We start from the raw sequence: 114,035 nt of genomic DNA, 5'->3' as shown, positions 1-114,035 counted from the left end.
ATAAAAACTGGGCTCTAAAACAACTGCACCTGTATAAAAACCTAAAGCATGTTTATTATCCAAACATAAAGCTGCAATTTTCGTAAACATTTTAGCTTGTTCTAATTTGCTTTGATCTTGACTTAGCACCGCTATAAGAAGATGAGCTTTATGTTTTTTAGTTTGCTCTAAGGCATCTTTCCACATAAAATTAAAATTTGCATAGTATTCTGCTTCGTGATTAGGTATAGGATTTTTAATCAAATTTAGAGTAATCAACATATTTTCATATGAAAAAATCACTCCCTCTTTGGTAAAATTTTCATCAGCTATTTTTATATTAAATTTATCTTCTAAAATGCTTTTTAACTCCGAAAAATTAAAATCAACTTCATCAAGAAGAACAAAAGAGGTAAAATTGTGATTTAAATCTATAGTCATGTTAAACCCTATTAAATTTTTATAAATTATAACCTAATAAAAATAAAAACTATAAACAAAAATTTCTTAAAAATTATGATAATTGATATTAATTATAAATTTATTTTTTATATAGTATAATCTTTTAAAATTTATAAGTATATTTTTGGAGAAAAATGTGGAATTTCTAAAAGATTACATCGATTTAATTATCTTTTTAATTCTAGGAATTATGGCATTTATAGCTTTTTGGTGTGTTGTAGAAAGAATGCTATTTTTTAGAAAAATTAACTTTAAAAATTATGAGAATCAAGAGCAATTTGATGATGCGATTAGTGAAAATTTAACCACCATATATATCATCTATTCCAATGCCCCTTATATAGGACTTTTAGGCACTGTAATAGGCATCATGGTTACATTTTACGAAATGGGCTTGGCGGGTAATATAGATGTCAAATCTATAGTCGTGGGACTTTCTTTAGCTCTTAAAGCTACAGCCTTAGGACTTTTGGTTGCTATTCCTGCTTTAATGGCTTATAATGCCTTACTTAGAAAAGTTTCCCTCTTAAGCAATGCTTATAAGGCAAATAAAAATGCTTAAACTACCAAAAAATGAAGGTTTAAATATAGTTCCATTTATAGACATTATGCTTGTTTTGCTTGCTATAGTGCTTAGTATTTCAACCTTTATTGCGCATGGAAAAATTCAAATCTCACTTCCTTCAAGTGAAAATGCTACCAATATAAACAATAATGAAAAAAAACTTCTTATAACCATAGACAAAAAAAATACTTTTTATTTAAATGATAAATTAGCTGATTTAAATGAAGTTCAAAATGCTATTTTTTCACTTGATAAAAAAACCATAGTAGAACTAAAAAGCGATAAAAATGCTAAATTTGAAAGCTTTGTAAAAATTATAGATTTTTTAAAAGCCAAAGAACATGAAAATTTTCAGATTCTTACTGAGAAAAACAAATGAAAACTTTATTTTTAAATCATAAATACCAAGCTTCTTATATAACTTTTATAGTCTTTATACCTTTACTTTTTGTCATTTTTCACTCGAATGACTTTTTTAAAATGGAAATTAAAAATGAAGATTCTTTTTCTTTAGCAATAAAACAATTTACCCAAACCAATCCAACAAATGAGACTAAACCAACAGAATCCATTATAGAACCTATCAAACCAAAACCTCAGCCAAAAGTTATTAAAAAAACTCCTGAAAAAATTCAAAAAAAGATAAAAAAAACACCTCCACACCCAATACCAAATAAAACCCCTATAGAACCAACTCAAGAAGTTAAAACTTTTGCAAAAACAACTGATACAAATGTCAAACCTAAGATCACTCAATTAACACAAGGAAAAGATAATCACCCTGTATTAAAAGAAATCCAAAAAGCTATACAACAAGCACAATTTTATCCAAGGCAAGCAAAAAAAATGCGTATGCAAGGAACTGTAAAAGTAGAATTTTTATGGAAAGAAAACAAAACTTTAGCAGATTTAAAAATCATAGAAAGCTCAGGATATGATTTGTTAGATAAAAGTGCTTTAGAAAGCATAAGAAAAGCTTCTTTAAATTTTCCACACTATAACGGAGATTTAAGAATTACACTACCTATTATATATGATTTTAAAATCTTAAGAGGATGAAATTATAATTTTATAAAAACTACACTCTCTTATCTACAATTTGCGCTTCTTGATTTTCAATTTTATCTTTAAAATCTTTACTTAAATTCTGACTTAATTCTTGCAAAGATTTTTGCTTCAGTTTTTCAAATTCTTCAGGATTACTAGCCTCAAGCTTTGCCTGTTCATCAGCACTTAAAGCACTTAAACCTTTTTCTTGAGCTTTTTGAAGCAAATCTTCGTCTTCTTTTTCTTTGATATTATTTTCCTTATCATCTTTTTTATTGATTTTTTGCGGATCTATGGTTTTCATAGCATTAGCTCCACCACCTGATGCTTCTTTAATGTCGCTTAAAATTTCTCTCATGGTAGGTTCTTTAACATCGCTATCATCAACTTTACCATCTTTATTTACATCTTTATCAATAAAAAAATTTAATTTTTCTTCTATATTTGCATCATCAGATATTTTTTCATCGCTTGTTTTAAAGCCTAAATTTTGCATACTTTGTTGAAGGGTACTTGTATTAAAATTTAATTTTACACTTTGTTGTTTATTATTTAAATTTGAATTTAAAGAACCAAAATTATCTTTTACACCTTCAAACCAATTTGAAACAAATTGATTTGCTTCGCCATTAAGCCTTATACTACCATCATTTCTAGCAACATAATTCGTATAAGAACCGAAATTTTTTTGTAAACTACTATAATTTTCATCGCTTAAATTTAAAGCTATAAGTTCACCTTGCTTATTTTCAAAAACAACCTTAACACCATCGCTATTTAAACTCGAAAGATCTTGCACGGGAATTTTATCTTGATCTTCTTTTTTTAATACGCTAAGCTCTTTTTTATCAACATTATTAGTTAAAGAATGAGTTAAACTAGTAGAAGTATCGATTTTCATTATTTATCCTTTTTTACATTTTGCAAATAAACCTAAACGACACATTTTTCTCTCATGTGAATTTTTTAAAGAATTACACTTTTTAAGTTCTTGCTCGTAGTTAGCACAAGAATTTGCAAAAGCAAAAGAACTCAAAATGCTTAAAACCAAAATTATTTTTAACACTTTCCAATCCTTATTTTAAAGATTTTTTAGTTAAAATTATACCTTTTATAATCGACAAAATCTTAAAAAATTTTATAATCTCAGAAAGGAAAAAATGAAAGCATTAGCTCTTTTTAGCGGTGGGCTTGATAGTATGCTTGCAATGAAACTCATCACTACACAAGGCATAGAAGTTAAAGCTCTAAATATCAACATAGGTTTTGGAAGCACAAGCGATAAAAGCGAAATCATGAAAAAGCGTGCGGCAATGGTAGGTGCAGATTTTGAAATGATAGATGTAAGAAATTCCTATCTTCAAGAAGTGCTTTTTAATCCACAATATGGCTATGGCAAACATTTTAATCCTTGTATAGATTGTCATGCTTTTATGTTTAAAACTGCTCTTGCTATGTTAAAAGAAGAAAATGCAAGTTTTATCATCACAGGAGAAGTTTTAGGACAACGCCCTATGAGTCAAAGAAGTGATGCGATGGCAAAGGTTAAAAAACTTGCTCTTGATGAAGAAGATTTAATCTTGCGTCCTATGTGCGCAAAAAACCTACCTCTAACCAAACCTGAAAGAGAAGGTTGGGTAGATAGAGAAAAACTCGAAGGCATTAGCGGAAGAAGTCGCAAAAGACAACTTGAACTTGCAGCTAAATTTGACTTAGAAGACTTTGAAAGTCCAGGTGGAGGTTGTTTGCTAACTCTTGATAGTTTTGCTAAAAAAATTCGAGATTTTATAGAATTTGACAAAGATATGCAGGTTAATGACGCACAACTTTTAAAATATGGTCGTCATTTAAGATTACCCAATGGAGCTAAAATGATCATAGGTAGAAATGAACTTGAAAATACTCTTTTAAAAGGTTTAAAAACTCCTAAATATGAAGTCATAGAACTTGGGGATTTAATCGGAGCTTACTCTTTGGTAGATGAAAAAATTTCAGAAAAAGACTTAGAACTTGCCTTAAAAATAGCCCTTACCTATACCAAACACGAAGTAGGAAAAAGCTATGAACTTAAATTTAAAAATCAAGCTTATACAAGTATAGCTTTTGAAAATAAGGCTGATATTAATCAATTTTTTATTAGTTAAAGTATAAAGTATTTAGCAAAACAAGCGATATAGTATTTGAATCTTTTCAAAATATTGCAATCAAGCCCACGAAAATGGGCTTTTTTTTATTTTAATCCATAAGCATTTTTTAAATTGTTTAAATTCGCACTCGCATTCAAAAGCAAACAATCAGCCAAAACTAAACGCACCATAGCACTAGCTACAACACTTCCTCTAACACCTACACAAGGATCATGCCTACCTTTGAGTTCAAATTCCAAATTATTGCCAAATTTATCTATACTTTCTTGCTTGGCAAAAATAGAAGGAGTAGGTTTAAAATAAGTTTTTAAAATAAGATTTTCTCCATTTGAAATTCCTCCTAAAATTCCTCCACTATGATTGCTTAAAAACTTGCCATCTTTTAAAGCATCATTATTACACGATCCGCGCATTTTGCTTGCATTAATACCTTCGCCTATTTCAACTGCTTTAACGGCATTAACTCCCATTAAAGCATGAGCTAATTTAGAGTCTAACTTATCATAAAGAACTTCTCCAAGTCCCACAAGCATACCACTAACTTTTGTAAAAACAGCAGCACCTACACTATCTTTTGAATTTCTAGCATTTAAAATTTCATTCTTAAAGTCACTTTCTAGTTTTGGATCAAGGCAAAAAATTTCACTTTTCTTAGCAAATTCAAAATCAAATTCTTCTTCTTTCAAATTTGATACAAAAGTTCCTATTCCAAAAACACCACTTTGAACACAAATGCCAAATTCACACAAAAGCATCGCTGCAACTGCACCACCAGCCACTCTAGCAACACTTTCCCTAGCACTTGATCTACCCCCACCCCTATGATCTCTTATGCCATATTTATAAAAATAAGTAAAATCCGCATGAGCAGGACGAAATAGATCTTTTAAATTATCATAATCTTTAGAATGAGCATTTTCATTAAAAACTACTATAGCTATGGGATGACCCGTTGTATATCCTTCAAAAACCCCACTTAAAACCTGAGCTTTATCGCTTTCTTTTCTTGGTGTTGCAAATTTACTCCCGCCTTTGCGTTTATCAAGCTCATTTTGTAAAAATTCTTCATCAAATTTAACCCCAGCAGGCATTCCATCAATAATACATCCAACAGCCACACCATGAGACTCACCAAAACTTGTAAATTTCAATCTTGTACCAAAGGTATTCACTATAAAGCTCCTAATTTCTCAAGTGCAATTTTTGCTGCCATTTGCTGTGCTTCTTTTTTGCTTCCCGCAATAGCTCTTGCAAGTTCTTTACCATCAAGCATTAAAGCGATTTCAAATTGCTTTAAATGATCAGGACCAAAAGCACGCACTGTTTCATACTGCGGAGTTTGTCCGATTTTTCCCTGTGTAATCTCTTGTAATTTTGTTTTATAATCTTTTATAAGAATTTTTGCATCAATTTGAGGGAAATTTTTTTCTATAAGCCTTAAAGCAATAGTTTTTGCAAACTCAAACCCAGCTTCTAAATGTATAGCACCTATAATGGCTTCTAACGCATCTGAAAGTATAGAAGGCTTTTCTTTTCCTCCATTGTTTTCCTCAGCAACACTCATAAAAATAAAATCGCCCAAATTTAAACTATTTGCAATTTTTGCAAAAGACTTTTCATTCACTAAAGCCGCTCTAAGCTTAGATAAATCTCCTTCGGCATCTTTAGCGAATTTATGAAAAAGGTATTCACCCACAACTAAATCAAGCACAGCATCACCTAAAAATTCCAAGCGTTCGTTGTTGTAAGATTTTTTAAAACTTTTATGGGTTAAAGCATGTATAAGAAGATTTTTATCTTTAAATTCATAAGTTAAACTCTGCTCTAGTTTTTCAATGTTTTTCATCATTTTCCCTTGCAATTTTCAAAGCAGCTTCACGCGCCAATGTATCACACCTTTCATTTTCCAAATGTCCATTATGTGCTTTTACCCAAAAAGCCTTAATCTTATGAGATTTTGCCACTTTAATATATTCCTTCCATAAATCTATATTTTTTTTACCTTTAAAATCCTTTTTTATCCATCCTTCTAGCCATTCATTAATACTTTGAACCATTAGGTTAGAATCTGTAAAAAGCGAAATTTCACAAGGCTCTTTTAAAGCCTTCAAAGATTCAATAATTGCCATTAGCTCCATTCTATTGTTAGTGGTATTAGCCTCAGCTCCAAAACCTTCCTTTTGATACTCCTTGTAACGCAAAATATAAGCCCATCCGCCAAAACCTGGATTATTAAGACATGAACCATCTGTATAAATTTCAATGTGTTTCATTGTTTTTCACTTCATAAATAATTTTACAAGTATTAAACTCATAACAAACAGGACAGTGATAAAAAAACAAAGGCATAACATTTTTACACTCAGAACAACGATATGAAAATTCTAACCCCGCATTAAAAGAATTATCTTTTAAAATTTTTAACATTTTAAAATTAGAATTTTTAAAAACAAACTGATGCGTATCATCATGCTTTGAAATTTTACCCAAAGCATAAAAGAATTCTAAAAAATCTTGATTTTCTAAATTAAACGCTTCATTTTCCCTATAAAGCAAATCACAAATATCAAAAAAATTTTGCCCTAAAAACATATGATATTTTTCAAAAACTAAACGCCCCAACATAGGATTATCTTCTATTTTAAATTCTAAAAGTTTTTTCTTTTTTTCTTCATCAGTGATATTAAAAGTACAAAGTTCTAAAGCTTTGATAAAATCATGCTCTTTTTGCACATCTTCATTAAGCTCAAAAAGACATTCTAAAAGTTCTAAATTTTCTTTATAAGAACGAAGTTTTAAATAAACAATTTTTAAAAGTTTTAAGGCTTGTATATTTCTTGGACGCAGTTTTAAAGCTTGTAATAAAACTTCTTTTGCACGCTCTAAAAATCCTGCTTTAAAATAAACTTTTGCCAAAGAAAGGAAAATAAATTCTCTTTCTTGTTTATCTTTACATTTTTCAAGAGCAATCAAATAAATTTGAGTTGCTTTTTCAAATTCCCCGCTTTTAGTAAAAATTTCGGCCAAAAAACTTAAATTTCCAAAACTCAAGCTACTATTTCTTAACAACTCTTTATGAGCGTTATCCATTTCAAATTTTTTTATAAATTTTTCAAGCTTTTGTTCTTCATCTTTGCTAGCAAATATTTTCCAAATATAATTTGCAACAGCTACAACAAATACTAAAATGGTTAAAATTATAAGCCCTACTAAAGGGTCTCTGTATTCTACAAAGAAAAAATCCATAGTCTCGCTCTAAAAATTTTATGCCAAATTATAGCCAAATCTTTGTATAATTTTAACAAGGTTTGTAAAATGATAACTAAAGAAAGTATAGAAAATTTATCCCAAAGACTTAATATTATTGATATTATAGAAAATTATATCGAAGTAAAAAAACAAGGCTCTAGTTTTGTGTGTATCTGTCCTTTCCATGCAGATAAAAACCCGTCTATGCATATCAATCCTACCAAAGGTTTTTATCATTGTTTTGCCTGCAAGGCTGGTGGAGATGCTTTTAAATTTGTAATGGATTATGAAAAATTAAGTTTTACCGATGCAGTTGAAAAAGTTGCAAGCCTTAGTAATTTTACTTTAAGTTATACAAAAGAAAAACAAGAAAATAAAAAAGAGCTAAAGTCTATACTGCCAAGCTTAAATGCGTATTTTAAAGATAATCTCAAACACCACAAAGAAGTCTTAACCTATCTTTACCAAAGAGCTTTAAATGACAAAGATATAGCCAAATTCGAATTAGGTTTTGCAGGAGCAAGTGAAGATAGTATAAGATTATTGCAAAATCAAAAAATTCCTTTAGAAGATGCTATGAGTGTTGGAGCTTTAAAAAAAGATGAAAATAATGAATTTTACGCAAGTTTTATATGGCGTATCACCTTTCCAATCTACGATCATAAAGACTTATTGGTAGGGTTTGGAGGGCGTACTTTAAATCCTAATGTACCGGCAAAGTATGTAAATTCACCCCAAAATATACTTTTTGATAAAAGTAGAATTTTTTATGCTTTTAACATCGCTAAAGAAAATATAGCCAAAAAAAAAGAAATAATAGTATGTGAAGGCTACATGGATGCAATAGCTTTTCACAAAGCAGGATTTAACAATGCTGTAGCAGTTCTTGGAACAGCATTAACCGAACATCATCTACCCTTAATCCGCCGTTATGATGCAAAAGTGATTTTATGTTTTGACAATGATGAAGCAGGATTAAAAGCTGCGACACGATCTGCATTTTTATTAAGCACAAACAAAATAGACGGTAAAGTGGCAATTTTGCAAGGCGGAAAAGATCCTGCTGAGCTCGTAGCAAAAAATGAAAGCACAAAACTCCATAATATACTCGATGAAGGAATAGAGCTTGGTGAATTTTATATCAGACGCTTAATATCCACTCATTCCATAATTTCTGCTCTTGATAAACAAAAAGCTTTAGAAACTATACAAAAATTCACCTTTAATCTTGAACCTTTAGTGGCAAATTCTTACACTAGTCTAGTTTCAAATTTATTAAAAGTGGATGAAAAATTTATTGTCTTATCGCAAAATTCAAAAAAAACCATACAAACCCCTTTAATTTCTCAAAATAAATACAATTTTCCTAAAGAAAAAATTCACATTGCAGAATTAGAACTTATAGCTTTTTTAAAACAGCATCCAGATATATGTAACGATTTTAAGCAAATTAGTGATAGTGTTTGTTTTAAACATAAAATTTTATTGGATAAAATTTTAGAAAAAAAAGGTTATGAAGATAGTGATATTAGAGAATTTGAAAGTAAAAATATTCGAAAAAATTTAAACTATAGCGAATTCTTGTTAGGTATTTGCAAGGTTAATTTAGCTTTTTTAAACAATGTAAAAATTAAAAATTCTACACTCGCATTAAAAAAACAACTTTTTACGCTTATTGATAAAAATTTAAATCTTTTAATTAAAAATTTAAATACCGAAGAATTAAATAATTTTTTAAAAGAATATTTAAGCTTCTTAAAATATGAAAAAAACGAAGAAATTCTGCAACAATCATTTAGAAACTTAAATGGAATTTTTAGTAACAAAAACTTTACAGCTTATGATTTAGGATTTAGCACACAAGATAATGATGAACCTTTTTAATTTATTTAAATTTCAAGCCTTAATTTACCTTTTTTTAAACACAATCACGCTAAAGTATATAAAAATTTTTAAGGATAAATTATGATGCCTTTTAGTGATGAAGAGCTTATAAATCCTGTTAAAGCAAGTTTAGAAAAGAGCTTGCCTATGCTTGAACGTGATGGCGGAGGGCTTGAATTTTTAGGAATTAAAAATGGGATTGTTTATGTCCATTTAATAGGAGCTTGTAAAGGCTGTGCATCGAGTGGAACAACGCTAAAATATGGCCTTGAAAGGCAACTTAAGATTGATATTCATCCAGAAATCACTATAATCAATTTAAACGGCGGAGCAGACGAATTTGCAAAATTATAAAAAACTTGGAATTGAACATTTTTACAAGAAAGATTTTAAAACTGCAAAAATGTATTTTTCTATGGCTTATGAAAAACGCAAAAATAAACGCTTGCTAAATTTTATCTGCCTTTGTGAACTTGCTTTAAAATCTCCTAAAGAAGCTTCTTTACTTTTTGATTTTTATATAGAACATTACAAAATCTCTAGCATTGATAAAGACTTAGAAGAAATTTTAAGTACAATTGAATTTAAAAAACAAGAAAACAAACAGGAAAACGAATTTGAAGATGGGCATGCACTAAATTATCAAGATTTTTTAAAAAGCGAAGAAGAACTTGGCTTTCAAAAAAGTTTTGAAAATATCATTAATAGCACTAAATTAGTTATTGATAATCGTGATGATTTTTTAGATTTTTTGGAAAAATTACTTGATAATGGCTATAAAGATATGACTTTAAATTATATAGAAAATGTTATGCCTCATTTTTGGGCAAATGATAGATTTATCAAACTCCAAGAAAAACTCATAGGATTTAAAAGTGAAATTAAAACTTGAAAATTCATTCATTACAGATAATACCTTAGAGTGTGAAAAAGAATGCTTTTTTTTACAAACCACACAAAATGCTAAATTTCACGCTCAAGCCTTAGAAAAAGGTGCAAAAATCATTGATGTAAATGAGTGTAAAAAACTTTTAAAAATCGATGAAAAGATTCAAATCATAGGAATCACAGGAACCAATGGTAAAACCACAACCGCAGCAGCGATTTATTCTATCTTATTGGATTTAGGTTATAAATGCGGGCTTTGCGGGACAAGAGGAGCTTTTATCAACGATGAACAAATTGATGAAAAATCCTTAACCACCTCCCCTATTCTTAAAACCTTAGAGTACCTACAAATAGCTACTCAAAAAAAATGTGATTTTTTCATCATGGAAGTAAGCTCACACGCACTCGTTCAAAACCGTATCGAAGGCTTAAAATTTGTTGCTAAAATTTTTACCAATATCACTCAAGATCATTTAGATTTTCACGGTACTTTTGAAAATTACAAAGAAGCAAAAGAGCTTTTTTTTACAGATGAGAGTTTAAAATTTATCAACAAAGATGCTTTGGCTATTAAATTTAATGTGCGTAACGCTTTTACTTACGGCATAGAAAATCCTGCTTTATATCAAATCAAAGCTTATTCTTTAGAAGAAGGCATTAGCGCTATTGTAACAAATAAAAATCAAACTTTTCACATAGACTCGCCCTTACTAGGACTTTTTAATCTTTACAATCTTCTAGTTGCTAGTGCTTGTGTGAATGAACTCGTAAAGCCTGATTTAAAAGATTTAGAAAAAGCTATCAGTGGATTTGGCGGGGTTTGTGGTAGAGTAGAACAAGTAGCAAAAGGTGTGATCGTAGATTTTGCTCATACGCCTGATGGCATTGAAAAAGTACTTGACACTCTTAAAAATAAAAAACTCATCGTTGTTTTTGGAGCAGGTGGAGATAGAGATAAAACCAAACGCCCTTTAATGGGAAAAATCGTCGAACATTTTGCAAAAATTGCTATCATTACAAGTGATAATCCACGTAGCGAAGAACCAAAAACCATCATGGAAGAAATTTTATCAGGCTTTACTAAAAAAGAAAAAGTTTTAATGATAGAAGATAGAAAAGAAGCCATAAAAAAAGCTTTAGAACTAAAAGAAAATGACGATTTAGTCGTTATTTTAGGCAAAGGTGATGAAACTACTCAAGAAATTAAAGGGATAAAATATCCTTTTAGTGATAAAGTAGTTGTTAATGAAATTTTAAAAAATCAAGGATAATCAATGTTTGAAAATATGGATTTTTCTAAAATGGGTGAACTTTTAAATCAAGTTCAAGAAAAAGCAAAAAATATAGAACTAGAACTTGCAAATCGTGAATTTAGTGCCAAAAGTGGAGCAGGACTTGTTAAAGTAAGCGCTAATGGAAAAGGCGAGATTATCGATGTTAACATTGATGATTCTTTACTTGAAGATAAAGAGTCCTTGCAAATTTTACTTATTTCTGCAATTAATGATGTTTTGGCTATGGTTGCGCAAAATCGCTCAAGTATGGCAAATGATGTTTTAGGTGGTTTTGGAGGTATGAAATTATGAAAAAAATTTTAATTATTTGCATGCTTTTTACTTTGTCTTTTGGTATAGAAAGACCTAAATTTGAAGATTTTTTAGCAGGTTATGAAAGAAATAAGGCAAGCATGCTCAACTATGAAGGAATGCCAGCTTTTGCACTCAGTGAAAATTTACTTGCTGTGTTAAAACAGCCTAATACTAAGCTTAACAAATATGTAAAATATGATCCATTTTTAAATTTATATCTTGTAAGAACTGACTTTAGCCTAATCCCTACTCCTATGGGTGATGAAGAAAAACTTACTCGTAATGATTGGGTTGGAATTTGGGATCCTAATAAACCTTATATAGGGCATATTAAGTATTTAGCTCAAAATATTGATGAAAAAGATCAACTTGATTTTAATTCTAAAATAGGACTTTTAGGGACTCCATGCTGTGAAATGATGGGGATTGCTTTAAATAATAGCTCTTTTATAGGTAATCGCTATTTAAAACATTTTATGAAATATAACGATGTTTATTGGGGGGATATTGGCGTTGATTTTGTTGTTCGAGAAAATAAAATTTATGTTAACAATGTAAGAAAAAATCCACAATTTTTAATCAACGATCAAGTTATAAGTGTTGATGGCTTGCCCGCCAATGATTTAAGAAAACTCAATGAAAAAATTCTTTTTGCAGATCGCGGAAGCACTCTTTATTTTCAAGTGTTGCGTGATAATATGGATTTAAATATTTCTACTGAAGTTTTTGCAAAAGATTTGAGTAAATTTAATCTTCCTGATTCTAAACCAAAACCAAAAATTACAAATTTCACAAGCAATCTTGGTTTAACGGTTAATACTAGTCTTGTTGTAACTAAAATAGATCCAAAATCAAAAGCATCAAATGCAGGATTTATGGTAGGAGATAAAATTTTACGCGTTAATAATATTATTTTAAATAATTTTAAAGAATTACAAAATATTTTAAGCGCTGGTAATGACTTTAGCATCTTAATTGAACGCAAAAGTACCAAATTACCTTTATCAAATTTCAACAATGAACTAGGCGGAAATGCCAACTCAGGTGGCGATGGTAAATTTCAATTTTTCATAAGGCTTACTAAGTGAATTTAAAAGAACTTTTCATCCATCACTTAGAAAAAAATCTACCTAAAGTTGAAAGCTTTCATCCTTTTTTTAATGAAGCTTTAGCTCTTATGTTAAAAGCGGGAGGAAAGCATTTTCGGGCACAATTGCTTTTAAGTGTAGTACAAAGCAATAAGCCTGAACTTTTAAATCAAGCTTTAGATGTAGCTTTAGCTTTGGAATTTATCCATACTTATTCACTCATACACGATGATTTACCTGCTATGGATAATGCGGACTTTAGACGAGGAATTCCAACCTTACACAAAAGCTACGATGAAACTACAGCCATCTTAGTGGGTGATGCTTTAAATACTGAAGCTTTTTTAGTTCTAAGTCATGCTCATTTAAAAGATGAAATCAAAATCAAACTCATCAAAACCCTTGCCTTTAATGCAGGACTTAATGGAATGGTCATAGGACAAGCTATTGATTGTTTTTTTGAAGACAAAAGACTGAGTTTAAATGAACTTGAGTTTTTACATACACACAAAACCGCAAGATTAATCGCTGCAGCTTTAAAAATGGGTTGTGAAATTTGCGAACTTAACAACGAAGAAAGCAATCAAATTTACAAACTTGGTTTAAAACTAGGACTGATTTTTCAAATCAATGATGATATTATCGATGTAACTACAAGTCAAGAACAAAGCGGAAAGCCTACTAACAACGATATTCATAAAAATTCTTTTGTCAATTTGCTTGGACTTGAACAAGCCATAAAAACAAAAGAAAATCTTCTTAGTGAATGCGAACAAGATTTAGAAAAACTTAATGAAAAACTCGCACAAATGATACAAAATTTAATAATTCAATACTTATAAAGGCAAAAAATGGACATTCAAATTTTACAAGAACAGGCAAATACTCTAAGATTTTTAAGTGCCGATATGGTGCAAAAAGCAAACTCAGGACACCCAGGTGCACCTTTGGGTTTAGCAGATATTTTAAGTGTTTTAAGTTATCATTTAAAACACAATCCTAAAAATCCAACTTGGCTAAACCGTGATAGACTTATATTTTCAGGTGGACATGCAAGTGCTTTGCTTTATAGTTTTTTACATTTAAGTGGCTATGATTTAAGCCTAGAAGATCTTAAAAATTTCCGCCAACTTCATGCTAAAACCCCTGGACACCCTGAAATTTCAACTCTTGGAGTAGAAATCGCTACAGGCCCTTTAGGACAAGGCGTTGCCAATGCCGTAGGCTTTGCTATGGCAGCAAAAAAAGCACAAAATTTGCTAGGTAGTGATTTAATCGATCATAAAATTTATTGTCTTTGCGGAGATGGGGATTTACAAGAAGGCATTTCTTATGAAGCTTGTTCTTTAGCAGGACTTCACAAACTTGATAATTTCATACTTATTTACGATAGCAACAATATCTCCATAGAAGGCGATGTAGGTTTAGCCTTTAATGAAAATGTAAAAATGCGTTTTGAAGCACAAGGATTTGAAGTTTTAAGCATAAATGGACACGATTATGAAGAAATCAATAAAGCCTTAGAACAAGCTAAAAAATTCACAAAACCTTGTCTTATCATCGCAAAAACAACTATAGCAAAGGGTGCAGGAGAGCTTGAAGGCAGTCATAAAAGCCATGGCGCACCTTTGGGCGAAGAAGTGATTAAAAAAGCCAAAGAACAAGCAGGTTTTGATCCAAATATCAGTTTTCATATCCCACAAGCAAGCAAAATCCGCTTTGAAAGCGCTGTAGAACTTGGGGATTTAGAAGAAGCAAAATGGAAAGATAAACTTGAAAAAAGTGGTAAAAAAGAACTTTTAGAAAGGCTATTAAACCCTGATTTTAGCAAGATAGCCTATCCCGATTTTAAAGGAAAAGATCTTGCTACAAGAGATAGCAATGGTGAAATTTTAAATGTTTTAGCTAAAAATTTAGAAGGATTTTTAGGTGGAAGTGCGGATTTAGGCCCTTCAAACAAAACAGAACTTCACGGCATGGGAGACTTTATAGAAGGTAAAAATATCCATTTTGGTATCAGAGAACACGCTATGGCAGCGATTAACAATGCTTTTGCAAGATATGGAATTTTCTTACCATTTTCGGCAACTTTTTTCATCTTTAGCGAGTACTTAAAACCTGCCGCAAGAATAGCAGCCTTAATGAAAATCAAACATTTTTTCATTTTCACGCACGATAGCATAGGCGTGGGCGAAGATGGCCCAACACACCAGCCTATAGAACAACTTAGCACTTTTAGAGCTATGCCAAATTTTTTAACCTTTAGGCCTGCTGATGGGGTAGAAAATGTCAAAGCTTGGCAAATAGCCCTAAATGCTGATATTCCGAGTGCTTTTGTGCTTTCACGCCAAAAACTCAAAGCTCTAAATGAACCTGTTTTTGGAGATGTAAAAAACGGAGCGTATTTACTCAAAGAAAGCAAAGATGCTAAATTTACACTTTTAGCAAGTGGAAGTGAAGTTTGGCTTTGTTTAGAAAGTGCAAACGAACTTGAAAAACAAGGTTTTGCTTGTAATGTTGTTTCTATGCCTTGTTTTGAACTTTTTGAAAAACAAGATAAAGCTTATCAAGAAAGATTGTTAAAAGGTGAAGTTATAGGTGTTGAAGCAGCGCATTCTAATGAACTTTATAAATTTTGCCATAAAGTGTATGGCATAGAAAGTTTTGGAGAAAGTGGCAAAGACAAAGATGTGTTTGAACACTTTGGATTTAGCGTTTCAAAGCTTGTAAATTTTATCCTTAGCAAATAAAATGAATACAAATTTCAAATTTCAAAATAACACTCTTTTTATCTTTGGAATTTGGGATAAAACAAGCATTTATAAGTTAAAAATAAAAGATTTTTTAGCTTTGATTCAAAGCAAGGAAGTGATTTTTGATTTTAAAGATCTAAAAGCAATCGATACCGCTGGAGTGAGATTTTTCCTTGCTTTGGAAAATGATCTTAAAGATAAAAATATTAAAATCACCAAAGAAGGCTTAAATTCAAGCTTTCAAACCCTTTTTGAACTTTGTGAAAAAAACTACCAAAGACTAAGCAAAACAAAAAAATCACATAAAAATTTCAGTGAATACTTTATCGATCTTGGAAAATTAAGTTTAGAACTTTTAAAAATTTTAAGAAAATTCATCAATTTCACAGGAGCTTTTTTCACAAGTCTTTTTTTATGCCTTAAAAATCCTAAAAATTTTCGCTTTATTGCTTTTTTATATCATATAGAAAATTCTGCTTTTAAAGCCTTACCTATAGTTATTTTAACCGCTCTTTTAGTAGGAGTGGTTTTAGCCTATCAGGCTGCTTATCAACTCGCACAATTTGGAGCCAATATTTTCATAGTGGATTTGATGGGAATTTCAGCCACTAGAGAACTTGCACCTTTAATCGCTGCCATAGTGATCGCAGGAAGAAGTGCAAGCTCTTATACCGCACAAATTGGAGTGATGAAAATTACTGATGAAATTGCAGCTATGAATACTATGGGTTTTCGTTCTTTTGAATTTATTATTATTCCACGTGTCATGGCTTTGGTAGTGGCTATGCCTTTAATCGTTGCCATTAGCGATGCGATCAGTGTTATAGGTGGAATGATGGTTGCAAAATTAAATCTTGATATTTCTTTTGCCGAATTTTTAAGACGCTTTAGAGAAGCTGTAGATATAAAACATATCTTTATAGGACTTGCAAAGGCACCTATTTTTGGATTTTTAATAGGACTTATTGCTTGTTTTCGTGGTTTTGAGGTAAAAAACACTACACAAAGCATAGGAATTTATACAACAAAAAGTGTTGTAAATGCTATTTTTTGGGTGATAGCTTTTGATGCTTTATTCTCTGTTATTCTAACTTCTGCAGGAATTTAAGTGGTTATTAAAGCACAAAATATCATTACAAAATTTGGAGAAAAAATCGTCCATGATGGCGTAAGTTTTGAAATCAAAAAAAACGAAATTTTTGGTATTTTAGGAGGTAGTGGAAGTGGAAAATCCGTCCTTTTAAAACAAATGCTTATGCTTGAACATTTTGATGGTGGAGAATATGAAATTTTAGGCTATAAACTTAAAAATATCAACGAAGAAGATGCACTTACTTTGCGTAAAAAATGGGGTGTGGTTTTTCAGTTTGCTGCACTTTTTAGCTTTTTTAATGTTTATGAAAATATCGCTATTCCTTTAAAAGAATACACTCATTTAGATGAAAATAGCATACAAGAACTGGTTTTAATGAAGCTAAAAATGGCAGGCTTAAACGAAAGTGTTTTAAAACAATTTCCAAGCGAACTTAGTGGCGGTATGCAAAAAAGAGTGGCAATTGCTAGAGCTTTAGCACTTGATAGTAAATTGCTTTTTTTAGATGAACCTACTTCAGGACTTGACCCTCATAGTAGTCGTGAATTTGACGATTTGGTTTTAGAGTTAAAAAAAAGTTTTGATCTAAATATCATTTTGGTTACACATGATAAAGAAAGTATGAAAAATTTACTCGATCGTTTTATCATTTTAGAAAATAAAAAAGTTGGATTTTGCGGCACTTATGAAGAATTACGCCTGCAAAATGAACGACTTTTTAAAAGATTTATGGAGTAAAAGTGGAAAATAGAGCAAATTATTTTTTTGTAGGACTTTTTGTTTTTGGAGTATTTTTTGCAAGCCTTGGTTTCATACTTTGGCTTGGTGGATACTCTAAAGAAGAAAGTTTTAAGTATTATGAAATTCACACACAAGAATCCGTTGCAGGACTTGGCATAAAAGCACCCGTAAGGCTTTTGGGCGTGGAAGTAGGTAGCGTAGAAGAAATCAGCATTTACAATCAAGATGAACTCGGCGTTAACATACGCATCAAGGTCAAAAACAATACCCCTATAAAAGAAGATACTTTTGCTACTTTGCAACTTCAAGGTATCACAGGACTTAAATTTGTCCAACTTCAAGGCGGAAGTAAAAATAGTAAAGATTTGGTATCTATACAGGGAAAACTTCCAGTCATTCCTTTTAAAGAAAGTTTTTTAGCAACCATAGACAGACAAAGTGAACATATTTTTTCTTTGGTTAAAACGGCCGATGATAAATCAAAAGAACTTTTAAGCGAAAAAAATCTTAAAAATCTAGAAATCCTTTTGCAAAATCTAGCAGAATTAAGTGCAAATTTAAACGCTAATTCTAAAAATTTAAGCCTTAATCTTTCAAACGCAAGTTTAAAAATAGGAAAAATGGCTGATAATATAAGCCTTAGTGCGCAAAATTTCAACTCCAGTCTTAAAGACATAAAAGAAAGTACGATGATTTTAAAAAAATTCATAAAAAAAGCTGATGAAAAATTAAACACTTATGATGATATTAAAGCATCTTTGATGCAAAATTTAGAGCTTTTTAAACGAGTTTTAATTGAAAGCAATATTCTAATAGAAAATTTACAAAACAGCCCTGCTGATTTGATTTTTAAAGAAACCAAACCTAAACTAGGACCAGGAGAAAAATAATGCTAAAGCAATTATTCTATATTTTGACTTTTATTTTTATGTTATGCGGATGCTCTTTAAGACACGAAACCATCAATAAAAATGAAAATATCATATTAAAAGACGAAGGAATAGACTCAAATATTTTTTTTAAAAAAACCGGTAAAATTCTTAAAATTCGCAATGCAAATACACCTTTGTATTTAAACTCGCGAACTATTGTTTATATAGATAATGGTTTTAGCAACAAATACGCACATTATTTCTGGGGAGATTTACCAAGCAATCTTTATTCTTTTTTAATTTTGTCAAAATTTGAACAAAGCAATATTTTTACAACCTTACTTTCTTCAACAAGCTCTTTAAGTGCGGATTATGCTCTTGAAAGCAGGATTAACTCTTTTGAGCAAATTCTTAACAACAATGAAAACTACGCTCAAATTTCTATAAGCGTAAATTTCATAAATCTTGAAAACAATCAAATAATAGCTCATAAAATTTTCAATACCAAAGAAAAAATAGAAAAAAAAGATATCCGCTCTACTTATAATGCTTTTCAAAAAGCCTTAAATAAAATTGGCAATGAGATTGTTTTTTGGGTAAATTCTAACTTATCCTAATTTAGGAACACTTTTTGCTTTTTAAATATTTAGCAATATTTTTGAAAGGTAAACAATGAAAAGTGATTTAGATATATTTAAAAAACACTTAGGTGAAATTCAGGGCGTGAATGAATTTAAAGCAAATCAAATTTGCTCTCAAATCAATGATGCAAATGATTTTATAGGAGCGCTTCAAGTGCTTGATATGTCTTTAAAAAAAATAGAAAAAAGCATTCTAGAAAGAATAGATGAAAATTCAGATGATATGCAAAAAAGAACTCTTGATGCTACAGCATCACAACTTATACAAAACTGCTCTTTCATGGGAACAGTTCTTTTTGGAAATATTTTCAATGTTTATGTTGGTAAAAAACTCTTTGAATTTGAAATTGCCAATCCACTTTTAATTCTTCAAACAAGTGATTACGAAGGTGTATTGGCCTATATACAAGATAAAAGAGATGAAATAAAAATCATTCTATCAGAATTAGCAACCGCAATTACCATGGGCGAAACTATGGATAATGCTGGAATTTATAACTCTACAATGGATTTTAAAAATTTATTTAAATAAGAATAGTAATCGTTTGTTCTCTTTAAGCAAATATAATATATTTTAGCTTAAAGAGATTTTCCAAACTCTTAAAAGAGAGTTAGGCTACGAATAAAAAGGGGGAGGGAAATAGCCTAACCCAAACGAGATCTTAAAAGATCTCTTTAAACTAAAATAAATATTTAGATAATTTAACAATTTTTATTAAATTATCTAAACCATATTTATGTTTTAGTTTAATACGATGTGACATTTTATTCTAAAAACACTTAATCTGCTATAAAAATATCATTTAGTAACTTAAATTATTAAAGAATATTACTACAATATTATTTAAAAAATTTTAAATTTTTAGGATTTTAAGAAAAAAATATTATTTTTATAATTTAATATCATATCATAGAAAGAATTTCAGCACGCCCATTAATCACGGCAACACAATGTTCATAATGAGCCGCATTCAGCCCATCAATACTTCCAGCATCCCATTTTCCATTATAATGCTTTGGTGTTCCATCTTTTTGGCATATCATAGGCTCTATGCAAAACACCATTCCATTTTTAATTTTAGGGCCACTTTTTGCACTCGCACCTTTTTCTAAATAGTTTAAAATTTCAGGCTCTCCATGGGGCTTTCGTCCTATACCATGCCCGCAATATCCACGAAGCGGGACAAAACCTCTTGCATGGATAAATTCGCCTAAAGCAGCTGAAAGTTCCTTAAAACGCATTCCATCACGAATAATATCTATAGCATGATATAACGCGTCTTTAGCACAAGAGATTAAAGCTTTATCAGTGGGTGAAACTTCTCCTATAGCAATAGTTCTTGCTGCATCCCCATAATACCCATCAATCAAACTTCCCACATCAAGACCTAAAATATCACCCTCTTTGATAATTTTATCATCTGGAATTCCATGGATACAAACTTGATTTAAAGATGTGCAAATGGCACCTGGAAAACCATAAAGTCCCTTAAATGATGGCTTGGCGCCAAGGCTTAAAATATAATCTTCTGCCATTTTATCGATTTGTTTTAAGCTCATTCCTATTTTAATTTCATTCTCTAAAAAATTTAAAGTTTTTGCTACAATTTGATTTGCTATTCTTAATTTTTCTATTTCATCTGGTTTTTTCAATTCTATCATTTTATTTCCTTATAAATTTAGCCAAATTTTAGCAGTATTTTTTAAAGATTCAACATCGCTTGAAGCATAAAAATGTAATTTTGCTTTATGATTTTTCAAATCTATATTTTCTCTTTCTTTAAGAAATTCAACTATAGCATCTCCTGAATGAATTAATTTTGTTTTATCACCAAAATACTTACTTAAAGAACGACCTAGTAAAGGGAAATGAGTGCAAGCGAGTATCAAAGCGTCTGGAGTTGTGATATTTTTAAAATAATACTCCATAGCACTTTGCAAAAAATCTCCTTCAAAAATACCTTCTTCAACCATAGGTACAAAAAGCCCTGTAGCTAAAGCATTTATATTTGTATATCCTTGGGATAATAAACGCTTTTGGTATTCTTCTGATTTAATGGTTGCTTTTGTTGCAATGACTAAAATTTCTTTATTTTTATCATACAAAGCTTTTATCGTTGCTTCAACCCCTGCATCAATTACACCATATACTGGAAAATGTGCTTTTGTCCTTAAAGCATCTAAAGCATAAGCACTAGCAGTATTGCATGCAATGATAAGCATATCAATTTGAAATTGTTCAAAAAATTCCAATGCTTCAAGACAGAACTTTATAATAGTATCTTTATCTTTTACTCCATAAGGAACTCTTGCGGTATCTCCATAATAGATAATTTCATCAAAAAGTCTAGCTTCATAAAGAGATTTTAAAACGCTAAGCCCCCCTACCCCGCTATCAAATACACCTATTTTCACTTTAATACCTTCTTGCTCCTATATAACGAGCCTTCCAATAAGAACTATTTAGCTCGACTTCTTTTACTCCACCTTTAGTAGATAAATGTATAAATTTTCCCTTGCTCATATAAATACCAACATGCATACCATTTGGCCCTCTACCTGTCTTAAAAAATACCAAATCTCCTGTTTGCAATTTTGATTTAGAAACTTTTCTCCCAGAACCTAATTGAGTTTTTGTGGTGCGAGGTATGCGTATATTAAGCTGAGCTAATGCACTCTGTGTAAATCCTGAACAATCAGCACCTTTTTTAGTAGTTCCACCTAAAACATAAGGAGTTTTTTTCCATTCATTTGCAATAGTCTTAAGTTTTGTTTCTTTATTTGTATTATAAATCGGACGAGTATAGTTTAAATTCTGATAAAAACTACATCCGCTTATAAAGAATATAATCGCGATGATGAAAAAAATATGCCTCATCAATCCCCTTAAGATCGAGTAGCAAAGAATTTAAGATAAATAAAACCCCAAATCCCAGAACAAAATGAAGCTATGAGAATAGCTAAATTATCTGCATAATTAAAAATATCACTGACTTCATACGCCAAGCCATCGATAAACAAACTCATTGTAAAACCAATTCCTGTAAGTATACAAACCCCATAAAGTTGTTTCAAATTTGAACCTTGGGGCAAGGCTGCAAATTTAAAGCGGATTGCCAAATAAGAAAACAAAAATACACCCGCTTGTTTACCCACAAAAAGCCCCAAGAAAATACCTACACTTACACCTGAAAAAATTGCTCCTATATCGATATTGGATAAATTTACCCCAGCGTTAGCAAAAGCAAATAAAGGCAATATAACGAAAGCGAGCCAAAATTTTAGACTTTCATAGATTTCTTCTAAAAATGCTTCTCCATTTTTAGTTTGCATCGGTATAAAAAATGCTGTTATGATTCCAGCTAAAGTTGCATGCACACCACTTTTTAAAACACTAATCCAAAGAATAACTGAGCAAATAAAATAAAAAGACTTTCTTGTTATTCCTAAAATATTTAAAACAAGCATTGCCAAAATAGCAATTCCTGCAACGACAAAAGCAACTATTGATAATTTTGTCGTATAAAAAATAGCTATAATTAAAATAGCACCCACATCATCAAAAATAGCCAAAGAAAGTAAGAAAATTTTTAAACTTGATGGAATATGTTTGCCACACATCATTAAAATCGCTAAGGCAAACGCTGTATCTGTGGCTGTAGGTATAGCCCAACCTTTTAAAGTATAAGCATCTCCTATATTTACCAAAGCAAACAACATCGCAGGTATAAGTATACCCCCTAAAGCAGCCATAAAAGGTAAAACAATATTTTTAGGATTTTTAAAATCCCCGTGCAAAAATTCCTTTTTAAGCTCAAGCCCTATAGCAAAGAAAAATATAGATATAAGCCCATCATTTATCCAAAGTAAAAAAGGCTTGTTAAGCTCAAATTCACCTACACTAAATCCGACTTTTAAATTTAGAAATTCTCGATAATGTTCGCTAAAAGATCCATTTTGCACAAGCAAAGCAAGCAAAGTACAAACTATAAGTAAAACACCACCAAAAGCCTCGTTTAAAACTAAAGTTTTTAATTTATGTACTATATTATTCATTTAACAATCTTAAGATAAATAAAACCAACAATGGCACTTAAAAAACTAGCTATTAAAATAGCAAGTTTATCCGCATGTTCAAAAATATCACTATTTTTATAAGCCAAACCATCAATAAACAAACTCATCGTAAAACCAATGCCTGTTAAAATACATATACCATAAAATTTTCCATATTTAATATTTTCAGGTAGTTTTGCAAGCTTAAGTTTGATAGCAATAAAACAAAAAGTAAAAACACCTAGTTGCTTTCCTAAAAATAATCCTAGAATAATTCCAAGGCTTACAGGCGAAAATACCGAACCAAGATGCATATCTCTGATATCAATCCCAGCATTAGCAAAAGCAAATAAAGGCAAGATAAAATAAACCACCCAAGGATTTAAATCCTTAAGAACTTCATGCAAATAAGGTTTTTTATTTTTTGTATCAAGTGGTATAAATAAAGAAATGATCACACCAGCCAAAGTCGCATGTACTCCACTTTTAAGCATAGCTATCCACAATACAACACCTACTAATACATACAAAGAAAGATGGGTGATGTGATAATAATTTAACAAAAGCAGAGCAAATATACAAAACAAACAAATAATAATCGCCAAAGCTGAAAGCTGATCTGTATAAAATAAAGCAATAATAACAATAGCGCCCAAATCATCAAAAATAGCTAAAGAAAGTAAAAAAAGCTTTAAACTTGTAGGAATTTTATTTCCTAAAAGCATCAAAATACCCACTGCAAAAGCTATATCGGTTGCCGTAGGTATTGCCCAACCTTTCATAGCAAAATCATGAGAATAATTAATAGCAGCAAAAATTAAAGCAGGAGTAATCATACCCCCCAAAGCTCCAAATATAGGTAAAGATACAGCTCTTATATTTTTAAGCTGTCCGCGTAAAATTTCATATTTTAACTCAAGCCCTATACATAGAAAAAATATAGCTATCAAACCATCATTTATCCATAAATCCAACGATTTTGAAATTTGAAAATGATCAAATCCTACTGTAAAATTAGCATGAAAAAAATCTGTATAAATAACACTTAAAGAAGAATTTTTACATAATAAGGCTAAAAATGTAAAAAATATAAGCAAAATACCAGGGAAAGTTTCACTTAAAACCATCTTCTTTATCATTTGCATCCTTGCTCCTAAATAAATATTATAAAATTTAATACGATAAATAAAATGGCAAAATTATAACGAAAAAATACTAAAGAAATAATTATTTAAAAAAACAAGCCCAAGATACCAACAAGTTCTTAAGCTTGTTCTTAAGATATTTAAGCGTAAATATCCAAACCACTAGAGCTAGAAACTTGTGGAGCGGAGGCTTGAGAGACACCTTCCATACCTTCGATGAGTTCATTCATCAATGCCTCGTTTGTGTCCATAGATTTTTTCAAAACTGAAGTATTAACAGCAGTCATTAAATTAGCATTACCCATAGAAACATCTGAAACCATATCATCCTCCTTTTAGATTGAGTCTTAAGACTTTATTTAAATCGGATGATATTTTTAAAACTTAATATTTTTTACTAAAACTTTTTAAAATTTTTCAAGGGAACCAATATCTAAAATTAAATATCATAAATTTTTTAAGATAAAATCCTATTTTAAAAATTTTTACACTATGAAACAATAAGCAAAATATAAATGGTTGATACTTTTAGAAGCAAATTAAATATATAAAATTTTACTTCAATAAATTTAAGTTTTATCTTATTTATACGATTTATAATATAATCAAAAATTACAACTTAAAAAGCTATTGCAATTATATAGGAGTTTGCTAATGTTACTTAATACACCTTGTAGGGGAATAGTAGATACAAATTTTGAAAGTAAAAGAATTAATATAACTTCAACTTTAAAATTTCAAGAAAAAAAAGAAAAAGTAGAAGCTAAAGCTGAGAAAGAAGAAGCAAATAAAGACAATAGCGATTCTACAAACACAGATACCAACAAAAAAGATAAACTTTTGGATATATCTGCTTAATCTAAAATATGCTATAACCATCTCCTTGAAGAATACACAATAAATGATTTTTTGATTTTTATTAAGCTTTTAAAACACTAAAAAAGGAAAAATTAAAAATACAAAACAATATCCCAAAGTGCATAGCTTAAAAGAAAACCTTACGATACTTAAAAACAACCCATATTAAATCACAAAAATAAGATATATTTAAAAATTTATTAAAATATATCTTAAATATAATTAATAAAAAATATTATCGATACAAAAGCTTATTTTTTAGTTCTATTTAAGATTTTTAATATTATACTAGCCATTATTTATTTTGATAATAAATATTATTTTTATCAAAAACCAAGGATAATGATAATGAAAATTTTTAAAATTATATTTTTAATTATAAGTATTTTTTTATCAAGCTCAGCTTTTGCTAGAGTAGATGATTATATTAATGAAGCAAATCTTATCAAAGACATGCTAAAACAAAGCATAGAAACTTACAAAAAGGGCGATAATCTAGGTGCTAAAAAGCTTAGCGAAGATGCGTATTTTCAACATTTTGAAAATATGGAAGGCCCTATAGGAAGAAACATAGGAAGAAAAGCCATCACCATGGAGCGTAAATTTGTAAATTTGCGTCGTATGTATAAAGATGAAGCTCCTTTGACACAAATTAATGCTTTAATTGATAGTATTTATTATGATCTTGATGAAGTAGCCCCTATTTTACAAAATGGATATCGTTTAAAAGCAGAAGCAAGCGATACAAACTATGATAAGGCTAAAGCTGAAAAATCAAGCCTAGAAGCCAATGCCAAACGCGAAGCTGATGCAGAAGCTTTAATCGCACAAATGATGGGCGTGGATAAAAAAGATTTAGCACAAAGTTCTTTAACCACCCAAGCTCCTATACCTGCAAACAACGACACAAGCAAACTTACAGATGATAATGCAAGCGCTGATTTACAAGCTGCCGCTGCAATGGACGCAAGATTGCAATTTATACTAGATAATATCTCTACCAAATTTTCACAGGCAGCTAATGCTTTTAAAGAAAAAAACTACCAAGCTAGTAAAGATTTTTTAAATGATGCCTTATTTAGTGATTATCGCAATACCAAAGTAGAAATTTTAGTAAATAAATTTACCAAAGCAGGAAACGATCAAAAAATTCAACAAGCCATACGCACCCTTATACGCCAAATCAACGATGAAACAATAGATGAAAAAGGCTTAAGAGATGGCTTAGATAACATAGAAGAACAAATTTTTGATGTTTTCTTACAAATTCCAAATTCAGAACTTTCAAGTTTGCAAATTTCAGGCTTTAATGATGAAACAAAAGGCAAAGATTATGCCAAAGTTTCTAATGATATCAAATTTGCTTTAGATGAAATTTTAAAAAATTATGATGGCTTTAGTGCTTCTATAGTAGATGATTTACAAGGAATTTATCTAGATATTTTTGAAGCAAGCGGTATGGAAAATAAAATCGGTGCTGTAGATAGTGGCTTAAAACTTAAAATAGAAAGTTTATTTTCCAAAGGCGTGGCACTGATTAAAGCAAGTGCAGATAAAAAAGAGCTTGAAGCCACTTTTAATGACTTAGAGCAACTCATAGCAAGCAGCGTGGATAAAATTCAAGATTCTACTCCTTATTCGCTGTTTATATGGGCTTTAGGTATTATTTTGCGTGAAGGCTTGGAAGCTTTGATTATCGTTGTAGCCATTGTTTCTTATCTTGTGCAAAGTGGCAACAAAAATCGTTTAAATATCGCCTATAGTGCTCTTTTTACAGGGGTGATTTTAAGTTTTGTTACCGCTTTTGGAGTTTCTTGGCTATTTAAAGAAAATGCAGGACAAAGTAGAGAGCTTATAGAGGGTATTACCATGCTTATAGCCGTATTACTACTCTTTTATGTGGGCTTTTGGCTACTTTCAAACGCACAAAATAAAAAATGGACAAGCTTTATCAAACAAGGTGCTATAGATGCTATATCAAACAATAGTGCAAAAACCCTTTGGATTACCGTATTTTTAGCTGTTTATAGAGAAGGTGCAGAAACTGTGCTTTTTTATCAAGCCTTGCTTTTTGATGCTAAAACAAGCACTGATTTTAGTGCTGTTTTTGGTGGGCTTGGACTTGGAATTTTAATACTTATTGTTTTATATTTTCTTTTAAAAGCAGGAGCCATTCGCATACCTGTAAAACAATTTTTCTATATCACTTCTTACATTATTTTTTACATGGTTTTTGTTTTTACAGGCAAAGGTATAGCCGAACTCATAGAAGGAAAAGTCATTATTCCTAGTCTTATACCTATGAATTTTGAACCGATTTTATGGCTTGGAATTTATCCTTACTATGAAACCTTAATCCCTCAATTTATAGTTTTGATCATGCTAATTATTGGCATTTTAATAACAAAACAAATTTCAAAAAAAGGAGTAAAATCATGATAAAAAAAGTTTTATCAGTAGTTGCTGCAGCTGCGGTTATTAGTACAAATTTATTTGCAGGCGAAGTGCCAATCGGTGATCCAAAAGAACTTAATGGTATAGAAATAGCCGCTGTTTATTTACAACCTATTGAAATGGAGCCAAGAGGTATTGATTTAGCTGCATCTTTAGCAGATATTCACCTAGAAGCTGACATTCACGCACTTAAAAACAATCCAAATGGTTTTCCAGAAGGTTTTTGGATGCCTTATTTAACCATAGCCTATGAACTTAAAAATACCGACACAGGTGCGATTAAACGCGGAACTTTGATGCCTATGGTGGCTGATGATGGTCCTCACTATGGTGCAAATATCGCTATGGAAAAAGATAAAAAAGGTGGCTTTGGCGTAGGAAATTATGAACTTACTTTTTATATCTCAAATCCAGAAAAACAAGGTTTTGGACGCCATGTTGATGAAGAAACAGGCGTGGGTAAGTGGTTTGAACCTTTTAAAGTAGATTATAAATTCAAATACACAGGCACGCCAAAATGATTTTACACTCGGATTTTCCGAGTGTTTAAATATTTTTATTTTTATTGAAAAATTAAAATAACAATGTTTAAAGAGTAAATTATGAGTATATATTTTGTGCATTTTCTTATCAGTGTTTTACCGCTAAGTATTTTAATGGCCTTTATCACTCCTGATAAAAAATATATTTTTAAAAGTTTTTTAGTAGTTTTTTTGGGCTTTTTATTTGGATATTTTGCTTTTTTTATCGCAGCACAATTTTTAAAAACCGAAAATTTAATCTTTAATTTTGATTTTGTTTTTATAGGTTTATTACTAGTAAGCTTTATATTTTATTTTTGGAAAAAAATTGAAATTTTAAATTTTATTTTATTGGGAATTTTAAGTTTTTGCACCGCTTTGCATTATTATTTTTTAAGTCAAGATTTCCCTATTTTTACTAGCTCTTTAATCGATAGCGAAGGTATAAGTTCTTTAGGTTTTATTGCTTTAGCCTTGCTTGTTTGTATTTTGATTTTCTTCTTTTTAAAATGGCAAAAAAATTTTAATCAAAAAACAAGCTTTATGCTGTTTTTACTGCTTATCCTTATAGAAAGCGATAAAGCTCTAGCTAATATCTTGCTTACTTTAATGCGAAATTCCATCATAGAAACTCATACTTTTTTGGTGAGTTTTGTAGGAAAAAGTAATTATTTTGGTGTTTTTGGAATTTATGTTTATTTAATTTTCATCGCTTTTTTAGCATTCTTAAGCTTAAAAATTCGCAAAAAAAATATAAGCAAAAAACAAATTTTAGATATAAATTATCGCAAAAACGAAGCTAAAACAAGTCTTATTAATCGCTATTTTTCCAGTGTTTTTATCTCCTGTGTTATAAGCTTTTGCATTATTTTATACTTTTTTATGGTAAGTTCTAAGCCTTTAACCATAGATGAGCCTAAAGAAATTTTACCCGATAAGAATGGCAAATTTATCTTTGATATAGCTCTTTTAAGGGACAACAAACTCCACCGCTTTGCTTATATCAGCGCTGAAGGTAAAGTGATAAGGTTTTTTCTTATCAACAAAAGAGAAGATAGGGATTCTCCTGTAGCTGTTTTTGATGCTTGTATGATTTGTGGAGATATGGGCTATATCAAAAAAGATGGACAACTCATTTGCATTTCTTGCAATGTGCGTATTTTCTTGCCAAGTGTAGGTAAAAGCGGGGGTTGCAATCCTATCCCACTCAAATACGAATACGATGGTAAAAAAATCACCATAGATGTTAAAGATGTAATAGCAGGATCTAATTATTTTAGTCAAATCAAAGAAATTGAAGTGCAAGATCCTGTATCAAAAACAAAGGTTATAAACACCCAAGCTCCTTTTTCTTATAGCTATAAAGGGATTACTTATTATTTTTCAAATCAAAACAACTATGAAGAATTTAAAAAAGATCCTACAAAATATGTAGAAGAAAACGAAGCCCAATTTTTAATCCAAAGGAGAAACGATGTTGGCTAAAATGATTTTTAACTCTATATTTAAAAACAAAATTCAAAAATTTTTAGCCTTTCTTACTTGTTTTTTAGCCACGCTTTTGCTCTCTACTATGCTAAATATTACCCTAAGTATAGGCGATGAAGTAACTAAACAACTCAAAAGCTATGGCTCTAATATCCTTGTTTTACCCAAAGGCTCAAGTCTTAGTATAGAAATAGGTAATGAACTTTATGAACCCTTAAAAAACAAAAACTACCTAGAAGAAAAAAATTTATATATGATTAAAGACATTTATTGGCGTAACAACATCACCGCACTTGCTCCTTTTTTAGAAGGTAAAATCACAATTGAAAACTCCCAGCAAAAAGCACTTATTTATGGCACTTATTTTCAAAAAGCCATAAAAATTAAAGATGATGATGATTTTATCACAGGTATAAAAAGTCTTTATCCTTATTTAGCAGTGCAAGGAGAATGGGCAAAAGATGATAGCAATGAAATCATGCTAGGCGAAGACTTTGCTAAAAACAATAAACTAAAATTAGGAGATACCATCAAACTCATAGGAGAAAACAATCAAAGCAAAGAAGCAAAAATCGTAGGCATTTTACTTCATGCCAATCCTAAAATGTCAAATAAAATCATCGCTCCTTTAAATTTAGCTCAAGATTTACTCAACAAACAAGGGCTTTACTCAAGTGCAGAAGTAAGAGCTTTTACCATACCTGAATCAGCCCTTTCTGAAAAAGTGCGTCGCATGGGCGAAGAAAAATTAGATCAGTTAGAATATGACAAATGGTATTGCTCAGCTTATGTAGGCTCAATCGCTAGTCAAATTAGCGATGGCTTACCAGGTGCTGATGCAAAAGCTCTAAATGCTATAAGCGATGCTCAAAGCTTGGTGGTTAAAAAGATCCAATCCTTAATGGGCATTACTTGTATTATTTGTCTTATTGTTGCAAGTATTGCGATTTCAAGCCTGATGAGTTCTGAAATTCATCGTAGAAAAAAAGAAATAGGACTTTTAAAAGTACTTGGTGCTAATACTTTTCAAATTTATCTCATCTTTGCTAGTGAAAATTTAATCGTAGCTTTATTTGCCGCTTTCTTTGGCTTTATTTTTGGCACAGCACTTTCTCAAATCATCAGCCTTAGCATTTTTGGATATTTTATTAATATAGCCTTTGTAGCTTTACCTTTAAGCTTTATTTTTGCAGGACTTATTGCCTTACTAGGTTGCTTGCTTCCTATCAAAAATATCACACAACTTTCAGCTGCAGGAGTGCTTTATGGTAGATAAGTTTTTCCTTAATGAGCTTTTTAAAAGCATTAGCTTTTCTTATCAAAGACTTTTTATAATAGTTTTAAGTGTTTTTATAGGAGCACTTACTTGCTCAGCTTTTTTAAATATTTATTTTGATATTGACACCAAACTTTCTAAAGAATTAAAAGCTTATGGAGCAAATGTAATGATAAGTCCTAAGCAGGATGAAAATTTTATCTCCAATGCTGAGTATGAAAAAGTAAAAGAAAATTTAAAGGCTAGAGCTTTAACTCCTTTTTTGTATGATTTTTTAAATTTAGGCAGTACAAGCGGAGTGGTTTTAGGCACTGATTTTAGGGCTTTAAAAATCACTAAACCTTTTTTAGAAGTTAAAGAAGGAAGCTTTTCCCTAAATGATTTTGATGAAAATTCAGCCTTTTTAGGGGTTAATTTAGCCAAGCAACTAGGCCTAAAAACAGGCAATGAACTTCAAATTTACAATCCAAACAATGGAAAAAGCATAAAACTTACCATAAAAGGCATACTTTCAAGCAATGATGAATTTGATAGCATTGTTTTAGCTCCTTTAAGCGTGGTGCAAAATTTAAGCGATAGAGCCGGTATTAACTATGCTAATGCTGTAGTTTATGGAAATTTTGATGAAGTTAAAGCCAAAACACAAGCAATCAGCAATGAATTCATCGATGCAAAACCTATATCTTCAGTATCCTTAAGTGAAGGCTTGGTGCTTGGAAAAATCAAAGCTTTAATGTTTTTAATCATACTTGTAGTATTGATCATAGTCACTACTAGCGTTAATACAACTTTAAGCTCTATTATATTTTCTCGCAAAAAAGAAATCGCACTGCGTTTAGCCTTGGGTGCGAAAAAAAGTGAAATTTTTAAACTTTTTGCTAGTGAATGCTTTATAGTAAGTTTTTTTGCTAGTTTAATCGGAGCTTTTTGTGGGATATTTTTAGCCAATGTCTTTGGTTATTTGATTTTTAATTCTAGTATTGATTTTAGATTTATAGCTGTTTTTATAGCCTTAATCATTTCTTTGATTTTTGCCTTTTTGGCTGCATTTTTTCCTATAAAAAGAGCATTAAAAATCAATGTGTGTGAAAATTTGAAAGGTGAATGATGAAAAAAGAACTTATTAAAATAAACAACTTAAATAAAGAATTTGGCAAAGTTAAAGCCTTAAACAATATCAACTTAAGCGTCTATGAAGGAGAATGGCTTGCCATCATGGGTCCATCAGGAAGTGGAAAATCAACGCTTTTAAACATACTATCACTCATGGATACTCCAAGCTCTGGAGAGTATATCTTAGACAATGAAAACCTAGAGCAAATGGATGAGGAGCAAAAAATCACCTTGCGTCGTGAAAAAATAGGACTTGTCTTTCAACAATTTCATCTTATCCCCTATCTTAACGCCTTAGAAAATGTTATGCTCTCTCAGTATTATCACTCAAGCGTAGATGAAGAAGATGCCAAAATGGTTCTTGAAAAAGTAGGACTTTCGCATAGACTCACTCATTTACCTAGCCAATTAAGTGGTGGAGAACAACAAAGAGTTTGCATAGCAAGAGCTTTGATCAACAACCCAGAGCTTTTACTCGCAGATGAACCCACAGGAAATTTAGATGAAGCCAATGAACAAATCGTTCTTCAAACCTTGCAAAAATTAAAAAATGAAGGCAAAACCATAGTTTTAATCACACACAATCCTGATTTAGCCAAATTCGCAGATCGAACCCTTATCTTACAACATGGGGTGTTAAAATGAAAAAAAGCCTTTTAATCTTAAGCATTTTGTTCTTGCTCAATGCTTGTTCTTTTGAAAATTCAAAAGATACTGGAAAAGTTGGAGAAAAAAGCGCTGAAATTTCAGCTAAAGATACCTTAGGAAAAGCTGTAAAACTTGCTGATGATAATACAAGTTTAAAAGTTTTGGTCTTTTTTCAAAATGGCTGCCCTTCTTGCTTAAAAGAACTCCCTTCTTTAGATGAATTCATACAAAATCATCCCAATAAAATCAGTGTTTATGCTATAAATTCCATCGATAATGCCAATGTGGTTAAGGTTTTAGCCGAACAATTTGACTTTAAAAATGTAAAAGTTTTAAAAGACGATCTTAAAATCACCAATGATCGTTATGCTGTGTTTGCAACCCCTACTACCATCATCATTAAAGATGGGATGATAAAAGATAGAATTTTAGGAGAAAAACCATGGGAATTTTTCGAATCCAAGCTTATTTCTTTGCTTTAATCATAGCTTTATTTTTTGTAGCTTGTGATAGTGGAGAAAATTTTAAAGCTTTAAATAGTGATAAAACCTATAATTTTGCCTACAATGGTTTTGAAAAAAGCCTAAAACTAAATGATAAAGCACAAAATTTTGCCTTAGTATTTTTCACAAAAGATTGCGGAGTTTGTAAAGAACAAATTCCTATTTTGCAGAATTTGGCTAAAAATTATGATTTTAATATCTTTGTGGTTTTAGGCGATGCAAATGATGCAAATGATGCAAAAGCTTGGGCTGATGAAAAAGGTTTATCTAATTTAGCAATGTTTTATGAAAAAAGAGCAGCTAAATACCTTTCAAGTGCCATTGGGGAAATATATGGAGTACCTGTGCTTAGTTTTTTCAAAGAAGGAAAAATGGATGAAAAATTCATAGGCTTAACTCCTTATAGCATACTTGAAAAAGAAATCAAAAAAGTAAAAAGCTAAAAATTTACTTTAAAGCTTTTTATCTCCTATAAAATATCCATAAAGCTCATAGCTTCCATCTTTTTTCATCAAAATTACAGGATATTTTTCACTATAACCTTGTTCCATTCCTGGGCTTCCTTGCGGCATGCCAGGAGCTGAAATTCCTATAACATCTTTAGGCTTGTTTTCAAGCAACCATGCTATAGCACTTTCAGGAACATGCCCTTCAATAGCATAGCCTTCGATCACACCCGTATGGCAACTTTGATACTCATCTTTTATACCCATTTTTTCTTTGATTTTAAGAAAATCATTGGTTTTATGAACACTAACCTCATAACCCTTAGCTTTCATATAATCAGCCCAAAGATCACAACAGCCACAAGTAGGGCTTTCATAAACTTGTATTTCCTTAGCTTGCGTAAGAGTGAGTAAAAAAAGAATGGTTAAAATTGTTTTTTTCATAATTGCTATCCTAAGTAAAAAATATATAATAATACTTTTATAAAGTTAATATCATCACATTTTTAACACTAAAAATGAAATTACAAAAATTTAATCAAGAAAAGATTTTTAATGAGTGCTGATTTTGTCTTTACAGCAAAGATATAAAAGATAAAACGATTTAAAAAACTAGAAATTTTTAACTTAAAAAGCTTAAAATTTAGATATATTTTATACTTACTATGTTTTTTTATAGTTAAACCTTTATGGTGTGAAAGCTCTATTATTTTAGAGCTTTCAAGTATTATTTGAAATTATAGCGCTTTGAAGAGATACCAGAACGACAATTAACATTATTGCTTAATTTTATAGGTCTATCAAGATGATCACATTCAATATCCCATTCAGAAGCCCAATTTGTTTTTCTATCTACAACTAAGAATCTATTATAATAAACAGTCTTTCCTTTTGCTATTTCTTGTTTCATTACTTTAAAACTTCCCCTTTGAATAACATCATATTCATGCGGATCATCTTTTTTGATACTTTCTATAGCATAAATTTCTAAGTTATCAGTATTGAATTCATCTTTCATTTCTTCTTTAGCGTTATCTAAAGCTATTTTTGCATAGGCATCATCTCCTCCTGATACTTTAACTAAATTAGAATCATGTATAGTGATAACCCCTGCAAATGCTGACACATTTAAAGCAACTAAAGCTGCTAACGCTAAACCTAATTTTTTCATTTTATCTCCTTGAATTGAATTTTGTATATTTTAATTATTTTTCAAATCTTTTGCAAGATAATTTTTAAATTTATCTAAATTAAATTTGCATTTTATCTAACAATCATAAGAAATTTTAAAATGAAATAAAAATTTATGAGAAATCAACTCTTGTTTGAAAATGATAAAAGTAAGTGGTGCGGATGAAAGGACTTGAACCTTCACGCATTGCTGCACCAGATCCTAAGTCTGGCGTGTCTGCCAATTTCACCACATCCGCTAAAGTGGTACGCCCAAGAGGATTCGAACCTCTGACCTACGGCTTAGAAGGCCGTTGCTCTATCCAGCTGAGCTATGAACGCATATAAAATCTTGGTGGTGCGCCCGATAGGAATCGAACCCATAACCTACAGATCCGAAGTCTGTCGCTCTATCCAGTTGAGCTACGAGCGCTTAGTGGGGTGAGTGATGGGAATTGAACCCACGACCCTCAGGACCACAATCTGATGCTCTAACCGACTGAGCTACACTCACCATTTTGTATAAATTTATAAAAAATGGTCGGGGTGAAAGGATTCGAACCTTCGGCCCCTTGGTCCCAAACCAAGTGCGCTAACCAGACTGCGCTACACCCCGAATAAATAAAAGGAAATATTTTATCACAAAATAATTTTAAAGTCAAGGATTTTCATCTCTTATTCTTAAAAAAACCGGAAAGCGAGGTAAGGAATTTTTGGTCAATCCATTAAATTTATAAGTCACAATACTACCAATTTTTGGAGGATTTTTTCTATCTTCATCTTTTAAACCACTGCCTATTTTAATGATTTGTCCATTAGGCATTTTACAAAGTAAGGCACCTACTTGATTTTCAAATTTGCCCTTACCCTTGCGAAATCCTACTAACTCACACTCTGCATCATCATAGGGTTTTAATTTCATAGCATTTTTACTTCTGCCTTTTTCATAAGGACTTAAATTTTTGCGTATAACAATACCTTCACCTTGATTTTTTATAATGCTTTCGTAAAATTGATTTAAATTATTTTGATTTTCAACTGGAATTTGAGGAATAATTTTTATATAGGCACTAGGATATTTTTGTAAATACTCTTCTAAAATAGCCAAACGATTTTTAAGGGTGCAAGTAGAAATTTGAAATTCTTCGCAAGCATTTGGCACATCAAAAATATTATAAGTTACTTCCTTCCATAAGGTCAAATTGCTATCGCCGCTACGAATTAAAGCTGAAATTTCATCAAATTTATTTCTTGCTATCCAAAGCTCACCATCAATAGCAAAAGGAGGGAAATTTTTTGTAAAAAAGTCAGGAGTTTTTATTTTGTAATTTTGGCGAGTTTTTAGATATTTCCCATCCCAAATTCCACGCACCCCATCAAGTTTTTCACTCATCAAATAAGCATTAAAATCTTTAGAGTTAAAATCTTGCTTATCGAATTTGCTAAGAAGTAAAATTTCATTAGCAAAAACTAAACAAGCACAACATATTAAAAAAATAAATCTCATCAAAGCAGATTAATCATATATCCAGTTGCATCTTTTTGAATATTATAATTATAAGTTCCATCAAGATATATTACAAGTCGATAATATCCTTTATGAGATCCAAAGTCTATGCGTTTAAAAATAGAATTACTAAGGCGTATGTTTTTTGTAGGGCTAATCAAATTAGATCTAAAATCTATAACGATTTTGCTTGGATTTCCTACTGAAAAATCTGTGATCATTTCATCACTAGTGTTAAGTTTTATTTTGTTTTTATAAACCGCGTAAGAAATAAAATCATAAATCTTTGCAACCTGTAAAGGTATTTCAACATTGGCTGTTGAGTTTGATTCTTGTTTAGAGCTATTTTTTTCAGGTATAGTAACTGAAACATCAAGTACTTTTGAAGGATCAGGGCTTTTAAATCTTGATATAGTATAAGTATCGTGCCAATCAATACTTTTATTGACATCTAAATCGATCTTATCTTCACTTCCGTCTAAATTGATATAATTAAAAGTAATGCTTTTTAAAATTCTTGCACTAGAATTAAATTTAACTTCCTCTTTTTGAAATTCAGGTGGAGCAACCAAGGTTATATTTTGATCTGTCTTGAAAGGATTTTCATCAGCATATAAAAGAGAGGTAAAAATAAAAAATATTGCCAAAATTCTAGTTTTCATTTGGGTATAATCCTTTTAATTCAAAATAATCTTTTTGTGCTTTAGCATTTTGTTCTTTGAGCAAAATAATCTTTTTATTAAGCTCTTCTTTGGTATTTTCTAAGCTTAATAAAGTATCTAAAGAATACTGCCCAAAAAACATATTGCCAAAATAAATCGCTCCAATTACAACAAGAAAAGCCCAAAAAATCATTTTTATAACATGGGTATAAAAACTTTTTTTTCTTGTGCTTTCGTCGTATTCTTTAAGTAAATCGCTCAGAGCTTTTCTCCTAAGTATTCATCGCTTTCAAGTTCAATTTCAAGTAAGCGATTGTATTTTGCGGTTCTTTCACCTCTTGCTAAGGCTCCTGTTTTGATTTGTCCTGTATTTAAAGCTACAGCAAAATCCGCTATAAAAGCATCTTCACTTTCGCCACTTCTATGACTCATCACACATTTATAGTTATTTCTTTGCGCTAAACGCACAGTTCTCATAGTTTGGGTAATAGTTCCGATTTGATTTGGTTTAATAAGTACAGCATTTGCCATTTTTTTGATGATACCTTCTCTTAAAATATCTTCATTAGTTACAAATAAATCATCGCCTACAAGCTGAATTTTATTGCCCAATTTTTCAGTAAGCTTTATCCAACCTTCAAAGTCATTTTCAGCTAAGCCATCTTCGATACTGCAAATTGGATATTTTGCACAAAGTTCTACATAGCGTTCGATCAAATCCTCGCTTGAAAAAGCCTTGCCTTCCATGTGGTATTTACCATCTTTGAAAAATTCTGTACTTGCTACATCAAGAGCAATTTTTACACGATTTTCATAACCTGCTTTTTTGATACAAGTCATTAAAAGATCGATAGGTTCTGTGTTGTTAGCTAAATTTGGAGCAAAACCGCCTTCATCACCTAAAGCTGTAGAATGTCCAGAATTTGCGAGTTCTTTTTTTAATATCGCATAAATTTCACAAACTGAACGCAAAGCTTCTTTAAAGCTAGTAAAACCAAAAGGCATGATCATAAATTCTTGAAAATCTACATTATTGTTTGCATGAGCACCGCCATTTATGATATTACACATTGGCACGGGTAAAATGCTCGCATTTGCACCACCTAAGTAACGATACAAAGGCATTCCCAAAGCAGCTGCAGCTGCACGAGCTGTTGCCATAGATACGCCTAAAGTCGCATTTGCACCTAAATTTGAGTAATTATTTGTTCCATCAAGCTCACGCAAAGTATCATCAAGTTGAGTTTGATTAAAAGCATCTAGTCCTAAAATTTCATCTGCAATGGTCTCATTGACATTTGCAACAGCTTTTAAAACGCCTTTTCCGCCAAATCTTTCATCATTATCACGCAATTCTAAGGCTTCTTTTGAACCTGTACTTGCACCACTTGGAACTATGGCCGCACCTACACTTCCATCGCTTAGCGTAACTTCGGCTTTTACGGTTGGATTTCCTCTACTATCAAGAACTTCATAGGCTCTAACATCTTCAATTACTAACATTATTCTTCTCCTTCGTCATCTTCGCTACCGCTGATCATACCTTCTATTCCCATAGAATTTTGAATTGCTTTTGTGATTTCATCTGCAATTTCAGGGTTTTCTTTTAAGAAAGCTTTTGAATTTTCTCTACCTTGTCCAAGTTTTTTATCTTTATAAGAAAACCACGCACCGCTTTTATCTACGATATCAAGTTTTACACCATAATCGATCAATTCACCTTCGCGACTTAAACCCTCTCCAAACATCACATCAAATTCAGCTTGTCTGAATGGAGGAGCAACTTTATTTTTAACTACTTTTACTTTAACGCGGTTTCCTATAGGTTCTTCGTTTTGTTTTAAGGTTGCTACTTTTCTAACATCTAAACGCACAGAAGCATAAAATTTTAATGCATTTCCACCTGTTGTGGTTTCAGGAGTACCATAACCCATAGCACCGATTTTCATACGAATTTGGTTGATGAAAATTACTGTGGTATTCATTTTATGAACTATACCTGTAAGTTTTCTTAGAGCTTGAGACATAAGTCTTGCTTGAAGTCCTACATGTTGATCACCCATATCGCCTTCAATTTCTGCTTTTGGGGTAAGTGCTGCAACGCTATCTACTACGATAAGATCTACTGCACCACTTCTTGCTATAGTTTCTACAATTTCTAAGGCTTGTTCTCCAAAATCAGGTTGAGAAACATACAAATCATCTGTATTTACACCCAAATTTTTAGCATATTTTACATCAAGAGCATGCTCTGCATCGATAAAAGCACAAACTCCACCTGCTTTTTGGCATTCTGCGATAATGTGTAGAGTTAGAGTGGTTTTACCTGAACTTTCAGGCCCATAAATTTCTATAATTCTTCCTTTTGGAACACCGCCTATACCTAAAGCAAGATCAAGTCCAACTGAACCTGTGCCTATGCTATCGATTTGCTCGACTTCTTTATCCCCTAGTCTTAAGATAGTGCCTTTTCCAAAGGTTTTATCTAAACTTTTTAGGGCAGCGTCTAGAGATTTTCTTTTATTATCATCCATAACTTTCCTTAAAAATTCTAAATTTTTAGTTAGAATTCTAACAAAATAAAATTAAATAATGATTTATTTTGCTAGAATTAAAGCAAAGATTTAAAGGAAGCATAGATGAAAAAAATTACTATTGCACATTCTCCTGATGCTGATGATATTTTTATGTATATGGCTATTAAATTTGGGTGGATAGGGAATGATTTTGCTTATGAAAATACAGCTTTAGATATACAAACTTTAAATGAATTTGCCTTGAAAAATGAATTTGATGCTACGGCTATTTCTTTTGGGCTTTATCCTTTAATCGCTTCTGAGTATGCGCTTTTACGCACAGCAGTGAGTTTTGGTGAAGGTTATGGGCCAAAACTCATCAAGAAAAAAGACACGCATTTAAAAAGAAATTTTAAAGTCGCTTTGAGTGGAGCAAATACCACCAATGCTTTGATTTTTCGTATGAAATACCCTGAAGCAAGAATCATTTATAAGAATTTTTTAGACATTGAAAATGCAGTTTTAAGTGGTGAAGTAGATGCAGGAGTTTTGATCCATGAAAGCATTTTAGAATTTGATCAAAGTCTTTGCGTGGAAGCAGAACTTTGGGATATATGGCTTGAATTTGCTAAAGAAAATTTACCTTTGCCTTTAGGTGGAATGGCTTTGCGTCGCTCTTTGCCTTTAAGCGATGCGATTAAGATCGAAAGAGATTTAACCAATGCTGTAAAAATTGCCGATGCAAATCGTAAAATTTTAGCCCCTATGCTTATGGAAAGAAAACTTATCCGTGTTAATGAAGAAAAACTTGATACTTATCTTAATTTATATGCCAATAAAAACTCTATTAGCATGAATCAAACTCAACTTTTAGCTGTAGATACGCTTTTTAAACTAGGATATGATTATAAATTTTATGATAAAATCATACATGTAAATGATTATCTTATCCCTAGCGAATACGAAGAAGCTAGAAATTCTTAAAAAGGATAAAAATGGACGAAAGTACCTTAGTTGCTCTTGGAGTGCAAACCTTTAAAATCACACTTTTACTTTCCTTGCCTATGCTTTTAGCAGGACTTATTGCAGGGCTTGTAATCAGTATTTTTCAAGCAACTACACAGATTAATGAAATGACACTTTCTTTTGTTCCTAAAATCATCTTGGTTGTGGTTATTTTAATCTTTTTAATGCCTTGGATGACTACAACTATGATTGATTTTACTGAGAATATACTAAATCAAATTCCAACTTTTATCAAATGATCATTGATTTTAAAAAATACTCTTCTGTGCGTATAGGAAATGAATTTGAAGTTTTAGTTTTGGATCAAATTTGTGATTTTGATGGTTTTTTAATAGGTGGTGCAAATAACCTTTTAGTTAGCCCAAAACCTAAAAATATAGGAATTTTAGGAGATGGTTTTGATTTTATACAAATTTTAGATCAAAATAAAGATTTTATACATCTTCGCATAGGCTGCAAAACAAAATCAAGTAAAATATATCGCTTTGCTAAAGAAAATAATCTTAAGGGTTTTGAGTATTTAAGCAAAATTCCTGGCACACTTGGTGGGCTTTTGAAAATGAATGCAGGGCTTAAAGGAGAGTGTATCAGTCAAAATTTAATCAAAATTGCTACTTCTCAAGGCGAAATTCTAAGAGAAAATATAAATTTTGATTATCGTTTTTGTCCTTTAAATATGCCTTTTTTTTGGGCTGAATTTAAATTAAATTTCGGTTTTGATACCCTTAAAGATGAAGCTTTAAAAAATGCAAGAAGCAATCAACCTAGTGGAGCAAGCTTTGGCTCTATCTTTAAAAATCCAAAAAACGACTTTGCAGGACGTTTAATCGAAGCTGTAGGGCTTAAAGGATTTAGCAAGGGAGATGCTATGTTAAGCGATAAACACGCAAATTTTTTAATCAATAAAAAAAATGCAAGTTTTGAAGATGCGTTTTTTCTTATCGAATTGGCTAGAAAAAAAGTCTTTGAAGAATTTGGCATAAACTTAGAAAATGAAGTGATTATTATCTAAAAATTTTTCAATATATCTTTAAATTAATTGATAGTTAATTTTAATTTTTTTATTTCATTATCTATAACACTAGCTAACATTTTTGGCATTTGATTTACAATATCTTGATAATTTTGTTTTGCATCTTGATCTTTTAATGTCAAATTTAATTCTGCATTTTTTGCTGCAAGAATTTTTCCATTGCTTGTAGAAATAATTTTAAAATTAACATTAGCCACACCCTCTTTACTAGTTGTGATAAAATAATTTGTAATATTTACATAAAAATCTTGCAAATTTACCACCACAACATAATCTGTAAATTTGGCATACATTTTAGCCTTATCTTTTTCTTGTGTTAAAAAAGGACTTACATTTATAAGTTTTGCATCCTTAGGGCTAAAATATGATAAAGTTTTAGGACTTTGATAAATACCATTTGCAGCAGAATTAACCCAATTAAGCTTTAAGCTTTGAATCAAATTTTTAGCAAATAATGTAGAAAATTCCTTATCACTCACCCTAAAACCATCTAAAAAATAACCAAAATTTTTCCTAGAAGTTAATACAATAGCAAAATCAATATCCTTATCTTTGGTGATTTGCGATTTTTTTTCAATTAAGGTAGAACTATCAAACAATGCTTTTTGTTGATTTAAATTTGGATTTGCAACATTTTGGTTTAGATCTATTACTTCAAAACTATCCGCGCTTTTTTCAATTTTAATAACCTTTTTCTGAGAAAAATTATTCGCTAAAAGATTAGAACTTAAAACTAAACTTAAAAACAAAATGAAACAATACCTCATCTTCATCCTTATAAACTATTTAAATATAAAATTATACTCTTTATTTTATAAAAAATCTTGTAAAAAATTCCTAGATGAAACACAAATAAAAGGACTGGATTTATAATTTAAAGGGTTATATAAAATGTATTTTTTAGAAAAATCCCCCATAAATCCTCCATTTTGATTAATCAAAAAATCTCCTGCTACAATATCCCAAATATTAAGCTTTTCAAATCTTTTATAAACTCCTGCCCTAGCCTCTAAAATAGCACAAAATTTCAATCCAGAGCCTATATTAATAGCTTCTAGTTGATACTCTTTTGCAAAGTCTTCATCTTCTTTGCTAAGATGATTAACACTCAATAAGGCTTTATATTTGTTTTTCTCGTATTCTTGCTGGTCAATTTGCAAAGGTTTATCGTTTTTATAAACCTTGGTTTTTGCATGAGCATAGAATATATCACCTTTTGATGGATTTTGTATAAGCGATAAAACAGGGCGATTGTCATGAACCAAACTTACCATAACGCAAAATTCATCACTGCCTTTTAAAAAACCACTTGTTCCATCAAGAGGATCGATAAGCCAAAAAGTTTTTAATTCTTCACACTCTTCTTTGCTGAGTAATTTTTCTTCTGATAAAATTTTAATATCCGTAGAACCTAAAATATCATTTAGAATTTTATTAGAAGCAAGATCTGCTGATGTAAGTGGGCTTTTATCTTCTTTTTCCCAAGTTTTGAAATTTTTTCTCTCTTCTAAAATAGCTTTAGAAGCTTGATTGCTAGCATTTATAGCAATTTCTAAAAATTTATCAAGATTAAGCATGATTATAAGACTTTCTATAAGATTTTTTAAAATTATACAAGAAGATTTTGTGGAATTTTTAATTTCCACAAAAATTTTAATTAAATTTTACTAGTTTCACCCAAATAAAGTTGTCTTGGACGGACTATTTTAAGACTTTCTTGCTCTTTTTGTTCTATCCACTGAGCTATCCATCCTGGGGTGCGTCCTATAACAAATAAAGTAGCAAACATTTCATTTGGAATACCTAAGGCTTTTAAAATAAGTCCACTATGAAAATCAACATTCGGATATAGCCCTCTTTGAACAAAATAATCATCGCTTAAAGCAATCTCTTCTATACGCGTTGCTACTTTAATAAGATTGGTATCAATACCCAACTCATCAATAAGTTGATCACGAAGTTTTTTAAGTACTTTTGCTCTAGGATCAAAATTTTTATAAACCCTATGCCCAAAGCCCATCAAGCGGAAAGGATCGTTTTTATCTTTAGCTCTTTTGATGAATTCATCTACCCTATCAACACTACCTATTTGCTCAAGCATTCTAATAACACCTTCATTAGCTCCACCATGTGCATGACCCCAAAGCGCACCAATACCTGCTGCTATACAGGCATAAGGATGAGCATGAGTTGAACCCACAGCACGAACCGTTGAAGTTGAAGCATTTTGCTCATGATCTGCATGAAGCATAAAAACTGTATCAAGTGCTTTTACTTCTATAGGTTTAAGCTCTACATGATCGTAAGGATAGGTTCTTAACATATATAAGAAATTTTCTGTAAAACCACGATCTAAATTTGGATAAGCCATAGGAAAGCCGTGTTTATATCTATAAGCGGTGGCCACTATAGTAGGGATTTTAGCTACTATTCTAGCTGCCATTTCCATATATTCTTCTTTTACATTCATGTTTAAATGATCAGGATAAAAAGCACTAAGCGATGAAACAGCACCTTGTAAAACTGCCATAGGATGAGCATTATCAGGGAAAGAATCAAAAAGACGATGCATACCTTCATGGATAAAAGAACGTTTTTTCATTTCATAACGAAACGCTTCAAGACGCGTAGCATCAGGTAGTTCTTTATAAAGTAAAAGATGAACCACATCTAAATAAAGTTTGTTTTCAGCAAGCCACTCTATAGGATAGCCACGGTGCATTAAAATTCCGTTTTCTCCATCAATATAAGTGATTTTTGATTTACAAGTAGCTGTAGAAGTTAAGCCCTCATCATAAGAAAACATTCCTGTTTGTTTATAAAAACTTGACATATCTACAACGCTTGGCCCAGTTGTACTATCATATATAGGAAATTCATAGCTTTTTCCATTTCTATTATCGGTTATAGTAACGGAATTTGACATTTTCGCTCCTTTTATTGTTACTTTTATTAATTCTAACAAAAAAGGGCGATTATGAGTTTTTTTATTATTAAATTTTTAAGATTTTGTTTGCTTTTTTGAGTAAAAAAGTAACTTTCATTTTTTAGAATTAGAAAGAAATTTAATCATACTCATAACAATAATAGCCTCAAATAACGCTGTTAAAATAAGTGCTGAATAAAGCTTCTCATCAATAACCTTGCCCGAATAACCCAAAGTAGCTGTTGCTATAAGCAAGGTTAAAGGCATAGAATGACTAAGACCAAATAAAATCATATTTTTAAAACCAATTCTTTTTAAAAAAACACTTGCACATAAAATTCTTAAACCCACCATAACAAACATAAGTAAAAATGCTTGTAAAACGATTTTATAATCTAAAATCATTTTAAGATCAAAGGTTGAACCTATATGGATAAAAAAAATAGGGATCAAAAACCCGTGTCCAAAAGTAGAAAGCTTGTGCTCAAGATCTTTTTTATGATCAAAAAAAGTAGCTATAAATGAACCTGCTATAAAAGAACCAAGAACGATTTCAAGTTTTGTAATAACCATAGCAACAATGATCAGTATAAAAATCGCCATACAAAATCTTATATCTTTTTCATTTTTATCTTCCCATGGCATAAGCACAACTTTAAGCTGAGGATACCACCAAAAAAGCACACCAAGCATTTTAAATCCGAGCAAACAAAGTCCCAAAAAGATATTAAGATATAAAATACTTTGCGCTACATCAATAATACCTGTTCCTTCGCGCAAAAAAGCTCCCGCTATAGTCAAAAGCACAATAGAAATCACCTCAGCTAAAGTAGCCACTATCATAGCAATATTTAGCCAATAACACTCTTTTCCAAAATCCTTAAAAAGCAAAGATAAAAGCCCTACACTCATCACAGGTATAATGATAACAAATACTAAAGAAAGTCCAAAAATCCATACTATAAGAGAAGATAAAGCGTAAAGTAAAAAAATATAAAAAAAACTTTTTTTGGCGACTTCTTTATCCATATTAAAAAAGGCTCTTAAATTTACTTCCATACCCGCTATAAACATTAGATAATAAAAACCTACATTGGCTAAAAGTGCAAAATTTTCACTTTTTCCTATGAAACCAAAATATGCAATTACCGCACCTAAAATAATTTCAGTGGCCGAAATAGGTAAGCGAAAAATTCTCGCAATATGCGGAGAAAAAAGTAAGCATAAAGCTATAACAATAAGAATTTTTAGATCAATTAAACCTTGCGGATCAATGACACTCTGATGCAAAAGTAAATCCCATTTTTTTTAATTTTACTATATCTTGACTTGGTTCTTCACCTTTAGTGGTTAAATAATCCCCTATAACAATAGCTCCAGCACCTGCTTGAAAAATTTCATACTGCCTTTCTTGCAATACCACTTCACGCCCACCTGCTACCATTACCACGCTTTGCGGTAAAGCCTCTTTGGTATCACGCACGATTTTTAAAGCTTCATCAGCACTAAGTCTTGGAACTTGTAGTTTTAAATTTTCATTGGCTATAAAAAAATTAATAGGCGTTGAAAAAGGCTGTAATTCTTGCAAAGATTTTCTAAAACTTAGTCTATCTTCTTCACTCTCACCCATACCATAAATTCCACCACAACAAAGCATAAGTCCTGCTTCTTTAGCGTTTAAATTGGTTTGAAATCTACTTTCCCAAGTATGAGTGGTGCAAATTTGTGGAAAAAATTCCTTAGAAGTTTCAAGATTGTGATTATAAGAAAAAATTCCTGCTTTTTTAAGTTCTTTGAGTTGTTCCACGCTTGCCATACCATTACAGGCAATTAAAAGCAAATTAGGCACTTCTTTTTGCACAGCCTTAGCAGCCTCACAAACATACTCAAGCTTTTCATCATCAAGCCCAAGTCCTGCTGTAACCAAACAAAAACCCAAGGCTTCATTTTTCTTTGCCATTTTCGCTTCTAAAACGATTTGTGAAAGTTCTTTGCGACGATATTTTTGAATATCTGTTTTTACATGGGCACTTTGGGTACAGTATTTACAGTCTTCTGAACAATTTCCACTCGCTATATTTGAAATAGCACAAAGCATGATTTGCATTCTAATCCTTCATTTCTTTTTTGATTTTGCACTTTAAGCATTCTAAGAATGTACCTTTTTTAAGCTCTTTTATCACTAAAGTTTCGCCACACTCTTCGCATTTTTCTTCACTTGGTTTGTATTTGCTTATAAAATTGCATTTTGGATAAGCACTACAGCCATAAAATTTACCGCGTTTTGAAAAGCGTTCTACGATTTCACCTTTTTGACAACTTGGACAAGTAATACCTGTACCATTAGCTTTAGCTTTTGCGGCAGTATTTTCGCTTTCATTTTTACTTTCACTTTTTAAATTTCTTGAATACTTACATTTTGGGAAATTTAAACACGCTACAAATTCTCCAAAACGCCCTTTTCTAATAGCAAGCTCCCCGCCACAATCAGGACAACTTTCACCTAGTTTTGTGACAGTTTTTTGACTAGCAATTTTTGTTTTTCCTTCTTCGATTTTTCTCATAAAAGGATAGTAAAATTCTTTTAAAGTTTCTTGCCAATCTGCCTTATCTTCAGCGATTTCATCTAAAGTATTTTCAAGGTTTGAAGTAAATTTACTATCTACTATATCGCTAAAATTTTTCTCAAGCACTTCGGTTACATTAAAAGCAACATCACTAGGAATGAGTTGTTTTTTGTCTATTTTTACATAATCACGGCTTGTAAGTATAGAAATTGTTGGTGCATAAGTAGAAGGGCGACCTATGCCTAAACTTTCAAGTTTTTTTACAAGTCCTGCTTCTGAATACCTTGAAGGTGGTTCGGTAAAATGTGAGTTCATTTCTAAATTTTGTATTTTTAAATTTTCACCTATTTTAAAATTTGGTAAAATTTTATCCTTATCCATATCACCATAAACTTTATAATATCCATCAAAAAGGATTTTTCTACCGCTTATTTTAAAAACTGCTCTATCATTTTTTACAAATACATTTTGAGTTTGAGAGATAGCAGGATTCATCTGACAGGCTAAAAAGCGATTGTAAATAAGTGTGTAAAGTTTTAACTCATCTTTGTCTAAAAATTTGGCCGCAATTTCTGGAGTAAAACTTAAATTTGTAGGGCGTATAGCTTCATGGGCTTCTTGAGCGCCTTTGGCTTTTGTAGTGTATACATTTGCTTTGCTTGGAAGATAGTCTTTGCCAAAATTTGTTTGTATGAATTTTCTTGCATTTTCTATAGCTTCTTTGGCTAAATTTAAACTATCGGTTCTCATGTAGGTAATAACCCCCATCACGCCCTCGTGAGTATTTACTCCTTCGTAGAGTTTTTGAGCTATCATCATGGTTTTTTTAGGGTTAAAACCAAGGCGATTGCTAGCACTTTGTTGCAAGGTTGAAGTCATAAAAGGAGGCGGTGGAGCGATTTTTCTTTCTTTGCTTTCAATGTCGCTTATAGCATAAGCTTCATTTTTACAAGCCTCTAGTATAAGCTTAGCACGATCTTTGTTGGTAATGGTAAGTTTTTCTATCTTAGCTTTGTCAAACTCAACCAGTTCTGCATCTAAATCTTTTTGAAAAATCATATCTATACTAAAGTATTCTAGGGGTACAAAGGCACGAATTTCTTTTTCACGATCGACTATGATCTTTAAAGCCGCACTTTGAACACGCCCTGCACTAAGCCCTCTTTGAATTTTTTGTCCCAATAAGGGGCTGAGTTTATATCCTACAATGCGATCTAAAAGGCGTCTAGTTTGCTGAGCATTTACAGAGTGCATGTTTAATTTTCTTGGATTTTTTAAAGCATTTTCTATAGCACTTTTAGTGATTTCGTGAAAAACAATGCGTGGCAAGGTATTTTCATCTTTTCCTATAGCTTTTGCGATATGATAAGCAATGGCTTCTCCTTCTCTATCCTCATCCGTTGCAAGATAGACTTCTTTGGCATCTTTGGCTTTGCTTTTAAGTTCTTTAACTAAGGCGCTATGATCACTTGTGATTCTATACTCAGGGATAAATTCATCATCTTCTATTTTAATCCCAAAGCTTGATTTAGGCAAATCTCTAATATGTCCTTTAGAAGCGATAACTTCATAATCTTTTCCCAAAAAATTTCCTATGGTTTTAGCTTTTGCAGGAGATTCTACTATGATTAAATTTTTCTTCATTTTGCACCCTTGTTAAATAAAAAGCTGAATTTAGCTAAAAATATTTAAAATTCTACTTATAAAATATATTTTAATCAAGCTAAAATATTTTAAAAACAAAACTATCATAACAAAATAAATAAAATATAATTTTAAGTAATTTTAAATACAAACCATAATTTTTAGAGTATAATAAAGCAAAAAAGGCAAAAATTATGAATGGCAAAACTTATAAATTTCATCCAAATGACACGAAAATGGATAAAAAAATAATTCAAATTACTGAAAAGTCCGGATTTAAAGCGGCTGTGTTTTCTATGGCCGCTATGACTATGCTAGGAAGCGTGGTCATTTCATCTGCTCTGCCTGCTATCAACAGACATTTTGAAGAACTTTTAACCCAAAGTGGCGCTACTCTTGCTTCAAGTTTCACATTAGCTCATCTTGATATACTTGTTCGCTTAGTTTTAACCATCCCTGCTATTTTTGTTGTCATTTTATCTCCATTTGCTGGTATTTTAATGGATAAATTTGGCAAATTAAAATTCATTCTTCCAGCTATGGTAGTTTGGACTATTTCTGGGGTAAGTGGCTTTTTCTTAAATGATATTTATGCTATACTGACTTCAAGAGCTATTTTTGGTATGGCAACTGCTTTTATAATGACAGGCGCTTCGGCTTTACTTGGAGATTATTATAGTCGTGGTGGCTTTAATCGCAGAGAAAATGCTTTAAGTCTTCAAGGATTTTTTTGTGCGGTAGGGGGTGCTGTTTTTATTTCTATTGCAGGATTTGTTTCGAGTTATTCTTGGCGTTATCCTTTTTTAGTATATGGACTTGGAATTTTAATTACCTTAATGGCTATCATTTATCTTTTTGAACCTAGAAAATTTAAATTCTATAATCATACAAAAATAGAAGCAAAAACAAATTATTGGCAATTTTTCCCTATTTATTTTATAGGTTTTTTTATCATGGTAGTTTATTATATTTCGCCAACTCAACTTCCTTACTATATAGAAGAACATTTAGGATTGGATCCTAAATATATAGGTATTTCGATGTCTGTATCTGCACTATGTTATGGTTTTTTCTCTCTAAGCTATAGATATATTATAAAATTCTTAAGTATTAAAACTATCTATGTTTTAACTCTTTTTATCGTATCTTGTTCTTTTTTGCTGCTTTTTTTAGTAGATAGCTTTTTCACAGTTTTAATCGCCTTAGCTTTGCTTGGAATGGGTGGAGGTATTATGCTTGTAAATAACACAGCTTATCTTTTTTCAATCTGTCCTGAAAATGCTCGCGCTAGGGCTTATGGAATTTTAGCAAGTTGTATATTTTTAGGACAATTTTTAAGTCCTATTATCTCCCAACCTATTGTTAGACAAATGGGTCTTGTAGATGCTTTTTTAATATGGTCAATAGTAATTTTTATAGTATGCATTGTGTTTTTATTTTTAAAGCAAAAACCTAGGATAAATTAGCAAGAAAAATCTTGCTAATTTTATTACAAACCTACCGCACTTAAAGTTTGGTATTTACTCATATAAATTTGAGCTTCAATTTTTCTCATCGTATCAAGTGCTACTTGAACTACAATAAGTACGGAAGTACCGCCAAAATGAAAAGGCACACCCATAAATTTCACCAAAACCCAAGGCAAGGTTGCAACAAGCCCTAAATAAATAGAACCTGATAAAGTTAAACGAGAAGCTACTTCGTTAAGATAATTTGAAGTTCCTTCACCTGGACGAATTCCAGGGATAAAACCGCCTTGTTTTTTCAAATTTTCTGCTATATCTTTAGCATTAAATACGATAGAAGCATAAAAATAAGCAAAGAAAATTACAAACAAGAAAGTTAAAACATGAAACAAATAACCATTTGGATTTAAAAAGTCATTAATAGCTTGTAGATAAGGATTTGTACTAGTTTGTAAAATCGTTGTTGGAAACATCAAAATCGCACTAGCAAAAATCGGTGGAATAACCCCACTAAGATTGAGTTTAATAGGAATATAATTCATAATGCGTTTGTTTTGATTTTGCATTACAACTTTACGAGAATAAGAAATAGGAATTCTTCTTTCTCCAAGTTCTACATAAATAATCACGCCTATAGTGATTAAAATCAAAGCAAAAATTGCAAAAGCGGTTAAGAAATTCATCTCGCCTGAATTGATTTGCCCTACAGTTCCTGAAATCGCTCTTGGAATACCTGAAACAATACCTGCAAAAATGATTAAAGAAATACCATTTCCTATACCTCTTTGTGTGATTTGTTCACCAAGCCACATTAAAAGCATAGTTCCTGCAAGCATAGAAATAGCACAAAGTGCGATAAACATATTTAAATCTTCCACCATTATAGCCCCTGCACCACCACGACCATGTAAGCTTTGCAAACCTATAGCAACGCCTATACTTTGAACCAAAGTAATCACAATAGTCGCATAACGGATAATTTGCATATATTTTTGCATACTATCACGCTCTTTTTTCATTTTACCGATATTTGGAAAAGTTGCTGCGAGAAGCTCCATAATAATAGAAGCAGTAATATAAGGCATAATACCTAAAGAAATGATAGAAAAGCGTTCAGCCGCTCCACCACTAAAAACATTAAATAAACCCAAAGCATTGTTTTGATTGTTATTAAAAAATTCCGCAATCACATCAGCATTGACGCCAGGAACTGGCACATAAGCCAGAACCCTATAAGCAAACAAAAATGCTAAGGTGATTAAAATCTTATTCGTCAATGCTCTATTCATTATTTTGATCCGGTGACGCTAATATTCTCGTCTTTGATTTTTGATACTAAGTCTTTTGCACTTGCACCAATTAATTTGATTTTATTCACAGATTTTGAAATTTTGTGAACACTTTTAACGCTCTCAAATGTAATTTCACTAAGCTCTTTTACAGCTGTGATTTTTTCAACATTGATCACATAAGGTTTTTGAATTTTAGAAGTAAAACCTACTTTTGGTAGTCTTCTTTGAAGTGGTTGTTGACCCCCTTCAAAACCTCTTTTTTCATTATAACCTTTTCTAGCAGTTTGACCTTTACCCCCTTTAGTAGCAGTCTTACCCATGCCAGAACCTTGACCACGGCCAATTCTTTTAGTTTTATGCGTTGAACCCGCTGCTTTTGTTAAATTCATCTTCTTATCCTTTTAACATTGTTAAAGCTTTGATTGTAGCACGAACCACATTAGCTGAATTATTTGAACCCAAAGACTTGGTTAAGATGTCTTTAATACCTGCAAGTTCCACGATAGGGCGTGTAGAACCACCTGCGATAACTCCTGTACCTTCACTAGCTGGTTTAAGTAAAATTCTACTTGCATTGTATTTTACCTCTACATCGTGAGCGATAGTCGAGCCTTTAGTTTTAACTTCAACGATATTTTTAAACGCATCATCAACAGCTTTACGGATAGCATCTGGAACTTCCTTAGCCTTACCATAACCAACACCTACTAAACCTTTGCGGTTTCCAACGATAACTAAAGCAGTAAATCTAAATCTTCTACCACCTTTAACAACCTTAGTAACTCTGCCGATATCGACGATTACTTCTTCAAATTCTTCTCTATTATATTTTTCCATCGATTTACCCCTTATAGCCTAATGCCATTTTCTCTTAAAGATTCAGCCAATGCTGCGATAACACCATGATATACATAACCATTTCTATCAAAAACAGCTTGTTCTATTTTTTTAGCTTTTAAAGTTTTAGCAAATTCAGCAGCGATTTTTTTAGCACCTTCTTTATTTGCTTTAACGCCAAGTTTGCGTCCATCAACTGCTGCTAAAGTTACAGCTTTTACATCATCAATCGCTTGGATATATAGAGTTCTGTTCGATTTAAATACAGAAATTCTTGGAAAATTTTCACAACCTGAAATTTTCGCTCTAATTCTTTTTTTTCTTTTGATTCTTAAAGTTAGTTTTCTTTTTAATACATTTGCTCTCATATTCTACCCTTACTTCTTAGATGTCTTACCAGCTTTGCGGATAATGCGTTCATCAGAATACTTAACGCCTTTTCCTTTATATGGCTCTGGTGGTCTAAATTCACGAATTTGAGCAGCAACTTGACCTACAACTTGTTTATCACTTCCTTTAACTGCAATAGTATTTTTATCCACTACAATTTCAATTCCTTCTGGAATATCATAATTAATAGGATGAGAAAAACCAAGGCTTAGTTCTAAAACTTTACCTTTTAAAGCTGCTTTATAACCAACTCCATTGATTTCAAGAGTTTTTGAAAAACCTTGAGTTAAACCTACAACGATATTGTAAGCTAAAGCTCTGTAAGTTCCCCAATAAGCTCTACTTTGTCTGTCTTCACCTTTTGGAGAAAAAAGAATATTATTATCTTTAATCTCAACATTTACATTTGCTTTAGTATCAAGTTCTTTTGCTAAATTTCCTTTTTTAAATTTAAGCAAATTTCCTTCTAATTTTACTTCTACTCCTGCTGGAATAGCAATCGGTTGTTTACCTATACGAGACATATTTTTCCTTTTTATTTGTCTAGGATATTTCTACTTTTTTAAAAGAATGGATACCCAATGCCATAAAAAGCAGATTTTTTACCAAATGGTACATAAAATTTCGCCGCCAACACCTGCTTTATAAGCTTCGTCATTAGCTAAAACGCCATGACTTGTGCTAACTACGATAGTACCATAACCATTTTTAAAACGCTTGATTTCATCTTTACCTTTATAAACACGACGACCAGGCTTAGAAATTCTTTTAAGCTCATTGATAACACTCTTACCTTTTTCATCGTATTTTAAAACTACATTGATAAATTTCTTTTTATCTTCTTCAATAACATTAAAACTCTCAATATAGCCCTTAGCTTGAAAAATTCCAACTAAAGCTTCTACAACTTTAGAATGTAAAAGCTTGGTTGTTTCAAGCTTTCTCATTCCTGCATTTCTGATACGAGTGAGTGAATCTGAAATAATATCATTTATCATATTTTATCCTTACCAACTTGCTTTCTTAAGACCTGGAATCAAACCTTCGTTACCCATTTTTCTTAAGCAAACTCTGCAAATTCCAAAATCTCTATAAACCGAATGCGGACGCCCACAAATTTGGCATCTTGTATAAGCTCTAACTTTAAATTTAGGCTTGCGTGCCGCTTTTGCAATCATTGATTTTTTAGCCATCTTACTTTCCTTTTGTAAATGGCACACCGATAAGTTCTAATAACTTTTGTGCCTGTTTGTCATTTTGTGCTGTTGTAACTATAGAAATGTTCATACCATGAGTTCTTAAAATTTTATCATACTCCACTTCTGGGAACATCAACTGCTCATCAAGACCGAAATTATAGTTTCCGCGTCCATCAAAACCATCTCTACTTAAACCTCTAAAGTCTTTCACCCTTGGTAAAGCGATAGAAATCAATTTATCAAGAAAAGCATACATATTTTCTTTTCTTAAAGTTACCATTACACCCACAGGAAAACCTTCGCGAACTTTAAATCCTGCAACTGATTTTTTAGCTTTAGTAATCACAGCCTTTTGTCCTGCAATTAAAGAAATAGTATCTGCAACATTTTGCAATACTTTTTGATCTTTAGCCAACTCACCAGCACCTACGCTGATAACTACTTTTTCGATCACAGGGATAAGCATAGGATTTTTAATATCAAATTCTTTAACCAATGCAGGTTTAATGCTTTGATTGTATTTTTCTTTTAATCTCATCATCGCTTACTCCTGAACTTTTGCCACATTGGAAATATCCATTGGCATTTCTTTATTGATAAAACCACCATTTGGGTTTTTCTCACTCGGCTTAATAGCTTTTTTAGCGATTTTACATCCTTCAACTACCACTTTAAGTGTTTTTGGATATACCGCTAAAACTTTACCTGTTTTACCTTTATCATCGCCTGTGATAACCTTAACGCTATCACCTTTTTTGATTTTTAATTTAACCGCCATTATAATACCTCCGGTGCTAGTGAAACGATTTTCATAAAGCCACCATATCTAACTTCTCTGCCCACTGGCCCAAAGATACGAGTTCCGATAGGCTCTCTTTTGTTGTCAAGAATAACTGCAGCATTTTCATCAAAACGAATCAAAGAACCATTATCTCTATGAATTTCTTTTTTAGTTCTAACGATAACCGCTTTTACCACTTGACCTTTTTTAACTTTTCCATTTGGTAAAGCTTTTTTAACAGATGCAACGATTACATCACCTACGGTAGCGTATCTTCTTTTGCTACCCCCTAAAACCTTGATACACATTAATTCTTTTGCACCGCTATTATCAGCAACTGCAAGTCTTGTAAAACTTTGAATCATTACTCAACTCCTGTAGCTAATACAGATTTTAAGCGAAATGATTTTCTTTTTGAAAGTGGTCTGCATTCTACTGCAACAACAGTATCACCAACTTTAACTTCATTTCTCTCATCATGAATTAGATATTTTTTAAAGCGTTTAACAATTTTTCTATATCTTGGATGAACCACTTTTCTTTCAACCAAAACACTTGCGGTTTTTTCACCAGCGATTTTAACAACAACGCCTTGAATTTCTCTTTTAAATGCCATTTTCTATCCTTATCTTAAAGCGTTAATTGCTGTATTTATTCTAGCAATGTCTTTTTTTACTTGGCTAATCTCTTTTGGATTAGTAAGTTGCATTGTTTTTAGCTTTTGTTTTAAAGTGAATAAAAGCACCTTTTTTTCTTTTAGCATTGTTGCAAGCTCAGCTGCTGTTTTATCTTTAATCTCAGTATATTTCATTTTGGCTCTCTCTTGTAACAAACTTAGTTTTAAATGGAAGTTTATGCATAGCTAAAGTCAATGCTTCTCTTGCCATTTCTTCGCTTACTCCTGCCATTTCATAAATGATACGGCCTGGCTTGATATTCATTACCCATTCTTCAACAGCACCTTTACCTTTACCCATACGAGTTTCTAAAGGTTTTTTTGTCAAAGGCTTATCTGGGAAAACTCTAATCCAAGTTTTTCCTTGTCTTTTAACAAAACGAGTTAAAGCGATACGCGCTGCTTCGATTTGGCGTGAGTTAATGCGTCCTGCTTCAGTTGCTTTTAATGCAAATTCACCAAAAGTAAATTCTGTTCCACGATTAGCATAACCTCTGTTACGCCCTTTCATCATTTTGCGATATTTAGTTCTTTTTGGCATTAACATGATTATTTACCCCTTCTTGTGCGTCTTGGCTTTTTAGCTGGAGCACTTTCTTCAGTTTTTTCAGGTTGCATACCTTTGTGTAATACCTCACCTTTAAAGATCCATACTTTAACCCCTATGTTTCCATAAGTAGTTCTAGCTTCTGCAAAACCATAATCAATTTTTGCTCTTAAAGTATGAAGTGGAACGCGTCCTTCAAGATACCATTCTGTTCTTGCCATTTCAGCACCACCTAAACGACCAGAAACTGAAACTTTAATCCCTTTAGCACCTGCTTTTTGCGCACCTTGAATTACTTTTTTCATTGCTCTTCTAAAAGCAATTCTTTTTTCAAGTTGAGTTGCAACACTTTCAGCAGCAAGTTGAGCTGAAGCTCCTGCTTTTCTTTCTTCTTTGATATTGATATTTACATCTTTACCGATTAAATCTTGCAATTCTTTTCTTAAATTATCAACATCACTACCTTTTTTACCGATGATGATACCTGGTCTTGCAGCAACTACAGTAACGCGAAGTTTTTTAGCAGTTCTTTCTACTAAAATTTGACTGATTCCTGCGTAATAAAGTTTTCTTTTTAAGAAAGCTCTGATTTTGTAATCTTCACCGATATTTTCTACTAAATTTGCTTTAGTCGGAAACCATCTTGATTCCCAGTTTCTATTGATTCCTAGTCTTAGACCAATTGGATTAACTTTTTGTCCCATTAGCTTTCCTTTTTCGCTGTTGCTTTTTTAGTGCTTGTTGTTTTTTTAGCTGGAGCTTTTGTTGTAGTAGTTTTTTTAGCTGCTGGAGCTTTTTTAGCTACTGTTTTTTTCTCTTCAGCTTTCACTTCTGCTTTTGCCACTTCTACTAAAATATGTGAAGTTGGTTTTCTAATACGACTTGCACTTCCTCTAGCTCTTGGTCTAAATCTTTTTAATACCGCAGCTGCATCCACACGACAACTTTTTACAATCACTTCGTTTGCTTCAAAGCCACCATTTGCTACTGCACTTGAAATTGCATTTGCGATGTATTTTGCACCTTTATTTGGCATAAATTTTAAACTAGCCATAGCTAATTCTGCATTCATCCCCTGAACTTCTCTAGCAATCAATCTTGCTTTAGTTGGAGATAATCTTATGAATTTAATTAATGCTTTACTCATATCTTATCCCTTACTTACCAATTTTCTTTTGCACAGAGCCTTTATGCCCTTTGAATGTGCGTGTTGGAGCAAATTCACCAAGTTTATAACCGATGTGATTTTCAGTAATATAAACCGGAATGAAGCTTTTACCATTATGAACATTAAATGTAAGTCCTATCATATCAGGAGTAATTGTGCTTCTTCTTGACCAAGTTTTAATTGGTTTATTATCATTAGCCTTTTTAGCAGCGATGACTTTTTTCATTACATGATCATCAACAAAAGGACCTTTTTTTAGTGATCTAGCCATCTTACTTTCCTTTTCTTCTTGAAATTATTAGCTTATCGCTAGCTTTTTTACGACGAGTTTTCGCACCTTTAGTTGGTTTACCCCATGGAGTTACTGGATGACGGCCTGAATTTTTCTTACCTTCACCCCCACCGTGCGGGTGATCTACTGGGTTCATAGCAGAACCACGAGTTTGTGGACGGATACCTCTATGGCGATTTCTACCTGCTTTACCGATAGTTACGTTAGCCCATTCTTCATTTCCAACTTCGCCGATACTTGCCATACATTCAGCTAAAACTTGTCTCATTTCGCCACTTGCAAGTCTTAAAATAACATATTTTTCTTCTTTACCCATAAGTTGTGCATAAGCACCCGCAGAACGAATCATTTGACCGCCTTTACCTGGTTTTAACTCAACATTATGAACAATAGTACCCACAGGAATGTTTTTAAGTTTCATTGCATTACCTGGTTTAATATCAAGTCCGCTTTCAGCAGCTGCAACGATATCTCCAACGCTTAATCCACGAGGTTGAAGAATATATCTTTTTTCCCCATCTTTATAAGCAATCAAAGCAATTCTACAATTTCTATATGGATCATACTCGATTGCTTCTACTTTACCTTCTATACCGAATTTACGACGCTTAAAATCAATAATTCTGTAAAGTTTTTTAGCACCCGCTTCTTTATGACGACTTGTAATTCTTCCATAGCTGTTACGACCCGCGTGTGCTGGAAGTTTAACAAGTAGTGAGCGTACACTTGGTTTAGCTGTAATATCTTCAGAACTTAAACCTGTGATATATCTTCTACTTGGAGTATATGGTTTATAAGTTTTAATTGCCATCTTAAGCCTCCGTATTTTCTAAGCTAACACCTTCAGGTAGCTTAACATAGAATTTTTTGTAATCGTTTCTTTGACCTAAACGACCTCTAAAACGCTTAACTTTTCCATCCATTCTTAATGAATTGATGCTTTTTGGAGTTACACCAAAATACTCTTTTAAAACCGCTTTTAAGCCTGTTTTAGTCATCTTTGGTGAAGTTTGAATAACTACGACACCTTGCTCTTGCAAATTCAAACTTTTTTCTGTGTAAAGTATAGTCTTTATATCAGTAATATCTGCCATAATTATCCCTCTTTTGTAATAGATTCTAACGCTGATTTTTCTATGATAACAGCATTAAATACAGATACTAAATAAGCATTTACTTCAGTTACATCAACTACATAGCAATTTGCTAAATTTCTGTAAGCTAAAAGTGTTTTTTCATCTAGTAAATCTTTAACGATTAAAGCATCTTTGACGCCAAGTTTTTTAATCACAGCGTTTGCATCTTTTGTTTTACCACTTTCAATAGCCAAAGAATCAGCAGTAAATAACGCACCTTTAGCTGCTTTATCTGCTAAAGCTCTTTCAAGCGCCAATCTCTTTTGTTTTTTATTTACTTTTTGGAAGTAGTTTCTTTCATTTGTTGGACCAAAAGCAACCGCACCGCCTACCCAAACGTTAGTTCTTGTTGAACCCGCTCTAGCACCGCCACGACCTTTTTGTCTCCAAGGTTTTTTACCACCACCACTTACATCACTTCTACCTTTAGTATGAGCTGTATTTGCTCTTAAACTTGCAAGGTAAGATTTTACATATAAGTAAAGATTGTGTGGATTTACTTCCGCATATTTTGAAGGTAAATCAAGTTCACCTGCTTTTTCTAATTTATCATTTAAAACAACTACTTTACTCATTTTGCAATCCTTATTTTACCCATAGCACCATTATAACCTGGTACTGCACCCTTAACTACTAAAATTTTGTTTTCAGCATCATAAGATACAACTTCGTTTTTAACGGTTACTTTAGTATTTCCATAATGTCCTGCCATTTTCATACCTGGTTGAACACGACCTGGCCATTCTCTATTACCAATAGATCCGTGGCGTCTATGAAATCTCGAACCATGACTTGCTGGACCCCCTGCGAAGTTATGTCTTTTCATAACACCGCTATAACCTCTACCTTTAGTGTTAAAGCTTACTTTTAAAATTTTTGCTTCATTTAATGGAGTTTCATCTAAATCTCCTGCTTCAGTATTTGCTACTTCTAAAGTCGCAAATCTATTGTATTCTGCAGAAAGATTATACTTTTTTTGTTGTCCTGCGACACATTTATTACTTGCTTTACCTTTTGGATATGCTACTAAAGCCTTTCCGCCTTCAACTTCACATACTTTTGCATTTACAACTCTTAGTAAAGTTACAGCGATACTTGGATTAGTAATTGTTCTGCTCATTCCGATTTTTTCTACAATATATTCCATATCTTATCCTTACTTACCCATAGCTCTTACTTCAACGCTTACTTCTGGCGCTAAATCAAGCTTAGTTAAAGAATCAACTGTATCTGGAGTCGCTGCTACTATATCTAGCATACGCGCGTGAATTCTTATTTCAAACTGCTCACGAGAATCTTTGTTAATGTGTGGAGATTTTAAAACTGTATAGCGTTTGATTTTAGTAGGCATTGGTATCGGACCTCTGATATCCGCACCTGTTCTTTTAACAGCTTCTACGATTGCTGCAACTGTTCTGTCTAGTACTCGATGGTCATAAGCTTTTAGCTTAAGCCTAATTCTTTCCATAATATTTCCTTTAAAAAGAACTCGTTAGTTAAAAACTAACCAATTTATAAAAATTGAAATGAGAGTATATAAAATCTTGTTTTCAAAGTCAAGGAATTTGATGAAATTTTTCTATTATTTTCCTTTTAAAAAGGATAAAAATAGAATTTTTAGAATTTAAAAATTATCATTATTTTTTAAATTTTTGTATATAATGGTCAATATCTTATTTCATTAAATTTTAAAAAATCTCTTAATTTTTCATATTCGCCATTTTCTAAATAACGATGTTTTCCTGCCTTTAACATACCAAGATCTAAAGCCCCAAAAGCAACACGCTTAAGATCCATGACTTCAAGATCAAAATGTCCAAAAAAGCGTCTAAGCTCTCTATTTTTACCTTCATTTATAACCACTCTAAGCTTAGTATAGCCTCCACTTGATCCAAAAATTTCAAAGTCTATAAAAGGAGCAAAACTCATAGAGGTAATTTTAGTTTTTGCATGTGCGCCTTTTTTTTCATTTTTAATCTCAAGTCCATTTTGCATGGCTTCGATGACTTGTTTGCTCACCATGCCTTTAACTTTAAGGTAGTATTCTCTTTCTAAATCGCTATGCATTAAAGCATCGGCAATCACAGGAGAATCTGTAAGCAAAAGTAAGCCTTCACTTGCATAATCCAGCCTACCTACGCTAAGCCAAGTGCTAAATTGTCTTGGCAAGGTATCGTATATAGTTTTTCTTCCACGATCGTCTTTTTTACTGACAATTTCACCTTTTTGTTTATGGTAGATTATCACGCTAAATTGTGTTCTTTTTTGTACTCTTTTACCTTTAACAAAGACTTTATCATCAAATTTAACCTCATCACTTAAAAGGGCAATTTTGTTGTTTATTTTTACTAAGCCTTGTTTGATAAGTTCATCAGCTTCACGGCGTGAATAGCGGGTGTTATGGGATATAAATTTATTAATTCTCATTTGATCTTCCTTAAAAAGGGCGTTTTTGCCCTTTTTTTACATTACAAAAATAGTTGGAACTATGGTTGGGTATTTTTTAATCTTTCTAAAGATATGCTTTCTTAAGACTTGGCGGATTTGATTTTCTAAAAATCTTGGATCATTGAGTACTTCATCTTTAACATTGATGAAAAATTGTCCTAAAACTTCAGCCATATCTTTGCTAAAAGCATGATCGTGTTTGTCGGCTACTAGACCATAGCTAAATACTCTTGGTTTGTTGATCAGTGTTTTTGTAGCTTTGTCAATTTGTGCGATAATAACTACTATACCACTATCTGCAAGTTTTTGACGATCTATAACTACATCATCGGCGATTTGTTTGTTGATTTGATTATCTACAAAAACTTTACCTGTTTTTACGGTTTTTATGCGTTTGACATATTTTTGGCAAAGTTCTACTTGATCGCCATCACTCATAAGATAGATATTTCTTTCAGGAATACCACATTTCATCGCTGTTTCTTTATGTTTGGTGATGTGATTGTATTCTCCATGAACCGGTAAGAAAAATTTAGGTTTAGTAAGAGTTAGCATAAGCTTTTGTTCTTCTATGCTAGCGTGTCCGCTTACATGAATTTCGCTAAATTCTTGATACGCTACTTTAGCTCCTGCTTTTAAAAGATAATCAAGCACCGCAGAAACACTTGCTTCATTTCCTGGTATAGCTTTAGCTGAAATGATCACTTGATCTGTAGGTTTGATTTTTATAAATTTATGCTCATCTGTTGCCATTCTATAAAGCGCACTCATAGTTTCGCCTTGACTTCCTGTAGTTACGATAAGCACTTCATTGTCTTTATATTTGCTTACTTCATCAGCATCGATGAAAATTTTTCTATCAAGTTTGATGTAGCCTAATTCCATAGTAGTATAAAGATTTCTTTCCATAGAACGGCCGATAACACAAACTTTTCTGCCGTATTTTAAACCATAAGTGATAGCTTGATAAACACGGTGGATATTAGAGCTAAAAGTACTCATGATCACCCTACCCTTAGTACGCGCAAAAATTTGATCAAAAGTTGGTCCTACAGAGCTTTCACTTTTTGTATAACCTTCTTTATAAGAATTTGTACTATCACTTAAAAGACATAAAACTCCTTCTTCTCCATAATACGCTAAACGTCCTAAGTCTGTTGGATAGCCATCAATTGGAGTTTGATCGATTTTAAAATCACCTGTGTGGATAATCGTTCCTGCTTTTGTTTTGATCGCAAGTGCTGAAGCATCAATGATAGAATGCGTGATGTGGATCCACTCTATATCAAATTCGCCTATTTCATAAACTTTGCGTTTTTCTACAGGACGAAACCATTTGCGTTCTGCTTTTAAGCCATGTTCTTCAAATTTGTTTGAAATCATTCCTAAAGCTAAAGGTGTAGCGTAGATAGGAAATTGGAATTCTTTAAAGAAATAAGGCACCGCACCGATATGATCTTCGTGTGCATGAGTGATCACTATACCACGAATTTTATCTTTAATTTTTCTTACATAGTCAAAATCAGGGATGATAATATCTACCCCATGCATAGTTCCATCAGGAAAACTCATACCTATATCTACTATAATTGCGTCTTTATTGGTTTCAAAAACACTGATATTTCCACCAATTTCTCCTAAGCCCCCTAAAGGAGTGATGCGGATTTTATGTTCGCTAGAATTATTATATTTTAAAGGGTGCAAGCGGTTTTCATGTGAAACACGGTTGGCTTCTATACATTCTGCAAGAGCGATTTGCCAATCTTCATTGCCTGTGAGTTTTGAAGGAAGATTGCGATTTTTTTTCTTTTTTTTCTCAGTTTTATTTTCTGAGTTTTCAGAATTTTCCTTGTTAGAATTTTGATCGATTTTTGGAGTATCATTTTCATTTTGCAAAGAATCGGCTAATTTTTTTCTACGATTTTTATATTTATAGCGTTTATTGTTTTTTGAATTTGAGTTCGGATTTTGTTCGTTTTTATTTATCTCTTTGTTTTCGTCCATATTCATCCTTTAATTTGTCATAAATTTTAAGGTATGAATCAACGCAAATTTCATGTGGTCTGATGTTTTCTTTTAAGCCAAGAGTGCTTAAAACTTCTAAAACTTTTGCTTTATATGTTTTTAAATTTCCTAAGAGTTGTTTTCTAGGAGCTTTAAAACAGTCTTTTAGAAAATTTTTGAAATTTTCTATTTCGCAAAGTTCATCAAAATCCTTAGTTTTAATCAAACTCATCACCGCTGACATAACTTTTGGCGGCGGATTAAAACATTGTGGATCAACATCAAAAAGTATTTTTCTTTCGCAAATCATTGCACTTAAAACACCTAAGGAAGAAAATTCACTATTTCCTTCTTTAGCACAGAATTTTTCAGCCATTTCTCTTTGCACCATTACAATAAGCCCTAGACAATTTTTATCTTCTAAAGCTTTTAATATAATGTGACTTGCAACATAATAAGGCAAATTTGCAACCAAAAAATATGGTTTTTCATCAAGGCTAGGATTAAAAGCTTCGCTTGCGTCTTGATGGATCAAGTTAAATTTTCCACATTCAAGTTCTTTTTGAAATTTCTTTTTTAAAATAGGTATGAGATCATTATCGATTTCATAAGCTTTTACTTGAGAAATTTTTAAAAGTTCTTGCGTTAAATCACCTAAGCCAGGCCCAATCTCAATGATATTGTTTATCTCTTTGGGTATGGCTTGGATGATTTTTGCTAATACGCTTTTATCGATTAAAAAATTTTGTCCGTATTGTTTTTTTGCTTTAACCATAAGAAATAATTTTATCTAAAAATTCTTAATTAAGTCTTTTTAGGTAGAATTATTTTTTGTAAAATTTCATAAGGAACAAAATGATTGTTTGTGCGGGTGGAAATGAAAATTTTTCTTTTGCAAAAGCTATAGGTATAGGTTTGGTTGAATCAGCTTTTCATTTGAGTCAACTTTGCTTCAAAGAAAAACCATCAAAACTTATATTTATAGGAACTTGCGGGCTTTACGATAAGGGTAAAATTTTAGAAATTTACAAAAGTTCACACGCTTTTAATGTAGAATTTTCTAAAATTTCACATGCTTTTTATACTCCTGCAAAATATGAAATTTGCTTAGAAAAAGAAAATGTTTCTCGTGAAACAATCAAAATCAATTCTTCAAATTATATTTGTCAAAATTCAAAAGCAGCAAAAGAATTTTCAAAATTAGGTTTTTTTGCAGAAAATATGGAAGCCTTTTCTGTTTTGAGCGTAGCTAAAAATTTAAATATTGATGCAGAGTGTATTTTGTGTGCAACAAATTTTTGCAATGAAAACGCTCACGAAGATTTTATAAAAAATCATCAAAAGGCAAAAGAAAAATTAGAAGAATACTTAAAAAAATATCATTATATTTAAAAATTCAAAAAGGAAAATAATTTTGAAAGAGCTTGTTAATATTTTAGATTTTTTACCTGAAGAATTAGGAGAAAAAATCAAACCGATGTTTCGCGTGAAACAAATTTATCAATGGATTTATCAAAAATACGCCAATAATTTTTCCGATATGTCAAGTTTACCAAAAGATCTACGTTTAGAACTTGCGCAAAATTTCCATTTTTCTCCTGTAAAATGTGTTAAAAATGAGCAAAGTAAAGATGGAAGTATAAAATATCTTTTTGAACTTATCGATGGTTTAAGGGTAGAAAGCGTACTTTTGCCTATGAAAGAAGAAAAAATAGATGCAGAAGGCAAAAGAATTTCTCATGCAAGATACACTATCTGTGTTTCTTCTCAAGTGGGTTGTAAAAGTGGATGTAGTTTTTGTCTTACTGCCAAGGGTGGTTTGAAAAGAAATTTAAGTGCAGGGGAGATAGTCGGACAAATTTTATGGATCAAAAAACAAAACAATATCCCTTATGAACGCCGTGTGAATATAGTATATATGGGTATGGGCGAGCCTTTGGATAATCTTAAAAATGTTTCTAAAGCGGTAAAAATTTTAGCGCAAAATGATGGACTTGCCATAAGTCCTCGCCGTCAAACCATCAGCACTAGCGGTTTAGCAAAACAAATCAAAGAATTAGGTCAAATGAATTTAGGTGTTTTACTTGCTATATCATTGCATGCGGTTAATGATGAGCTTCGAACTGAGCTTATGCCTATCAATAAGGCTTATAATATCGCTGCGATTATGGATGCGGTGCGTGAATTTCCTATAGATCAAAGAAAAAGAGTGATGTTTGAATATCTTTTAATTGATGGTATCAATGATAAGCTTGAACACGCTAAAGAATTAGTCAAGCTTTTAAATGGTATTAAAGCTAAAGTGAATTTAATACTCTTTAATCCACATGAAGGAAGTTTATATAAACGCCCTAGTTTAGAAAATGCGATTAAATTCCAAGATTTACTCAGTAATAAAGGTGTAACTTGCACTATAAGAGAAAGTAAAGGGCTTGATATCTCAGCTGCTTGTGGACAGCTTAAAGAAAGGGCAAAAGAACAATGACAATGCTAGATATTTTTGAAATCATTTTTATAACAGCTGTTGTAATTATAGGTTTTGGTGGAATTGTTTTTGTAGTAACAAAAGAAAAAAAATAATTATTACATTTAATGGTGTCAAGGGGGAGACTTGAACTCCCGACCTCCGGCTTATGAGACCAGCGCTCTAACCAGCTGAGCTACCCTGACTAAAAATAAAAATATAATTATACTACTTTTTACTAAAAATTTTCTGATTTTTTTAAAAAATAATTTTATTTTCAATATTTAAAAAATTTCTTTATTTTTAAAGCTTTTATAGATATAATGAACGCTTTATTTCATAGACAGGTGTCCGAGCGGTTGAAGGAGCACGCCTGGAACGCGTGTAAAGTGCAAGCTTTCGAGGGTTCGAATCCCTTCCTGTCTGCCATCAAATAAACTTTAAGGCAAACTAAGTTATAATACAAACTTCATTTGGGGCATTAGCTCAGCTGGGAGAGCACAACGCTGGCAGCGTTGGGGTCAGCGGTTCGAACCCGCTATGCTCCACCATATGGTTCCGTAGCTCAGCTGGTAGAGCACTACCTTGACATGGTAGTGGCCGTTGGTTCAAGTCCAATCGGAGCCACCATCACCCTTCCTTATACAAAGGATTATCATGCAAAACACTATCATACAAAAAGCCGTCCATAAAGATTTAAATTCTATACTTGAAATCACAAAAGATGCTTTAAGTGCTATGAAAGCTATGAATTTTCACCAATGGGATGAGAATTATCCCAATGAAATAGTTTTTCAAGAAGATATACAAGCACAAGAACTTTATGTGTTTAAAGAAAATGATGAAATTTTAGGCTTTATCTGTATCAATGAAAAATTTGAACCTGAATTTTACAAACAAGTTATTTTTAACAAAAATTATGATGATAAAGCCTTTTATCTACACCGTTTAGCCGTCAAACAAAATGCAAAAGGCAAAGGCGTAGCACAAAAACTTTTAAATTTTTGCGAAAATTTTGCCTTGGAAAATCACAAGGCAAGTTTAAGAGCAGATACTCATAGTAAAAATTTTCCTATGAATTCGCTTTTTAAAAAGCTTGATTTTAATTTTTGTGGAAACTTTGACATACCTAATTACCAAGATCCTTTTTTAGCTTATGAAAAAATTCTAAACCAAAAAGCTTTTTGAGTTTTTTTCATAGGCTTTGATTTGTGCTTCATGTTTTAAAGTCAAAGCTATATTATCAAGTCCTTCCAAAAGACAAATTCTGTGAAAATCATCTAAATCAAAAGAAAAAATCCTATCTTTAAAAAATACTCTTTTTTCCAACAAAGAAATTTCTATATTTTTATCTTGGGATTTTTTTAACTCATCAACTATTCCCACAACCTCATCTTTAGCAAGTTCTATGGTAAGCAAACCATTTCCTAAGGCATTGTTTTTAAAAATATCCGCAAAAGAAGGTGCGATAATAGCTCTAATACCATAATCAACCAAAGCCCAAGGCGCATGCTCTCTTGAAGAGCCACTACCAAAATTTTCAAAACTTACCAAAATAGAGCTATTTTGATATTCTTCTTTGTTAAGATTAAAATCCATATTTAAAACACTTTCTTTATCATCTAAATAACGCAAATCATGAAACAAATGCTTGCCAAAACCTTGCTTAGACACTGCAAGTAAAAATTGCTTAGGTATAATTTGATCTGTGTCTATATTGGCATATTCTAAAGGACAAGCTATACCTTTATGTATAATAAATTTTTGCATATTAAACTCCTAAATACTTTCTATTATCACAAATAACACCTTCTATGGCACAAGCTGCCGCACTTGCAGGACTCATCAAATGAGTGATAGAACCTTTACCTTGTCTGCCTACAAAGTTACGATTTGAAGTTGAAGCAACTCTTTGACCTGAATTTGCTTTGTCATCATTCATACCAAGACACATAGAACACCCTGCATATCTCCACTCACACCCTGCCTCAATAAAAATCTTATCAAGTCCTAAATTTTCAGCTTCTTTTCTTACTTGCATTGAACCAGGCACAATTAAAGCTTTAACATTTTTATGAATTTTGCGCCCTTTTAAGATATCAGCGGCTATTTTAAGATCTTCTAAACGCCCATTTGTGCAAGATCCTATAAATACAATGTCGATTTTTACCCCTTCTATAACTTGATCTTGCTCTAAATTTACATAAGATAAAGCATCAAGCAAAGATTTTTGCTCACTTTGATTTTTAAAATCACTTATTTTTGGAATTTTTTCATCTATACCAATCACTTGCGAAGGATTTGTTCCATAGCTAATTTGTGGTTTTATCTTGCTTGCATCCAAAGTAATACTCTCATCATATTTTGCTCCTTCATCACTTCTTAAACTCTTCCAATACTCACAATACTTTTGAAATTCTTCTCCTTTAGGTGCAAATTCCTTTCCCTTAATATACTCAAAAGTGATCTCATCAGGAGCTATCATACCTACTTTCGCTCCAAATTCTATAGCCATATTACAAAGAGTCATTCTAGCTTCCATACTTAAATTTCTTATAAGTTCTCCGCAAAATTCTATAGCATAGCCTGTGCCTTTTGCCGTGCCGTATTGTGCGATCAAATACAAAATCAAATCCTTAGCATAAACGCCTTTTTGAAACTGCCCTTTACATTCGATTTTCATAGTTTTAAGTTTGGCTTGTTTTAAAGTTTGCGTTGCCATGACATGCTCTACTTCACTCGTGCCTATACCAAAGGCTAAAGCTCCAAAAGCCCCATGTGTTGCCGTATGAGAATCCCCACAAACTAAAGTAACCCCAGGTAAAGTAAAGCCAAGCTCAGGACCTACTATATGAACTATGCCTTGATTTTTATCTCCAAGTCCTAAAAGCCTTACTCCAAATTCCTTAGTATTTTGCATCAAAGTTGTAATTTGCTCTTTTGCCATATCAGAACAAGCATTTAAATCCATACTTTTAGTTGAAACATCATGATCTATAGTAGCCAAAGTTAAATCCGCTCTTGCCATTCTACGCTTAGCCATTTTAAGCCCTGAAAATGCTTGAGGGCTTGTTACTTCATGGATTAAATGTCTATCGATATAAAGTATAGGAAGTTCGTTTTTGCCTTCATAAACCACATGAGCATCAAAGACTTTCTCATATAAAGTTTTAGCCATTGTTATTCTCCTTTAAAATTTCTAAAATACAATCCCCCATTTCATCGGTATTTAAATACGACTTAGCATTTAAATCCTTAGTCATTTTTCCTTGTGCCAATGCCAAAGATATAGCATTTTCTATATCCTGTGCGGCTTGTTCTTCTTTGAAACTATACTTTAACATCAAAGCCGCACTTAAAATTTGAGCTATGGGATTGGCTATATTTAAATGAGCTATATCAGGCGCACTTCCACCTGCTGGCTCATAAAGTCCAAAACCTTTATCATTCAAACTTGCTGAACTTAACAAACCCAAAGATCCATTAATGGCAGCTAACTCATCACTCAAAATATCACCAAAAAGATTTGAACAAAGCATAACATCAAAAATGCTAGGATTTTTTACAATCTGCATCGCAGCATTATCCACATACATGTACTCTAAGTTTATATCTTGATAATCTTTTGCAACATTTGCAACCACTTCTCGCCACAAAATAGAACTTGCTAAAACATTCGCCTTGTCGATTAAATGCACTTTTTTCTTTCTTATTCTTGCACTTTCAAAAGCGATATGAGCTATCCTTTCTATCTCTTTTTTAGTGTAAATTTCAGTATCATACGCACTTTCTTTGCCTAAATCTTGCTTACCAAAATAAATCCCACCTGTAAGCTCTCTAACACATAAAATATCCACTCCTTTTTGGATAATCTCATTTTTTAAAGGTGAAGCATGAGTTAAACTTTCATAAATTTTACAAGGACGCAAATTTGCAAACAAATTAAAATGCTTTCTTAAAGGCAAAAGCGAGGCTCTTTCAGGTCTTTGATCTATGGGTAAATTATCCCACTTAGGCCCACCCACAGAACCAAATAAAATCGCATCACTTTGCTCACAAAGCTTTAAAGTTTCATCACTTAAAGCCACTCCATAAGCATCTATACTTGCACCGCCTATTTTAGCTTCATTAAATTCAAAACTAAAATTGTATTTTTGTGCGATAAAAGTTAAAATTTTTAAAGCCTCTTTCATCACCAAAGGCCCTATGCCATCTCCTGCTAAAATAGCTACTTTATAAGTTTTCATGCCATTTTCCTTTCTTCTACTTTTAAAGAGCGATAAATCGCATTGTAAGCACTCACAAAAGCTTGTGCTGAAGCTTCTATAACATCTGTTGAAAGTCCTTTTCCATGGAATTTTCTCCCTTTAAATTCCAAATCCACATCCACTTGTCCTTGAGCATCTACCCCTGAACTTTTTGCATTGATACTATAAGCTTTTAACACAGGCTTTAAATTCGTTATCCTAGCAATGCAGTTAAAAACTGCTTCAACAGGACCATTTCCTGTGCAAGCTTCAGTTTTTAACTCTTCTTTGATACGCATACAAACACAAGCGGTTGGGATATTGCCACTAATCACGCTTAATTTTTCAAGTATAAATTCATTTTCTTCTTCATTCTCATAGCTTAAAAACATCAACGCTTCCAAATCATAATCATACACTTGACCCTTTTTATCCGCAAGGCGTAAAAAACGCTCATAAACATCATCTAAATTATAAGTATTTTCATCATAGCCTAAATTTTCAAGGCAAGTTTTTATCATAGCTCTTCCGCTTCTTGCTGTCATTAGCATACGATTTTCATGAATTCCTATGGCACTAGGGCTTATGATCTCGTAAGTTTGCCTATTTTTAAGCACTCCATCTTGATGAATGCCTGAACTATGAGAAAACGCATTGCTACCCACTATAGCTTTATGCGAAGGTATGCTTTCATTAGTGATAGCTGAAACTAATTTTGAAGTTTTAGAGATATTTTCACATTTAATATCAGTATAAAAACCTTTTAAATAATCTTTTCTAGTTTTTATCGCCATAACCACTTCTTCTAAAGCACAATTGCCCGCCCTTTCGCCAAGTCCATTTATAGTGCACTCTATCTGTCTTGCACCTTGTAAAATAGCACTTAAGCTATTGCCCGTTGCCATACCTAAGTCATTGTGACAATGCACAGAAATGATAGCCTTGTCTATATTTGGCACTTTGTTAAATAAAATTTTGATGATATTAGCAAATTCACTTGGTAAGGTATAGCCCACAGTATCTGGGATATTTATAGTTTTAGCGCCTGCTTTTATCGCATTTTCTACCATAAAACAAAGATTATCTATAGGAGTTCTTCCTGCATCTTCGCATGAAAATTCTACATCATCAGTATAAGATCTTGCTCTTATAATCGCTCTTTTTGCCATAGACAAAATTTCATCAAAATCTTTTTTTAATTTATCTTGTATATGCAAAGTTGAAGTGGCTATAAAAGTATGAATTCTAAAATGCTTTGCCACTTTTAAAGCTTCATAAGCCATATCTATATCTTTATCCAATGCCCTAGAAAGTGCACAAATGGTTGAGTTTTTAACCTTAGAAGCGATCTTTTGCACCGCTTTAAAATCCCCTTGTGAAGATACCGGAAAACCTGCTTCTATAACATCTACGCCTAAATTTTCAAGCGCTAAAGCGATTTGTAATTTTTGATTGATACCTAAAGAACTGCCTAAAGCTTGTTCTCCATCACGCAAAGTGGTATCAAAGATTATGATTTTATTATCTTTCATGATTTAATCCTTTAAAACCAAACAGACTAAATGAATTAAAAAATTCAAAAACTTAACAACAATGATAAAAAATTAAAAATGTAAAAAATGATTAAAAATAAAATTGAGTTTTAGAGTGAGAGTTGCAGTAGCAGATTAAAAGTATTGTCTTTACTTTTTTGTTGGACTGAATTTGAAATTTCAAAAATTTGTTTCATCTTTTCCTCCTTTGTTTCAAATCAATCCTTAATGTATCATATTTTTAGTAAATGTGTTTGTAAAATTCTTAAATTAAGAAAATTATTGATATAATTGTAATTTTAAGTAACAAAAAGGAAGTTGATGTTAAAAGAACTCTTAGAGATTAAAAAAGAAATGGAACCTGTTATCCACGAAGCCAATGTGAAATTAAATGTCCTAGCTCGTGAAGTCATAGTCCGAAAAAAAGAATACGAAATTTATGGGCCTATGGTAGATCGTGTTTATCTTGATAATGCCATTTATGTTAAAGTTATGTCAAGCGGACGCGATGTAAAAACAGACAATGTAGCTATAAAAAATGGTTTTTACATGGTTTTTGTCGCCCCTGAAAAAGAAAGTACAAAAGATATCAAAAACAAACTCAAAGTAGCTTATGAAGGACTTGATAACAAATTCATCGCTACACTTATACGCTCTTGCCAACGCTTTAAAGAGATCATAAACAAAACCCAAGCCACACTCGCTAAAGCTTCTAAAATGAATGTAGTAGTAAAAACAAATTTAGGCGAAGCAAGTGCTGCACTTAAATTTAACATCAATATAGAATACACCAAAGAAAACCAAAAACTCACTCGTGAAAATTCAAAATCTGCAGGAAGTTTCAGAGATACTAAAACTTATATCAATCTTGTAGTAGAAAAAAACACAGATTCTCAAATTTGTGAAAAACTACTTGATGATGTTGAAAAATACTTTATCGGTGGAGGTTGATCACTCACCGATAAATTTTATCCCCATAATCTTACGCAACTCATCCATCAAAGACATCACTTTTAAAATCTCATCATGTTTCATTGCATCGCATTCTATCTTGCCTTGTTCTAAGGCCTCAAAACAAGCTTTAAATTCATACTCAAAACCATTGATTTGATTTGGCACAGCTAAGCTTTTGATACATTTTCTATCTTGATTATAAAGCTCTATAAGAGTAGGATTGTTAATATTATCCACGCTTATATAACCTTTTGTCCCATTGATAGTTCCTTTGCGATCATTTATCATAGCCACACTCGAATTTAAAAAAGCAAAAGTTCCTTTACTAAACTCTAAAATCACCCCATTACTCTCATCTACACCGCTAGACATTTTTTTACAAGTTGCCATTATATTTTTAATCTCATCTTGTATAAAACTAAGGGCAAAATTTAAAGTATAAACTCCCACATCAAGCAAAGCCCCACCCCCAAGCTCTAAACTTTGTATGCGGTATATATCCTTAACATTATAAGCTAGATTTGCTTCTATACTTACTAACTCGCCTATAAAACCTTGCTCTATAAGTTCTTTAACCATGCTTATATAAGGCATATAACGCGTCCAAATGCCTTCAGCCAAAAGCAAATTTTTAGCCCTTGCTAATTCTATAAGCTCTTTAGCCTCTTTGTAATTTAATGTAAAAGACTTTTCACAAAGCACATTTTTAGCATTTTGAAGGCAAAGTTTTATGTGAGAGTAATGCAAAGAATGCGGGGTATTGATATAAACAAGATCGATATTTTCATCTTTTACAAGCTCTTCATAATTTGTATAAAATTTAGAAAAACCATAAGCACTAGCAAATTCCTTAGCATTACTCAAAGACCCCACCGCATAAGGAGTAAAACCGGCTTGTTTTAGCATGGGTGCGACTTTAGAAGCTATGGCTCCTGCACCTAAAAAAGCGACATTTCTCATTTTGCTACTTTTTACTTTGGCACTACCATATCGCTACGACATTCTATCACCGTATGCACATTTCCACGTGGGTTAAAATCCCCTACAACTTTAATCCATTTTGGTTTTAATTTATCTTTTAAAGTATTGTAAATTTCATTGATACTTGCTTCATGTGAAACATTTCTATACATAAAAGTATTGATATAAAGTTTTATCGCCTTAAGCTCAACCACAAATTTATCAGGCATATACTCAAGATAAATCGTTGCAAAGTCAGGATAACCCGAACGCGGACAACAACACATAAATTCAGGCAAAGTGATTTTAATGATATAGTCATTTTTCGCATCATTTGGCCAAATTTCCATATTTTCTACATCAAATTCTTTGATTTCTTTTTCACCATAACGCATAGATTTTCCTTAAATTTAAATTCAAGCAAAAATTATAACAAAATAAGTTTTTAAAACGATTATGATATAGATAAGAAAATGCAATTTTATTGCAACTCACCCCCTAGCAAGAGTGAGTTAGCAATAAATTGAAGGCAGTTCAAGCCTAAGCCTAGTATTACAAGACTACCAAGATAGGCTTGTAAAGCAAGGCTTGCTCCCTTTAAGGGAGCAAAAAACAATATTTTATAGAATGCTAAGCTTAAATTATTGTTTAAGCTGAATCAAGGTTTGAAGCATTTGATCACTAGTTGAAATGGTTTTAGAGTTTGCTTGATAACCCCTTTGGATAATGATAAGCTCTGTTAAAGAACGGCTTAAATCCACATTTGACATTTCAAGAGCTGAGGTTTTCATCTCACCACGACCACCTGTTCCAGCTTCTCCTACTACGATATCTCCACTATTTGCAGTAACTTTATAAAGGTTAGAACCTATTTCTTCAAGGCCTGAGTTGTTTGCTACTGAAGCCATTGCGATTTTTGCCACTGCAAAGGTTTTACCATTGGTAAATTCACCTAAGATATTTCCTTTTTCATCCACACGGATAGCATCAGGTTTTAAGTTACCCGAAGTGTAACCATCGGTTGCTTGCCCTGTTAGAGTTGAAGCAGAGTTTGAGCTTACAAGGCCGTCATTGCTTCCACTTGTTCCAAAGGAAAGTTTGATTTGTTGATTTGGCGCGGCACCATTGTTTGGTGAAAAGCTTATAGTTTTTGGTGTATAGCTAGCCAAAGATCCATCGTTGTTAAATCTTGCGCTACCCACGATGATGTTCGTAGGACCTTCGCCTGTAGTGTTGATCTCTGCAGGTTCTGGCACACGAATGATCATTTGCCATTCATTACCCCCATCTTGAGTGGTGCTTTGCTTAACAAACTGTACTTCTAAAGTATGTTTTGAACCTAAAGAATCATAAATTTCAAGTCCAGCTGAGAAAGAACTCATCTTAAGTTGTTCACTTTCTTTAATCGATCCACCTGTTACTAAAGGACCATCCCAAGCTTTAAAGATAGCTGTAAAAGCATCGTTTGTGCTTACTGTGCCTTCTTTGTTAGAATAAGCAGTGATATTAAAACTCATATTTTTTGGTGTTGTGTTTGCTGCTCCTGCATTATTACCCGTTGCTCCTGCCGGTATGCTTGAATCTTCTTTAGCATTTGAGATAGCAAAATGTCCTGTATCATTTACTACAACTTTTACAGCTTGGTTTACATCTCCAGTTGTGCTAAATTTACCATCTCCATCATAGTCTACCCCATATCTAGCATCTCTTTGTAAAAGCTCTCTTAAATCTTCTGTGGTTCTAAACTGTCTTGCAGTGGTCGTTAAAAGACTGCCATTAAGAGCATCTCTATAGTTTTTAGAAGCAGGATCAGTCAAAGTATCTCCTCCTGCGGCATCAAAACCAGGACCTCCATCAGGATTATACATAGGAGCTAAATCCACAGGATTTGAACTATAAATATATTTATGCGCAGTAATAACTTGAGCTCTTTCAGTTGTACCATTAACAGTATCACCATCTATCCAATTGGAATTCCCGTTTTTCTTTAAATTCTCTGCTGTAAATTTATCTGTACCATTATCGTAAGTCAATTTATGTAATTCGCCTGCTGTATTGGCTTGATTTACGGTTAAATCAATATTTTTCATATTGTCTGTAGTGCCATCAGCATTATCATTAACCAGTTCAAATCCTGTTCCATCAGACTTTTTAACCGCTTTTACTCCTGTTCCATCTCTAGTATCAGTTGGTGCAGTGAAAGTGTTGATATAAGCTATAGCATCATCAAGACTTTGTATGTCTTTGTTTTGAATATTAACTCCGTTTATAGTGATATCAAGAGTTACTTTATTATCTTTGTTACCCCAGAAAATCACACCATTTGGATCACCTTGATTGGCTTTATTATTTTCGTCAAAAGCAGTTCCTGTGGTATTGATAGTGTATTTCGCATCAGCGTATGAAACCCAAATTCCTTGACCATCTCTTAGATTTAGCCCTGTTCCACTAGCGTTAAAAAGTGATCCTGCATCCACACCTTTTTCAGTTACTTCTACTGAGTTTTTAGAAGTAGTATAAAACTGAGTGGTTCCTGTGTCGTTTTCATCTTCAGCTTTGTTGGTTTTAGTATTATAACCATGAACTGAGTCAAGTCCATATAAATTTGTGCTTGAAGTTCCTATATTTAAACCACTATTTAAGTTTGCTTTTATAGCTACTTCGGTTGATTTTGCTGCAGGGATATGCATACCTGGATCGATAAAAATGTTTTGTGGAGTTCTTGAACTATCTATAGTTTGATCATCCCAGTTGATATTCCATCCTTGAACTACAAAGCCTGAGTTATTTACAAAGTTACCATAAGCATCAAGTTTAAAGTCCCCACTTCTTGTAAGATAGTTTGTAAGACCGCCATCATCACTCACCATGAAAAAACCATCACCATTGATAGCCACATCCGTATTTTTATCTGTAGTTTGAACTGAACCTTGAGAGTGAATTCTTGTCGTAGAACTTACTGAAACGCCAAGACCGATTTGAAGTGGGTTTTGTCCGCCTCTTCCATCAGTTGGAGTTGTAGCGATTTTCACAGTTTGGCTAAACATAGTCCCAAAATCTGCACGAGAGTATTTAAAACCAGTGGTATTAACATTTGAAATGTTATTACCTTCAACATCCATCGCAACTTGATGTGCTTGTAGTCCGCTTACGCCAGACCAAAGTGATCTCATCATCTTAAATCCTTTATAAAATATTGCTTTAAAAATTTAACGCTTTGGCTTTAAAAAACTTTTGCGTTTATGTGAAGTTTATAAGCAAGTTCTGTTCCAACTTTTGAAATTTTTTATGAAATTTTGAAAAAATATAGAAAAAATTTAAAGGTATTTTGGGAGTTTATGGAGCTTTAGGCTTTTGTGTAATAAAAATTACCAAAATCACACCCTAACTCTTAAATTTGCTGCATGGGTTAAAGCCACTGCGATAGCATCTGTGATATCTAAAGGCTTGATATCTTTACTAAGTCCTAAAAGTCTTTTTACCATAAAAGCAACTTGTTCTTTGGTTGCTTTGGCTTTTCCTGTAACGGCTTTTTTCACTTGTAAGGGAGTGTATTCTGCAAAGTCTCCATGAATTTGAAGAATTTTTAAAGATAGGGCTCCACGAAATTGTGCGAGTTTTAAAACGGTTTTTGGATTGTAAGCAAAAAAGATATCTTCTATAGCCACCTCATCAAAAGAATGGTTTTTAAAAATCAAGTCCAAACCCTCACAAAGCTCTGTGATTTGATACTGCAAGGTGCTTGGCTTTATCTTTATAAGTCCTGCTTCTATGAGAATGTTTTTTCCTTTGTTGGCTTCTATGATAGCATAACCGCAATTTCTTGAACCTGGATCTATACCTAAAATTTTCAAATTCATACCTTTTGAAAAATAAAATACGAAAGCGGATTTTAACCTTTTTTTATGAAATTTAAGATAAAATTTATACATTATGCAAAATTTAAAGAGAGATTATGAATCCAAGCCAAATACTTGAAAATTTAAAAAAAGAATTAAGCGAAAACGAATACGAAAACTATCTATCAAATTTAAAATTCAACGAAAAACAAAGCAAAGCAGATCTTTTGGTTTTTAACGCTCCAAATGAACTCATGGCTAAATTCATACAAACAAAATACGGCAAAAAAATCGCGCATTTTTATGAAGTGCAAAGCGGAAATAAAGCCATCATAAACATACAAGCACAAAGTACTAAACAAAGCAACAAAAGCACAAAAATCGACATAGCTCATATAAAGGCACAAAGCACGATTTTAAATCCTTCTTTTACTTTTGAAAGTTTTGTTGTGGGGGATTCTAACAAATACGCTTATGGAGCATGTAAAGCTATAATACATAAAGACAAGCTTGGAAAACTTTATAATCCAATCTTTGTTTATGGGCCTACAGGACTTGGAAAAACACATTTACTTCAAGCGGTTGGAAATGCAAGTTTAGAAATGGGAAAAAAAGTCATTTATGCTACAAGTGAAAATTTTATAAATGATTTTACTTCAAATTTAAAAAATGGCTCTTTAGATAAATTTCATGAAAAGTATAGAAACTGCGATGTTTTGCTTATAGATGATGTGCAGTTTTTAGGAAAAACCGATAAAATTCAAGAAGAATTTTTCTTTATATTTAATGAAATCAAAAACAACGATGGACAAATCATCATGACTTCAGACAATCCACCCAACATGCTAAAAGGTATAACCGAACGCTTAAAAAGTCGTTTTGCACATGGGATCATAGCTGATATAACTCCACCTCAACTAGATACAAAAATAGCCATCATAAGAAAAAAATGCGAATTTAACGATATCAATCTTTCTAATGATATCATAAACTATATCGCCACTTCTTTAGGGGATAATATAAGAGAAATCGAAGGTATCATCATAAGTTTAAATGCTTATGCAACCATACTAGGACAAGAAATCACACTCGAACTTGCAAAAAGTGTGATGAAAGATCATATCAAAGAAAAGAAAGAAAATATCACTATAGATGATATTTTATCTTTAGTGTGTAAAGAATTTAACATCAAACCAAGCGATGTGAAATCCAATAAAAAAACTCAAAATATAGTCACAGCAAGACGCATTGTGATTTACCTAGCTAGGACACTCACGGCTTTGACTATGCCACAACTTGCGAATTATTTTGAAATGAAAGATCATACAGCTATTTCACATAATGTTAAAAAAATCACAGAAATGATAGAAAATGATGCTTCTTTAAAAGCAAAAATCGAAGAACTTAAAAACAAAATTCTTGTTAAAAGTCAAAGTTAAGTGAAAGGATGTGAAAAATAAATTCTAGAGTGTGAAAAAAAGAAATTAAGCAAAGTATGATAAAATACAAATTTGATTATTTTGCTTTGAAGAATTTCACAATTTCAACAAGCTTATTATTACAACGAATTTAAAATTAAAATAAACCAAGGAGAAAAAATGAAGTTAAGTATCAATAAAAATACTTTAGAATCTGCAGTGATTTTATGTAATGCTTATGTAGAAAAAAAAGACTCAAGCACTATTACTTCTCATCTTTTTTTTCATGCTGATGAAGATAAACTTCTTATTAGAGCTAGTGATTATGAAATAGGTATCAACTATAAGATAAAAAAAATCCGCGTAGAATCAAGTGGTTTTGCTACTGCAAACGCAAAAAGTATTGCAGATGTTATTAAAAGCTTAAATAATGAAGAAGTTGTTTTAGAAACCATTGATAATTTCTTATTTATAAGACAAAAAAGCACAAAATACAAACTTCCTATGTTTAATCATGAAGATTTTCCAAATTTTCCAAATACAGAAGGAAAAAACCAATTTGACATTGATTCAAGTGATTTAAGCCGTTCTCTTAAAAAGATATTACCAAGTATTGATACAAACAACCCAAAATACTCCTTAAATGGTGCATTTTTAGATATAAAAACAGATAAAATTAACTTCGTAGGAACTGATACAAAACGCCTTGCAATCTATACTTTAGAAAAAGCAAATAATCAAGAATTTAGTTTTAGTATCCCTAAAAAAGCTATTATGGAAATGCAAAAACTTTTCTATGAAAAAATAGAAATTTTTTATGATCAAAATATGCTTATTGCTAAAAATGAAAATTTTGAATTCTTTACAAAACTTATCAATGATAAATTTCCAGATTATGAAAAAGTTATACCAAAAACTTTCAAACAAGAACTCAGCTTTTCAACTGAAGATTTTATAGATAGTCTTAAAAAAATCAGCGTTGTAACTGAAAAAATGAAACTTCATTTTAACAAAGATAAAATCATCTTTGAAGGTATAAGTTTAGACAATATGGAAGCAAAAACAGAGCTTGAAATTCAAACAGGAGTAAGTGAAGAATTTAATCTTACTATAAAAATCAAATATTTACTTGATTTCTTAACTTCTATAGAAGAAGAAAAATTCATTTTAAGTGTAAATGAACCTAATTCAGCATTTATAGTCAAATCCCAAGGACTATCAATGATTATTATGCCTATGATTTTGTAATAAAACAAGTAAAAGATAAAGGAAAAATATGCAAGAAAATTACGGTGCGAGTAATATTAAAGTCCTAAAAGGCCTAGAAGCTGTTAGAAAACGCCCAGGTATGTATATAGGAGATACAAACATAGGCGGACTTCATCATATGATTTATGAAGTTGTGGATAATTCTATCGATGAAGCTATGGCAGGACATTGTGATACTATAGATGTAGAAATCACTACTGAAGGAAGCTGTATAGTTAGTGATAATGGTCGTGGTATTCCTGTTGATATGCACCCAACTGAAAATATGCCAACTTTAACTGTTGTTTTAACTGTCCTTCATGCAGGGGGAAAATTCGATAAAGATACTTACAAAGTTTCAGGCGGTTTGCACGGTGTTGGGGTTTCGGTTGTAAATGCACTCTCTAAAAAACTTGTAGCTACAGTTGAAAGAAATGGAGAAATTTATCGTCAAGAATTTTCAGAAGGTAAAGTTATCAGTGAATTTGGTGTGATAGGAAAAAGTAAAAAAACAGGAACAACTATAGAATTTTGGCCTGATGATCAAATTTTTGAAGTGACTGAATTTGATTATGAAATTTTGGCCAAAAGATTTCGTGAACTTGCATACTTAAATCCAAAAATCACTATAAATTTTAAAGATAACCGCGTAGGCAAACATGAAAGTTTTCACTTTGAAGGTGGAATTTCTCAGTTTGTTACAGACTTAAATAAAAAAGAAGCTTTAACTAAAGCAATTTTTTTTAGCGTAGATGAAGAAGATGTGAATGTTGAAGTAGCTTTGCTTTACAATGATACTTATAGTGAAAATTTACTCTCTTTTGTAAATAATATCAAAACCCCAGATGGTGGAACACACGAAGCTGGTTTTAGAATGGGCTTAACTCGTGTGATAAGTAACTATATAGAAGCAAATGCAAGTGCTAGAGAAAAGGATAATAAAATCACAGGCGAAGATGTGCGTGAAGGTTTAATCGCTGTTGTAAGTGTAAAGGTGCCTGAACCACAATTTGAAGGACAAACCAAAGGAAAACTTGGTTCAACTTATGTGCGTCCTATAGTTTCAAAAGCAAGTTTTGAGTATTTGACTAAATACTTTGAAGAAAATCCTATCGAAGCTAAAGCTATAATGAACAAAGCCTTAATGGCAGCTAGAGGAAGAGAAGCAGCGAAAAAAGCTAGAGAATTAACGCGTAAAAAAGAAAGTTTAAGCGTAGGAACTTTACCAGGGAAATTAGCTGACTGTCAAAGTAAAGATCCAAGTGAAAGTGAAATTTATCTTGTGGAAGGGGATTCTGCAGGAGGTTCTGCAAAACAAGGTAGAGAAAGATCTTTCCAAGCTATACTGCCTTTGCGTGGTAAAATTTTAAATGTTGAAAAAGCAAGACTAGATAAAATTTTAAAATCTGAGCAAATTCAAAATATGATTACTGCTTTTGGCTGTGGTATAGGTGAAGATTTTGATCTTTCAAAACTTAGATATCATAAAATCATCATCATGACAGATGCGGATGTTGATGGATCTCATATACAAACCTTGCTTTTAACTTTCTTCTTCCGTTTTATGAATGAACTTGTAGCAAATGGACATATTTATTTAGCACAGCCGCCTTTATATCTTTATAAAAAAGCTAAAAAGCAAATTTATTTAAAAGATGAAAAAGCTTTGAGCGAATACCTGATAGAAACAGGAATAGAAGGTTTAAACTATGAAGGTATAGGAATGAATGATTTAAAAGATTATTTAAAAATCGTCGCAGCTTATCGTGCGATTTTAAAAGATCTTGAAAAGCGTTTTAATGTGATTTCTGTGATACGCTATATGATAGAAAATTCAAATTTAGTTAAAGGAAATAATGAAGAATTATTTAGTGTAATCAAACAATTTTTAGAAACACAAGGACACAATATCTTAAATCATTATATCAATGAAAATGAAATTCGAGCTTTCGTTCAAACTCAAAATGGCTTAGAAGAACTTGTGATCAATGAAGAACTTTTCACTCATCCACTATATGAAGAAGCAAGTTATATTTTTGATAAGATTAAAGATAGAGGCTTGGAATTTGATAAAGATATTTTAGAAGTTCTTGAAGATGTTGAAACCAATGCTAAAAAAGGTGCTACTATACAACGCTATAAAGGTTTAGGGGAAATGAATCCTGAACAACTTTGGGAAACCACAATGGATCCAAGCGTAAGAAGACTTTTAAAAATCACTATTGAAGATGCACAAAGTGCAAATGATACCTTTAATCTCTTTATGGGTGATGAGGTTGAACCAAGACGCGATTATATCCAAGCACACGCTAAAGATGTAAAGCATTTGGATGTGTAAATTTATCATTGAAGAAATGATTTCTTCAATGAGTTTTGTTTTGTAAGAGTATAGCTAGAGGAATTCTTCTTCTTGTATCGTATTTTTCTCCATAATATTTTTCAAGATAATTTAAAATTTTTTCTTCATCTTCAGGTTCTATTTCCCAAAGTCCTTCACTATCTTGCATCCATCTTATAGCTGCTAACCAAGCTTTTCTACTTGCATGCATATTGGTAATGAGATTAGATCCATGACAAGCTAAACAATTTGCTTCCACTAAAGGTGAATCAGGATCGATAATCAATCCTGTATCAGGGTTAATTTCAAGATTTTGAGTCCAACTTGCACTCAAAAACAATGCTAAGATCAATATAATTTTTTTCATACTTAAACTCCATAAACATTAACTCTATGGCATGCATTATTGATATATCCTCCTGGATTCCACTGTGCTAAAACCATAGGTTGACTGTTACCTTGACTATCGATAGCTCTTGCCCAAATTTCATAATATCCTTTTGTTGGTATTGATATTTGAGCACTCCATTTTTGCCATGCTAATCTATTTAATGGTTTTTCTACCTTTGCTTTAGTCCATGTTACGCCATAATCATTGCTTACATAAACTTCACTAACTTCAAGTTCTCCAGCCCAAGCTTTACCTCTAACTTCAAATTTTTTATTTGCTTTTATTTCAGAACCATTTTTGATATTAGTAATTACAGATCTTATAGGCATTGATTCTATGATTTTCATCTCGCCTTTATAGTTAAAATCTCCTGGTTTTACCGGATTTACAGGAACTTTATAAGAACCTTCCATTTTTTCACCATCGTGAATTTTATTTCTTACTGAAATTTTATAAAGCCATTTACCGCTTGTACTTGCAGGGTAACCACCACAAACAAGTCTAAGTGGATAGCCATTGACTAAAGGAATATCTTTGCCTTCATAAGCCCAAGCTATTAGAGTTTCATCTTGTAAAGCTTTAGAAATAGGAACTCCTCTACTAATAGGTGAAGTTTCTTCACCATTTAATTTTGTATCTATGCCATAATATCCGATATAAACCGCATCATTTTTGATACCACAATCTTTTAAAATATCTTTTAAACGTACTCCTGTCCATCTACCGCAAGCTACTGCACCATAACCCCATTGAGTTCCTTTTGTGCTAGGTATAACTTCGGATCTACCATTTCCACCGCATTCAACTGTTAAGGCATAAGTATAGGTTTTAAATTTCTTTTTTAAATCTTCTATGGTGTAAGATTTTTTATTGATAATGCTTTCTCCATCGATTTCTAAAGTCCAACCTTTATGAAGTCTTTCTTTTATCGTTTCTAGGCTTGGTGGTAAGCCATTATTTCTAACAAAGAAATTTTCAGGTTTAGTAAAATCAGAATCAAGAGCATAAATTTCAGTTTCTGCTGTTAATGGTTTTTCGCCATGATAGATAAGATCTTTTTTACCTTCTATTTTAAAATCAGGCAATTCTTTTGCCAAAGCCTTACTTCCTAAAAAATTCTCAAAAGAAAAATTTGACAATACGCTGATACCAAGCAAACCAAATCCTATATTTTTTAAGAAATCTCTGCGATCTTCTTTTTGATTGTTTTGTTTCATTGAAATATCCTTATATTTTTATGATTTTTTTTATTTTATTATAAATTTTAGGAATTTAAATAATTGATTATATTAATCTTTTTGATTAAAAAAATTAATTATTTTTATAATTTTGCATATTAAAATAAAATCATTATATGTTCGAGTTTTATTACATTTTAACTAAGTTTTTTCTACAATTAAATTTTTAAAATTATTTAAGGAATGATTTTGACTTTACTTACTAATCCTATTATTATCAGTGTTGTTTTGATGACTTTACTTTGTTTGTTTCGTTTTAATGTGCTTTTGAGTCTTTTGATCTCAGCTCTTGTTGCAGGTGTATTTTCTCATCTTGAACTCGTAGATACTATGAATATACTTATAAGCGGAATGAAAGAAAATTTAAAAACAGCTCTTAGCTATATACTCTTAGGAGCCATTGCTGCAGCGATTTCAAAGACAAATTTAACTGCATATTTGATCAAGATAGTAAGTCATTTTATATCTCATAAAAAATATTTATTGCTTTTGTCTATAGCTTTGATTTCTTGTTTTTCTCAAAATTTAATTCCTATTCATGTAGCTTTTATACCTTTGTTGATTCCACCTCTTTTAAGTCTTTTTAATAAACTTAAAATTGATCGTAGAGCGGTTGCTTGTGCTTTAACTTTTGGCCTTACTACGCCTTATATGGTTTTGCCAGTAGGTTTTGGGCTTACTTTTCAAGATCTTTTAAAAGATAATTTAAATGCAAATAATGTAAGTGTATCTTTAAATGATGTTACAAATACTATGTATTTTGCTGCTATTTGTATGATAGCAGGACTTTTTCTAGCGCTTTTTGTGTTTTATCGTAAGCCAAGAGAGTATCAAGAAGTAGAAATTGCTAAAGTGGATTTAGAAAATCTTGAAATGACGCGTAAGGAATGGGGCGTTTTAGCTGGGCTTGTTTTAACTTTAATTTTGCAAATTTTGACTATGAATTTGCCTTTATCAGGGCTTTTGGGTTTTGTTTTAATGGTTATTTTGGGTGGAGTTGAATTTTCAAAAGTCAATGAAGTTTTTGATGATGGGCTTAAAATGATGGGTTTTATAGCTTTTGTTATCCTTGTTGCTGCAGGATATGGAGAAGTTTTAAAAGAAAGTGGATCAGTAGTAGATCTTGTAAATTCAGTCGTTCCTTGGATGGAGCAAAGTAAATTTTTAGCAGTATTTTTCATGCTTTTAATAGGACTTATCATCACTATGGGTATAGGTACTTCTTTTGGAACTATACCTATCATAGCTACGCTTTTTTGTCCTATTTGTTTAGAACTTGGTTTTAGTACAGCACTTATTATATTTATCTTAGGAGTAGCAGGAGCTTTAGGAGATGCAGGAAGTCCAGCCAGTGAAACAACCATGGGAACTACTGTAGGATTAAATGCTGATAAACAACACGATCACATTAAAGATACTTGCATACCAACTTTTATTTTCTATAATGGCCCATTATTGATTTTAGGTAGTATTATCGCCATGTTTTTATAATTTTTACAAATCTATCAAAATATTTTTTAATTTATTTATTTTTAAGATAAAAATTATATCGATTTTAAAAAAATGTATGCTATAATCCTTATAAAGCTAACAAAATTTAAATCAGTCTTATAAGGAGAGCAAAATGGATTTAGAAAATATCCTAGAAAATAATCAAAGCATAGGTTTATATCACCCAAAGAACGAACACGATGCCTGTGGTATCGCTGCAGTTGCTAATATACGCGGTATTGCCTCTTATAAGGTTATTTGTGATGCTTTAGAAATTTTGATGAATCTTGAGCACCGAGGTGGTGCAGGAGCTGAAGAAAATTCAGGTGATGGGGCGGGGATTTTGATCCAAATTCCACATGATTTTTTTAAAACTCAAGAATTGGGTTTTGAACTTCCTAAAAAGGGTGATTATGCTGTAGCACAGATGTTTTTATCACCCAATACTGATGCAAAAGAAGAAGCAAAAGAGATATTTTTACAAGGTTTAAAGGATAAAAAACTTGAATTTTTAGGTTTTAGAGAAGTGCCTTTTAATCCTAGCGATATAGGTGCAAGTGCTTTAAAAGCTATGCCTTATTTTTTACAAGCCTTTGTGAAAAAACCAAGTAAAATAAGTGCAGGACTTGAGTTTGAAAGAGTGCTTTATAGTACGCGTCGACTTATAGAAAAAAGAGCTATTAATGTGCCAAAATTTTATTTTTCAAGTTTTTCTTCACGCACCATAGTTTATAAAGGAATGCTTCTTTCAACTCAATTGAGCGATTTTTATCTTGATTTTAAAGATGTCAATATGAAATCAGCCATCGCTTTGGTGCATTCTCGCTTTTCGACTAACACCTTCCCAAGTTGGGAAAGAGCTCATCCAAATCGCTATATGGTGCATAATGGAGAGATTAATACTATACGCGGAAATGTTGATAGCATAAGAGCTAGAGAAGGCTTGATGCAAAGTGAGTATTTTGAAAATTTAGATGAAATTTTTCCTATCATAGCTAAGCCTAGCAGTGATTCTGCAATGTTTGATAATACTTTAGAATTTTTAGCTCTAAATGGTCGCACTTTAGAAGAAGCTTTTATGATGATGGTGCCAGAACCTTGGCATAAAAATGAAAATATGGAAAGCAAAAAGCGTGCTTTTTATGAATATCATTCTTTATTGATGGAGCCTTGGGATGGGCCTGCTGCTATAGTTTTTACTGATGGAGTGATTATGGGGGCGAGTTTGGATAGAAATGGTTTTCGTCCTTCAAGGTATTATCTTACAAAAGATGATATGCTCATACTTTCAAGTGAAACAGGGGCTTTAAAACTTGATGAAAAAAATATCAAAGCCAAAAAACGCTTAGAACCTGGAAAACTTTTACTCGTTGATACAGCAAGAGGTAGGGTTATAGCTGATAATGAAATCAAAGAGCATTATGCTAATGCTAAGCCTTATAAAAAATGGCTTAAAAATTTAGTTGAACTTGAAAAACAAAAAAGTGGAGTTTATAAACATCAGTTTTTAAAAGAAGATGAGGTTTTAAAACTTCAAAAAGCTTTTGGTTGGAGTTATGATGAGCTTAAAATGAGTGTGGCTGCTATGGCTCAAAATGGTAAAGAAGCTATAGCAGCTATGGGCGTAGATACTCCTTTAGCTATACTTTCTAAAACTTATCAACCTTTGTATAATTATTTTAAACAACTTTTTGCACAAGTAACTAACCCTCCTCTTGATGCTATAAGAGAAGAGATCGTTACTTCTACTAGGATTTATCTAGGAAGCGAAGGCAATTTATTAAAACCCGATGAAAACAATGCAAAACGCGTAAAAATAGCCTTGCCTGTGATAAGCAATGAAGAACTTTTTGAAGTTAAAGCTTTAAATAAATTTCAAGTTAAAGAATTTTCTATACTTTATGATTATTCTCAAAAAACTTTAGAAAAGGCTTTAGATGAGCTTTGCGTTAAGATAGAAGATGAGGTTAAAAAAGGTGCTTCTATTATCATTTTAAGCGATAAAGGAGTGGATGAAAAAAACGCTTATATCCCTGCTTTACTTGCTGTTTCTGGAGTGCATAATCATCTAGTAAGAAAAAATTTAAGAACACATACAAGTCTTATTATCGAAAGTGGCGAACCTAGAGAAATTCATCATTTTGCATGTCTTTTAGGTTATGGCGCGACTGTTATTAATCCTTATTTGGTTTATGAGAGCATACAAAAACTCATTGCCAATAAAGATTTAAATTTAAGTTATGAAAAGGCGGTAGAAAATTTCATCAAGGCAAGTTCAAGTGGTATAGTCAAAATTGCTTCTAAAATGGGAGTTTCTACCTTGCAAAGTTATAATGGCTCTGCACTTTTTGAATGTCTGGGCTTAAGCTCTAAGGTGATTGATAAATACTTCACTTCTACAACTTCACGCATTGAAGGTATGGATTTAGAAGATTTTGAAAAAGAACTCATTGCTTTGCACAAATATGCTTTTAACGATACACATAAGGCTTTAGATTCTAAAGGAATTCATGGTTTTAGAAGTGCTAAAGAAGAACATTTAATCGATCCACTTGTGATTTTTAATCTTCAGCAAGCCTGTCGCAACAAAGACTATAAAAGCTTTAAAAAATACTCAGCTTTAGTAGATGAAAAACAAGTTAATTTGCGTTCTTTGATGGAATTTGATTTTAGTGAAGCTATCAGTATAGATAAGGTTGAAAGTGTAGAAAGTATAGTTAAACGCTTTAGAACAGGGGCGATGAGTTATGGTTCTATTTCTAAAGAAGCACACGAGTGTTTAGCACAGGCTATGAATAAAATAGGTGCTAAATCAAATTCAGGTGAAGGTGGCGAGGATGAAGAACGCTATAAAATCAAAGAGGGTGTGGATAAAAACTCAGCCATTAAGCAAGTAGCAAGTGGGCGTTTTGGCGTGGATTTAAACTATTTAAGTCATGCAAAAGAAATTCAAATCAAAGTCGCTCAAGGCGCAAAACCAGGTGAAGGCGGACAGTTAATGGGCTTTAAAGTCTATCCTTGGATAGCTAAGGCTAGACATTCTACTGCAGGTGTGACGCTTATTTCCCCGCCTCCTCATCATGATATTTATTCTATAGAAGATTTAGCTCAACTCATTTATGATTTAAAAAATGCCAATAAAGATGCTAAAATTTCAGTAAAACTTGTAAGCGAAAATGGCATAGGAACGGTTGCTGCAGGTGTGGCTAAGGCAGGAGCGAATTTAATCCTTGTTTCAGGTTATGATGGAGGTACAGGTGCAAGTCCTAGAACTTCTATACCGCATGCAGGAATTCCTTGGGAGTTAGGTTTGGCTGAAACGCATCAAACTTTGATTTTAAACAAGCTTAGAGATAGGGTAAGATTAGAAACTGATGGAAAGCTTATGAATGGGCGTGATTTAGCCATAGCAGCACTTTTAGGAGCTGAAGAATTTGGCTTTGCAACTGCACCTTTGATTGTTTTAGGTTGTACGATGATGAGAGTTTGTCATCTAAATACCTGTCCTTTTGGTATAGCTACTCAAGATATAGAACTTAGGGATCGTTTTAAAGGTAAAGTAGATGATGTGATTAATTTTATGTATTTTATAGCCGAGGAGCTTAGAGAATACATGGCAAGACTTGGTTTTGAACGCCTAGATGATATGATAGGTCGTGTGGATAAACTCCGCCAAAAAAGTGTGCAAGGTAAAGCAGGAAAGCTAAATTTGGATAAAATTTTAAAATCCTTACCTACTTATAATAGAACCGCTGTGCATTTTAAAGACTATAAAGATAACAAGCTTGAAAAAACGATTGATTATAGAATTTTACTTCCGCTTTGTAAAAATGCTGTGGAGAAAAAAGAACCTATCAAACTTTCTTTAGAAGTAGGAAATCAAAGCCGTACTTTTGCGACTATGCTTTCAAGTGAAATTTTAAAAACTTATGGAAAAGATGCTTTAGATGAAGATAGTATCCATATCAAAGCTATAGGCAATGCTGGCAATAGCTTTGGAGCGTTTTTATTAAAGGGCATTAAACTTGAAATTATAGGCGATAGCAATGATTATTTAGGCAAGGGTTTAAGTGGTGGCAAAATCATAGCAAAAATTTCAAATGAAGCCACTTTTTCGCCTGAAGAAAATATCATCGCAGGAAATGCTTGTTTATACGGAGCTACAAAAGGTGAAGTGTATTTAGATGGTATAGCAGGGGAAAGATTTTGTGTAAGAAATTCAGGAGCTTTGGCTGTGGTTTTAGGAACAGGTGTGCATGGCTGTGAATATATGACAGGTGGGCAAGTTGTAGTTCTTGGAGATGTGGGTGCGAATTTCGCTGCTGGTATGAGTGGTGGCGTTGTTTATATCTTTGGAAGACACAATGAAGCTCATGTAAATACCGAGCTTGTGGATATTAAAGATCTTAATGCTAAGGATGAAAAAGAATTAAAAGCTGCGATAGAAAAACATATCGCTTATACAGATTCTAAAAAGGCTAAAGATATCTTAGAAAAATTCGATAAAAAAGACTTTTTTAAAGTCATGCCAAGAGATTATGAAAAGATGTTAAAAATGCTTGATCTTTGTAAAAATGAAAAAGATCCAAATTTAGCAGCATTTTTGAAAATCACACAAAAATAAGGAGTAAAAAATGGGAAATGCAAGAGGTTTTTTAGACTTTAAAAGAATGGATTTTAAAAAAATTGCTCCTAAGGAAAGGGTTTTAAATTTCAAAGAATTTACTATACCTTTGGATAAAAAAGAACAAGAAATTCAAGGTGGACGATGTATGGATTGTGGGGTAGCCTTTTGTCATACGGGTGTGATGAGCGAAGGAAAAGATGTAGGCTGTCCTTTAAACAATCTCATTCCTGAATGGAACGATCTTATTTATCGTTCTTTATGGGAAGAAGCTTATGAAAGACTTGATCTTACCAATCCTTTTCCTGAATTTACCGGTCGTGTTTGCCCTGCTCCTTGTGAGGATTCTTGTGTGTGTGCGATAAATGGTGTTAGTGTGAGCATAAAAAATAATGAATTATCCATCATAGAAAATGCTTTTAAGGAAAATTTAGTAAGAGTAAATAAACCTAAGCAATACAATGGCAAAAAAATCGCTATCATAGGAAGTGGGCCTGCTGGGCTTGCTTGTGCTAATACTTTAAATTCACTAGGTTATAAAGTAAGTGTTTTTGAAAGAAGCGATAAAATAGGCGGACTTTTGATGTATGGCATCCCTGATATGAAGCTTGATAAAAGTATAGTTCAAAGACGGGTGGATTTGCTTAAAAAAAGCGGGATTGAATTTAAAGTGAATGAAAATATAGACAGCAAAGATAAGGTTTCAAAACTTCTAAAAGAATTTGATGCTTTGGTGCTTTGTACAGGAGCAAGTAAGCCTATAGATCTTGATATAGAAGGTAGAAAGCTAAAAGGGGTTGAATTTGCCCTTGATTTTTTAACACAAAATACTAAAACTTTGTTAAAAACAGGCAAGGGTGCAGATACGGCCAAAGGTAAAAATGTCTTAGTTATAGGAAGTGGGGATACAAGTGTGGATTGTATTGCTGTGGCGACAAGACAAGGGGCTAAATCTATAGTGCGTTTTGAAAGAAGTCCAAAAAGACCTTTGCAAAGAAGCCAAAACAATCCTTGGCCTTTAAAAGCTGACATTTTTACTACTGATTATGGTTTAGAAGAAGCCATTGCTGTATATGGCAAAGATCCTAGGGAATATCAAAAAATGACAAAGAAATTTTTAGGAAAAACTCATGTAGAAGGTGTTGAAGCAAATGATTTAAAACGCGAGTTTAAAGAAGGCAAAGCTATAAATGTTGAAATTCCAAATTCTAAAAAAACTTATAAAGCGGATTTAGTGCTTTTAGCTATGGGTTTTAGCGGGTGCGAAGAAGCTATAGCTAAAAATTTTGGAGTGAAATTAGATGAGAAAAACAACATAAGCACAGAAAATTTCCAAACCACTCATAAAAAAATCTTTGCTTGTGGAGATGCTAGAAAAGGACAATCTTTAGTTGTTTGGGCTATAAAAGATGGTATAGAATGTGCTTTGAGTTTGCATCAAAATTTAGCAAAATAATCATAAAAGTTTAAAACTTTTTCGGTGGAGTTTGCAAATTCCAAATTTAGCTATAAATTCTTTATGAGCTTTTGTGCCATAGGCTTTGTTTTTTTCAAATTCATAACAAGGAAAGTCTTTAGCTAAGAAATTCATCACCCTATCTTTACTAACTTTTGCGAGTATGCTAGCTGCACTTACTTGCAAAATGCTAGCATCGGCTTTGATTTGTGTTTTTATCCCGTTTATACCTAGGTTGGTGTTTCCATCATATAAGAAGTTATTTTCTGTTTTAAAATGCTTTTTTATAAGTTTTAAGCCTTTTTTTAAACAAGTGCTTAAGCCTAGTGCGTCGATTTGTTCTGAAGAAAAAGCAAGTATGAGATAGTTTGAATTTTTGATGATGATTTCATAAAGTTCTTCGCGTTTTTTTTCGCTTAGTTTTTTAGAATCACACAACCCATCAAGTTGTTTGTTCAGTTTGCAAGCTGCCATCATCATAGGACCTGCTAAAGCACCGCGTCCTGCTTCATCAATACCGATTAAATTTATATCAAATTCGTTTAAAAGTTCTTTTGTGTCAAATAAAGTTTTCAAATTTTTCTAAAAAGAAGGGCAAAAATACCCTTTTATTCTATTGTGATATCATTTTTGATTTTTTCAAAAAGCTTATCACCTATGCCTTTAACTTTTTTAAGATCATCAATACTTGTAAAATTTGCTTCTTTGCGGTATTCTAAAATCGCTTTAGCCTTAGCTTCGCCAATACCATTTAAACTTTTTAATTCTTTTAGTGTTGCAGTGTTGATATTTACAGCACCAAAGAGAAAAGCCGTTAAAGCAAAAAATAAAAATAGTAATTTTTTCATTTTCTTATCCTTTTATTAAAAAATAATTATAATATTATCTTAAAAAGGATAAGAATTTCTTAACTTAACCCAAAAATTCGCGTTTAAAATACTCTTTTGGTGCTTTACATAAAGGACAGGCTGCTGGAGCTTTTTTGCCACGATGTATATGTCCGCATACTTCACAAACCCATAATTCTTCTACTTCACTATTAAAAAATTCTTCTTCTTCGAGCATTTTTTTAAGCGCTAGATATTCTCTTTCGTGTTCGATTTCTACTTTACCAATAGCTGTAAATAATCTCGCTATAGCCTTTTTGCCTTCATCTTCAGCGATTTTTGCAAAATTTGGATACATAGTTGTGTGCTCATAGTTTTCACCTTCTGCAGCAGTTACTAGGTTTTTTGTAGTTACTTCTAAAGGTTTGCCATCAATGATTTCATGATAAGCTTTAAATTCTGCTCTTGCATGCCATTTTTCATTTTCAGCCGCTTCTCTAAAATGTCTAGCAACCGCATGCCAACCTTCTTCTTCAGCTACATCAGCAAATAAATCGTATTTGTTTCTTGCCATAGATTCGCCTGCAAAAGCTTTCATTAAATTTACTGCAGTTAAATCTGTAGTGATACATTTCATTTCTTCACCACAACAACTAAGCTTACCGCCACCTACATTTTGAACTTCTACTTCATTGCCACATTTTTGGCATTTATAGGTTTCATATTGTCTCATTTTGACTCCTTTTTTGATTATCAAAAAGTATTGTATTATAAAAAAATATTTTTGTCAATTAATAATTTTTATCATTTATGAAAATGTATATCAAAATAAATTTCACAAAAATTAAGTTTTGCTAAATATAATTTTAAAAAATTATTATCAGGAGTTACAATGAGAAGCGATGCGATAAAAAAAGGACATTTAAGAGCACCTAATCGTTCTTTACTTCGTGCTTGTGGTTTGAAAGATGAAGATTTTGACAAACCTTTTATAGGTGTAGCAAATAGCTATATAGATATAATCCCAGGGCATTATTTTTTAAATGATTATGCTAAAATCATTAAAGATGAGATACGCAAAAATGGTTGCGTACCTTTTGAGTTTAATACCATAGGCGTAGATGATGGTATAGCTATGGGACATGAAGGTATGCTTTATTCTTTACCAAGTCGTGAACTTATCGCAAATTCTATTGAAACAGTGATGAATGCTCATCAACTTGATGCTTTAATCTGTATTCCAAACTGCGATAAAATTACTCCTGGTATGTTAATGGGAGCTTTAAGGGTCAATGTTCCAACCATTTTTGTAAGTGGTGGGCCTATGGCTTCAGGAGTAACCAAAAAAGGAGAAAAGATCAGCCTTAGCTCTGTTTTTGAAGCTGTAGGGGCTTATGAATCCAAAAAAATTAGTGAAGAAGAATTTAAAGATATAGAATGTTCAGCCTGTCCAAGTGGTGGATCTTGTTCGGGAATGTTTACAGCAAATTCTATGAATACCTTATGCGAAGCTATGGGTATAGCACTAGAAGGCAATGGAACCATTTTAGCTTTAAGTAAAGAAAGAGAAGAGCTTTTAAGAAAAGCAGCGCGTCGTATTTGTGAAATCGCCCTAGATGAACGTTTTAAAATTCGTAATATCATCACTCAAAAAGCTGTGCGTAATGCTATGGTAGTAGATATGGCAATGGGTGGAAGTAGCAATACAGTTTTACACATGCTTGCCATTTCGCGTGAAGCAGGGGTAGCACTAGACATTAAAGATTTAAATTTCATCTCAAGCAAAGTTGCACACATAGCAAAAATAGCCCCATCGCTAAATAGTGTTTATATGGATGATATCCACAAAGCAGGCGGTGTGAGTGCAGTTATGGCTGAAATTTCAAGCAGACAAGGACATATTTTAGAACTTGATGCACTGACCATTACAGGAGAAAGTCTCAAAGAACGCTTAAAAAATGCCAAAATCAAAGATGAAAATATCATTCGTAAAGTAGATAATGCTTACTCAAAAGTAGGTGGGCTTGCCATTTTGTTTGGAAATTTAGCCGAGCAAGGTTGCGTTATAAAAACCGCAGGAATAATCGGAGAAAGAAAATTTAAAGGCAAAGCTGTTTGTTTTAACTCTCAAGATGAAGCTATAAAAGGCATTATCAAAGGCAAGGTGCAAAAAGGAAATGTTTGTGTAATACGCTATGAAGGTCCAAAAGGGGGTCCTGGTATGCAAGAAATGTTAAGTCCTACTTCACTTTTAATGGGTATGGGTTTAGGTGCTGATGTAGCTTTAATCACCGATGGTCGTTTTAGTGGGGCTACAAGGGGTTTAAGCGTCGGTCATATTTCCCCTGAAGCAGCTGAAGGTGGTCTTATAGGACTTTTAAAAGATGGAGATGAAATAGAAATTGATGTGGATGCTTATACTATCCATGCAAATGTAAGTGAAGAAGAAATTGCTAAACGTAAAAAAGAATTTGCATTGCCTCAAAAAGAGGTGTCTTCAAGATGGCTTAGAATGTATCAAAAACTTGTTAGCAATGCTAGTAAAGGTGCGGTTTTAGATATGGAATGAAAGGTTTCCTTTCATTCTTCTATTTCTTTGGTTATACGATTTCTTATATCTCTACGAACTATTTCCATGCCCCACAGCCAAACAATATGGCCAAAAATTTCAGACAGGTGTTCATCAAAAGGAATTTCAGAAAGTGGTGGAACTTCTGCAATTAAAGGCATTACAATAACATGGGCAAAAAGATAAACAAAAAATCCAAAAACTGCACCTTGCCACATAGTAATACGGTGCCATTTTTCCGCTATCATACAATAAGCCACTCCAAAAATAATAGAAAAACCGACATGTACTATAAAAATTGACAAAGGCATTTGCATACCTGAAAACATATAAGTCCAATCAGTAGGTAAGCCTAGTTGTTCTAGAAAAATTTTAGGTGGAGTAACACGTTCTAAAGCATCTGCTGGCCAAAAAACATTGGGATTTCTTGGAGGAAAAGGTACTTCCCAACCCCATTTAACAATAGCTCCGAAAATACCCGCTAATATACCTATAAAAAAGGCTAAAGTATAGCGCTTTTGAAAGTATTTTTTCATAATAACTCCTTTGTGTTTTATACAAAATAAAATTTGAATTTATAATATTTTTATTTAAAACATATTGAAAATAGGAGTATAAAAATCTTATTTAAATTTTAAAATATTCTCTTAAACTTTCGCAAATTTCAAAAAAATTCACCCCATCTATGGTAGGATTTTCTTTAAAAAACTCATGCATTCCTAAAAAACCACTTTCAAGTTCTTTAGACTTTACACCATAACTTATACTAAGTCCTGCTTCTATATAAGCAGCAATTTTATCGCAGTATTTAAGCGCCTTACCATCTATAGCGCCAAATTCATTTTCATTAAAAGAGCTTAAACTTCCGCTGCAAAGCTCGATTTTAGCATTTTTATAAGTGCGATTTTCAAACTCATTTTTTACAAAATTTGACTCACCGTTTCTACCTTCTCTAATGCCTAAAATATAAGAAAACTCAGCCCTTAAACCCTCAGGTACAAAGGGTAAAATTCTTTCATTAATAAGTTTCATTTCATAATCATTTATGATATCATGAAGTCCATCAATGCCGTATTTTACAGGGCTGATAATATCACGTGTTAAAGACTCTGGCAAATCATGAAACAAAGCACAATAAAAATTATTCTCAAGTCTTTTATCACAAGCCTTGATTTTTAGTGAGTAAAAATATCCTAAAATCGCCACCACAAGCATATGTCCTAAAACCGCGGTTTCTGGTATGCGTGGAGTTTGAGCCCAACGTTTTTGAAAGCGAAGTCTTCCGCTAAGATCAATAATTTTGGCTATTTTTTGATTTAAAGCGATTTTTCTAGCTCCTATAAGCTCATAGTAATCTTCTAATTCTTCTTCAACTTTGTTTTTAATCTCATCAATATCATTTAAAAAAGCTGAGGTTTGATAAACTATGTTAAATTCCCATCTTGTAGCAAAATATGAAGCTGCTTTTAAGATAAGTCTTTCTTTAGCATAAGCATTACCGTTTAAATACGCTTCAAAACGCTTTAGAAATTCCCCATCTTCTATATCTTCTATCATAGGTTCGATTTTGCTTAAAACCCAAGCATTAACTTCAGCTTTTTTTTGACGCACGATTTCATGATACACATCAGGGCGTATATCAGTTACCACAACACGACTTAAAAACTCAAAAATTCCCCCTTCTATAATCACTCTCATATCCACATCTTTTTCCATTTTAGCGATAAAATATGCGATGATGAATTTATGAGCTTGTTTGTCAAGTTCAACCAAATTTGCCATTCTTGGATAATCATTCCAACGACTGATAGAAGCGGCTTTAAAAATGTGTTCTATGAGTTTTATGTTTATCATGCTTTTGCCTTTTTGCAATTTAAATTTAAAAATTTTCGTTAAAATTGTGAAATTATAGCAAATTTAAGGATAAAAATGAGTAAAAAAGCACTTTGTATCATAAGTGGCGGTATGGATAGTACTTTGTGTGCTTATCTGGCCAAAAAAGAAGGTTATGAAATCATCGCTTTGCATTTTGACTATGAACAACGCACTCAAGAAAAAGAAAAAGAATGTTTTAAGCAAATTTGCAAGGCTTTAAAAGTAGAAAAATCTTATATTTTAGATGTGAGTTTTATCAAAGATATAGGGGGCAATGCCTTAACCGATAAAAGTATAGACATCCCTAAAAATGAGCTTTGTACAAGCGATACTCCACCTATCACTTATGTGCCTTTTCGCAATGGAATTTTCTTAAGTATAGCAGGATCTTTGGCTGAAAAGGAAAATTGTGAGAGTATTTTTATAGGGGTGGTAGAAGAAGATGGCAGTGGTTATCCTGACTGTACTGATGAGTTTATACAAAAGGCACAAGAATTTATCAATGAAGGTACGAGTAAGAATTTCAAAGTTTGTATAAAAACTCCGCTTGTTAGACTAAACAAAGCTAAAATTGTAGAACTAGCCTTAAAAGAAAATGTACCTTTAGAACTTACTTGGTCTTGTTATGAGAGTGAAGATGAAGCTTGTGGGGAGTGCGATAGTTGTTTGCTTCGTTTAAGAGGTTTTGAAAAAGCAGGATTTAAAGATAAGATTAAATATAAGTCCTAGTTTTCACTAGGACTTAAAGCTTAATTTAAAGTATAAAGCTTGTTTGCTCCATCTTGATAAGAAAGAATATTGATTTTTCCATCTTTAAAGAAAATGCTTCTAGCATTAGTGATAGAGCTTGGGAAAGCGATAGTTTTCACTACTTCTTCTTTGACTGGATCAATTACGGCAATCACATTGTGATTTTTGCTAAGTGCATAAATTTCCCCATCTTTAAAAGTCATAGAAGTTACATAAAGATCGCCTAAAGTTTTACCTTCTTTAAGATTTGCTTTTGGAGTAAATTCTCCTGAAAGAACACGATCTTTTAAAGAAACTTTAGAGATTACAAAAGTTTTAGCGTCTTTGTTGTTTGGAACAGTTGCAAGATAAAGATAATTTCCATCTGTGCTCATGCTTGCTACATGGTTAAATTTCGCTCTTACAGTATCAAGTCTTCCGCGACCTAAACTTTCGCCTTGACCTTTAAATTTATCATTGCCTTTTACAAAGTCAGCGTATTGTTTAGCGATATCTTCTTCACTTGCATTAGGATTTTTTGCAAATCTTAAGAAAGATTTGTTTGAGCCCATAAGAATGAATTTATCGTTCATATAAGGTATGATACCGATGATTGGATCGATAGAAGCTGAAAAATAAGGATCAAGTTCAAAACCTTCTTTAACGCTAAAATTATTATCTAAGAAAGCTACATCCCATTTAGAACTTGCTACAAATTCGTTATTGATATAATCAAGAGTATTGATGGCTTTGTCAAAATTTATGGTTTGTTCATTTGTGATTTTAAGCTCATCATTGATTTTTGCAAATGGAGCATTGTTGATATCATTATCAAATTTTATGCCAAGTTTTTCACTTGCAGGTGCAAAAGCATAATCAGGAGCTTTAACATCGCGTTTTCCTAAGAAAGAAATATTTTGCCATAAACCATTCCAACCTTCTTTACTCCAAATGATGTATTTTGGATTTAAACTAAATCTTACAGGATCGCCTTGTCCTACATAAGGAGGAATACCTGTGCTAACAAAGGCTTGGAAAACATTTGATGCTACGATGATAGCACTGATTAAAACTGCTGCAAAGCTAAATTTAGTATATTTTCTAAACTTTTCTCCATTTAGTTCAGCTTCAAAAGCATTAAATTTAGGAGCAAAAGCAAAAATCACACCTAAGAGCAATACAACAGCCCAAAATACTACTTCAGCCCAAAAATAAGTATGGATACCAAAAACTGCTAAACCAAAACCTTGATCTAAATCTCTATGAGCGTGATTACCATAGTGAGCAAAAGATTGATAAAGCCCTACTGCTGTCATGATTAAAAGAGCAGCAAGGTATTTACCTTTCATACCATAACGAACAATGAAAAGCGCCATTACACCGATAAAGATCATTGCTTCTCTTTGTCCCCAGCAAAGCGTGCAAGGACTATCGCCCAACATATAACCAAATATCAAATTTGCAATACCTACAGGCAAGAGTATAATCAAAAAGCCTGCTAAACACATTAGTGTGTAGAAATTTTTTGTTTTATTGATTTCGTTCATTTAGCCCTTCCTTACAGATTCATTATTGTTAATAGTGCGCCTGTTTTGTGGCCAACATAGAAAAAAACCATTAAAAGCCAAGCTACCATTACCAAACCAAAAGCCAAATTTTCTTTTTCTGGTTTTTTGATAATCAGTATCAAGGCGATTAAAACTAATAAAAGTTCAAGAAACTCCATAGTATCTCCTTTGAAATAAAAACTGCTAATTTTACTTGAAAAACATAAATTAAAAATAAAATTTTTATTGAAATTTCACGTTAAGTTAAATTAACGTGAAAAAAGTTACTGAAAGCTACTTAATTTTTCGGAGAGTTTAGAGGCACCATTTAGAACATTTTGAGAGATATTATTGATTTCACATGATAAATCTTTAACAGAATTTGCAAGTTCGTTAACTTTATCTATATTTGTTCCTAAGATAAGCATTTTATCTTTTACTTCCATGCTTTTATCTTTCATGGTTTGGGTTGATTCTATAGAGCTTTCCAATTTATGCATAGAATTTACAAGTTCTTGTTGTAAATCATTGGTTTTTGAAGAGGTTTCTTTCATAGAATCATGGATAAGATCCATTAAGGCTTTGTTGTCATTGATTTGTTGGACTATAGTATTAACAGTAGCATTGATGTTTAAAAGAGATTTACTTGTTTTATCAGCAAGCTGTCCAACTTCATCGGCTACAACAGCAAATCCACGCCCATGTTCGCCTGCTCTTGCAGCTTCAATAGCTGCATTTAGGGCAAGTAAATTAGTTTGATCAGCTATGTCTTTAATGGAGTTTGTGATTTCTATAATATTATCCGCACTTTGGGTTAGATTGTCCATATTGGCTACTATATTTTGTTCTTTTTCATTGTTTTCATTTATTAAATTTACAAGTTCAGATAGAGTAAGTTCTACTTTATCCATTAGTATGTGCATATCTTGCATATTTTCTATACTTTCTTGTGCTAAATTTCCCGCAAGATTGATATGATCATCTAAAACATGAGTGATTTCTTTAACTCCTTGAATTTGTTCATGTTGCGAATTAGAGCTGTTTTCAAGCATCATAGAGTTGTTTTTGAGTTTTTGTGAATTTTGATGACTTGATTTAGCATTTTCTATGGCTTCTATGATTGAGTTTTGAACGGTGGAAATAAATGAATTAATATATTGAGCACTTTGTCCAAGCTCACTTTTTGGATCTATATTTAAACGAGAGTGTAGATTGGCTTCTTTGCTAGCTAAATTAGCGCTTAGTTTTTCTAAAGTATGAATTGGCATGATGACTTTTTTTAGTGTTAATAAAATAAAAAATACAAATAATACAAGAGTAATTCCAAATACTGCTAAAGCGATATAAAATTTAAATAAATTAGATTGTTCTATAGTATTTTGGGTAAAAGTGTTAAGTTGTTTTAACTCTTTCATGAGAGAATTATTCTCATAAATAGAAGAATTATCTTGCATAATAGAAATTTGCTTTACAATCATGTTATAGTGTTTTAAAAAAAGTTGTAAATTTTCACTTTTTGTATCATTTTTGATTTCTTTCATAAGATTGTTGAGTTGATTTAGTGTTGTTTTTTGTAAAATATTTTCAGTTGAAAGAACGCTTAACATAGAACTCATTGTTTTATAGTTGTTTTTATTTGTTTCATGGTTTTGTTCCAATTCTTCAAAATAATTTTTAGCTAGTTCAAATAAATAAAGTTTTGAATTTACTGCTATGGAATTTGCGGATTTAAAATAATTAAGCTGGATTAATTTGGCATTAAAAATTTCTTCTGCTTTGTTTATGTCAATCCCAAAAGTTTTAAGTTTTGTAAAGTTTTCTTGCATTTTTTTTATTGCTTGAACACTTGGATCGTAGTTGATAAAATTAAAACTATTTTGAAAAACAGAATTGATTTTTTCATCTGAAATTTCTAGTTGTTGAACTATGTTTATCAATTCTTTATTATCTTTAGATGAAGAATAGTTATTAAAAATAATACCTAATAAAACAAGAATGAAAGCTAAAACTAGTGTAGATAAAATAATAAATTTTATCAAAAATGAACTTTTTTTATTTGTCATGATATTCTCCTGTTAAGCTTTCTAAGAATGCAACTATATTGTCAACTGTTTCTTGATCTAAAAATTTTCCTAGTTGATAGTAAGCCATAAACTGAACACAAGCATCTAAAGTAGGTATAGATCCATCATGAAAATAAGGTGCGGTTTTGGCTATATTTCTAAGACTAGGAACTTTAAATACCATTTTATCAGCTTCTCTTTTTGTGATTTCATAGCGCCCTAAATCTTCTTGGTTTGGGTATTCTTCAAAAATACCGATTTTTTGAAACATATTCCCACCTATATTTTGACCTTGATGACAAGAGATGCAGCCATTAGCTTTAAAATCTTCGTAACCTTTTTTAGCTTGAGCTGAAATAGCATTTTGATCCCCGCTAAGATAGCGATCAAAAGGAGAATTTGGAGTGATCAAGGTTTTTTCAAATTCGGCGATTGCAAGAGCTATGTTTTCTACCGTAACTTCTCCATAAAGTTTTTTAAAAGTTTTTACATAATTTTCATTTGAATTAACTTTTTGTAAAAGAAGTTCAGGACTTAGCCCCATTTCTTTAGGATTGAAAAAAGGTACTGTAGCTTGTTCTGCTAAATCTTTAGCTCTACCATTCCAAAATTGCACAAAATTAAATACAGAATTAAAGGTTGTAGGAGTGTTAAAGGGTTTATCGAGTTGATTATCAACTCCTATTGAAAATTCAAGTCCATCAACGCCGTGTTGATCAAGCCTATGGCAAGTATTGCACGAAACTTTTCCATCTTTGGATAAACTTTTATCCATATAAAGACTTTTTCCAAGTTTAGCTTTTTCTTTATCATAAGAGATGGAATTTGGAATAGGGGTTATCATATCTACTGCAAAGACTATATTTGCATAAGATAAACATAAAATCATTATTATTTTTTTCATGGTAAATTTCTGCCTTAATTTAAGTTTTTAAAATGCCATTATAGTGTAATTTAGTAAATTGTTTAATAATTGATATTTTTTATTTTATTGCAAAGTTCTCCTAAATTTTCTATGACGCAACGTACTTTATCTCCTGATTTTAAAAAAGTAGGTGGATTTAACCCCATACCTACTCCACTAGGAGTTCCCATAGATATAATACTTCCAGCTTTTAAAAGCATGCCTGCGCTAAGTTCTTCTAAGACATAAGCAATATCAAAAATAAACAATTGAGTGTTAGAGTTTTGGCGTAGTTCATCATTGACATAGCTTTGAAGTTGGAGTTTAGGAGGATAAGAAATTTCATCTACGCTTGTGATATAAGGTCCCATTATAGTGCTACCTTCAAGACTTTTTGCTCGGTAGAATTGTTTGTGGCGTTTTTGAAGTTCGCGAGCTGAAATTTCATTGATAATAGTATAGCCAAAGATATAATCTTTTGCATCTTTAGCTTTGATTTTATAAGCATCTTTACTTAAAATAAATGCAAGCTCACATTCATAATCAAGCTGAGAAGTTACATCTGCATGTAAAGGTATATCGCCAAAAGGTGCCGTAGCTTGATTGCAGCGTTTTCCAAAATATACAGGATATTCTCTTTCTTCAAATTTTTCACCCTTAAATTTGGCAGATTCTTTGGCATGATCTAAAAAATTAATCCCAAGACATATAATATCTTGGCGAGGTTCTATAATAGGGGCTAGATAATTTTCTTTTGGAATTTCATAGGCTATTTTAGAATCCAAGTCTGTAAGCTTGTGTTTAAATTTATCAAAATAGATAATAAATTCATTCATATCGTTAGTTTCAATGCCAAGATCAGTAAAACTTACAATTTTTCCACTAGAATTTAGTACTCCTAGATTGTTTTTTTGACCCTGTATAAAATTAACAAATTTCATTGGAAAATCTCGCTTTTTTATTTAATTATACTTAAAGTTTTAGCAAGAATTATTTTTTTGTTTTAAAATTTGGTAAAAAAGTGATTGATTGTAGCGTAGTGAAACATCATTTTATTTTATGGAATTGTTGAAAATTTCTTTTATGTTTATTTTTGAGTTGATATCAAAATTTTGATTTTTATATTGAAATTTCAAACGATAAGAATGCAAACACAAACGCAAGGCACCTGTAAGTTTTAAGCGTTCTTTAGGATTTAATTTTTCATCTAAAATACTTTCGATTTGTTGTTTGCTAAGCCCATAAAGTGGATCGCCTAAAATGGTATGATTTTTATAGTGTAAATGCACTCTTATTTGATGTTGTCTGCCTGTTAAGGGTTTACAAAGTAAAAGAGTAGCGTTGATTTTAGGAAAGTATTCTAAAATTTCAAATTCAGTGATAGCTTGTTTTCCTTCTTTGCAAATTTGCATTCTTGTTTTTACATCATCGTAGTTTTTAGTTAAATTTATAGCTTTATCAACTATAAAATTTTCTTCTATTTTTCCATGAGCTAGAGCAAGGTATTCTTTTTGAACTAGTTTTTTTTCAAACAAGCTTTTAAGATCAATTTGAGCTTTTTTATTTTTGGCTATAAGTATAAGTCCGCTCGTTTCTTTATCGATCCTGTGTGCTACGCAAGCTTCTTTTCCCCAAAGATGCCAAATTTCATCACTAAGACTGTATTTGCAATGTCTACCATTTGGATGGCTTAAGATCCCACTTTCTTTTTCAAGTATGGCAAAGTCTTCATTTTCAAAGACAATTTCTACTCCTTTGGGATTGTTTTCATAGACTATAAGCTCTACTAAACCATTTAAAATTTTATTCTTTTCTTCTACTAAAATTCCATCACAAAAAAGTCTTTTTTTGTCTATGAGTTTTTGTGCTTCATTTATGCTAATTTTTAAATTTTCCATAAGGACTTGAAACGCCTTTTTTCCATTGTTTGAGAGTTTTATTTTTATGTAGGCCATTTAATAACTTTCTTAGGATAATTTGATATAATTTCTGTTTTTTAAAATATAAAATTATAGCTAAAAAGGTTTCAAAGATGGTTGAAAGATATAGCAGAGAAATCATGGCTAAAAAATGGGACATGCAAGCAAAATACGATGCGTGGTTAAAAGTAGAATTAGCCGCTGTAAAAGCTTGGAATAAACTCGGTCTCATTGATGACACAGACTGCGAAAAAATTCTTAAAAATGCAAAATTTGATATTGCAAGAATAGACGAAATAGAAAAAACCACAAAACATGATGTTATAGCTTTTCTTACAAGTGTAAGTGAAAGTTTGGGAGAAGAGAGTCGTTTTGTGCATTATGCAATGACAAGTTCTGATTGTATAGATACAGCTGTTGCTTTACAGATAAAAGAGAGTTTGGAGCTTATTTTAGAAGATGTTTCTTTGCTTTTAGAAGCGATCAAAAAGCGTGCTTTGGAGCATAAAAACACCTTAATGGTAGGAAGAAGTCATGGAATTCATGGAGAACCTATTACTTTTGGTTTGGTGTTAGCTATTTGGTATGATGAAATTTCGCATGCAAAAGAGCTTTTAGAACATGCAAAAGAAGTGATAAGCTATGGAAAAATCAGCGGTGCAATGGGAAATTTTGCTCATGCTCCTTTAGAATTTGAAGAAGAAGTTTGTAAAAATTTAGGTCTTAAGGCCGCTCCTGTTTCAAATCAAGTGATCCAAAGAGATCGTTATGCTCAGGTTATTTCCGCTATTGCGATTTTAGCTTCAAGTTGTGAGCAAATCGCTGTAGCCATAAGACATTTTCAAAGAACTGAAGTTTATGAGGCTGAGGAGTATTTTAGTGTAGGACAAAAAGGAAGTTCAGCTATGCCACATAAAAGAAATCCTGTTTTAAGTGAAAATATCACAGGACTTTGTCGTGTGCTTAGATCTTTTGTAACTCCAGCTTTGGAAAATGTTGCACTTTGGCATGAAAGAGATATATCTCATTCTAGTGTTGAAAGATTTATTTTGCCTGATGCTTTTATCACGGCTGATTTTATGCTTATGCGTCTTACAAATTTGATTGATAAGCTTTTGGTTTATCCTGAAAATATGATGAAAAATTTAAATCTTACAGGCGGGCTTGTATTTTCAGGGAGGGTGCTTTTAGAACTTCCATTTAAAGGCATTAGCCGTGAAGAAGCTTATAAAATAGTTCAAAGAAACGCTATGAAAGTTTGGGCAGATTTGCAAAATGGCAAGGCTGCTATCAATGAAAAAAATGAAAGTTTGTTTTTGTTAGCGCTTTTAAGCGATGAAGATTTAAGAAAAAGTTTGAGCGAAGAGGATGTAAGAAAATGTTTCGATTATAACTACTATACAAAAAATGTTGATGCAATTTTTAAAAGAACATTTAAATAAAAAGCAAGGAAGGCAATGAAAGTTATTAAAAGAAATGGTCGTACAGAAGAATTGGATGTTTCTAAGATCAAAAAATGCACCTCTGATGCTGTAAAAGATTTAGAAGGTGTGAATTTAAGCGAACTTGAACTTGATGCAAAGATTCAATTTCGTGATGGAATTTCAACTGAAGAGATTCAAAAAACTTTAATTAAAACTGCAGTAGATAAGATAGATATTGATTGTCCAAATTGGACCTTTGTTGCAGCTAGACTTTTTTTATTTGATTTATATAAAAAAGTTAATGGTATGAATCGCTATAATCATTTGCGTGAGTATTTTCAAAAGGGTGAAAAAGAAGGAAGAATTTTACTTGGTCTTAAAGAAAAATATGATTTAGATGATTTAAATGCTTATATTAAACCTGAACGCGATATGCAATTTACTTATCTTGGTATTAAAACTTTATATGATAGATACTTGATTAAAGATAGTAAAGGTATGCCTATAGAACTTCCTCAACAAATGTTTATGGCCATTGCGATGTTTTTAGCGCAGAATGAATTTAATCCTCAAGAATGGGCGAAGAAATTTTACGATCTTATTTCTAAATTTGAACTCATGCTTGCAACTCCGACTTTATCTAATGCAAGAACAACGCGCCATCAGCTTAGTTCTTGTTATATAGGATCAACCCCTGATAATATTGAAGGTATTTTTGATTCTTACCAAGAAATGGCTTTGCTTTCTAAATTTGGTGGTGGTATAGGTTGGGATTGGTCTAAAGTGCGTGCTATGGGTGGAAGCATAGATGGGCATAAAAATGCCGCAGGAGGGATTATACCTTTCTTGAAAATTACTAATGATATTGCTGTGGCAGTAGATCAACTAGGAACCAGAAAAGGAGCTATAGCCGTTTATATAGAACCTTGGCACATGGATATAAGTGATTTTATCGATTTGCGTAAAAATTCAGGTGAAGAAAGACGCCGTGCTCATGAACTTTTCCCTGCTTTATGGATCAATGATCTTTTTATGAAGAGAGTAAGAGCTAATGATAAATGGACTCTTTTTGATCCTGCAGATACAGCGGATTTGTGTGATTTATATGGCGAGGCTTTTGAAAAACGCTATGAAGAATATGAAAAAGATGAAAGCATTACCAAAGAAATCGTAGAAGCTAAAGAGCTTTGGAAGAAAATTTTGCTAAATTATTTTGAAACAGGCTTGCCATTTTTATGTTTTAAGGATAGTGCTAATAGAGCAAATCCAAATGCTCATGTAGGAATTATTAGAAGTTCAAATTTATGTACTGAAATTTTTCAAAATACCGAGCCAAATTATTATCAAATTAAAGTAGTTTTTGAAAATGGAGATGAGCTTCATTTTGATGAAGAGCAAAAGGTTGTGATCGATGGGGGATATGAAAAACCAGCCAAAAAAATATCAACTTTAGATAGCATTGATGGTAATAAAGTTTATATAGTGGAAAAATATAAAAATGATGGAAAAACAGCCGTTTGTAATTTAGCAAGTATAAATCTTAGCAAAGTATATACTAAAGAAGATATAGAGCGTGTTGTGCCAACGGCTATTCGTATGCTTGATAATGTAATTGATTTAAATTTTTATCCTCATAGAAAAGTAAAAGATACAAATTTAAAATCTCGCGCCATAGGTCTTGGAGTCATGGGTGAAGCACAAATGCTTGCTGAGGCTAAGATTCATTGGGGAAGCGATGAGCATTTAAATAAAATCGATGAGATTATGGAGCAAATTAGCTTTGAGGCTATTAATGCGAGTTCAAATTTAGCTCTTGAAAAAGGTTCTTATGAAGATTTTGAAGGATCAAATTGGAGTAAGGGGATTTTTCCTATTGATGTAGCAAGTCCTAAGGCTAAAGCTTTAACTTTAAGAGAAGGCTTATTTGATCAAAGTGAATGCGACTGGGTTAAACTTAGAGAAAAAGTTAAAAAAGATGGTATGAGAAATGGTTATTTGATGGCCATTGCACCTACTTCTTCTATTTCTATCTTGGTGGGTACTACGCAGACTATAGAACCTGTTTACAAAAGAAAGTGGTTTGAACAAAATTTAAGTGGTATGATACCTGTAGTTGTGCCAAATTTAAGCCTTGATACTTGGCAATACTATACTCCAGCCTACGAACTGGATCAAAAAATTCTTGTAAAAGCTGCCGCTGTGCGTGGTAAATGGATCGATCAAGGACAAAGTTTAAATATCTTTTTATCATTAGATAAAGCAAGTGGGGGATATTTAAATGAAATTTATCAACTCGCTTGGGAGCTTGGAGTAAAATCTACTTATTATCTAAGAAGTGAAAGCCCTGATAGTGAAAAAGTCAATGTTGCAGATCGCAGCATAGAATGTGAAGGTTGCCAATAAATACTAAAACCCAATGAAAAGCATTGGGTTTTAAAAGATTAAGAGTTGTAAATTTCTTTATCTAGGGCTTTTAGATTTTTTGCAGTACAAAGTGCCGAAGTCATAGCTCCTGAGACATTGCTTGCTGTTCTTGCCATATCTATAATAGGATCTATGGCTAAAATCAAACTTAGCATGACAAAATTATTACCAAATCCAATCCCTGCTAGCATAATAGAAGCTGCCATAGTTGCACTTCCAGGTACCCCAGCTATACCCAAGGATCCAATAACAGCTACCAAAACTATCATTAAAGCAAATGTAAAATCAATATGTGTATGTGTAGCAAAAGCTACAAAAACTGCTGCTAAAGCTGGAAAATATCCCGCACAACCATTAAGTCCTGTTGTTGTACCTATAGATGCTACAAAATTAGCTATAGCTGAATTAACTCCAAATTTATTTTGCAAAGTTGAAGTGGTCATAGGCAAAGCGCCTAAAGAAGATCTTGAGCTAAATGCAAATAACCATACAGGAAAGGCTTTTTTTGCATATTTTATAGGGTTTAACCCTTGTGAAGCAAGAAGTAAAAAATGCACCCCAAACATTATAAACATAGCCATATAAATAAGTATTATAAAAAGTCCAGCTGTTTTGATAGCTTCAAAACCATTGCTTAAAAGCACATTAGCCATCATACAAACTACAGCATAAGGCATAAATCTAATAACTGTAGCAGTCATGTTCATCATAATATTATAAAAGGTTAGGATAAAATTATGAAAACTTTTAAAGGCTTGTTCATACTCTTCTTTTTTAGAAATTTTTTTAGCACTAATTCCTATAAAAAAAGAAAAAATGACAATAGCTATAATATTTTCTTTATTAATAGCTGTAATGATGTTGCTAGGTATTAGCCCTAGTATAATATTTGAAAAAGTTTGAATTTCGCGAATTTGTTTATCTCCTTCATGTATAGCAAAATTACTTCCTAAATCAAAACTATAACCTAAAAATATACCCAAGGTTGCAGCTATGGCTGTGCTAAAGAGTATCCAAAAAAGACTTATTCCAAGCAAGGAAGATATTTTGATATTTTTATCAATTTCTATAATTACTTTTATAATGCAAATGCTTACAAGAGGAACAACCAGCATTTTTATAAAAGCTACAAAAACAGAACTTGCAAATGCAAACCAATGTTTTGTTTCACTATACCAAAGAATATTGCTTGCTTCTTTAGCATCTGGAAAATTTGCCAAATATTGCAAAGCAAAACCAAACCCCAAACCCATTAAAAGCGCAAATAGCATGCGAAGAGAAAAATTGATTTTTATATCCCGCATTTTTTTTAATGCGTAAAAAACAACACAAAGTATAGCAAGAGTAGCTATAGTATGAGCTTGTGAAAGCATTAGAAAATCTTGAAAAAATTGTTTATCCATAAAAAGTCCTTATAAGAAACTATAATCAAGCACAAGGTATATGAAAATATACTTGCATAAAGCTTGATTTTATAAATGGTAGCATAAAAATATTTTAAATAAGATAAAATTAGTATGATTTATTCTATATCTTTATGTAGGCAATGTTCAAATATAAATTTGTGTTCTTGTGGTAAGGCTTCAAATAAAGCATTTGCTAAATTTCTAATCTCCCAAAGAGCTGATTTTGAACTACGCAAAGATATAAAATTTTGTAAACTTCTTGCATTAATCGTTAGTGTAAGTTCGGTTTTATAGCTTTCTGGTAAGCAGTATTTGGCTATATCTAGACTAATGCTTTTTTGTAAAATAGTGCGTAAATTTTCTAAGGCTTTAATGCTTGCGTTATCAACCTCTTCATTACCACAAAGCACAAGATAACGGCTTGCATTTTCAAAATCTCCTATTTTAAACTCACCTTCATTGCGAAGTTCTTTTAAGGTATAACGCGTGCTTTTTACACTAGGACTAGTGTGACGGTGTCTTGCAACTTCTTGCAAACAAGCTCTTGAAATCCCTTGTATATAAAAAGTATAGTTTAAATGCTCTAAGGTTGAAGCGTGTTTGAATTTATTGCCCACGCGATCGATAAGTTCTTTATCTTTTTCGCCACCGCAATCGCCTTTTTCAAAGCTTTGCCAACAAGTTCTTGTTGCATGAGAACAAACAGATAATGGAGTGTGAAAAAGTAAAGTGATTTGCATGCTTATTCCTTTTTGATAAAAATATTTTTTGTAATTCTTGCATTTTTTACTTAAAATTCTAATGAAATAAAAAGTTTTATCAAGCTATAATTAGATAAAAAAATAAGGCTTATTATCAATGAAACAAACAAAATATATTTTTGTAACAGGTGGAGTTTTAAGTTCTTTAGGTAAAGGGATAGCCGCAGCAAGTATTGCAACACTTTTAAAAAATTCAGGGCTTAAAGTGAGTATTTTAAAAGCTGATCCTTATATCAATGTTGATCCAGGCACTATGAGTCCTTTTGAGCATGGGGAAGTTTTTGTAACTGATGATGGAGCAGAAACGGATCTTGATTTGGGGCATTATGAGCGTTTTTTGGATGAGAGTTTATCTCAAGATAATAACTTTACTACAGGACGCGTTTATCAAAGTGTGATTGAAAAAGAAAGGCGTGGAGAATATCTTGGCAAAACCATTCAAGTTATCCCTCATATAGTAGGAGAAATCAAAGATCGCATTAAAAAAGCAGGAGAAGGCAAAGATATACTCATCGTTGAAATAGGCGGAACTGTTGGGGATATAGAAGGCTTGCCTTTTTTAGAAGCTATTCGTGCTTTGCGTTTGGAAGTGGGTAAAAATAATGCTATGAATATTCATCTTACTCTAGTACCTTTTATCAAGGCTGCAGGGGAATTAAAAACAAAGCCAACTCAACATAGTGTAGGCGAGTTAAGACGCATAGGCATTAGTCCTGATATGATTATTTGTCGTAGTGAAAAAGCTCTTGATAGGGATTTAAAAGATAAAATTGCTATTTCTTGTGGGGTGGAAAAAAATTGTGTGATAGAAAGTGTTGATGCGGCTAGTATTTATCAAATTCCACTTAATTTTTTAAAGCAAGATATTTTAAGTCCTATTGCTGAAATTTTGGATTTGAAAAATTTAAAACCTAATATGGAAAATTGGGACTCTTTGGTAAAAAGAGTTATAGCTCCAAGCAATGAAGTTAAAATCGCTTTTGTAGGCAAATATGTGGATTTAAAAGAAAGCTATAAAAGCCTTACTGAAGCTATTATACATGCAGGTGCAGCCCTAGATACTAAAGTGGAGTTAAAATGGGTAGATAGTGAAAAACTTGAAAATATGGAAAGTGCTGAAGTATTTAAAGATGTGAGTGGAATTTTAGTTGCGGGGGGATTTGGATATCGTGGTGTAGAAGGTAAGATAAAAGCCATTCAATACGCAAGAGAAAATAAAATTCCTTTTTTAGGAATTTGTTTGGGTATGCAGCTTGCTTTGGTGGAATTTGCTAGAAATGTATTAAAACTTAAAGATGCAAATTCAAGTGAATTTGATGAGAAATGCCAAAATCCTGTGGTTTATTTGATTGATGAATTTATGGATACAAATGGAGAAAAACAAATTCGTACTGCAAAAACTCCTTTAGGCGGAACTATGCGTTTAGGAGCTTATAAATGCGATATTAAGGAAAAATCCCTTTTGGCTAAGGTTTATAATGAAGCAAAAAGTGTAAAAGAACGCCACCGTCACCGTTATGAAGCAAATCCAAAATATAGAGCAGATTTTGAAAAACACGGTTTGATTGTAAGTGGTGAAAGCAAAGGATTGATCGAAGCGGTTGAGCTTAACTGTCATCCTTTTTTCTTGGCTGTGCAGTTTCATCCAGAATTTACATCAAGACTTGAGCATGTTAATCCTGTGATTTGCGGTTTTATCAAGGCAGCTATAAACTATGAAGATAATTAATAAAAATGAAATTAAAAAAATTTTGGCTTCACGCTTTGAAAAAGATTTGCATACCAAACTTTGCGATCTGCCTTTGCCATGCTGTTTAAAGGATGCATATAAAGCAGCTAATCGCATCAAAGAAGCTGTAGAAAAAAATGAGAAAGTCGCCATAGTAGGGGATTATGATGTTGATGGAATCATTTCTTGTGTTATTATGGCAGAATTTTTCGATGATATAGGTTTTGATTATATAGTAAGAATTCCAAATCGTTTTAAAGATGGATATGGATTAAATGCTGAGATTATCAACGAACTTGATGTGAATTTAATAATAACAGTAGATAATGGAATAGCTGCTCTTGAAGCAGCCAAACTCTGTAAAGAAAAAAATATAGATTTGATTATCACTGATCATCATATGCCTCAAGATGTTTTGCCTGATGCTTTTGCCATTATCAATCCAAAGCAAAAAGATTGTGATTTTCCAGAAATTGAAATTTGTGGAGCTCAAGTGGCATGGTATTTGATAGCAGCTTTAAAAGAAGTTTGCAAGCTTAAATACGATATGAGTAAATTTTTAGAACTTTTGGCGATTGCAATTATTGCAGATATGATGGAGCTTAGAGATTTAAATCGTGCTTTAGTAAGGCGTGGTATAGATCATATTAACAAATCTAAAAGAGCTGCTTTTCGGGCTATTAAGCATTATTATCAAAAGGATAAATTTGCTCTTGATAATATAGGATTTTTAATTGCTCCGCTTATAAATAGTGCTGGAAGAATGGATGATGCAAGTATTTCTTATGAATTTTTACACACTAAAGATTTTAATAAAGCTTTAGAATATCTAGAGCAAATTGTTAGTTTTAATGAAAGTCGTAAAGATGAAGAAAAACAGCTTTTTGAAGATAGTTTAAATCAAATCGATGAAAACGATTCTTGTATTGTGGTATCGGGTTTAAATTGGCATGAAGGGGTTTTAGGGATTGTGGCAAGTCGTTTAGCTAAACATTTTAATAAACCTGCTTTTGTATTTTCTCAAAATGAAGAACACTTAAAAGGCAGTGCAAGAAGTGTTGGCAAGATTGATATTTTAGCTTTAATTTCTAAGACAAATACTATATTAAGCAATTATGGTGGTCATAAAGGTGCTGCTGGAATCAGTTTAAACTCTGAAAATTTTGAACAATTTAAAAATAAAATCAAAAAAGAATGTTCGCAAATTTCTGAAAGTGAATTTTTGGACACAGATGAAATTTTAGGAATCTTAGAACCTAGCGAAATTGATTTTGAAATGCTTGAAATTTTAGAATCTTTTGAACCTTTTGGACATAAAAATCCACGACCTTTTTTTGTTTTAGAAAATCTTTGTGTAAAAAATAAAAAACTTCTAGGTAAAGATGAAAAACACTTAAAGCTTATTTTAACCAAGGAAAATAAAACCATAGAAGCTTTATTTTTTAATTTTGATAAAGAGCCAGAATTGAATCAAAATATTTCTTTGCTTGGAAGTATTTCTAAGAATGAATTTAGAGGATTAGTAACTCCACAATTTGTTATTAAAGAAATTTTATAAAATTTATAAAATTTTTATTTATTATTTATTAATATTATATAAGTTTCATTAATGAAACAAATTTTAACAAACAAGGGGAGAATTGTGAAAAAGTTACTATTGTGTGTATTAGTATTTTTATCTATAGGAGCATGTATGGCAGAAGCTAAACCAAAGATTGCTATTTTAGCAACAGGTGGAACGATAGCAGGTTCTATTGATAGTGCTGTTGCCACAACAGGTTATACAGCTGGGGTTGTTGGTGTAGATGTTTTAATCAAAGCGGTTCCACAAATTCAAGATTTAGCTAATATTAGCGGGGAACAAATAGCAAATATCGATAGTTCAAATATGCGTGATGAAATTTGGCTAAAGCTTGCTAAAGAAATCAATAAGCTTTTTGCCGAAGGGGTGGATGGTGTGGTTATAACTCATGGTACTGACACTATGGAAGAAACTGCTTATTTTTTAAATTTAACCATTAAAAGTGATAAGCCTGTAGTTTTAGTTGGCGCTATGCGTCCATCAACTGCTATAAGTGCAGATGGACCAAAAAATCTTTACAATGCTGTAGCATTAGCTGCTGATAAAGAGTCTAAGGGCAAGGGTGTTATGGTAGCTATGAATGATAAAATTTTAAGTGCTAGAGGTGTGGTAAAAACCCATAGTTTAAATGTTGATGCTTTCTCTTCTCCTGATTTTGGGGATTTGGGTTATATAGTAGATGGTAAAGTCTTTTTCTATAATAATGTTATTAAAGCTCATACAAAAAACGCTCCTTTTGATGTAAGCAAACTCACAAGTTTGCCAAAAGTAGATATTCTTTATAGCTATTCAAATGATGGTAGTGGTGTCGCTGCAAAAGCTTTATTTGAACATGGAACTAAGGGCATAGTTGTTGCAGGAAGTGGTGCAGGAAGTATACATGAAGATCAAAAAAATGTTTTAAAAGAGCTTATGAAAAAAGGACTTAATGTTGTTGTAAGTTCAAGGGTTGTAGCAGGTCGTGTTGCTGTGAGTGATTCAGATGAAAAATTAGGTTTTATTAGTGCTGAAGATTTGAATCCTCAAAAAGCAAGAGTTTTACTTATGTTAGCGCTTACAAAAACAAGTGATCCTAAAAAAATTCAAGAGTATTTTTTAAAATATTAAATTTTTTAAATATTTCTAAACTTAGGGAAATTATCTTCCCTAAGTCAAGCCTTTTAATCCTAATAATAGTATATTATATCTTGCATTTTTTATTATCATTAAAATATAACCCCCATTTTTCAACCCACCAAATACTTATATAAATACTTACACAAATATTTATATTATTTAATCCT

At 32.0% G+C, this 114,035-nt stretch carries 121 protein-coding genes and 9 tRNA genes (1 of these 130 running past the window's edge); 51 read left to right on the top strand and 79 right to left on the bottom strand.

Annotation, left to right across the window (positions count from 1 at the left end; all coding sequences use genetic code 11):
- Positions 1–420 carry the 5' portion of a DUF4261 domain-containing protein gene (locus tag ELQ10_RS05210; RefSeq protein WP_002866602.1) on the bottom strand. Its footprint begins 324 nt before the window's first position, so 420 of the gene's 744 nt are visible here — the first part of the coding sequence; the start codon lies at positions 418–420; its stop codon lies off the left edge, out of view.
- 157 nt (positions 421–577) lie between these two features.
- On the opposite strand from ELQ10_RS05210, the gene exbB reads away from it, so the two are divergent.
- From exbB to ELQ10_RS05195, 3 genes are read left to right on the top strand one after another with little or no spacing between them, the layout of a single operon-like run.
- A complete protein-coding gene (gene exbB / locus ELQ10_RS05205) occupies positions 578–1,003 on the top strand; it encodes a TonB-system energizer ExbB (protein ID WP_002851166.1) in 426 nt (141 codons plus the stop codon).
- On the top strand, positions 996–1,385 hold the full coding sequence (gene exbD, locus ELQ10_RS05200; protein ID WP_002908092.1) for a TonB system transport protein ExbD: 390 nt from the start codon (positions 996–998) through the stop codon (positions 1,383–1,385). The genes exbB and exbD overlap by 8 nt, the downstream gene beginning before the upstream one ends.
- Complete coding sequence (locus ELQ10_RS05195; protein ID WP_134250288.1) at positions 1,382–2,065, top strand: energy transducer TonB; 684 nt, start codon at positions 1,382–1,384, stop codon at positions 2,063–2,065. Before exbD ends, ELQ10_RS05195 begins: the two co-directional genes overlap by 4 nt.
- Positions 2,066–2,084: 19 nt before the next feature.
- Here the strand turns inward: ELQ10_RS05195 and ELQ10_RS05190 are convergent, their stop codons facing one another.
- Complete coding sequence (locus ELQ10_RS05190; RefSeq protein ID WP_002881749.1) at positions 2,085–2,954, bottom strand: hypothetical protein; 870 nt, start codon at positions 2,952–2,954, stop codon at positions 2,085–2,087.
- Positions 2,955–2,957: 3 nt separating this feature from the next.
- Positions 2,958–3,119, bottom strand: a complete 162-nt coding sequence (locus ELQ10_RS05185) for a hypothetical protein (RefSeq protein WP_002778908.1) — start codon at positions 3,117–3,119, stop codon at positions 2,958–2,960.
- Positions 3,120–3,213: 94 nt separating this feature from the next.
- Between ELQ10_RS05185 and ELQ10_RS05180 the strand changes: the two genes are divergently transcribed.
- A complete protein-coding gene (locus tag ELQ10_RS05180; protein WP_002881751.1) occupies positions 3,214–4,197 on the top strand; it encodes an MnmA/TRMU family protein in 984 nt (327 codons plus the stop codon).
- Positions 4,198–4,283: 86 nt separating this feature from the next.
- Here the strand turns inward: ELQ10_RS05180 and aroC are convergent, their stop codons facing one another.
- The 4 genes from aroC to ELQ10_RS05160 are packed head-to-tail and all read right to left on the bottom strand — an operon-like array spanning position 4,284 to position 7,446.
- The gene (gene aroC, locus ELQ10_RS05175) at positions 4,284–5,372 is read right to left on the bottom strand and encodes a chorismate synthase (RefSeq protein WP_002937385.1); all 1,089 of its coding nucleotides are present in this window, start codon (positions 5,370–5,372) and stop codon (positions 4,284–4,286) included.
- Positions 5,372–6,046, bottom strand: a complete 675-nt coding sequence (rnc, locus tag ELQ10_RS05170) for a ribonuclease III (protein ID WP_002862275.1) — start codon at positions 6,044–6,046, stop codon at positions 5,372–5,374. The genes aroC and rnc overlap by 1 nt, the downstream gene beginning before the upstream one ends.
- Positions 6,033–6,473 carry a ribonuclease HI gene (gene rnhA, locus ELQ10_RS05165; RefSeq protein ID WP_002851277.1) on the bottom strand — a complete coding sequence of 147 codons (441 nt, stop codon included), beginning with the start codon at positions 6,471–6,473 and terminating at the stop codon, positions 6,033–6,035. The genes rnc and rnhA overlap by 14 nt, the downstream gene beginning before the upstream one ends.
- A complete protein-coding gene (locus tag ELQ10_RS05160; protein ID WP_002868888.1) occupies positions 6,460–7,446 on the bottom strand; it encodes a CDC27 family protein in 987 nt (328 codons plus the stop codon). Before ELQ10_RS05160 ends, rnhA begins: the two co-directional genes overlap by 14 nt.
- A 69-nt stretch (positions 7,447–7,515) precedes the next feature.
- Here ELQ10_RS05160 and dnaG point away from each other — a divergent pair, with 69 nt between their 5' ends.
- The 13 genes from dnaG to ELQ10_RS05095 all read left to right on the top strand — a co-directional run bounded on the left by dnaG (position 7,516) and on the right by ELQ10_RS05095 (position 19,530).
- The gene (gene dnaG, locus ELQ10_RS05155) at positions 7,516–9,333 is read left to right on the top strand and encodes a DNA primase (protein WP_134250287.1); all 1,818 of its coding nucleotides are present in this window, start codon (positions 7,516–7,518) and stop codon (positions 9,331–9,333) included.
- Positions 9,334–9,414: 81 nt separating this feature from the next.
- Positions 9,415–9,687: a NifU family protein gene (locus tag ELQ10_RS05150; RefSeq protein WP_002858971.1), complete on the top strand. Its 273-nt coding sequence runs from the start codon at positions 9,415–9,417 to the stop codon at positions 9,685–9,687.
- Positions 9,674–10,225 (top strand): histidine kinase, encoded by a 552-nt coding sequence (locus ELQ10_RS05145; protein WP_134250286.1) that lies wholly within the window; start codon positions 9,674–9,676, stop codon positions 10,223–10,225. The genes ELQ10_RS05150 and ELQ10_RS05145 overlap by 14 nt, the downstream gene beginning before the upstream one ends.
- Entirely contained in the window at positions 10,209–11,492 is a 1,284-nt protein-coding gene (locus ELQ10_RS05140) for a UDP-N-acetylmuramoyl-L-alanyl-D-glutamate--2,6-diaminopimelate ligase (protein ID WP_002871886.1), read from the top strand. Before ELQ10_RS05145 ends, ELQ10_RS05140 begins: the two co-directional genes overlap by 17 nt.
- 3 nt (positions 11,493–11,495) lie before the next feature.
- Complete coding sequence (locus ELQ10_RS05135) at positions 11,496–11,807, top strand: YbaB/EbfC family nucleoid-associated protein (RefSeq protein WP_052798963.1); 312 nt, start codon at positions 11,496–11,498, stop codon at positions 11,805–11,807.
- Positions 11,804–12,898 (top strand): PDZ domain-containing protein, encoded by a 1,095-nt coding sequence (locus tag ELQ10_RS05130; protein ID WP_002862279.1) that lies wholly within the window; start codon positions 11,804–11,806, stop codon positions 12,896–12,898. Before ELQ10_RS05135 ends, ELQ10_RS05130 begins: the two co-directional genes overlap by 4 nt.
- Positions 12,895–13,740 carry a polyprenyl synthetase family protein gene (locus ELQ10_RS05125; RefSeq protein ID WP_002851379.1) on the top strand — a complete coding sequence of 282 codons (846 nt, stop codon included), beginning with the start codon at positions 12,895–12,897 and terminating at the stop codon, positions 13,738–13,740. Before ELQ10_RS05130 ends, ELQ10_RS05125 begins: the two co-directional genes overlap by 4 nt.
- A 9-nt stretch (positions 13,741–13,749) precedes the next feature.
- Positions 13,750–15,648 (top strand): transketolase, encoded by a 1,899-nt coding sequence (gene tkt / locus ELQ10_RS05120; protein ID WP_134250285.1) that lies wholly within the window; start codon positions 13,750–13,752, stop codon positions 15,646–15,648.
- A gap of 1 nt (position 15,649) precedes the next feature.
- A complete protein-coding gene (locus ELQ10_RS05115; RefSeq protein ID WP_086031967.1) occupies positions 15,650–16,759 on the top strand; it encodes an MlaE family lipid ABC transporter permease subunit in 1,110 nt (369 codons plus the stop codon).
- Positions 16,760–17,482 (top strand): ATP-binding cassette domain-containing protein, encoded by a 723-nt coding sequence (locus ELQ10_RS05110; RefSeq protein ID WP_002937393.1) that lies wholly within the window; start codon positions 16,760–16,762, stop codon positions 17,480–17,482.
- A 2-nt stretch (positions 17,483–17,484) separates the two neighbouring features.
- Entirely contained in the window at positions 17,485–18,375 is an 891-nt protein-coding gene (locus ELQ10_RS05105) for an MlaD family protein (RefSeq protein WP_002922175.1), read from the top strand.
- Positions 18,375–18,974: an ABC-type transport auxiliary lipoprotein family protein gene (locus ELQ10_RS05100; RefSeq protein WP_002937394.1), complete on the top strand. Its 600-nt coding sequence runs from the start codon at positions 18,375–18,377 to the stop codon at positions 18,972–18,974. Before ELQ10_RS05105 ends, ELQ10_RS05100 begins: the two co-directional genes overlap by 1 nt.
- Before the next feature lie 55 nt (positions 18,975–19,029).
- Positions 19,030–19,530 carry a flagellar FLiS export co-chaperone gene (locus tag ELQ10_RS05095; RefSeq protein ID WP_134250284.1) on the top strand — a complete coding sequence of 167 codons (501 nt, stop codon included), beginning with the start codon at positions 19,030–19,032 and terminating at the stop codon, positions 19,528–19,530.
- Positions 19,531–19,901: 371 nt separating this feature from the next.
- On the opposite strand, the gene map is transcribed toward ELQ10_RS05095, so the two are convergent.
- The 6 genes from map to ELQ10_RS05065 form a co-directional block, all read right to left on the bottom strand.
- Complete coding sequence (map, locus tag ELQ10_RS05090; protein ID WP_002868878.1) at positions 19,902–20,660, bottom strand: type I methionyl aminopeptidase; 759 nt, start codon at positions 20,658–20,660, stop codon at positions 19,902–19,904.
- A 9-nt stretch (positions 20,661–20,669) separates the two neighbouring features.
- Positions 20,670–21,413: a glutamate racemase gene (murI, locus tag ELQ10_RS05085; RefSeq protein ID WP_002937396.1), complete on the bottom strand. Its 744-nt coding sequence runs from the start codon at positions 21,411–21,413 to the stop codon at positions 20,670–20,672.
- A gap of 1 nt (position 21,414) precedes the next feature.
- Positions 21,415–21,876 carry a C40 family peptidase gene (locus ELQ10_RS05080; RefSeq protein ID WP_002868876.1) on the bottom strand — a complete coding sequence of 154 codons (462 nt, stop codon included), beginning with the start codon at positions 21,874–21,876 and terminating at the stop codon, positions 21,415–21,417.
- 8 nt (positions 21,877–21,884) lie between these two features.
- Positions 21,885–23,054, bottom strand: a complete 1,170-nt coding sequence (nhaA, locus tag ELQ10_RS05075) for a Na+/H+ antiporter NhaA (RefSeq protein WP_002892077.1) — start codon at positions 23,052–23,054, stop codon at positions 21,885–21,887.
- Positions 23,051–24,199, bottom strand: a complete 1,149-nt coding sequence (gene nhaA / locus ELQ10_RS05070) for a Na+/H+ antiporter NhaA (RefSeq protein WP_002855944.1) — start codon at positions 24,197–24,199, stop codon at positions 23,051–23,053. The genes nhaA (ELQ10_RS05075) and nhaA (ELQ10_RS05070) overlap by 4 nt, the downstream gene beginning before the upstream one ends.
- Positions 24,200–24,339: 140 nt before the next feature.
- The gene (locus ELQ10_RS05065; protein WP_002856010.1) at positions 24,340–24,522 is read right to left on the bottom strand and encodes a YjfB family protein; all 183 of its coding nucleotides are present in this window, start codon (positions 24,520–24,522) and stop codon (positions 24,340–24,342) included.
- Between the two features lie 331 nt (positions 24,523–24,853).
- On the opposite strand from ELQ10_RS05065, the gene ELQ10_RS05060 reads away from it, so the two are divergent.
- From ELQ10_RS05060 to traF, 9 genes are all read left to right on the top strand, one after another.
- Positions 24,854–25,057: a hypothetical protein gene (locus ELQ10_RS05060; RefSeq protein ID WP_002866842.1), complete on the top strand. Its 204-nt coding sequence runs from the start codon at positions 24,854–24,856 to the stop codon at positions 25,055–25,057.
- Positions 25,058–25,405: 348 nt separating this feature from the next.
- A complete protein-coding gene (locus ELQ10_RS05055) occupies positions 25,406–27,496 on the top strand; it encodes an FTR1 family protein (RefSeq protein WP_134250283.1) in 2,091 nt (696 codons plus the stop codon).
- Positions 27,493–28,032 (top strand): iron transporter, encoded by a 540-nt coding sequence (locus tag ELQ10_RS05050; RefSeq protein ID WP_107840484.1) that lies wholly within the window; start codon positions 27,493–27,495, stop codon positions 28,030–28,032. Before ELQ10_RS05055 ends, ELQ10_RS05050 begins: the two co-directional genes overlap by 4 nt.
- An 81-nt stretch (positions 28,033–28,113) precedes the next feature.
- The gene (locus ELQ10_RS05045) at positions 28,114–29,517 is read left to right on the top strand and encodes a Fe-S-containing protein (protein WP_002870594.1); all 1,404 of its coding nucleotides are present in this window, start codon (positions 28,114–28,116) and stop codon (positions 29,515–29,517) included.
- Positions 29,507–30,796 carry an ABC transporter permease gene (locus ELQ10_RS05040; RefSeq protein WP_134250282.1) on the top strand — a complete coding sequence of 430 codons (1,290 nt, stop codon included), beginning with the start codon at positions 29,507–29,509 and terminating at the stop codon, positions 30,794–30,796. The genes ELQ10_RS05045 and ELQ10_RS05040 overlap by 11 nt, the downstream gene beginning before the upstream one ends.
- On the top strand, positions 30,786–31,904 hold the full coding sequence (locus ELQ10_RS05035) for an FtsX-like permease family protein (protein ID WP_052801225.1): 1,119 nt from the start codon (positions 30,786–30,788) through the stop codon (positions 31,902–31,904). Before ELQ10_RS05040 ends, ELQ10_RS05035 begins: the two co-directional genes overlap by 11 nt.
- Entirely contained in the window at positions 31,901–32,554 is a 654-nt protein-coding gene (locus ELQ10_RS05030) for an ABC transporter ATP-binding protein (RefSeq protein WP_002860103.1), read from the top strand. Before ELQ10_RS05035 ends, ELQ10_RS05030 begins: the two co-directional genes overlap by 4 nt.
- A complete protein-coding gene (locus ELQ10_RS05025; protein WP_002851267.1) occupies positions 32,551–33,039 on the top strand; it encodes a TlpA disulfide reductase family protein in 489 nt (162 codons plus the stop codon). Before ELQ10_RS05030 ends, ELQ10_RS05025 begins: the two co-directional genes overlap by 4 nt.
- Positions 33,000–33,503 (top strand): conjugal transfer protein TraF, encoded by a 504-nt coding sequence (gene traF, locus ELQ10_RS05020; protein WP_002851157.1) that lies wholly within the window; start codon positions 33,000–33,002, stop codon positions 33,501–33,503. The genes ELQ10_RS05025 and traF overlap by 40 nt, the downstream gene beginning before the upstream one ends.
- A 9-nt stretch (positions 33,504–33,512) precedes the next feature.
- Here traF and ELQ10_RS05015 read toward each other — a convergent pair whose 3' ends face one another.
- The 12 genes from ELQ10_RS05015 to recA all read right to left on the bottom strand — a co-directional run bounded on the left by ELQ10_RS05015 (position 33,513) and on the right by recA (position 39,379).
- Positions 33,513–33,950, bottom strand: a complete 438-nt coding sequence (locus tag ELQ10_RS05015) for a DUF411 domain-containing protein (RefSeq protein WP_002858990.1) — start codon at positions 33,948–33,950, stop codon at positions 33,513–33,515.
- A 283-nt stretch (positions 33,951–34,233) separates the two neighbouring features.
- The gene (locus tag ELQ10_RS05010; protein WP_074469157.1) at positions 34,234–34,677 is read right to left on the bottom strand and encodes a hypothetical protein; all 444 of its coding nucleotides are present in this window, start codon (positions 34,675–34,677) and stop codon (positions 34,234–34,236) included.
- Between the two features lie 174 nt (positions 34,678–34,851).
- Positions 34,852–34,936, bottom strand: a tRNA-Leu gene (locus tag ELQ10_RS05005).
- 5 nt (positions 34,937–34,941) lie between these two features.
- Positions 34,942–35,018: transfer RNA gene (locus ELQ10_RS05000), tRNA-Arg, on the bottom strand.
- 14 nt (positions 35,019–35,032) lie between these two features.
- Positions 35,033–35,109 (bottom strand) — tRNA-Arg (locus ELQ10_RS04995).
- Between the two features lie 4 nt (positions 35,110–35,113).
- Positions 35,114–35,190 (bottom strand) — tRNA-His (locus tag ELQ10_RS04990).
- A gap of 24 nt (positions 35,191–35,214) precedes the next feature.
- A tRNA-Pro gene (locus ELQ10_RS04985) sits at positions 35,215–35,292 on the bottom strand.
- A 42-nt stretch (positions 35,293–35,334) separates the two neighbouring features.
- Positions 35,335–36,183, bottom strand: a complete 849-nt coding sequence (locus tag ELQ10_RS04980; RefSeq protein WP_004305825.1) for a DNA ligase — start codon at positions 36,181–36,183, stop codon at positions 35,335–35,337.
- Positions 36,183–36,845, bottom strand: a complete 663-nt coding sequence (gene cgpA, locus ELQ10_RS04975) for a glycoprotein CgpA (protein WP_002866836.1) — start codon at positions 36,843–36,845, stop codon at positions 36,183–36,185. The genes ELQ10_RS04980 and cgpA overlap by 1 nt, the downstream gene beginning before the upstream one ends.
- On the bottom strand, positions 36,835–37,038 hold the full coding sequence (locus ELQ10_RS04970; protein ID WP_002839177.1) for a hypothetical protein: 204 nt from the start codon (positions 37,036–37,038) through the stop codon (positions 36,835–36,837). The genes cgpA and ELQ10_RS04970 overlap by 11 nt, the downstream gene beginning before the upstream one ends.
- Positions 37,039–37,103: 65 nt before the next feature.
- The gene (gene eno / locus ELQ10_RS04965; protein ID WP_002856489.1) at positions 37,104–38,348 is read right to left on the bottom strand and encodes a phosphopyruvate hydratase; all 1,245 of its coding nucleotides are present in this window, start codon (positions 38,346–38,348) and stop codon (positions 37,104–37,106) included.
- Complete coding sequence (gene recA / locus ELQ10_RS04960) at positions 38,348–39,379, bottom strand: recombinase RecA (RefSeq protein ID WP_002851424.1); 1,032 nt, start codon at positions 39,377–39,379, stop codon at positions 38,348–38,350. The genes eno and recA overlap by 1 nt, the downstream gene beginning before the upstream one ends.
- Positions 39,380–39,484: 105 nt before the next feature.
- Between recA and ELQ10_RS04955 the strand changes: the two genes are divergently transcribed.
- Genes ELQ10_RS04955 through ELQ10_RS04945 form a run of 3 tightly spaced genes read left to right on the top strand, consistent with a single transcriptional unit; the run spans position 39,485 to position 41,399 of the window.
- The gene (locus tag ELQ10_RS04955; protein ID WP_002856256.1) at positions 39,485–40,345 is read left to right on the top strand and encodes a menaquinone biosynthesis family protein; all 861 of its coding nucleotides are present in this window, start codon (positions 39,485–39,487) and stop codon (positions 40,343–40,345) included.
- A gap of 11 nt (positions 40,346–40,356) precedes the next feature.
- Positions 40,357–40,626, top strand: coding sequence for a flagellar biosynthesis protein FliQ (fliQ, locus tag ELQ10_RS04950; protein WP_002851290.1), 270 nt, complete (start codon positions 40,357–40,359; stop codon positions 40,624–40,626).
- Positions 40,623–41,399 (top strand): UDP-N-acetylmuramate dehydrogenase, encoded by a 777-nt coding sequence (locus ELQ10_RS04945; RefSeq protein ID WP_002882236.1) that lies wholly within the window; start codon positions 40,623–40,625, stop codon positions 41,397–41,399. Before fliQ ends, ELQ10_RS04945 begins: the two co-directional genes overlap by 4 nt.
- A gap of 23 nt (positions 41,400–41,422) precedes the next feature.
- Here ELQ10_RS04945 and ELQ10_RS04940 read toward each other — a convergent pair whose 3' ends face one another.
- The 6 genes from ELQ10_RS04940 to topA all read right to left on the bottom strand — a co-directional run bounded on the left by ELQ10_RS04940 (position 41,423) and on the right by topA (position 48,557).
- Positions 41,423–42,193, bottom strand: coding sequence for a hypothetical protein (locus tag ELQ10_RS04940; protein ID WP_072225822.1), 771 nt, complete (start codon positions 42,191–42,193; stop codon positions 41,423–41,425).
- Between the two features lie 39 nt (positions 42,194–42,232).
- Positions 42,233–42,997, bottom strand: a complete 765-nt coding sequence (locus ELQ10_RS04935) for a 3'(2'),5'-bisphosphate nucleotidase CysQ (protein WP_002856487.1) — start codon at positions 42,995–42,997, stop codon at positions 42,233–42,235.
- A gap of 80 nt (positions 42,998–43,077) precedes the next feature.
- Complete coding sequence (locus ELQ10_RS04930) at positions 43,078–44,346, bottom strand: citrate synthase (RefSeq protein WP_134250281.1); 1,269 nt, start codon at positions 44,344–44,346, stop codon at positions 43,078–43,080.
- Positions 44,347–44,460: 114 nt separating this feature from the next.
- On the bottom strand, positions 44,461–45,636 hold the full coding sequence (locus ELQ10_RS04925; RefSeq protein ID WP_134250280.1) for a cation:proton antiporter: 1,176 nt from the start codon (positions 45,634–45,636) through the stop codon (positions 44,461–44,463).
- On the bottom strand, positions 45,617–46,453 hold the full coding sequence (locus ELQ10_RS04920) for a biotin synthase (RefSeq protein WP_134250279.1): 837 nt from the start codon (positions 46,451–46,453) through the stop codon (positions 45,617–45,619). The genes ELQ10_RS04925 and ELQ10_RS04920 overlap by 20 nt, the downstream gene beginning before the upstream one ends.
- A 1-nt stretch (position 46,454) precedes the next feature.
- Positions 46,455–48,557, bottom strand: coding sequence for a type I DNA topoisomerase (topA, locus tag ELQ10_RS04915; protein ID WP_134250278.1), 2,103 nt, complete (start codon positions 48,555–48,557; stop codon positions 46,455–46,457).
- Positions 48,558–48,751: 194 nt separating this feature from the next.
- Here topA and ELQ10_RS04910 point away from each other — a divergent pair, with 194 nt between their 5' ends.
- The gene (locus ELQ10_RS04910) at positions 48,752–50,023 is read left to right on the top strand and encodes an MFS transporter (RefSeq protein ID WP_002892040.1); all 1,272 of its coding nucleotides are present in this window, start codon (positions 48,752–48,754) and stop codon (positions 50,021–50,023) included.
- Between the two features lie 23 nt (positions 50,024–50,046).
- Here the strand turns inward: ELQ10_RS04910 and secY are convergent, their stop codons facing one another.
- From secY to rsmA, 24 genes are all read right to left on the bottom strand, one after another.
- Positions 50,047–51,312 (bottom strand): preprotein translocase subunit SecY, encoded by a 1,266-nt coding sequence (gene secY, locus ELQ10_RS04905; protein WP_002860827.1) that lies wholly within the window; start codon positions 51,310–51,312, stop codon positions 50,047–50,049.
- On the bottom strand, positions 51,312–51,704 hold the full coding sequence (gene rplO, locus ELQ10_RS04900; RefSeq protein WP_002894588.1) for a 50S ribosomal protein L15: 393 nt from the start codon (positions 51,702–51,704) through the stop codon (positions 51,312–51,314). Before rplO ends, secY begins: the two co-directional genes overlap by 1 nt.
- 4 nt (positions 51,705–51,708) lie before the next feature.
- The gene (gene rpsE / locus ELQ10_RS04895) at positions 51,709–52,152 is read right to left on the bottom strand and encodes a 30S ribosomal protein S5 (protein WP_002779428.1); all 444 of its coding nucleotides are present in this window, start codon (positions 52,150–52,152) and stop codon (positions 51,709–51,711) included.
- Between the two features lie 11 nt (positions 52,153–52,163).
- A complete protein-coding gene (gene rplR / locus ELQ10_RS04890; protein WP_002785535.1) occupies positions 52,164–52,520 on the bottom strand; it encodes a 50S ribosomal protein L18 in 357 nt (118 codons plus the stop codon).
- Positions 52,521–52,529: 9 nt separating this feature from the next.
- Positions 52,530–53,066 carry a 50S ribosomal protein L6 gene (gene rplF, locus ELQ10_RS04885; protein WP_002851302.1) on the bottom strand — a complete coding sequence of 179 codons (537 nt, stop codon included), beginning with the start codon at positions 53,064–53,066 and terminating at the stop codon, positions 52,530–52,532.
- A 78-nt stretch (positions 53,067–53,144) separates the two neighbouring features.
- A complete protein-coding gene (rpsH, locus tag ELQ10_RS04880; RefSeq protein WP_002851353.1) occupies positions 53,145–53,540 on the bottom strand; it encodes a 30S ribosomal protein S8 in 396 nt (131 codons plus the stop codon).
- Positions 53,541–53,549: 9 nt separating this feature from the next.
- The gene (locus ELQ10_RS04875; protein WP_002851478.1) at positions 53,550–53,735 is read right to left on the bottom strand and encodes a type Z 30S ribosomal protein S14; all 186 of its coding nucleotides are present in this window, start codon (positions 53,733–53,735) and stop codon (positions 53,550–53,552) included.
- A gap of 1 nt (position 53,736) precedes the next feature.
- Positions 53,737–54,282, bottom strand: coding sequence for a 50S ribosomal protein L5 (gene rplE / locus ELQ10_RS04870; RefSeq protein WP_002851453.1), 546 nt, complete (start codon positions 54,280–54,282; stop codon positions 53,737–53,739).
- Positions 54,283–54,285: 3 nt separating this feature from the next.
- Positions 54,286–54,519, bottom strand: a complete 234-nt coding sequence (gene rplX, locus ELQ10_RS04865) for a 50S ribosomal protein L24 (protein WP_002779437.1) — start codon at positions 54,517–54,519, stop codon at positions 54,286–54,288.
- Positions 54,519–54,887, bottom strand: a complete 369-nt coding sequence (gene rplN, locus ELQ10_RS04860) for a 50S ribosomal protein L14 (protein ID WP_002779438.1) — start codon at positions 54,885–54,887, stop codon at positions 54,519–54,521. The genes rplX and rplN overlap by 1 nt, the downstream gene beginning before the upstream one ends.
- The gene (rpsQ, locus tag ELQ10_RS04855; RefSeq protein ID WP_002851549.1) at positions 54,887–55,138 is read right to left on the bottom strand and encodes a 30S ribosomal protein S17; all 252 of its coding nucleotides are present in this window, start codon (positions 55,136–55,138) and stop codon (positions 54,887–54,889) included. The genes rplN and rpsQ overlap by 1 nt, the downstream gene beginning before the upstream one ends.
- 9 nt (positions 55,139–55,147) lie before the next feature.
- The gene (gene rpmC, locus ELQ10_RS04850; protein ID WP_002851566.1) at positions 55,148–55,333 is read right to left on the bottom strand and encodes a 50S ribosomal protein L29; all 186 of its coding nucleotides are present in this window, start codon (positions 55,331–55,333) and stop codon (positions 55,148–55,150) included.
- Entirely contained in the window at positions 55,320–55,745 is a 426-nt protein-coding gene (gene rplP, locus ELQ10_RS04845; RefSeq protein WP_002779441.1) for a 50S ribosomal protein L16, read from the bottom strand. The genes rpmC and rplP overlap by 14 nt, the downstream gene beginning before the upstream one ends.
- 2 nt (positions 55,746–55,747) lie before the next feature.
- On the bottom strand, positions 55,748–56,449 hold the full coding sequence (gene rpsC, locus ELQ10_RS04840) for a 30S ribosomal protein S3 (RefSeq protein ID WP_002851138.1): 702 nt from the start codon (positions 56,447–56,449) through the stop codon (positions 55,748–55,750).
- Positions 56,449–56,892 (bottom strand): 50S ribosomal protein L22, encoded by a 444-nt coding sequence (rplV, locus tag ELQ10_RS04835; protein WP_002877012.1) that lies wholly within the window; start codon positions 56,890–56,892, stop codon positions 56,449–56,451. Before rplV ends, rpsC begins: the two co-directional genes overlap by 1 nt.
- Positions 56,893–56,902: 10 nt before the next feature.
- Positions 56,903–57,184 carry a 30S ribosomal protein S19 gene (rpsS, locus tag ELQ10_RS04830; protein ID WP_002851509.1) on the bottom strand — a complete coding sequence of 94 codons (282 nt, stop codon included), beginning with the start codon at positions 57,182–57,184 and terminating at the stop codon, positions 56,903–56,905.
- A gap of 1 nt (position 57,185) precedes the next feature.
- Positions 57,186–58,016: a 50S ribosomal protein L2 gene (rplB, locus tag ELQ10_RS04825; protein WP_002825501.1), complete on the bottom strand. Its 831-nt coding sequence runs from the start codon at positions 58,014–58,016 to the stop codon at positions 57,186–57,188.
- 1 nt (position 58,017) lies between these two features.
- Entirely contained in the window at positions 58,018–58,299 is a 282-nt protein-coding gene (locus ELQ10_RS04820; RefSeq protein ID WP_002856384.1) for a 50S ribosomal protein L23, read from the bottom strand.
- Positions 58,300–58,301: 2 nt separating this feature from the next.
- Entirely contained in the window at positions 58,302–58,916 is a 615-nt protein-coding gene (rplD, locus tag ELQ10_RS04815) for a 50S ribosomal protein L4 (protein ID WP_002791636.1), read from the bottom strand.
- A complete protein-coding gene (rplC, locus tag ELQ10_RS04810) occupies positions 58,913–59,488 on the bottom strand; it encodes a 50S ribosomal protein L3 (protein WP_002779987.1) in 576 nt (191 codons plus the stop codon). Before rplC ends, rplD begins: the two co-directional genes overlap by 4 nt.
- Before the next feature lie 9 nt (positions 59,489–59,497).
- Positions 59,498–59,809, bottom strand: coding sequence for a 30S ribosomal protein S10 (gene rpsJ / locus ELQ10_RS04805; protein WP_002779353.1), 312 nt, complete (start codon positions 59,807–59,809; stop codon positions 59,498–59,500).
- Between the two features lie 197 nt (positions 59,810–60,006).
- Positions 60,007–60,768 carry a pseudouridine synthase gene (locus tag ELQ10_RS04800; protein WP_084762732.1) on the bottom strand — a complete coding sequence of 254 codons (762 nt, stop codon included), beginning with the start codon at positions 60,766–60,768 and terminating at the stop codon, positions 60,007–60,009.
- A gap of 36 nt (positions 60,769–60,804) precedes the next feature.
- Entirely contained in the window at positions 60,805–62,799 is a 1,995-nt protein-coding gene (locus tag ELQ10_RS04795; protein ID WP_072225820.1) for a ribonuclease J, read from the bottom strand.
- Positions 62,768–63,568 (bottom strand): 16S rRNA (adenine(1518)-N(6)/adenine(1519)-N(6))-dimethyltransferase RsmA, encoded by an 801-nt coding sequence (gene rsmA, locus ELQ10_RS04790; RefSeq protein ID WP_044306356.1) that lies wholly within the window; start codon positions 63,566–63,568, stop codon positions 62,768–62,770. The genes ELQ10_RS04795 and rsmA overlap by 32 nt, the downstream gene beginning before the upstream one ends.
- 80 nt (positions 63,569–63,648) lie before the next feature.
- Here rsmA and ELQ10_RS04785 point away from each other — a divergent pair, with 80 nt between their 5' ends.
- From ELQ10_RS04785 to ELQ10_RS04775, 3 genes are read left to right on the top strand one after another with little or no spacing between them, the layout of a single operon-like run.
- On the top strand, positions 63,649–64,185 hold the full coding sequence (locus tag ELQ10_RS04785; RefSeq protein ID WP_002855603.1) for a purine-nucleoside phosphorylase: 537 nt from the start codon (positions 63,649–63,651) through the stop codon (positions 64,183–64,185).
- 22 nt (positions 64,186–64,207) lie between these two features.
- The gene (gene rlmN, locus ELQ10_RS04780) at positions 64,208–65,278 is read left to right on the top strand and encodes a 23S rRNA (adenine(2503)-C(2))-methyltransferase RlmN (protein ID WP_052802162.1); all 1,071 of its coding nucleotides are present in this window, start codon (positions 64,208–64,210) and stop codon (positions 65,276–65,278) included.
- Positions 65,275–65,373: a hypothetical protein gene (locus tag ELQ10_RS04775; protein ID WP_002867513.1), complete on the top strand. Its 99-nt coding sequence runs from the start codon at positions 65,275–65,277 to the stop codon at positions 65,371–65,373. Before rlmN ends, ELQ10_RS04775 begins: the two co-directional genes overlap by 4 nt.
- A gap of 13 nt (positions 65,374–65,386) precedes the next feature.
- On the opposite strand, the gene ELQ10_RS04770 is transcribed toward ELQ10_RS04775, so the two are convergent.
- A tRNA-Met gene (locus tag ELQ10_RS04770) sits at positions 65,387–65,463 on the bottom strand.
- Between the two features lie 135 nt (positions 65,464–65,598).
- On the opposite strand from ELQ10_RS04770, the gene ELQ10_RS04765 reads away from it, so the two are divergent.
- The 4 genes from ELQ10_RS04765 (at position 65,599) to ELQ10_RS04750 (ending at position 66,445) form a co-directional block, all read left to right on the top strand.
- Positions 65,599–65,686 (top strand) — tRNA-Ser (locus tag ELQ10_RS04765).
- Positions 65,687–65,732: 46 nt separating this feature from the next.
- Positions 65,733–65,808, top strand: a tRNA-Ala gene (locus ELQ10_RS04760).
- A gap of 3 nt (positions 65,809–65,811) precedes the next feature.
- A tRNA-Val gene (locus ELQ10_RS04755) sits at positions 65,812–65,887 on the top strand.
- A gap of 27 nt (positions 65,888–65,914) precedes the next feature.
- On the top strand, positions 65,915–66,445 hold the full coding sequence (locus tag ELQ10_RS04750; RefSeq protein ID WP_057100570.1) for a GNAT family N-acetyltransferase: 531 nt from the start codon (positions 65,915–65,917) through the stop codon (positions 66,443–66,445).
- Here ELQ10_RS04750 and leuD read toward each other — a convergent pair.
- The 4 genes from leuD to leuA are packed head-to-tail and all read right to left on the bottom strand — an operon-like array spanning position 66,425 to position 71,036.
- Positions 66,425–67,027, bottom strand: coding sequence for a 3-isopropylmalate dehydratase small subunit (gene leuD / locus ELQ10_RS04745; RefSeq protein ID WP_134250277.1), 603 nt, complete (start codon positions 67,025–67,027; stop codon positions 66,425–66,427). The genes ELQ10_RS04750 and leuD overlap by 21 nt on opposite strands.
- Position 67,028: 1 nt before the next feature.
- A complete protein-coding gene (gene leuC, locus ELQ10_RS04740; RefSeq protein WP_134250276.1) occupies positions 67,029–68,441 on the bottom strand; it encodes a 3-isopropylmalate dehydratase large subunit in 1,413 nt (470 codons plus the stop codon).
- Positions 68,428–69,504: a 3-isopropylmalate dehydrogenase gene (gene leuB / locus ELQ10_RS04735; RefSeq protein WP_134250275.1), complete on the bottom strand. Its 1,077-nt coding sequence runs from the start codon at positions 69,502–69,504 to the stop codon at positions 68,428–68,430. The genes leuC and leuB overlap by 14 nt, the downstream gene beginning before the upstream one ends.
- Complete coding sequence (gene leuA / locus ELQ10_RS04730; RefSeq protein ID WP_002870447.1) at positions 69,501–71,036, bottom strand: 2-isopropylmalate synthase; 1,536 nt, start codon at positions 71,034–71,036, stop codon at positions 69,501–69,503. Before leuA ends, leuB begins: the two co-directional genes overlap by 4 nt.
- A gap of 321 nt (positions 71,037–71,357) precedes the next feature.
- On the opposite strand from leuA, the gene ELQ10_RS04725 reads away from it, so the two are divergent.
- The gene (locus ELQ10_RS04725) at positions 71,358–71,987 is read left to right on the top strand and encodes a hypothetical protein (RefSeq protein ID WP_052834291.1); all 630 of its coding nucleotides are present in this window, start codon (positions 71,358–71,360) and stop codon (positions 71,985–71,987) included.
- Here ELQ10_RS04725 and ELQ10_RS04720 read toward each other — a convergent pair whose 3' ends face one another.
- From ELQ10_RS04720 to ruvC, 4 genes are all read right to left on the bottom strand, one after another.
- The gene (locus tag ELQ10_RS04720; RefSeq protein WP_134250274.1) at positions 71,988–72,950 is read right to left on the bottom strand and encodes a Gfo/Idh/MocA family oxidoreductase; all 963 of its coding nucleotides are present in this window, start codon (positions 72,948–72,950) and stop codon (positions 71,988–71,990) included.
- An 11-nt stretch (positions 72,951–72,961) separates the two neighbouring features.
- Positions 72,962–73,345, bottom strand: a complete 384-nt coding sequence (queF, locus tag ELQ10_RS04715; RefSeq protein WP_002834281.1) for a preQ(1) synthase — start codon at positions 73,343–73,345, stop codon at positions 72,962–72,964.
- Positions 73,346–73,591: 246 nt separating this feature from the next.
- Positions 73,592–76,126 carry a flagellar hook protein FlgE gene (flgE, locus tag ELQ10_RS04710; RefSeq protein WP_134250273.1) on the bottom strand — a complete coding sequence of 845 codons (2,535 nt, stop codon included), beginning with the start codon at positions 76,124–76,126 and terminating at the stop codon, positions 73,592–73,594.
- Positions 76,127–76,327: 201 nt separating this feature from the next.
- On the bottom strand, positions 76,328–76,810 hold the full coding sequence (gene ruvC, locus ELQ10_RS04705; RefSeq protein WP_011050020.1) for a crossover junction endodeoxyribonuclease RuvC: 483 nt from the start codon (positions 76,808–76,810) through the stop codon (positions 76,328–76,330).
- A gap of 95 nt (positions 76,811–76,905) precedes the next feature.
- Between ruvC and dnaA the strand changes: the two genes are divergently transcribed.
- The 3 genes from dnaA (at position 76,906) to gyrB (ending at position 81,793) form a co-directional block, all read left to right on the top strand.
- Positions 76,906–78,228: a chromosomal replication initiator protein DnaA gene (gene dnaA / locus ELQ10_RS04700; protein WP_002870442.1), complete on the top strand. Its 1,323-nt coding sequence runs from the start codon at positions 76,906–76,908 to the stop codon at positions 78,226–78,228.
- A 159-nt stretch (positions 78,229–78,387) separates the two neighbouring features.
- Positions 78,388–79,455 carry a DNA polymerase III subunit beta gene (gene dnaN / locus ELQ10_RS04695; RefSeq protein WP_134250272.1) on the top strand — a complete coding sequence of 356 codons (1,068 nt, stop codon included), beginning with the start codon at positions 78,388–78,390 and terminating at the stop codon, positions 79,453–79,455.
- 28 nt (positions 79,456–79,483) lie between these two features.
- A complete protein-coding gene (gene gyrB / locus ELQ10_RS04690) occupies positions 79,484–81,793 on the top strand; it encodes a DNA topoisomerase (ATP-hydrolyzing) subunit B (protein WP_002866804.1) in 2,310 nt (769 codons plus the stop codon).
- Positions 81,794–81,818: 25 nt separating this feature from the next.
- Here gyrB and ELQ10_RS04685 read toward each other — a convergent pair whose 3' ends face one another.
- Together ELQ10_RS04685 and ELQ10_RS04680 are read right to left on the bottom strand one after the other, a co-directional pair.
- Entirely contained in the window at positions 81,819–82,160 is a 342-nt protein-coding gene (locus tag ELQ10_RS04685; RefSeq protein ID WP_134250271.1) for a monoheme cytochrome C, read from the bottom strand.
- A 2-nt stretch (positions 82,161–82,162) separates the two neighbouring features.
- Positions 82,163–83,401 (bottom strand): sulfite oxidase, encoded by a 1,239-nt coding sequence (locus tag ELQ10_RS04680; RefSeq protein WP_002866803.1) that lies wholly within the window; start codon positions 83,399–83,401, stop codon positions 82,163–82,165.
- Positions 83,402–83,605: 204 nt separating this feature from the next.
- Between ELQ10_RS04680 and ELQ10_RS04675 the strand changes: the two genes are divergently transcribed.
- The 3 genes from ELQ10_RS04675 (at position 83,606) to ELQ10_RS04665 (ending at position 90,993) form a co-directional block, all read left to right on the top strand.
- Positions 83,606–84,913, top strand: coding sequence for a Na+/H+ antiporter family protein (locus tag ELQ10_RS04675; protein WP_032588912.1), 1,308 nt, complete (start codon positions 83,606–83,608; stop codon positions 84,911–84,913).
- 133 nt (positions 84,914–85,046) lie between these two features.
- Positions 85,047–89,537, top strand: a complete 4,491-nt coding sequence (gltB, locus tag ELQ10_RS04670) for a glutamate synthase large subunit (protein WP_134250270.1) — start codon at positions 85,047–85,049, stop codon at positions 89,535–89,537.
- 10 nt (positions 89,538–89,547) lie between these two features.
- Positions 89,548–90,993: a glutamate synthase subunit beta gene (locus tag ELQ10_RS04665; RefSeq protein ID WP_002866800.1), complete on the top strand. Its 1,446-nt coding sequence runs from the start codon at positions 89,548–89,550 to the stop codon at positions 90,991–90,993.
- Here the strand turns inward: ELQ10_RS04665 and ELQ10_RS04660 are convergent, their stop codons facing one another.
- The 3 genes from ELQ10_RS04660 to ELQ10_RS04650 all read right to left on the bottom strand — a co-directional run bounded on the left by ELQ10_RS04660 (position 90,994) and on the right by ELQ10_RS04650 (position 92,553).
- Entirely contained in the window at positions 90,994–91,569 is a 576-nt protein-coding gene (locus ELQ10_RS04660; protein WP_002857688.1) for a ribonuclease HII, read from the bottom strand. It lies immediately after the preceding gene.
- A 32-nt stretch (positions 91,570–91,601) separates the two neighbouring features.
- Positions 91,602–91,841 carry a ComEA family DNA-binding protein gene (locus ELQ10_RS04655; protein WP_002853093.1) on the bottom strand — a complete coding sequence of 80 codons (240 nt, stop codon included), beginning with the start codon at positions 91,839–91,841 and terminating at the stop codon, positions 91,602–91,604.
- Positions 91,842–91,905: 64 nt separating this feature from the next.
- Positions 91,906–92,553: a ferritin family protein gene (locus tag ELQ10_RS04650; RefSeq protein ID WP_014516877.1), complete on the bottom strand. Its 648-nt coding sequence runs from the start codon at positions 92,551–92,553 to the stop codon at positions 91,906–91,908.
- Positions 92,554–92,712: 159 nt separating this feature from the next.
- Here ELQ10_RS04650 and ilvD point away from each other — a divergent pair, with 159 nt between their 5' ends.
- The gene (ilvD, locus tag ELQ10_RS04645; RefSeq protein WP_002857690.1) at positions 92,713–94,389 is read left to right on the top strand and encodes a dihydroxy-acid dehydratase; all 1,677 of its coding nucleotides are present in this window, start codon (positions 92,713–92,715) and stop codon (positions 94,387–94,389) included.
- A gap of 11 nt (positions 94,390–94,400) precedes the next feature.
- On the opposite strand, the gene ELQ10_RS04640 is transcribed toward ilvD, so the two are convergent.
- Complete coding sequence (locus tag ELQ10_RS04640; protein WP_002857701.1) at positions 94,401–94,925, bottom strand: YagU family protein; 525 nt, start codon at positions 94,923–94,925, stop codon at positions 94,401–94,403.
- Between the two features lie 91 nt (positions 94,926–95,016).
- Positions 95,017–96,243: an HD domain-containing protein gene (locus tag ELQ10_RS04635; RefSeq protein WP_002853125.1), complete on the bottom strand. Its 1,227-nt coding sequence runs from the start codon at positions 96,241–96,243 to the stop codon at positions 95,017–95,019.
- A gap of 75 nt (positions 96,244–96,318) precedes the next feature.
- Between ELQ10_RS04635 and queC the strand changes: the two genes are divergently transcribed.
- Entirely contained in the window at positions 96,319–96,993 is a 675-nt protein-coding gene (gene queC / locus ELQ10_RS04630) for a 7-cyano-7-deazaguanine synthase QueC (protein ID WP_002779268.1), read from the top strand.
- A 20-nt stretch (positions 96,994–97,013) separates the two neighbouring features.
- On the opposite strand, the gene dsbI is transcribed toward queC, so the two are convergent.
- The 6 genes from dsbI to ELQ10_RS04600 all read right to left on the bottom strand — a co-directional run bounded on the left by dsbI (position 97,014) and on the right by ELQ10_RS04600 (position 103,462).
- Positions 97,014–98,540: a disulfide bond formation protein DsbI gene (gene dsbI / locus ELQ10_RS04625; RefSeq protein WP_002857705.1), complete on the bottom strand. Its 1,527-nt coding sequence runs from the start codon at positions 98,538–98,540 to the stop codon at positions 97,014–97,016.
- Between the two features lie 11 nt (positions 98,541–98,551).
- Positions 98,552–98,719, bottom strand: coding sequence for a disulfide bond formation protein Dba (dba, locus tag ELQ10_RS04620; RefSeq protein WP_002779270.1), 168 nt, complete (start codon positions 98,717–98,719; stop codon positions 98,552–98,554).
- A 105-nt stretch (positions 98,720–98,824) separates the two neighbouring features.
- Entirely contained in the window at positions 98,825–100,603 is a 1,779-nt protein-coding gene (locus ELQ10_RS04615) for a methyl-accepting chemotaxis protein (protein WP_002865311.1), read from the bottom strand.
- A complete protein-coding gene (locus ELQ10_RS04610) occupies positions 100,593–101,507 on the bottom strand; it encodes a cytochrome-c peroxidase (protein ID WP_002865312.1) in 915 nt (304 codons plus the stop codon). Before ELQ10_RS04610 ends, ELQ10_RS04615 begins: the two co-directional genes overlap by 11 nt.
- A 62-nt stretch (positions 101,508–101,569) precedes the next feature.
- A complete protein-coding gene (locus ELQ10_RS04605; RefSeq protein WP_014516878.1) occupies positions 101,570–102,448 on the bottom strand; it encodes a fumarylacetoacetate hydrolase family protein in 879 nt (292 codons plus the stop codon).
- A 111-nt stretch (positions 102,449–102,559) separates the two neighbouring features.
- Entirely contained in the window at positions 102,560–103,462 is a 903-nt protein-coding gene (locus ELQ10_RS04600) for an RluA family pseudouridine synthase (RefSeq protein ID WP_038401995.1), read from the bottom strand.
- Between the two features lie 77 nt (positions 103,463–103,539).
- Here ELQ10_RS04600 and purB point away from each other — a divergent pair, with 77 nt between their 5' ends.
- Together purB and ELQ10_RS04590 are read left to right on the top strand one after the other, a co-directional pair.
- Positions 103,540–104,868 carry an adenylosuccinate lyase gene (gene purB, locus ELQ10_RS04595; protein WP_002865088.1) on the top strand — a complete coding sequence of 443 codons (1,329 nt, stop codon included), beginning with the start codon at positions 103,540–103,542 and terminating at the stop codon, positions 104,866–104,868.
- A gap of 15 nt (positions 104,869–104,883) precedes the next feature.
- Positions 104,884–107,253, top strand: a complete 2,370-nt coding sequence (locus ELQ10_RS04590; protein ID WP_002888402.1) for a ribonucleoside-diphosphate reductase subunit alpha — start codon at positions 104,884–104,886, stop codon at positions 107,251–107,253.
- A gap of 38 nt (positions 107,254–107,291) precedes the next feature.
- Here ELQ10_RS04590 and ELQ10_RS04585 read toward each other — a convergent pair whose 3' ends face one another.
- Together ELQ10_RS04585 and thyX are read right to left on the bottom strand one after the other, a co-directional pair.
- The gene (locus ELQ10_RS04585; protein WP_134250269.1) at positions 107,292–108,677 is read right to left on the bottom strand and encodes a cation:dicarboxylase symporter family transporter; all 1,386 of its coding nucleotides are present in this window, start codon (positions 108,675–108,677) and stop codon (positions 107,292–107,294) included.
- A gap of 119 nt (positions 108,678–108,796) precedes the next feature.
- Entirely contained in the window at positions 108,797–109,420 is a 624-nt protein-coding gene (thyX, locus tag ELQ10_RS04580) for an FAD-dependent thymidylate synthase (RefSeq protein WP_002860160.1), read from the bottom strand.
- Between the two features lie 118 nt (positions 109,421–109,538).
- Between thyX and ELQ10_RS04575 the strand changes: the two genes are divergently transcribed.
- The 3 genes from ELQ10_RS04575 to ELQ10_RS04565 all read left to right on the top strand — a co-directional run bounded on the left by ELQ10_RS04575 (position 109,539) and on the right by ELQ10_RS04565 (position 113,859).
- The gene (locus ELQ10_RS04575; protein ID WP_002860871.1) at positions 109,539–111,170 is read left to right on the top strand and encodes a CTP synthase; all 1,632 of its coding nucleotides are present in this window, start codon (positions 109,539–109,541) and stop codon (positions 111,168–111,170) included.
- Positions 111,157–112,728, top strand: coding sequence for a single-stranded-DNA-specific exonuclease RecJ (gene recJ, locus ELQ10_RS04570; RefSeq protein WP_044305655.1), 1,572 nt, complete (start codon positions 111,157–111,159; stop codon positions 112,726–112,728). The genes ELQ10_RS04575 and recJ overlap by 14 nt, the downstream gene beginning before the upstream one ends.
- An 84-nt stretch (positions 112,729–112,812) precedes the next feature.
- Positions 112,813–113,859, top strand: a complete 1,047-nt coding sequence (locus ELQ10_RS04565; RefSeq protein ID WP_011812681.1) for a type II asparaginase — start codon at positions 112,813–112,815, stop codon at positions 113,857–113,859.
- Positions 113,860–114,035 lie beyond the last annotated feature (176 nt).

Source organism: Campylobacter sp. US42a (assembly GCF_004379055.1).
GTDB lineage: Bacteria > Campylobacterota > Campylobacteria > Campylobacterales > Campylobacteraceae > Campylobacter_D > Campylobacter_D jejuni.
The sequence above is the reverse complement of the archived record's forward strand: the minus strand, read 5'-3'. Positions and strand labels throughout refer to the sequence as shown.

What these genes read in the sequence shown, in the direction of transcription:
- exbD (WP_002908092.1), top strand. Translation starts at nt 996, where the DNA reads ATGCTTAAACTACCAAAAAATGAAGGTTTAAATATAGTTCCATTTATA.
- ELQ10_RS05195 (WP_134250288.1), top strand. Translation starts at nt 1,382, where the DNA reads ATGAAAACTTTATTTTTAAATCATAAATACCAAGCTTCTTATATAACT.
- ELQ10_RS05190 (WP_002881749.1), bottom strand. Translation starts at nt 2,954, where the DNA reads ATGAAAATCGATACTTCTACTAGTTTAACTCATTCTTTAACTAATAAT.
- ELQ10_RS05180 (WP_002881751.1), top strand. Translation starts at nt 3,214, where the DNA reads ATGAAAGCATTAGCTCTTTTTAGCGGTGGGCTTGATAGTATGCTTGCA.
- rnc (WP_002862275.1), bottom strand. Translation starts at nt 6,046, where the DNA reads ATGAAAAACATTGAAAAACTAGAGCAGAGTTTAACTTATGAATTTAAA.
- rnhA (WP_002851277.1), bottom strand. Translation starts at nt 6,473, where the DNA reads ATGAAACACATTGAAATTTATACAGATGGTTCATGTCTTAATAATCCA.
- ELQ10_RS05160 (WP_002868888.1), bottom strand. Translation starts at nt 7,446, where the DNA reads ATGGATTTTTTCTTTGTAGAATACAGAGACCCTTTAGTAGGGCTTATA.
- dnaG (WP_134250287.1), top strand. Translation starts at nt 7,516, where the DNA reads ATGATAACTAAAGAAAGTATAGAAAATTTATCCCAAAGACTTAATATT.
- ELQ10_RS05150 (WP_002858971.1), top strand. Translation starts at nt 9,415, where the DNA reads ATGATGCCTTTTAGTGATGAAGAGCTTATAAATCCTGTTAAAGCAAGT.
- ELQ10_RS05135 (WP_052798963.1), top strand. Translation starts at nt 11,496, where the DNA reads ATGTTTGAAAATATGGATTTTTCTAAAATGGGTGAACTTTTAAATCAA.
- ELQ10_RS05130 (WP_002862279.1), top strand. Translation starts at nt 11,804, where the DNA reads ATGAAAAAAATTTTAATTATTTGCATGCTTTTTACTTTGTCTTTTGGT.
- tkt (WP_134250285.1), top strand. Translation starts at nt 13,750, where the DNA reads ATGGACATTCAAATTTTACAAGAACAGGCAAATACTCTAAGATTTTTA.
- ELQ10_RS05115 (WP_086031967.1), top strand. Translation starts at nt 15,650, where the DNA reads ATGAATACAAATTTCAAATTTCAAAATAACACTCTTTTTATCTTTGGA.
- ELQ10_RS05100 (WP_002937394.1), top strand. Translation starts at nt 18,375, where the DNA reads ATGCTAAAGCAATTATTCTATATTTTGACTTTTATTTTTATGTTATGC.
- ELQ10_RS05095 (WP_134250284.1), top strand. Translation starts at nt 19,030, where the DNA reads ATGAAAAGTGATTTAGATATATTTAAAAAACACTTAGGTGAAATTCAG.
- map (WP_002868878.1), bottom strand. Translation starts at nt 20,660, where the DNA reads ATGATAGAATTGAAAAAACCAGATGAAATAGAAAAATTAAGAATAGCA.
- ELQ10_RS05080 (WP_002868876.1), bottom strand. Translation starts at nt 21,876, where the DNA reads ATGAGGCATATTTTTTTCATCATCGCGATTATATTCTTTATAAGCGGA.
- nhaA (WP_002892077.1), bottom strand. Translation starts at nt 23,054, where the DNA reads ATGAATAATATAGTACATAAATTAAAAACTTTAGTTTTAAACGAGGCT.
- nhaA (WP_002855944.1), bottom strand. Translation starts at nt 24,199, where the DNA reads ATGCAAATGATAAAGAAGATGGTTTTAAGTGAAACTTTCCCTGGTATT.
- ELQ10_RS05065 (WP_002856010.1), bottom strand. Translation starts at nt 24,522, where the DNA reads ATGGTTTCAGATGTTTCTATGGGTAATGCTAATTTAATGACTGCTGTT.
- ELQ10_RS05060 (WP_002866842.1), top strand. Translation starts at nt 24,854, where the DNA reads ATGTTACTTAATACACCTTGTAGGGGAATAGTAGATACAAATTTTGAA.
- ELQ10_RS05055 (WP_134250283.1), top strand. Translation starts at nt 25,406, where the DNA reads ATGAAAATTTTTAAAATTATATTTTTAATTATAAGTATTTTTTTATCA.
- ELQ10_RS05050 (WP_107840484.1), top strand. Translation starts at nt 27,493, where the DNA reads ATGATAAAAAAAGTTTTATCAGTAGTTGCTGCAGCTGCGGTTATTAGT.
- ELQ10_RS05045 (WP_002870594.1), top strand. Translation starts at nt 28,114, where the DNA reads ATGAGTATATATTTTGTGCATTTTCTTATCAGTGTTTTACCGCTAAGT.
- ELQ10_RS05040 (WP_134250282.1), top strand. Translation starts at nt 29,507, where the DNA reads ATGTTGGCTAAAATGATTTTTAACTCTATATTTAAAAACAAAATTCAA.
- ELQ10_RS05035 (WP_052801225.1), top strand. Translation starts at nt 30,786, where the DNA reads ATGGTAGATAAGTTTTTCCTTAATGAGCTTTTTAAAAGCATTAGCTTT.
- ELQ10_RS05030 (WP_002860103.1), top strand. Translation starts at nt 31,901, where the DNA reads ATGATGAAAAAAGAACTTATTAAAATAAACAACTTAAATAAAGAATTT.
- ELQ10_RS05025 (WP_002851267.1), top strand. Translation starts at nt 32,551, where the DNA reads ATGAAAAAAAGCCTTTTAATCTTAAGCATTTTGTTCTTGCTCAATGCT.
- traF (WP_002851157.1), top strand. Translation starts at nt 33,000, where the DNA reads ATGGGAATTTTTCGAATCCAAGCTTATTTCTTTGCTTTAATCATAGCT.
- ELQ10_RS05015 (WP_002858990.1), bottom strand. Translation starts at nt 33,950, where the DNA reads ATGAAAAAAACAATTTTAACCATTCTTTTTTTACTCACTCTTACGCAA.
- ELQ10_RS05010 (WP_074469157.1), bottom strand. Translation starts at nt 34,677, where the DNA reads ATGAAAAAATTAGGTTTAGCGTTAGCAGCTTTAGTTGCTTTAAATGTG.
- ELQ10_RS04980 (WP_004305825.1), bottom strand. Translation starts at nt 36,183, where the DNA reads ATGAGATTTATTTTTTTAATATGTTGTGCTTGTTTAGTTTTTGCTAAT.
- cgpA (WP_002866836.1), bottom strand. Translation starts at nt 36,845, where the DNA reads ATGAAAACTAGAATTTTGGCAATATTTTTTATTTTTACCTCTCTTTTA.
- ELQ10_RS04970 (WP_002839177.1), bottom strand. Translation starts at nt 37,038, where the DNA reads ATGATTTTTTGGGCTTTTCTTGTTGTAATTGGAGCGATTTATTTTGGC.
- eno (WP_002856489.1), bottom strand. Translation starts at nt 38,348, where the DNA reads ATGTTAGTAATTGAAGATGTTAGAGCCTATGAAGTTCTTGATAGTAGA.
- recA (WP_002851424.1), bottom strand. Translation starts at nt 39,379, where the DNA reads ATGGATGATAATAAAAGAAAATCTCTAGACGCTGCCCTAAAAAGTTTA.
- ELQ10_RS04955 (WP_002856256.1), top strand. Translation starts at nt 39,485, where the DNA reads ATGAAAAAAATTACTATTGCACATTCTCCTGATGCTGATGATATTTTT.
- fliQ (WP_002851290.1), top strand. Translation starts at nt 40,357, where the DNA reads ATGGACGAAAGTACCTTAGTTGCTCTTGGAGTGCAAACCTTTAAAATC.
- ELQ10_RS04945 (WP_002882236.1), top strand. Translation starts at nt 40,623, where the DNA reads ATGATCATTGATTTTAAAAAATACTCTTCTGTGCGTATAGGAAATGAA.
- ELQ10_RS04940 (WP_072225822.1), bottom strand. Translation starts at nt 42,193, where the DNA reads ATGAAGATGAGGTATTGTTTCATTTTGTTTTTAAGTTTAGTTTTAAGT.
- ELQ10_RS04935 (WP_002856487.1), bottom strand. Translation starts at nt 42,997, where the DNA reads ATGCTTAATCTTGATAAATTTTTAGAAATTGCTATAAATGCTAGCAAT.
- ELQ10_RS04930 (WP_134250281.1), bottom strand. Translation starts at nt 44,346, where the DNA reads ATGTCAAATTCCGTTACTATAACCGATAATAGAAATGGAAAAAGCTAT.
- ELQ10_RS04920 (WP_134250279.1), bottom strand. Translation starts at nt 46,453, where the DNA reads ATGCAAATCATGCTTTGTGCTATTTCAAATATAGCGAGTGGAAATTGT.
- topA (WP_134250278.1), bottom strand. Translation starts at nt 48,557, where the DNA reads ATGAAGAAAAATTTAATCATAGTAGAATCTCCTGCAAAAGCTAAAACC.
- ELQ10_RS04910 (WP_002892040.1), top strand. Translation starts at nt 48,752, where the DNA reads ATGAATGGCAAAACTTATAAATTTCATCCAAATGACACGAAAATGGAT.
- secY (WP_002860827.1), bottom strand. Translation starts at nt 51,312, where the DNA reads ATGAATAGAGCATTGACGAATAAGATTTTAATCACCTTAGCATTTTTG.
- rplO (WP_002894588.1), bottom strand. Translation starts at nt 51,704, where the DNA reads ATGAATTTAACAAAAGCAGCGGGTTCAACGCATAAAACTAAAAGAATT.
- rpsE (WP_002779428.1), bottom strand. Translation starts at nt 52,152, where the DNA reads ATGGAAAAATATAATAGAGAAGAATTTGAAGAAGTAATCGTCGATATC.
- rplR (WP_002785535.1), bottom strand. Translation starts at nt 52,520, where the DNA reads ATGAGAGCAAATGTATTAAAAAGAAAACTAACTTTAAGAATCAAAAGA.
- rplF (WP_002851302.1), bottom strand. Translation starts at nt 53,066, where the DNA reads ATGTCTCGTATAGGTAAACAACCGATTGCTATTCCAGCAGGAGTAGAA.
- rpsH (WP_002851353.1), bottom strand. Translation starts at nt 53,540, where the DNA reads ATGATAAATGATATTATTTCAGATTCACTCACTCGTATCAGAAATGCA.
- ELQ10_RS04875 (WP_002851478.1), bottom strand. Translation starts at nt 53,735, where the DNA reads ATGGCTAAAAAATCAATGATTGCAAAAGCGGCACGCAAGCCTAAATTT.
- rplE (WP_002851453.1), bottom strand. Translation starts at nt 54,282, where the DNA reads ATGATGAGATTAAAAGAAAAATACAATCAAAGCATTAAACCTGCATTG.
- rplX (WP_002779437.1), bottom strand. Translation starts at nt 54,519, where the DNA reads ATGGCGGTTAAATTAAAAATCAAAAAAGGTGATAGCGTTAAGGTTATC.
- rplN (WP_002779438.1), bottom strand. Translation starts at nt 54,887, where the DNA reads ATGATTCAAAGTTTTACAAGACTTGCAGTTGCTGATAATAGCGGTGCA.
- rpsQ (WP_002851549.1), bottom strand. Translation starts at nt 55,138, where the DNA reads ATGGCATTTAAAAGAGAAATTCAAGGCGTTGTTGTTAAAATCGCTGGT.
- rpmC (WP_002851566.1), bottom strand. Translation starts at nt 55,333, where the DNA reads ATGAAATATACTGAGATTAAAGATAAAACAGCAGCTGAGCTTGCAACA.
- rplP (WP_002779441.1), bottom strand. Translation starts at nt 55,745, where the DNA reads ATGTTAATGCCAAAAAGAACTAAATATCGCAAAATGATGAAAGGGCGT.
- rpsC (WP_002851138.1), bottom strand. Translation starts at nt 56,449, where the DNA reads ATGGGACAAAAAGTTAATCCAATTGGTCTAAGACTAGGAATCAATAGA.
- rplV (WP_002877012.1), bottom strand. Translation starts at nt 56,892, where the DNA reads ATGAGTAAAGCATTAATTAAATTCATAAGATTATCTCCAACTAAAGCA.
- rpsS (WP_002851509.1), bottom strand. Translation starts at nt 57,184, where the DNA reads ATGGCTAGATCACTAAAAAAAGGTCCTTTTGTTGATGATCATGTAATG.
- rplB (WP_002825501.1), bottom strand. Translation starts at nt 58,016, where the DNA reads ATGGCAATTAAAACTTATAAACCATATACTCCAAGTAGAAGATATATC.
- ELQ10_RS04820 (WP_002856384.1), bottom strand. Translation starts at nt 58,299, where the DNA reads ATGGCAGATATTACTGATATAAAGACTATACTTTACACAGAAAAAAGT.
- rplD (WP_002791636.1), bottom strand. Translation starts at nt 58,916, where the DNA reads ATGAGTAAAGTAGTTGTTTTAAATGATAAATTAGAAAAAGCAGGTGAA.
- rplC (WP_002779987.1), bottom strand. Translation starts at nt 59,488, where the DNA reads ATGGAATATATTGTAGAAAAAATCGGAATGAGCAGAACAATTACTAAT.
- rpsJ (WP_002779353.1), bottom strand. Translation starts at nt 59,809, where the DNA reads ATGGAAAGAATTAGGCTTAAGCTAAAAGCTTATGACCATCGAGTACTA.
- ELQ10_RS04800 (WP_084762732.1), bottom strand. Translation starts at nt 60,768, where the DNA reads ATGAGAATTAATAAATTTATATCCCATAACACCCGCTATTCACGCCGT.
- ELQ10_RS04795 (WP_072225820.1), bottom strand. Translation starts at nt 62,799, where the DNA reads ATGAATATGGACGAAAACAAAGAGATAAATAAAAACGAACAAAATCCG.
- rsmA (WP_044306356.1), bottom strand. Translation starts at nt 63,568, where the DNA reads ATGGTTAAAGCAAAAAAACAATACGGACAAAATTTTTTAATCGATAAA.
- ELQ10_RS04785 (WP_002855603.1), top strand. Translation starts at nt 63,649, where the DNA reads ATGATTGTTTGTGCGGGTGGAAATGAAAATTTTTCTTTTGCAAAAGCT.
- ELQ10_RS04775 (WP_002867513.1), top strand. Translation starts at nt 65,275, where the DNA reads ATGACAATGCTAGATATTTTTGAAATCATTTTTATAACAGCTGTTGTA.
- ELQ10_RS04750 (WP_057100570.1), top strand. Translation starts at nt 65,915, where the DNA reads ATGCAAAACACTATCATACAAAAAGCCGTCCATAAAGATTTAAATTCT.
- leuD (WP_134250277.1), bottom strand. Translation starts at nt 67,027, where the DNA reads ATGCAAAAATTTATTATACATAAAGGTATAGCTTGTCCTTTAGAATAT.
- leuB (WP_134250275.1), bottom strand. Translation starts at nt 69,504, where the DNA reads ATGAAAACTTATAAAGTAGCTATTTTAGCAGGAGATGGCATAGGGCCT.
- leuA (WP_002870447.1), bottom strand. Translation starts at nt 71,036, where the DNA reads ATGAAAGATAATAAAATCATAATCTTTGATACCACTTTGCGTGATGGA.
- ELQ10_RS04725 (WP_052834291.1), top strand. Translation starts at nt 71,358, where the DNA reads ATGTTAAAAGAACTCTTAGAGATTAAAAAAGAAATGGAACCTGTTATC.
- ELQ10_RS04720 (WP_134250274.1), bottom strand. Translation starts at nt 72,950, where the DNA reads ATGAGAAATGTCGCTTTTTTAGGTGCAGGAGCCATAGCTTCTAAAGTC.
- queF (WP_002834281.1), bottom strand. Translation starts at nt 73,345, where the DNA reads ATGCGTTATGGTGAAAAAGAAATCAAAGAATTTGATGTAGAAAATATG.
- flgE (WP_134250273.1), bottom strand. Translation starts at nt 76,126, where the DNA reads ATGATGAGATCACTTTGGTCTGGCGTAAGCGGACTACAAGCACATCAA.
- ruvC (WP_011050020.1), bottom strand. Translation starts at nt 76,810, where the DNA reads ATGAATTTGAAAATTTTAGGTATAGATCCAGGTTCAAGAAATTGCGGT.
- dnaA (WP_002870442.1), top strand. Translation starts at nt 76,906, where the DNA reads ATGAATCCAAGCCAAATACTTGAAAATTTAAAAAAAGAATTAAGCGAA.
- dnaN (WP_134250272.1), top strand. Translation starts at nt 78,388, where the DNA reads ATGAAGTTAAGTATCAATAAAAATACTTTAGAATCTGCAGTGATTTTA.
- gyrB (WP_002866804.1), top strand. Translation starts at nt 79,484, where the DNA reads ATGCAAGAAAATTACGGTGCGAGTAATATTAAAGTCCTAAAAGGCCTA.
- ELQ10_RS04685 (WP_134250271.1), bottom strand. Translation starts at nt 82,160, where the DNA reads ATGAAAAAAATTATATTGATCTTAGCATTGTTTTTGAGTGCAAGTTGG.
- ELQ10_RS04680 (WP_002866803.1), bottom strand. Translation starts at nt 83,401, where the DNA reads ATGAAACAAAACAATCAAAAAGAAGATCGCAGAGATTTCTTAAAAAAT.
- ELQ10_RS04675 (WP_032588912.1), top strand. Translation starts at nt 83,606, where the DNA reads ATGATTTTGACTTTACTTACTAATCCTATTATTATCAGTGTTGTTTTG.
- gltB (WP_134250270.1), top strand. Translation starts at nt 85,047, where the DNA reads ATGGATTTAGAAAATATCCTAGAAAATAATCAAAGCATAGGTTTATAT.
- ELQ10_RS04665 (WP_002866800.1), top strand. Translation starts at nt 89,548, where the DNA reads ATGGGAAATGCAAGAGGTTTTTTAGACTTTAAAAGAATGGATTTTAAA.
- ELQ10_RS04655 (WP_002853093.1), bottom strand. Translation starts at nt 91,841, where the DNA reads ATGAAAAAATTACTATTTTTATTTTTTGCTTTAACGGCTTTTCTCTTT.
- ELQ10_RS04650 (WP_014516877.1), bottom strand. Translation starts at nt 92,553, where the DNA reads ATGAGACAATATGAAACCTATAAATGCCAAAAATGTGGCAATGAAGTA.
- ilvD (WP_002857690.1), top strand. Translation starts at nt 92,713, where the DNA reads ATGAGAAGCGATGCGATAAAAAAAGGACATTTAAGAGCACCTAATCGT.
- ELQ10_RS04640 (WP_002857701.1), bottom strand. Translation starts at nt 94,925, where the DNA reads ATGAAAAAATACTTTCAAAAGCGCTATACTTTAGCCTTTTTTATAGGT.
- ELQ10_RS04635 (WP_002853125.1), bottom strand. Translation starts at nt 96,243, where the DNA reads ATGATAAACATAAAACTCATAGAACACATTTTTAAAGCCGCTTCTATC.
- queC (WP_002779268.1), top strand. Translation starts at nt 96,319, where the DNA reads ATGAGTAAAAAAGCACTTTGTATCATAAGTGGCGGTATGGATAGTACT.
- dsbI (WP_002857705.1), bottom strand. Translation starts at nt 98,540, where the DNA reads ATGAACGAAATCAATAAAACAAAAAATTTCTACACACTAATGTGTTTA.
- dba (WP_002779270.1), bottom strand. Translation starts at nt 98,719, where the DNA reads ATGGAGTTTCTTGAACTTTTATTAGTTTTAATCGCCTTGATACTGATT.
- ELQ10_RS04615 (WP_002865311.1), bottom strand. Translation starts at nt 100,603, where the DNA reads ATGACAAATAAAAAAAGTTCATTTTTGATAAAATTTATTATTTTATCT.
- ELQ10_RS04610 (WP_002865312.1), bottom strand. Translation starts at nt 101,507, where the DNA reads ATGAAAAAAATAATAATGATTTTATGTTTATCTTATGCAAATATAGTC.
- ELQ10_RS04605 (WP_014516878.1), bottom strand. Translation starts at nt 102,448, where the DNA reads ATGAAATTTGTTAATTTTATACAGGGTCAAAAAAACAATCTAGGAGTA.
- ELQ10_RS04600 (WP_038401995.1), bottom strand. Translation starts at nt 103,462, where the DNA reads ATGGCCTACATAAAAATAAAACTCTCAAACAATGGAAAAAAGGCGTTT.
- purB (WP_002865088.1), top strand. Translation starts at nt 103,540, where the DNA reads ATGGTTGAAAGATATAGCAGAGAAATCATGGCTAAAAAATGGGACATG.
- ELQ10_RS04590 (WP_002888402.1), top strand. Translation starts at nt 104,884, where the DNA reads ATGAAAGTTATTAAAAGAAATGGTCGTACAGAAGAATTGGATGTTTCT.
- ELQ10_RS04585 (WP_134250269.1), bottom strand. Translation starts at nt 108,677, where the DNA reads ATGGATAAACAATTTTTTCAAGATTTTCTAATGCTTTCACAAGCTCAT.
- thyX (WP_002860160.1), bottom strand. Translation starts at nt 109,420, where the DNA reads ATGCAAATCACTTTACTTTTTCACACTCCATTATCTGTTTGTTCTCAT.
- ELQ10_RS04575 (WP_002860871.1), top strand. Translation starts at nt 109,539, where the DNA reads ATGAAACAAACAAAATATATTTTTGTAACAGGTGGAGTTTTAAGTTCT.
- recJ (WP_044305655.1), top strand. Translation starts at nt 111,157, where the DNA reads ATGAAGATAATTAATAAAAATGAAATTAAAAAAATTTTGGCTTCACGC.